Below are 111,799 nucleotides of genomic sequence, written 5' to 3' on the forward strand. Positions count from 1 at the left end.
AAACCGCGACGACAAGCGTCCGCAGCTCTCTGACCTTCGTGAATCGGGCTCGATCGAGCAGGACGCCGACGTGGTCTTGTTCGTCTATCGCGAAGAATATTATCTGCAGAGCAAGGAGCCGCGGCCGGGCACCGAAGAGCATGCCAAGTGGATGGTCGAAATGGCAGCGGTCCATGGCAAGGCCGAGGTGATCATCGGCAAACAGCGTCACGGCCCCACCGGCACGGTGCCGCTGCAATTCGATGCCAGCGTCACCCGCTTCGGCGATCTGGCGCCGGACGGCCAGTTGCCACGCTATTAACGCATTGTGCTGCGCATGAGGTGCGGAGACACAAGAATCGCTTGGCGTTTGACGAACAGACCTCATCTTGGAATGGCTTGTCGTCAGTGCGCTTGAACGGCGCTTTGCCCTTTTCTGTTTGATGTGAGTTCGATGCAGGGATCTCTTCCAGTCTCGCCGTCATCCGACACGCAGGACGAGCTTGCTCCTGCCGTCGCGGTCGGCGCGCCTGTGGATGAAGCCGGAGGTGTCCTCACCATCGACCTGTCGGCGATCGAGTCCAACTGGAAGACCCTGCGTTCGGCCTCAACTCCCGCAGAATGCGCTGCTGTCGTGAAAGCCAATGGCTATGGGCTTGGTCTTGAGCCTGTCGCTCAACGGCTTACGCAAGCCGGCTGCACGACATTCTTCGTCGCCGATCTGTCCGAAGGCAAACGGCTGCGCAAGGTCGCGCCTGACGCCGACATCTATATTCTCAATGGCCTCGCGCCCGGCACCGGCCAGGCCTTCGCCGACAGCAATCTGCGACCGGTCATCGGCTCGGCGGCCGAGATTGCCGAGTGGGATGCCTTCACCAGCGTGCATCAATGGGATGGCGGCTTCGCCCTGCATGTCGACACCGGCATGAACCGCCTCGGCATGTCGGTCGAGGAAGCAGCTGCCTTTGCCCCGCGCATCAACGCGGCCAATCACGGGCTCAAGCTTCTGATGAGCCACTTCGTCGCCGCGCAATTTGCGCAAAGCCCGCGCAATGCCGAGCAGTTGCAGAGCTTCCGCGATATCCGTGCGCTCTATCGCGGCGTGCCGGCATCGATTGCGAACTCCTCGGGCATCTTTCTCAACGCCGACGCACATCTCGATCTGGTGCGACCCGGTGTTGCGCTCTACGGCGTCAATCCAACGCCGTCGACGAAAAACCCGATGCAGCCAGTGGTCGAACTGAAAGTGCGGGTCGCGCAGGTGCGCGATGTCGCCTTCGGCGAGACGGTCGGCTATGACGCGACCTGGACCGCGCGGCGGCCCTCACGCATTGCTGTCGTCACCATGGGCTATGCCGACGGCTTTTTCCGTTCCGCCAGCGGCGACGACCAGAAGCCGGGCGGCACACTTTATGTTGCCGGGCACTCGTGTCCGATCGTCGGCCGCATCTCGATGGATCTCACCGCGCTCGATATCACCGACCTGCCCGATCGCGCGGTGAAACGCGGCGACCTTGCCACCGTGATCGGCGAAGAGCGCGATGTCGATGCGACGGGCGAGATGCTCGGCACCATCGGCTATGAGGTTCTGACCAGCCTCGGCCGCCGCTATGCGCGGGTTTACAAGAACGATTGACTTCACAGCCTCTCTGGCGCCTCGATAGGCCCATGAGTCGCAAAGGCCCCTCCTTCATCTGTCAGAATTGCGGCGCGGCCTATAACCGCTGGCAGGGCAAGTGCGAATCCTGCGGCGAGTGGAACACGCTGGCCGAGGAATCCGTTGCGCCGCCGCTTGGCAAGGCCGGTCCCGGCAAAGCTTCGGGACGCGGCCGCGCTTTCGCGCTGCAGTCTCTGTCCGGCGGCGAGATCAAGGACGCGCCGCGCATCGCCACCGGCATCGGCGAATTCGACCGCGTCACTGGCGGTGGCCTTGTCCCCGGCTCGGTGCTGCTGCTCGGCGGCGATCCCGGCATCGGCAAATCGACGCTGCTGGTTCAGGTCGCCGCCGCGCTGGCCAATCTGAAGCAGCGCTCGGTGTATATCTCCGGCGAAGAAGCGGTGGCGCAGGTGCGCTTGCGCGCCGAGCGTCTCGCGCTCGCCGGCGCCACAGTCGAACTCGCCTCCGAAACCTCGGTCGAGGACATCATCGCGACGCTCTCGACCGGCGACCTGCCGCGCCTTGTGGTGATCGACTCGATCCAGACCATGTGGACCGACACGGTCGAATCCTCGCCCGGCACGGTGACACAGGTGCGCACCTCGGCTCAGGCCCTGATCCGTTTCGCCAAGCGCAGCGGCGCCTGTGTGATCCTCGTCGGTCACGTCACCAAGGACGGACAGATCGCAGGTCCCCGCGTGGTCGAACACATGGTCGATGCGGTGATGTCGTTCGAAGGCGAAGGCTCGCATCAATTCCGCATCCTGCGTGCCGTGAAGAATCGTTTCGGCCCGACCGACGAGATCGGCGTGTTCGAGATGACCGGGCTTGGCCTGCGCGAAGTGCAGAACCCGTCCGAACTCTTCCTGTCGGAGCGCGATCTCGGCTCGCCCGGCACCGCCGTGTTCGCCGGGATCGAAGGCACGCGCCCGGTGCTCGTCGAAATCCAGGCGCTGGTCGCGCCGAGCGCGCTGGGCACGCCGCGTAGAGCCGTGGTCGGCTGGGACCCGAGCCGATTGTCGATGGTGATCGCCGTACTTGAAGCGCATTGCGGCGTGCGGCTTGCGCAGCACGACGTTTATCTCAACGTCGCCGGCGGTCTGCGCATCAACGAGCCCGCCGCCGATCTCGCCGCAGCCGCGGCACTGGTGTCGTCGCTGGCCGGCGCGCCGCTGCCGGCCGACGCTGTGTATTTCGGCGAAGTGTCGTTGTCGGGCGCCATCCGCCCGGTGGCGCAAAGCCCCGCGCGATTGAAGGAAGCCGCCAAGCTCGGTTTCCAGCGCGCCTGCCTGCCCGATCCCGGCCGGTCAGACGCGCCATCTGATGCCGGTCTTGCGCTGTCGACGCACGGCAACCTCGCCTCGCTCGTCGCCGACATCGCCGCGCGGGGCGGCAAGGGCCGGATGCGGAAAGAGGCTTAGGACTTTCTCGGTTCGTCTTGGCCCAACGGCCTAAGTCAGCTGAGGAATGTCATTGACGGGCGGTCCCTCCTCATCCGCTCATTCCCGCGCAAGCGGGAATCCAGAAAGCTTCCATGGAGATCACTGCTAATGGCTCTGGATCCCCGCCGGCGCGGGGATGAGCGGGTGTTGAAAGAGCCGGCAAAACAACAGCCGCCAAACTCCCACTTGACATCCTCCCCAAGTTGTGATTTTTTTCCTATATCCCGTCCCGCTGAAGGGGCGTTTCATGAGCGTCGTGAGACGCGGGGCGGGGAGCGGTGGCCGTACGGCGGGCAGACGTAACCCGCTGTGCGGTCGGTTCAAGCCGCGTCCCGCCAGGCTAGCTGCCCGGCGTTTCGGTGGAGGAACGTCCACTGGGGACGATGGAGCAGACCGTCAAACACCGCGCGCGGAACGCCGGAGTCTTTTCGGCGGTTCGTGGTGCTACCAATCTCATGCGCTTTCACACTTTGCGCATGGGGCCATGGGCTGGCCAGAAAGCCCGGCGTTCCGCGCGCCCTTCGTTTTGAAGGGCATCAAGCGGCGGCTTTGGACGACGGCGTACCCCGCGCCGCAAAGAACAGGGGCGGCGGAGCTTTGTCTTGACGATGCTTTTTTCTATGCGGTCGTCCGCGCGAATGCGAGGACCCATACGCCGAGACCTTTCAGCGAAGTTCGGCTCTACGGAAAACCAACAAACGACTGCGATTATGGGCCCCCGCTTTCGCGGGAGCGACCCGCAGGTATCGAAGAATTCAGCTCCGCGGATCGCTCACGCGACCCTCGAACAGGATCGCGCCAGTCTTGTCATCGGTGATGAAAAACAAGAAGGGCCGGTCGATCTGAAAGCGCTCGACATTGTCCGGCCGCATCGCTCGCGTTGTCACCACGACTGCTGTCGCAGCGGCGGCTTCAGTGCCCTCCTCTGCGACCTCGATCACCGCCCGATGCACGATCTGGTCGATCGTCGATTGCGCCTCGCTGCGCGGCTTGCCGGTGAGCCCCGAGAGATCGGACTGCGCCGGATCAAACACCTTGCTCATACCGAAACTCTTGAACGGCTCGATCAGGTCCGCCTTGAACTCGAATTTGAAGCGCGGCATCGACAACGCCACCATGCGCTTCTGCGCATCGCGCACCGATTGCAGCAAGCCTTCTGTCTTGGCACCGTTCAGCCCCGCAATCAGCGTGTCGAGACCACCGGCCTCATCGGGCAGCACAATCGTCATCGACAAGCCGTCCACCGCATAGGGCTGACGGACCGCCGCAAAGCCCTCACCTTTGGCAATTGCAAATTCAGCTTGCTGGGTCATCGTCGGAACGCTGATCTGTTCGCCACTGACCAGCGTGAACGGACGGTCGCGCGTTGCCGATGGCGAAAAGGCGCTGGCCCAGGGCGCTTTGAAATAGACGGCGTTGAGCAGCACATGCGAATCGCTCGGGTTCAGCCGCTCCAGGATCTTTTCGATCTTGCCTTCGGTCTTGTCCCTGACCCACGTGTTGACCGTATCGAGCGTGGCGCCCTTGAAAATCTCCGAGCCGTATTGCGTGCGGATCGTTTCCTCAAACACAGGCGCGACACTCGCGGCCGCATTCACCAGCATCATCGCATTGGCGATCCGCAAGGTAGCCGCCGGCGCCGGCTTGGACTCAGGGCTGACGTTGTAGGCAGCAAAGCTCTCAAGCGCCCGCGCATTGGCGCCATCAATCTCGGTGACCGGCAGCGCGTGCCGCAGCACCTCATGCATTTCGATCTGGGTGTCGCCCCGCGCGCCGGAGAGCACCATCGCCATCGCAGTCCCAATGGAATATGGCGAGAAGACGATATTACCCGGCTGCCCGGCGAATGCGCGAAGCAGCTCTTGGCCAGACCTATTGTAGGCCTCGGTCAGTGGCCGACCTTTGGCCTGTTCGGCGGCATTGGAAACCGGCGCCAGCGGCAAACTGAAAGCCAGGATCAAAGCCGCCGCAGCGCCGTGATTTACAGTCCATCGCATCGTGGGTTGTCCTTCCCCGCCGGCTTCTGGCGTGGGCATCTTGTCATTGAGGGCAAACGGGGAAGACCCGCTTGGTCATCAGTTGCTGCAGGCCGGGTCCCGGTTCATCGTCCCGTTCATGGCGAAAGTCTCCGAAAGACGGGTGACGCGGCAATGCCAGGAAGCTATACAGGCCGCGCCCGTCCGGCATGCCCGGACTTCCGCGCCCGTTCCGAGGCCTTCGTCCGACCATGCCGATCACGTTGCTCGACATCATCCTTCTTGTCGTCATGCTGATTTCCGGGTTGCTCGCCATGATTCGCGGCTTCATGCGCGAAGTCTTGTCGATCGCGGCCTGGATCGCCGCCGCGGCCACCACCCTCTACTTCTATGGCCGCCTGCTGCCGTTCGCGAAGGGCTATTTCAACAATGACATCGTGGCGGCAGGCGCCGTCGTGGGCGGTCTTTTTTTAGGCACCCTTCTGATTGTGTCGATTGTCACGGTCCGGATTTCGGACATGATCCTGGACAGCCGAATCGGCGCTCTCGATCGGACCCTCGGCTTCCTGTTCGGACTGGGTCGCGGCCTTATCATCGTCGTCGTCGCCTACCTGTTCTTCGACTGGCTGGTTCCACAAAAGTCGCAGCCGACCTGGGTTACCAGTGCAAAATCCCGTGTTGTCCTTGCGGGCACCGGAGATTGGCTTAAGTCGATGTTGCCGGATGACCCCGAAAGCACCATCTTAAAACGGTTGAAACGTCCTAAAGAGGACGAGGGCGAGGAGCAGCCCGCCAGCGGCCAGCGTTCGGACAATTCTGCCCCCCGTTCGGGCGCAAGCGCCGGCGAAGGCTACGACCGGTCCGATCGGACCGATATGCGTCAGTTGATCGAAACGAGGGCCGCGCGTTAGCAGCCGGTCCGGAGGACTTGAACCACGCAATGACGGCCCCGGACAAACACCCCCTCGACCTCGAAATGCATGCCGACCGCCTCCGCGAAGAATGCGGCGTCTTTGGCATTTTCGGCCATCCCGACGCGGCGGCGATCACCGCGCTCGGCCTGCATGCGCTCCAGCATCGCGGCCAGGAAGCTGCGGGTATCGTCTCCTTCGATGGACAGCGGTTCCATTCGGAGCGGCGGCTCGGCTTGGTCGGCGACACCTTCTCCCGGCGGGAGGTCATCGACCGCCTGCCCGGCATGTCGGCCATCGGCCATGTCCGCTATTCCACCACCGGCGAGACGCTGCTGCGCAACGTGCAGCCGCTCTTTGCCGAACTCGACCCCTTCGGTTTCGCCATTGGCCATAACGGCAATTTAACCAACGGCCTCACATTGCGGCGGGAGCTGGTGCGCGAAGGCGCGATCATGCAATCCACCACCGATACCGAGGTGATGCTGCATCTGGTCGCCCGCTCACGCAAACCGCGTTTTATCGATCGCTTCATCGATGGCCTGAAGGCGCTGGAAGGCGCCTATTCCTTCGTCGGCCTCACCAACAAGAAGCTGGTCGGTGCACGCGATCCGCTCGGCATCCGCCCGCTGGTGCTCGGCACGCTCGACGGCTGCCCTATCCTGGCCTCTGAAACCTGCGCACTCGACATCATCGGCGCGAAATACGTCCGCGACATTGAGAATGGCGAAGTCATCGTTTTCGACGACAAGGGCGCACATTCGCAAAAGCCGTTTCCGCTAGTCGCACAGCGTCCCTGCATCTTCGAATACATTTACTTCGCCCGGCCCGACTCCGTCGTCGGTGGCCGCCCGGTCTATCAGGTCCGCAAGACCCTGGGCGCCGAGCTTGGCCGTGAAGCCCCGGCCGATGCCGATGTGATTGTGCCGGTTCCCGATTCCGGCGTGCCGGCCGCGCTTGGCTTCTCGCAAGAGACCGGCATCCCGTTCGATCTTGGCATCATCCGCAATCATTATGTCGGCCGCACCTTCATCGAGCCGACGCAGCAGATCCGTCAGCTCGGTGTTCGTCTCAAACACAATGCCAACCGCGCGGTCGTTGCCGGCAAGCGGATCGTGCTGGTCGATGACTCGATTGTGCGCGGCACCACCTCGACCAAGATCGTGCAGATGATGCGCGATGCCGGCGCGAAGGAAGTGCATTTCCGCATCGCCTCGCCGCCGATCACACATCCCGATTATTACGGCATCGACACGCCCGATCGCGACAACCTGCTCGCCGCCACGCATTCGCTTGAGGAAATGCGCCAATTCATCGGCGCCGACTCCCTCGCTTTCCTGTCGGTCGATGGTATCTATCGCGCCATGGGCTATGAGAAGCGCGATCCGGTCCGACCGCAATTCACCGACCATTGCTTCACCGGTGATTACCCGACCTCGCTGACCGACCAGACAGCGAAGTCGCATGCGCCGCGGCAGTTGTCGCTGTTGGCGGAAGCGAGCTGAGCCCACGGACTTTATCCGCTCGCTCCCGCGAAAGCGGGGAATCCGGCAACAAGACAACGCATCGATCGAGGGATCGCGATGCTCTACATCCCGCCGCATTTCCGTGAGGCCGACAAAGATCGTCTGCATGCCGAGATCGCACGCATCGGATTTGCCACGCTGACCACCGTTGGTCCGGATGGACCGCTCATCAGCCATCTCCCCGTTGTCCTCGACAAAACCATCGGCGCATTCGGTCAGCTTCGCTGCCATGTCGCCCGCGCCAATCGGCAATGGCGCGACAGCGATTTCTCGAAGGCCGCACTCGCCGTCTTTATGGGACCGGACGCCTATGTCTCGCCGTCCTGGTATCCGTCGAAGAAAGAGCACGGCAAGGCGGTCCCGACCTGGAACTATGTCAGTATCTGTGCGCGCGGCCGGATCGAGGTGGTTCAGGACCGCGACGAACTCGCCGCTCATGTCGCCGAACTGTCGAACCTGCACGAGGCCGCCTTTCCGGAGCCTTGGCAAATCAACGATGCGCCTCCTGATTATCTGGAGCGCCAACTGAAAGGCATCGTCGGCTTTCGCTTCACCATCGATGCGCTCGAAGGCAAGATGAAGCTGAGCCAGAACCGCAGCGAGGCGGACCGGTCAGGCGTCGCCGCCGGCTTGAGTGTCTCACCTGATGCCAGCGCACAGGCCATCGCCGGCATGATGACGACTGCAAACAGTTCGAAGACCTAATCGGCTTGCGTATGAAATTGTCGCTTCATCAGCGCCTGAATCGCGGCAAAGGCGAGTTCGCCATCGGAAAGAACTTGCGGGAAGAAGTAGAATCCGTGCGGCATGCGTTCGCGCACCAAAAGGTTCACATCACATCCAGCAAGCCGCAATTTGTTTGCAAAGGCACGGTTGTCATCGGTCAACGGATCGGCAGTGCCAGACACGATCAATGTCGGCGGATAACCATGCAGATCGGCACGCGCAGGGCTGACATGCGGATGATCCCAGTTGCGGCGCGTCACCGCGCAGGCGCCGCGCATGTATCCCGCAAAGGCCATGTCATAGACAATTCCAAGCGGCGCCAGCCGCTCGAATGACTCATACTCCTCAAAATGAAAATCCGTGACGGGCGCGAGCAGGATTGTCGCCTGCGGTACGGCATGTCCCTCATCGCGGGCTTTCAGTGGCAGCACCGCAGCGAAATTGGCGCCCGATGAATCTCCTGCCAAAACGATGCGAGCCGGATCGCCACCGATCATCGTCCCGTGTTTCTGCATCCACAGCAATACCGCGAGACAATCGTCAAGCCCGGCAGGAAACGGCCATTCCGGCGCCAACCGGTAATTGACGCTGACCACAACGGTCCCGTTTTCAGCGGCGATGCGGCTGGTGATATACGCGGTATCCTCGGACCGGCCGACCGTGAAGCCGCCGCCATGCATGTAAAGACACATCGGCCTTGCAGCAGCTTGTCCAGGCGGCGAGTAGACCTGACAACGGACCGGCCCGGCGGCAGACGGCACCATCTGCTCCGACACGAGAATCTGTGGATACAGCGCCTCCGCACTCGGCGGCAAAATCTTCGGATCGATCTTGTGGTCCCCAATATAGCCAGAGCGTACCGGCTCGATCATCAAGGCGCGCAAGGTCATCGGATGACGCAAATGATCCAGCAATTGGTACATCGGTGCGGCCGGGTCCGACGGATCGATATGCGAAACGCCCGGACCATCCTGGCGTTGGTCGACCGGTGTGGCTCTGGCGCTGTCCTGCATCGCGAAATCCCGAAGGCTGTGCTGATGCTCTTTTCTAGCGCGCTTTCAGCCTGTTCCAGCGCTCAAAGACCGAGGTTTGTCTTTCGCAAGGCTGTCATTTATGGATGCGCCTCGTAAATCCTTCATCGGACGGCCCCAAATTGACTCAACCTCTCGAAAACCGCATCGCCCTCGTCACCGGCGCCTCGCGCGGCATCGGCCGTTCGATTGCTCTGGCCTTGGCCAAAGCCGGCGCCCATGTGGTTGCGGTCGCACGCACGGTCGGCGGACTTGAGGAACTGGACGACGAGATCAAAGCCGCCGGCGGGAACGCGACGCTGGTGCCGCTGGATCTGAAAGACTCCGACGGCATCGCCCGGCTCGGCGGCGCCCTGTTCGACCGCTACAAGAAGCTCGATGTGCTCGTCGGCAATGCCGGCATACTTGGCCCGCTCTCTCCGCTCTCCCATGTTGAACCGAAGGCCTGGGACGACGTGATGGCGACTAATATCACGGCGAACTGGCAGCTTATCCGCTGCATGGAGCCGCTATTGGTACAAAGCGACGCCGGCCGCGCCGTGATGATCTCATCTGGTGTATCCTGGGCCGCGCGCGCTTATTGGGGTCCCTACGCCATATCCAAGGCCGCGCTCAACACCATGGTGCAGACCTGGGCGGCGGAAAACATGACCACCAATCTGCGCGTCAACCTGTTCACACCGGGGCCGGTGCGCACCCGCATGCGCGCACAGGCGATGCCGGGCGAAGACCCGAATATACTTGCGACACCAGATCAGGTCGCAGGGAAAATCGTTGAGCTGTGCCTGCCAAGCTTCACCGAAACGGGCAAGGTCTACAGCTTTCAAAAGAATAAGCTGTTGACCTTCCAGCAGCCGGAATAACTCGATAAATAATCAATTCATCGACAAGAAGCGGTCGACTTCACGCACGACCTCCTGCGGATGCGTGACCGGTAGTACATGCCCGCCCTTGAGGCTCACAAGGACGGAGTGTGGCAATCGCTTGCGCAGCAAATTGGCGTGGTGTGCCGGCGCAATCGTATCGTGATCGCCCTGCACCAATAGCACACGCGGCAGATGCGGCCCTTTCGGTCGATGCTCAAGCATGACCGTTTTCAGGAACAGGGCGGTGTCCTGGCGGCGCGGAGTCGCATAGCAGTTGGTCTGCCGGTGAATGTGCTTCAGCCGCTGGCGCGACAGATCATCGATGCCTGGCCGGCCGAAATAGACCCAGCTGTCACGAAAAATGGTCGCCTCCGCGATCCCTTGCGTGCTCGCAATCTGGGTCATGCGCGCAGCAGTGATGCAGGCCCGCCGAAAACCATGCCACGGACTCGCGGGCATGTTGATCGCAATCACGATAGCGTCCGCTTCGCGCGAGGCAGCGTCCAGACCGACAAAGCACCCAAGCGAATGACAGACATAGACGGGCGCAGCGATTGCACGCTCGGCCATGACGCCCGCAATTCCATCCCGGACAAGATTGAATACGCTCTCGTCGGCAAGATAGCCGGCGCACTCGACGACACGCGAGACGCAGCTACCAGCCGCGAGACGGTCGCGCCGATCTCTCGCGTGCAACATCTGAATTGTCATCCTGTGGCAACCTGACTGACATAAAACAGTCATATCAAGCGCTGTCACAGTCAAGACGATTTGCAAACAATGACGTGATGCCGGCTGCGATTTCGCATCCCGACGAACTGACATCGTCAATGAAACGTTGCGGATATCCTATCGGGCGCAATTTCGCCACGACTATGACAGGAAACGTCTCCAGATCATTGGATCGCGACGACATCCAGCATGGCGAGCTTATCCGGATTGCGCACGACATAGATATCCGACAACCGGTCCGCCTCATCATAGGCGAAGGAGATTGCGGCATTCACCGCGCCATTCTCGAGGATCAGCACGCCGCGGGCGCCGTTGATATTGACGTCGCGCCACTCGAAGTTGGTCCAAAAACTATGCAAACGCCGGATAAAGGCCATCACATCGGCCTTGCCGTGCAAGACTTCCAGCAATGCCGTGACCTTGCCGCCACCGTCGGAGGTGAAGCGAATATCGTCTGATAGCAGGGCCGCAAGCTGTGCGGTCTCGCCCTTCGTAATCGCAACCTGAAAAGCCGACAGCAATTCCTCCTGACGCTGTGCCGGTGCCACATGCCGCACCCTGGCTTGATCGATATGCTGTTTCGCACGCGACACCAGCTGGCGGCAGGCTGCTTCTTCCAGATCCAGCGTCGAGGCGATCTGCGGATAAGGCATCTCGAAGATTTCGTGCAGCAGATAGGCCGCGCGTTCCTTTGGCGTCAGCCTTTCGAGGATCAGGAGAAAAGCCGTCGTCAGCGACGAACTGAGCTCGGCATTCTTTTCTGCTTCATTGTCCACGGCGAGATGGATCGGCTCGGGCAGCCATGAGCCGACATAATTGACGCGCGAACGATGCGCGGCGCGCAACAAATCGAGGCAATGGCGCGTGCAGATCGTCGTCAGCCATGCCGATGGATTGTCGATCGAAGCAACATCCGCATTCTGCCATTTCAGGAACGTATCCTGCACCGCATCCTCGGCATCGGCGCGCGAGCCGAGGATGCGATAGGCGAGCCCCAGCAATCTGGGGCGCGCCATCTCGAAGATCTGCAGGTGGTCAAGACTGCGCATATCAGTGTCTCGCCACTCCCAAGCGGTTCCAGAAGTTGATCCCGGCCACTTCCGCCGTCAGCGCCCCGATCTCCTTGTCAGAAAAATGCTGCCGCAGCCGTGCGCGCAGAGCCCCGAGATCTGTCTTCGAATTGATCTCGGTCAGGGCCTCCGTCCAGGCCAAAGCCGCCTTCTCACGCTCGTCGAAATCCGACACGTGGTTCCAGACGATCACGCGATCGAGCCGCTCGTTGGTCTCGCCGTCCTCGCGGGCTTCGCGCGTATGCATCTTGATGCAGTGGGCACAGCCATTCATCTGTGAGGCCCGCAGATGCACGAGATGCCGGATTTTATGGTCGAGATTGTGCCCATTCATGACCTTGTGCACTTCGACCATGGCCGCGATCACGTCCGGGATTTCCTGCTCGAATTTGACGGTTCTGGTGTCGCTCATGATAGTTCCCTTTCATCATTGCCTTATGGCCTCATGACGATCGGACCCCGCCGCCTGTGACATGGCGGGCGGATTTTTTTGAGCGGATCATTTTACCGCAAAACCTCGCGGTGCCGGCGCATTGTGTCCGGCACCGCGGGGACGACTTACTTGGTCTTCTCGATCTTCGTCACCGTGAACTGCCCGTTGACCTTGTCGGCGTCGAACTTGATCTTGTCACCGACCTTTACCGCTTTGAGCATCGCGGGATCCTGGGCGCGGAACACCATCGTCATGCCCTCGTCCATGCCCAGTTTCTTCAGCGGCCCATGCTTGATCGTGAGCTTGCCGGCCGATGCGTCCACCTTGGTGACCTGACCGTCCACCAGACCGGACTGCGCAAAGGCGCCCGTCGCGGCTGTTGTCAGCAATGCGTATGACAGAACCATAGCGATTGTCGTTTTCTTCATGTCGTCTCCTTTCAACTATTTCACAACGACAGTGCCGATCATTCCGGCCTCGCGGTGGCCCGGAATCAAACAACCGTATTCGAACTCGCCCGCTTTGGTGAAACGCCACACCAGTTCGCCTCGCTTCCTTGGCTGCAACCGTTTCGCATTCGGGTCGTCATGCTCCATTTCCGGATTCTTCTTCATCTCCTCAGCGTGCTTTAGATTGTCCTCGCGCGAGGCGAGCACGAATTCGTGCTCCAATGCGCCATTATTGCGCAGCACGAAGCGGATCTGCTCGCCACGCTTTACCTCAACGCGTTCGGGCACGAACACCATCTTTCCGTCGCTTTCGCGCATCGTCACCTGAACAACGCGCGCAGCGCGTTTGGCGTTGCCAGGCTCTCCGGCGGAGAAGCCGCCATAACCATGCGAATGACCCGGATCGGCAATCGCCACCTGTGACGATATGATGAGCGCCGTTACCGCGAAGGCGATAGGACAAGACTTTATCATTTGATCCTCTCAGTGATGTCCGGAATGGCCGCCCTTTTGGCTGCCTGGCTTGATGACGTTGACGTTTGGTTTGCCGCTTTGGGGGCTTGCGGCTGGGCGTACCGGCGATGGCGCCGCATTGGCCACTTGATAAGCCACCGTGCCTTCAGGGTGTTTGAACCAGCCGGGATCCTTGTAATCGTCGCGCGCCAACCCTTCGCGAACCTTCACCACCGTGAACATGCCACCCATCTCGATCGGGCCAAATTGTCCAAACCCCGTCATCATCGGCAACGTGTTGTCGGGCATGGGCATTTCCATCTCACCCATTTCCGCCATGCCGGCCGAACCCATCGCCATGTAATCCGGGGCCAGTCGCCGCACCGCCTTCACAAGGTCGCGCTGGCGCGTGCCGATGAAGTTGCGGACGTTGTGCCCCATCGCATTCATGGTGTGGTGCGACTTGTGACAATGCAGCGCCCAGTCGCCCGGCTCATCGGCAACGAATTCATAGGCCCGCATCGCGCCGACCGGAATGTCGATCGTCACCTCGGGCCAGCGCGCCTCCGGCCGCACCCATCCACCATCGGTGCACGTGACTTCGAAGTCATAGCCGTGCATGTGGATCGGATGATTGGTCATGGTGAGATTACCGACTCTCACCCGCACCCGATCACCTTTCCTGACGGCGAGGTGATCGATGCCCGGAAACACGCGCGTATTGAACGTCCACATGTTGAAGTCGGTCATCTCCGAGACCTTCGGCATGTAGCTCCCAGGCTCGATGTCGTAGGAACTCAGAAGAAAGACGAAATCGCGGTCGACGCGCATATAGGCCGGATCGCGCGGATGCACGATGAACATCCCCATCATGCCCATCGCCATCTGCACCATTTCGTCGGCGTGCGGGTGATACATGAAGGTGCCGCTCTTCTTCAGCACGAATTCATAGACGAAAGTTTGACCCGGTTTGATGTGCGGCTGCGTCACGCCGCCGACGCCGTCCATCCCGTTCGGCAACAACATGCCGTGCCAGTGTATGGTTGTGTGCTCCGGCAGCTTGTTGGTGACGAAGATGCGGACCTTGTCGCCTTCCACCGCCTCGATGGTCGGGCCGGGCGACTGACCGTTATAGCCCCAGAGATTTCCTGTCATGCCGGGAGCGAATTCGCGCACCACCGGCTCGGCGACGAGATGAAACTCCTTCCAGTCGCCATTCATCCGCCACGGCAACGTCCAGCCATTGAGCGTCGCCACCGGCTGATAGTCTTGCCCGCCCGAGGGTGCCAGCGGTTGCTGCATGATGTTGATGTCGGTCGTGGCCGCTTCCGGAATCGAGGCAGCCTGCACGCGCCCGCTCACCGCACTCGCGCCAGCCAGCACGGCGGCCGAGGTTCCGAGGAATCCGCGTCTTGAAATCATGATCGTCTCCTTCTTGCGGATCAGTGTCCGGCGCTGCCGCCGGAAGGCGCAGCTGCCATGCTTTGCGGAGCATCACCGCCTGCTCCACCACCACCTGTAATCGCCACATGCATGTCGACGCTCGCGAGCCAGAAATCGCGTTGCGCTTCGATCGCTTGGCCGTTCGCCGCCAGCCGCTGACGCGCTTCGATCAGAACATCGAACACGTCGATCAGCATAGCGTTGTAGCGAAGCAGCGTTTCATCCGAGATGATCTTGCGCAGCGGCACGACCTCATCGCGAAAGTGGCGGGCGATATCGTAACTGGCGCGATAGCGGCGATAGGCTTCGCGTGCCTCCGACCGCGCATTCACCGCCTTTTCGGCAAGGCGATTGACCGCCTGCATGTAGGTCTGCTCGGCCGCCCGCACGCGCGTTTCGCCCAGATCGAAGATCGGAATCTGCAGATCGGCCTCGAAGCCGCGCGATATTTCCTTCTCTCCGGTCGAACGGCTCTGCTTGGTCTTCCGGATACCGGACAATTCCAGCAGATTGACGAAGCGCGAGGCTTCGGTGAGCCCGTAGGTCTTGGCGAGTGCCGCAAGCTCGATGCGCGCCGACTGAATGTCGACGCGCCGCGCCACGGCCTCCATTTCGATGGTGGGCTGCGCATAGGGCTTGCGCGGCAAGGCCGGCAGCGTGCCCGGCAAGATGAAAGACAGGTTACGCCCCCACAATCCCATCGTGCGGATCAGCCGTTCGCGCTCGGTCTCCATGCGCTGGCGTGCGAGGCCGAGTTGGGCGGTGACATCCGCATAGAAAACCTGCTCGCGCGCCTGATCGATCTTGTTCATGGCGCCGGTCTCGCCGAGCTGGCGGGCCGTCTTGGTTGCGGCTTCGGCCGCGCCCTTCGATTGATCGAGATAGGCGGCAAGCTGACGCGCCGCGACCACGCGGTAATAGTTGCGCCGTGTTTCCGCCGCGAGCCGCAACGTCGCTTCCACCGCCTGCAGCCTCGCCTGCTCGAAGCGATCCGCGGCAATCGAGGCACGCGCCGGCAATGTCACGAGTGCAACGATATTGCCAATGATGCGCCACTCGATTTCGCGCTCGAACGGACTGACCAGCCTTTCCAGCGACACCGTTGGCGCCGGCGGCAGGCTCGCGCTCACCATCTCCGCTTCGGCAATGCCGAGGGCGTTGTAGGCAGCCTGCAAGCCGCGATTGTTGAGAAGCGCGATCTGCACCGCACTGTCAGCCGTGAGCGGCTTGCGCAACAGGCCGTCGATGCGAGACTGGATTTGCTCGGCCTGATCCGCCGTTGCGATGATGGCAACATCCTTCTGCAGATCCTGTGACGCGACCGACGCAACCAGATCCATGCCGCCATCCGGTGAAAACGCTTTGCAGCCGGAGAGCAGCAGGCCTGTAAGAACGACGCATGTGATCTGCTTTCGCCAAGGCGAGAGAGTGTGAACCGATTTCATCGCATCCTCACTGCTGCGAAGGCGGCGTGACGCGGCGGTTCTGCTCGCGCCAGTCGCCCGGCGCGACGGGACGCTGGCTGACATACGTACCGAGAGCGGCTTGATACCGCAGCGGAGCGACGCGAGCCGCAGGATCAGCGGGATCGGTGCCCGCAACGGGGGAAGAGTAGGCTTTGCAGGCGGCCACGAACAGCAGCAAGCCAATCGACAGATATCTCATGATCATATCTCGCAGAGGTCGGCATGCCGGAGGGCTGACGCCTCCAGCGACGAACGCAGCGGATTCCAATGACGGCGCACGGATTAGGGCGAGAGACACCCTAAACCGGTTCACTCATTCGTTGTGAACGAAGACCCGCATACGCGACTCCCGCAGGCGAGCCATTAACAGCCACCGGCAGACGGAATCATCCTGTTGCGAGTATCACCGAGGCGGCGGAACATCCGTCGAGCGCGCGGCCATCACGAGAGAATTCTCGCGCGGTGACACGAATGCTGTCCCCAGAGGGACGGTCGACAATTCGATGATCGCAAAAATCAGCGCAATCGCTGAACACGACGCCACGCAGCAATTGTCAGTCAGGCTCTTCGATTTGCCCGGCATATCGTTGGTATCATCGGCGTTGCCGGTAAGCCCATGATCGTGTTCGTGATGGTCCTTGCTCGCAGCGCTATGATCGTGATGGGCACGATCGTGATCGCCATACGCATGCTGGGTCGCGGCAGGCCCGACCTTGGTCATCGCATGTGCATGCCGCGGCATAAAGCCGTTTGCGACCGCCAACGACAGGCAAATCGCGAAGATCGGGATTTTGCGCAATGAGACCCACATGGTGGAAACCATAGTGAATCGCCTCTCGATCCACCAGATGTTTTTCGACCACAGTCACAGACAACAGCAATAACTTACCGGCATCGCAAAATTCCGCGCCGGACGACGCCTCTTGCGTGCGCCCGTCTGCTCTCCTCACGTGCCAAATTCGGCCCATCCGTCTCCGAATTGTTATGGCAGTTCGGATATGAGCTTTTGAAATTCCGACTGCGGCCAGGCTCTTGCCGTGCTAGTGCGCACGTTTCCCTGCGAGCCAAGTGCCAGCGCGAATTTGGTCACGTTATTTCCGTCCGGGGCCTCGACAATAACAACGAGGTCCCTGTCGCCGGAGGTGAGATAGACTTCCTTGATGTCCACTCCCACTTTCTTGGCAAGATCGCGAGCCGCTTCGGCTCGTTTGGGAACGTCTTTGACCGCACGGATGCCTTGGTCAGTCCAGTTGAGCGACAATATAAAGGTCGGCATTCGATCCTCCATCTGGTGCTCAGAATGGTTGTCGCCCGCGGCTCAAGCGGGACGTAAGCGTCATGGAATCCGGATCGTGATCGAGACCCTAAAAGACAGTAGTCTCAGGAAAACAGCGCCTGCCGACGGCACAATCGCTACCGTTTGACACCGACTGGAGCTTCGGCACGCTCCATCCAGGAAGGGCAGCCCATCAGAATACTACACCGCCGCCTGCAGATACGGGGTCACAACCTGGAGAGGGACAGCCGGATAGAAATCACAGGCGCTTGCTCAATCACGATGATGAGAGGTCTGTGACCGCTGCGCCTCCAACTCACTTGCGTGTTGCATAAGGGTTCTTCTTCTCCCGCAACGTCAGCCGGATCGGCGTGCCGGGCAGATCGAAAGCTTCGCGCATTTCGTTGGCGAGATAGCGCTTGTACGAATCCGGCACCGCGTCGGCGCGCGTGCAGAAGATCACGAAGCTCGGCGGTCGCGCCTTGGCCTGCGTGATGTAGTTCAATTTCAATCGCCGCCCCGACACCGCCGGCGGCGGATGCGAGGCGATCGTGTCCTCGAACCAGCGATTGAGTTGTGATGTCGTCACGCGCTTGTTCCAGATCGTATGCGCGTCGATCACCGCGCGCATCAATCGGTCGAGACCTTCGCCGGTCATGCCGGACATCGCAACAATCGGCACACCTCTCACCTGCGGCAGCCAGTGATCGACTTCCTGCCGCAATTTGCCGGCCGCATGGCGATCGTCCTTCAGATCCCATTTGTTCATGCCGATGACGAGTGCGCGCCCTTCCCGCTCGACCAGATCGGCGATGCGCAGGTCCTGCTCCTCGAAGGCTTGCGCAGCATCCATCAACACGATCACCACGTCGGCGAAGCGGATAGATTCGAGCGTGTCGGAAACCGCAAGTTTTTCCAGCTTCTCATCGATCCGCGACTTGCGTCGCATGCCAGCAGTGTCGTGGAACAGAAATTTCTGCCCGTGCCATTCGAGCGGGACGGAAATCGAATCGCGGGTGATGCCGGCTTCCGGTCCGGTCAGCAGCCTTTCTTCCCCGAGCAGGCGATTGACCAGTGTCGATTTGCCGGCATTCGGACGGCCGACAACGGCGACGCGGATCGGTCGCGCAATGTTCTGGTCGTCCTCTTGTTCTGACTCATCGGAGGGAGGCCGAACGTCGCAGACATTCCGCAGAGCATCGTACAGATCACCAAGACCTTCGCCGTGTTCTGCGGACAATAAAACCGGATCGCCAAGGCCAAGCGAATAGGCTTCCATCGCCCCCGCTTCGCCAGCTTTGCCTTCACTTTTGTTGGCGATCAGAACAACGGGCTTGCCGGACTTTCGGACAACATCGGCAAAAACCTTGTCCGCCGGCAGCAATCCGGTGCGGGAATCGAACACGAAAAAGATTGCATCGGCGTCCCCGATCGCAGCCTTTGTCTGTGACAGCATCCGCCCCGCAAGGCTTTGTGGTGCCGCCTCTTCCAGCCCCGCCGTATCGACGATGGTGAAATCGAGATCGCCGAGCCGTCCCTGCCCCTCGCGGCGGTCGCGCGTCACCCCCGGCGAATCGTCGACCAGCGCCAGCCGTCGGCCGACCAGGCGATTGAACAGCGTCGATTTGCCGACATTTGGACGGCCGATGATCGCGATGGTGAGATTCATAAAGCCATCTTACCCGCGGGCTTTGTGTCCCGCGCAAAATAGTGCCGGCGTGTGAAAGATAGCGTTAGCGTGTGAACGTGCCGGACGCCGGCGGTGACGGCCAGGCAGACGCGGCCGGTGCTTGTTGCTGCTGCTGTGCGGCCTGTGGTGACGGCCAGGCGCCTCCGGACTGAGCGGGCTGGGCTTGTTGGGCGGCGGGAGGTTGCTGACGTGGCTGCGCCTGCTGCTGCGGCTGGGCATTTTCCGGCGGCGGCTGGATCGGCCGCACGACCTTCCGCCGGGCAGCCGGCCTTGGCTTTTCCTCCACAGGGGGCTGCTCGGGCGGCGGAGCGACCGCGGCATCGGTTTCGGCCTGATTGGCGGCGTTGCCCTTGATCAGCTCCGGCGGCACGCCCTGCACGACGCCTGGAATTCCTTCCGGGAAAACCTCGCGCCGCTCGCCCGGCAATTTCTTTTTGTTGTCGGGAAGCCAGTAAGCGGGGTCCATATTCTCGCAGCCAGCCAGTGCCAGGCTCAGGCAGAGCAAAGGCAAAGCGAAGAGACTGCGTCGCACGGCCATGTCTTATCCCTTAGCGACGTTCGACAAGGCCAGCAAAGCCTCGATGCGCGCGCGCATGGCAGCCGGGCTTTCGGCATCGCCGTTGATCATATCCGCCCAGCGCCGCAGGCCCTGCACATCGCCGGCCTTGAAAGCCGAAAGTGCCAGCAATTCCCGCGCGCTATGCCGGAACGGACGCTGCGCGCCACTGGCGGTCTCAAGACGCTTTTCCATGTCGGCGAATGCCGCATTATCGACCAGCAGGAAGCCTGCGCGCACCGACGCCAGATCCTGGAAACGGGTGCCTGCGGACGCATCCGCGGCGACCTTGTCGAATACCGCAACCGCCGCGGCGCGGTCGCGGGGCGCCATTGCCTCGGCTTCGCGCAACTGGGCCAGCAGGCGATAGCCGGATGTGCCGTCGGCGGCGATCTTGGCGAAAGCCTGTTCGGCCTCCTGCAGCTTGCCGCCTTCGGCCAGCGCCATGGCTGCTTCGAATTGTGCGCCGCTGTCCGCAGCCCTTTGATTTTGATAGTATTCCCAGCCGCGCCAGCCGCCGATGCCGGCCACCACCAGCACCAGGACAGCGAGAATCAGCCCGCCATAGCGGTCCCAGATCCGCTTCAGGCGCTCGCGCCTGATTTCCTCATCGACTTCGTGAAAGATATCGGCCAAGCGCTTGTCCCCGGGAAGCTTTGAGCCGAGCATACGGGCCGGCTTATGTGAAAGTTGCGTAAAATAACGATGTGGCGTGGGCAAGGCAAAGGCCCTCTGCCACCGTCGTTAATCCTCGTAGAATACCTTTTGCCCGAACGCGAGGGCCGATTGCTCGCCGACGTTCAACCCTTCTTCGGCTTCATCCCATAGACGTGGTCGGCCGCCGGGAACGCCCGCGAGCGGACCTCCTCGGCATAGCTGGCGATGGCCTTCTCGATACCGGGCCCGAGATCGCCATAGCGCTTGACGAATTTCGGCACCCGCGGGGTCAGGCCCAGCATGTCCTCCATGACCAGGACCTGGCCGTCGCAGGCCGGGCTTGCGCCAATGCCGATGGTCGGGATCGGCACCTGGCCGGTGATCTTGCGGGCCAGCGGCTCGGCCACGGCCTCGATCACCACCGAGAAGGCGCCAGCATCCGACACCGCCCTGGCGTCGGCCTCGATCGGTGCCCAGTCCGCCTCTTCCCGGCCCTGCGCCTTGAACGAGCCGATGGTGTTGATCGCCTGTGGCGTCAGGCCGACATGCGCCATCACCGGCACGCCGCGTTCGACCAGGAAGCGGATGGTCTCGGCCATGCGCTGCCCGCCTTCCAGCTTGATGGCGCCGCAGCCGGTCTCCTTCAGCACCCGCGCCGCCGAGGCAAAGGCCTGTTCCTTCGAGGACTCGTAAGAGCCAAACGGCATATCGACCACCACCAGCGCCCGCTTTGAGCCACGCATGACCGCATGGCCCTGCAGGATCATCATGTCGAGCGTCACCGGGATGGTCGTCTCCAGCCCGTGCATGACCATGCCGAGCGAGTCGCCGACCAGAAGCACGTCGCAATGCTGGTCGGCCACGCGGGCGGTATGCGCGTGATACGACGTGAGCATCACGATCGGATCGCCGCCCTTGCGGGCACGAATGTCGGGCGCGGTCAGGCGCCTCATCTCTTGCTGGACGGACACAGGTGCTACTCCCCGGCAGGGCGTTGTCGGGAATGCGGTTAGCGGATTAGCAGCGGAATGGGAAGGGTGCGGGCAAATGCACCCTTCCCATTCTGCCGTTGCGAGCGCAGTCCGTGTAGCGGCTGGTCACACTGTCAAATCCTTCGCCAAGGCGGCTTTGGTTGAAAGCGAGTCTTCAGGCTTTCAACAAAATGCGAAACACGCGCTGAGACGCCGCGACGCGTCGGCACCAAAGCCAGAATGTCGGCGCCTTCGAACTCATATCCAACAAACAGCCGGCGCAGTTCGCCACGTTTGACGGATGGCGCCGCGTCCCATTCAGACCTGAGAGCGACGCCCAACCCCGCGACGGCCCATTCGCGGACAACCTCGCCGTTGTTGCTCGTGAGTGCCGGAGTTATTCGAAGCGCCTCTGATCGGCGGGATGATGTGTGGATGTTTTTGTAACGCCACAGCGTTACGTCCTCGTCGTTTTCGCGAACGGAGAGACAGGCATGCTGCGCCAGCTCCCGAGGATGTGACGGCGTTCCGCGTCGTCGAAGATAGCCGGGACTGGCGCATACCCAGCGGGCGTTGCGGGCAAGGAGATGAGCAACCCACGAGGAATCCCGCACTGTTCCAATATGGATGACGACGTCAGCCTCGATATTGCTATTCCAGGGCGCTTCGGAAAGATCCAACGTCGCACGCACTTGCGGGTAGTCGCGAATGAATGCCGCCATAACGGGCGCGACATGGATCCTGCCAAAGCCAAACGGCGCGACAACCCGTAGGGGCCCAGCAAATACGCCACCGCTGAGACTGTCCTGCAGCCCATCGATACGCGCCAACAGCGACTGGGCTTCATGGACAAGCTGTTCGCCTTCCGACGTGAAGCGCAGTCCACGGGAATTGCGAACGACAAGATTGACCCCGAGAACAGCCTCCAGCTTCTTCAATCTCATAGAAAGAGCCGGGGGCGTGACATCGAGCGCCCTCGCCGCCGCGCTTAGCGAGCCGGTCCGACTCAGGGCCACCACAAACCGCAGATCCTCAAGCGCGATCATTCAATTTCTCTGAAGGGAAGAGATAATTCTGATTAAACACAATTGATCATCGGGATGATAGATGTTTGGCATGACCATGCCACGCGCCGTTCTTTTCGATCTTCTCACCGCGCTCCTCGATTCTTGGAGCCTCTGGAATGCCTCCGCCGGATCCGAAGCAGCGGGCAGAGCCTGGAGGGCCGAATATCTCCGCCTGACTTATGGTTGCGGGAGTTACGTCCCGTATGAGGATCTGGTCCGCCAGGCTGCGCGCACGACCGGTCTCGCTCCGTCGGTGGCAAACACCCTCGAAGCAAATTGGCAGTCCCTCCCGGTTTGGAGCGGCGCGCAGGCTGCGCTCGACCGGCTGGCCGGACGAACGCGCCTGGCAGTCGTCACCAATTGCTCAACGCGTCTTGGACGCATGGCAGCCGCCCGCCTCCGCACGCAATGGGATGTCGTGATCACCGCGGAGGAGGCCGGATATTACAAGCCCGACATCCGCCCCTATCGACTGGCTTTGGACAGGCTGGGCGTGTCGGCCGCGGACGCAGCGTTTGTCGCAGGCTCCGGCTATGACCTCATCGGCACCTCAGCGGTCGGACTACGCACCTACTGGCACAACCGCGTGGGCCTAGCGCGTCCCAATGGCGCGCCGGTCGCGGAGAGAGAATCCGCGAACCTCGATGACCTCATTCCCTGGCTGGAGGACTTTTCATGATATCTCGCACGTTAGCGGCATTATTCGTGGTCGGATTGAACCTCTCTGCGGCGACGGCTCAGGCGTTTCCCGAGAAGCAATTGACGCTGATCATTCCGTTTCCCGCCGGTGGTCCGAGTGATGCACTTGGCCGGGCAGTGGCTCAGGCTATGGCTGTCAACTTGAAGCAATCCGTCGTGGTGGAAAATATCGGCGGCGCCAGTGGCACCATCGGCCTGACGAAGTTGCTGAAGGCGCCTGCGGACGGATACTTGCTCGGCTTTGGCACCATCGGCACACACGTCGCGAACGTCGCACTCTTCAAGCACCTGCCTTACGACCCTGTCGCCGACTTCGAGCCCGTGGGTCTCGCTGGGATGGCCTCCACGCTTCTTGTCGCGAAGTTGGACTTGCCGGCGTCCAATCTACAGGACTTCGTCACCTATGCCCGCGCCAACCGCGCGAAACTCACCTATGGCAGCGCCGGCATTGGATCGATTTCGCATTATGCCTGCGTTCTGCTGCTGTCGAACCTGAAACTGAATATCACCCACGTTCCATATCGCGGCGTCGCCCCAGCGATGAACGATCTCATGGGTGGTCACGTGGACTTCATGTGCGACCAGACCACCACTGCGCTGCCCCAAGTGTCCGGCGGAACGATCAAGGCAATTGCAGCGCTGAGCGATCAGCCCCTGCCGCAGGCGCCTGGCGTGTCCACTGCGGCAGCCGCCGGCTATCCGGGCGTAAACCTCCGCTCCTGGAACGCGATCTTCGTGCGGAAGGGAACGCCCGCGCCGGTGCGTCAGAAATTAAATGACGCCTTGCGCTCAGCACTCGCCGACCCGGATGTCATGCGGCAAATGACGGCCGTTGGTGTCGAACTGCCAAGGGGAGCGGATCTCGAGCCCGGTGCCGTCAGCGCGCTGATCGCTCGAGGGCTGGAGCACGACGTACCAGTATTGCGCGCCAAGGGTGAATATCTGGACTAAACATGATCTCTCTCTCGGTTATTGAAACGCCCGCTGCCGTCGTCGACGTTGCACGCATGCAGCGCAATATCGCCCGCATGCAGGACCGGATGAATGCTTTGGGCGTCACTTTCCGTCCCCACGTCAAGACGACCAAATGCGTCGCTGTTGCCGACAGGCAGCGCGCCGCTGGCGCGAACGGCATCACCGTCTCGACCCTGCGCGAAGCCGAGGAGTTTTTTGCCGCGGGCTACGACGACATTCTCTACGCGGTCTGCATCGCTCCGCACAGGCTCCGCCGGGCCCAAGGACTGCGCGATCAGGGCTGCCGTCTCAAAATTCTGGTCGACTCGGTCGAGGCTGCGCTAGCCGTCGTCGAGGCGCAGTCGCATCGCGATCCTTTCGAAGTCCTGATCGAAGTCGATACTGACGGGCACCGCTCAGGTGTGGGCCCCGAGGATGAGCGGCTCATCGAGATCGGTCGCATTCTTCACGCCGGTGGCGCCACACTTTGCGGCGTGCTGACTCATGCCGGCAATTCCTATGAACTCAACGATCCCGAGGCCTTGGAGCGCTTGGCGGAGCAGGAGCGTACCTTGAGCGTGCGCGCGGCCGAACGGCTTCGTGCTGCTGGCCTTCCCTGCCCGGTCGTGAGCGTCGGATCCACCCCGACAGCGCTGTCCGCCCGCGCCTTGGACGGCGTTACGGAAGTGCGCTGCGGCGTATATGTGTTCTTCGATCTGTTCATGACGAATGTCGGCGTCTGCGCGATTGACGATATTGCCCTTTCCGTGCTGACGACCGTGGTGGGCCATCAGTCGGAAAAAGGCTGGATCATCGTCGATGCCGGATGGATGGCGATGAGCCGAGACCGCGGCACTGCTCGTCAGCGCCATGATTACGGATACGGGATCGCGTGCGACTTAGAGGGGCACCTGCTCAAGGGAGACTTGGTCATGATCGCGGCAAATCAGGAACATGGTATCCTCGCCGCGACGAACGGACGTCTCATCTCTCTTGAAAATCGCTTCCCGATCGGCACACGACTTCGAATACTCCCGAATCACGCCTGTGCAACCGGAGCGCAATTCTCCGAATATCATGCCGCCACGGGCAACGGCATTGAAACGTGGCGGAGGTTTAATGGCTGGTGACATTGATTACCTGGAACCTCACGGAATGGCGGCTCCTGGCGGGCACTACAGTCATGCTGTGAAAGCCGGTGCTCTTGTTTTTGTGTCTGGACAATTGCCGATCTCCGCCAATGGTGAGAGGCTTGCTGACAAGGACTTTCAGACCCAAGTGCGTCAGGCATTGGCCAATCTCGCGACGGCCTTGAAGGCGGCAAACAGCGTTGTCGACAAGCTCATTCATGTTCGCGTCTACGTCACGGACATCAATGACTGGCCGGTCTTCGACAAACTCTATTCCGAATGGATCGGCGCCGTCCGGCCAGCCCGCGCGGTCGTTCCCGTCCCGACGTTGCATTACGGCTTTCGTGTCGAGATCGAAGCCGTGGCAACCATCTGAAGCCGCCGAGGCAAAGGCCTGCTCCTTCGAGGACTCGTAAGAGCCGAACGGCATATCGACCACCACCAGCGCCCGCTTTGAGCCACGCATGACCGCATGGCCCTGACGGACACAGGTGCTACTCCCCGTCGGGACTGAACAGGCATGAGCCGAAGAGCGAGTTAGCGGATTGGCGGGAGGATGGGAAGGGATCACAAAGCAGCGGCAACCCGGCAAGCGTGGTGAGGCCCCCCGTTAGCCATGCGCGGCGAGATCACTTCTCGCCATGTCCGATGTCGTCGCAATCCCGTTGCACAGACCGGATGGCGGCATTGATATCGTAGCGCGTCACGCCGATGTCCCGCAGCAGCCGATCGTCATAGCCATTCAGTTCGCGCAGCGATTGCAGCTTGCGCAACCGCGATATCCTGCGCGCGAGATACACCCTGATGGACGCAAAACACGCGCGAAGATCGCGCAAGATCATCTGCGATCGAACGACACGCGCGCGGTATATGAGGTCATACGGCGCAATGCGTCCTGAACGCAGATCCGCCTGCAGCTTCTCGTAGTCGGATTTCTGATCCATCGTAACGCCGCGCTTGCCTCCACTGGCACGGCGCAGATTAGAGGCAGGACGTTTTCCCGGCGCATGAAGATATCTGCGTGATGCTTGAATAGAATTTGGCGACCGGATGGCGCCGGGCCACGCAGCGCTCAAAGACGGCTTGCGGCCTTGCCCGACTTCATCACCTTCAGTTCATTCAAAAGCCATTGCCGGAATAGTCGCGCTTCCGGACGCTCGAACACCAGTTCCGAACCGATCAGCCAGTAGCAGGCCTTGGCCGGGCGGCTATGCGCAAGCGTCATCAGATCGCCCTTCTCCAGATCATCATTGATCAAAGGCTTGTGTCCGAGCGCGATGCCGAGACCTGCAATCGCGGCTTCGATCGCCAGGCGAATGGTATCGACTTGCACGAAACCATTGCCGGCGCTCGACCTTGGATAGTCCGTCGTCAGCCAGGACGACCAATCCTCAGTAATGCCTCTGACGGTGATGAACGGTCCTGCCGACAAGATCTCGCTTTCGTTCCGCGATGCGCGCTGAAAGAAGCCCGGAGAACAGACCGGCACAATTTCTTCGTTGATGAGCCGCAGCCAGGTTTGCCGGGAAGCCGGTTTGACGGCCCGCCGTATCGCGAGATCGACACCGATGAGATCGGTTTCGATATTCTGCCGAACGGTATCAAGGTCGATGCGGATATCGGGATAACGCTCGGCAAAGCCACGAATGCGCGGCATGAGCCAGCGGCTGCCGAACGTCGGTGCGATGCTGAGCGAGAGAGTTCCTTGCGCCTTGCGGCCGGGCACGCGCGCCGTCGCATCATGCAGGAGATCGAGCACGCCGCGAACGCGCTCGGCATAAGTGAGAGCGTCGAAGGTCGGCGTCAGTGCGCGCGTCTCACGGATAAACAGCGGCGAGCCGAACCATGCCTCGAGCGTCTGAATGCTGTGGCTGACGGCGCTGGCGGTCACGTTGAGTTCTTCCGCCGCGCGCTTGAAGCTTTTCAGCCGCGTCGCCGCTTCAAAAAAGCGCAGTGTATTCAGCGGGGGCATGTCAGCCTTCATCGGCCATTCTCCGATAATGGGCTCGCAAGATCGCTTTGCAAGGTCTCATGGAGTATCGCGGCGGCGTTGGATTGAATGCGTTGCAATTCGCCGCGAAGCCAGGCCGTGAAGGCTTTCACCTCCGGCCGCTGCAGCGATTGCTCGGTCGCGACCAGCCAATAGGCGTGTTTGCAATTGGCAACGATAGCGCTGCACGGCACCAGCCTGCGGCCGAACTCCCTGACGACGCCGGGAAGACGCCCGATCGCAATCCCGACGCCTTGCGCGGCGGCGTCGAGCGCCATCTGACTGGTGTCGACCCGAAATCCGCGATCGATTTGCGACGGCGGCAGACCCGCTGTCTGCAACCACGCGGCCCAATCGTCCTTCACACCGGTCGTATGGATCAAGGCGTCGGAAGTGAACCCCGCTTCCGCCGACATGGTGAAGTCAGGCGACCGAACCGGGATGAGTTGCTCGGTCAGGAGTTTCTCCGCGATCAATCCATCCCATACGCCGCTGCCCAGACGAATACCAAGATGGAAGCCGCCCTTTTCGAGATCGAGAACATCATGACTGGTATCGATGCTGAGGCTTAAGGACGGATAGAGTTTCTGGAAGCCGGGCAGGCTTGGCAACAGGAGTTGCGTGGCGAACGTCGGCACGACGGTGAGGCGGATCGTTTCAGCCGTCTTGCGGCTTAAAAGTGCGGCGTCGGCTGCGGTCAGCAATCGCAATGCGGACGAGACCGCCTCCAGGTAGTCGCGTCCCGACGGCGTCAATGCCATTTGGCCGCGGCGGCGAGCGAAAAGCGGTGACCCAAGCCAGTCTTCGAGCGCCTGAATGCCATGGGTGACGGCGCTGGGTGTGACGCCAAGCTCCCGAGCGGCAGCCTTGAAACTCCCCCGGCGTCCGGCTGCCTCAAACAGGAGAAGCGTGCTTAGGGGTGGCAAGCGATAAGACATGAAGATTCCGCGACGTGACCCGCTCTGCACATCATATCCTCCGCTCGCCTTCAGATGAAATCGTTGCAATTAGCGCGCAGTTTTTCTCATCACCGCCGCTCCGCTGGCGGCGCGTCATCCCCTCCGCGACCGGGCGGAAAGCCAAGCTCTGCTCTTGCGCGGTTGAGCAGGCTTCGCTTGTCGGTTCTCCACGCCAACGCCAGTGTCGCTGTCCTTTCGTGGAGACCGCCATGTCAAACACCATTCTTTTCGAGATCAGCGAGGGGATTGCAACGCTGACGCTGAACCGCCCGACCCGCCTCAATGCCATCAATTACGCGATGGCGGACGAGATCATGGAAGCGCTTGACGCAATCGAAACAGACCGGGCGATCCGGGCCGTCATCCTGACCGGCGCAGGCGATCGCGCCTTCTCGGCCGGCGCGGACATATCCGAATTTGCCAAATCGGTGCGGGACGGCCCTGCCCCAGCCATCCGCGATTTTGTACGGCGCGGCCAGGCTATGACGGCAAGGATGGAGGCCTTTCCCAAACCCATCATTGCGGCTGTCAATGGCCTGGCGTTTGGCGGCGGATGCGAAATCACCGAAGCCATCCACCTTGCCATCGCAAGCGACCGAGCGCTGTTCGCAAAGCCGGAAATCAAGCTTGGCATGCCCCCGACATTCGGTGGCACGCAGAGACTGTCCCGTCTTGCCGGCCGCAAACGCGCGCTTCAACTCCTGCTGACCGGCGAGACATTCTCACCCGAACACGCCCTGGCGTGCGGCCTTGTGAACAAGGTCGTGCCGCACGCGGACCTGATGTCTGCAACACGATCTCTCGCCATGCAGATCATGGCCTTCTCGCCGCTCGCCGTCGCCAGCATCATTACGGCGGTCTCGCGCGGCCTGAATATGTCGATTGCTGAAGGCTTGCAGATGGAAAGCGAGCAATTCGCGCGCATGGCGCCGACCCATGATCTGAGAGAAGGCCTGGACGCCTGGATCGAACGGCGGCAGCCTTCATTCGCGGGGTGTTGACTTCGGGCATTACCGGCACACTAACAGACGACGAACATTCAGCCGCGGCGTGCCGCCTCGATTGCGGCAACGTCAATTTTCTTCATGGTCATCATCGCCGTGAACGCGCGCTTGGCTTCATCGCCGCCGGCCGCCATCGCTTCGGTCAAAACGCGCGGCGTAATCTGCCAGGAAATGCCCCACTTGTCCTTGCACCAGCCGCACGCATTCTCCTGACCGCCATTGCCGACGATCGCGTTCCAGTAGCGGTCGGTTTCCTCCTGATCATCGGTCGCGACCTGGAATGAGAAGGCTTCGCTATGTTTGAACGCAGGGCCGCCGTTCAGACCAAGACAGGGGATGCCGAGCACGGTGAAGTCCACGATCAGAACATCGCCCTTCTTTCCGCTAGGATAATCGGTCGGCGCATGGTGCACAGCGATGAGAGCGCTGTCGGGAAAGGTGGCCGCATAGAAGCGGGCCGCAGCCTCGGCGTCCTTCTCATACCACAGGCAGATTGTGTTCTTGGCGATTGTCTTGGACATGGCTTGGCGCTCTCCTTTTGCAAATCTTACCCTGTCTAAGATGGCTGGCAGGTGAGACCGTTTCACGACGGCTTTGGGCAAATCTCCCCATAGCGTGTTAGCGCGGCATCACCGGCACACCAATCACGGCCGGGTGGAACCAGAACGCCAGCACGAGATAGACCAGCGTGCCGACGATCACCGCGGCGACATCGCGCGGCCAGCCGCCGACAGGAATGGACGGCGCGCCGGCATCGGTCCGGCGTTTCAGCGAGATGCGATCATACACCGCCCAGGCGAGGATTGATCCGAACAGGATGATCGAACCGAGATCGCCATTGGCGAGAAGATGTGCGAGCGCCCACAGTTTCACACCCGCCAGCATCGGATGCTTGAGCACGCGCTTGATGTTGCCGGGGATATAGGCCGCGACGATCATGATGATTGCCGGCCACACCAGCACCAATGCCAGATGCCGCGTCCAGACCGGCGGAGACCAGACGTTGATCCATTCGCTGGCGCGGTACCACGCAAAGCCATAAGCGATCAGCACAATGCCGATGGCCGACAGGATCGAGAAGCCGATCTTGTAGGGCCCCTCGCCGATCCGCGCGATCAGGTTCGCGCGTGCTTGCCTCTGCGTGACGAAGACATGCGGCGCGATGAAAACGATGAGCCCGAGAACGAGTGTGACAAGACCCATGCAGCCCCCGGCCGATCCAGATTGGAATAGCTCCAGTTAGGCGATGCGCGCGCAGGACGCAAGCAACACGAGGGATTTGAGCGGCTATGCCGAGAACCTAGTGCGAGAAATCAACGACGGTCAGATCGAGCGGCAAGACATTGCGCAGTTGCTGCGCGGGCGATACCTGCGTCAGCGTCATTGGTAAGCCGGTTTCGGCAGCCTTATCAAAATCGGCGGTGCCGGCCTTGTCGATCGCGGTCAGCGTGAAATCATCAAACACATAAGGAATGCCATTCGACATCAGCGGACTCGGGCCATCCATGACGTGCAGATGAAGATGAGGCTCCTGGCTGTTGCCGGTGTTGCCGACTTTGCCGAGGACCATGCCGCGCTTCACACTATCGCCCGCCTTGACCGTGACGCTGCCGGGCTGCATGTGCGCATAGTTCACGTAAGCCCCGCCACCGATATCAAGCACGACAAAATTGCCGTCGACCTCGTCGACCGGCAGCCCTTCCGGCAAAGCGCCGGGCACCTGCTCTTTCAGATCGTTGCGGGACGACACGACCTTGCCGTCGGCGACCGCATGGACCTCGCGGCCGAAAATATTGTAGCTCGTCACGCGCTTCGGATCGCCCTTGAGAAGACGACCTTCACCATCAATCTGCTCCCAATCGATGGCGAAGCGCTGCGCCAGGAAAAACTGTCCATTCAGCGGCAACAGCGCACGGACATGCCTGATGGTGTCGCAACATCCGTCACCTGCCACGAATCCCTTGCCTCGCAGCGGCGCGCCGATCACCACCGGCGCACGATCGATCACCTGAACCGGCGCAACCGTGATTTCGAAGTCACGGCCGAGTTGTGTCAATGCGCCCGAAATGCGGTGAACCAGCACCTTGGGCAGTGGATCGCTCAAATCGCTTTCAACGTGAAGAAACACCACGCCGAACTGACCGGTCCCAAGTTCGGACGATTCCGCCCCGCGCCGACCGCCAAGGGAGAGCCGTTTGGACAAGGCGTCCTGGTCGAGCTTGAGCAGAACCTTATCGCTCGATGGATTGACGACTTCGATCTGCTTGACCTGCACGGCATCGGGCGTGGCATTGCCAAGGCGCAATTCGTAAACGAGATGCCTTTTACCGTCGGATCCTGTTACTGGCCACGGCGCGGAAAGAACATCAGCGACCAGCGGCGTCAGCACAGGCTCCGCGGCGATCACGACCAAAGGTGAAAAGAAAAGAACCGCGAACAAGGCAAGGGCAATGCGCAACAGCGAGACCATGGCAATTCGCAATTCTCTTTTGAAATGGGCGTCGTCGACTATAGGCTCGATCACGGCATGTCCAAATGACAAATTGCAAGATGACGTGGACATGTAGCGATCGACGCCGTTACGCATCCCAGATTACATGTCCCATGGCGGCACCGGTGAAAGAAACGCCTCAAGCCGATCGATCAGCGCCACCACAGCAGGAGCGCTCGCGCGGCGCATGGGGCTGATGGCCTTGATCCACAGATCCGGGATCGGGAAGTCGGTCAGGAGCGGAAGCAAGCGGCCCGACCGCACCATATCCTTGACGATGTAAGCAGAAGCGACAGCGATACCGCGTCCATTCAGAGCTGCGTCCACCAGCATATGACCGTCGTTGGACGCAAGATGCGGCGTCACCTCGATGGTGATCGGGCCGTGCCGGCCCTCGAACGACCAGGCATTGCCGGTCGGAATGAAGCTCAGACAATGGTGGTCGATCAGATCGCGCGGATGCGCGGGCATTCCATGTTTGGCGACATAATCCGGCGATGCACACACCATACGTCGCAGCGGACAGAGCGGTTTTTCCAGCACGCCGGCGAATGTCAAATTCCAGTGCGCTCCGATCGAGACATCAAATCCCTCCAGCACCGGATCAACGGCCCGGTCCATCAACACGATCTCAAGACGAACCCTTGGAAACGCCTCCTGATAGGCATCGAACACATGCCGCAAATGAAAGAAGGTCAGCGATGTCGGCGCCTTGATCCGCAGGAAATCTCCGATCTCCTTCGCGTCACGTGAGGGGCCTTTCAAAAGATCATCGAATTCCGCCAGCAAGGGGCGCGAGCGTTCGAGGTAATGCCGCCCGGCTTCCGTGAGCGTCAGCCGCCGTGTGGTCCGCTCGAACAATGTCGCATGCAATTGATGCTCAAGCTGATTGACGCGCTTGGTGACGACCGACACGGCCAACCCCAATTCGCGCGCCGCGCGCGAGAAACTGCCGGACTTCGCGGCGGCCTGGAATGCCTTGAAATTGAGATAGGTATCCATTCCATCTAACTCGTTTCGCACTAGATACTACCTCATTTTGGCCAATTCCGCATCGAAATAAGGGGTGATACTGCCCACCCACGCGCCGGAGAGCGCCGCCAGGGAGGCTGGATTGATCAGGCGAAACGCCAAACGAACCCTATTGACCTGGCACGCCGGACCGGCCGGGCTCATCATCCCGGATCATCTGCCATGACTGCACACGCGGCTCTTCACGTCGTCGAACCTGCCCGCACGACACCTGTCTACGGCGAGTACGACATTGCCGTGCTTGGCGGCGGCCCGGCCGGCATTGCGGCTGCAGCGGCTGCGGCCGCACTTGGCCGCAAGGCGTTGCTGATCGAACGCTACGGCTTTCTCGGCGGGATGGGCACGGCGGCTGGCGTCACCAACTTCTGTGGACTGCATGCCAATGTCCACGGCGACATCCGCCAGGTGGTGCATGGCGTCACCGACGATCTGCTCGGACGCATCGATGCGCTCGGCGGCCTGAACGCGCCGCACATGATTTTCGGCAAGACCAAAGCGCAGGCCTATGACACAGCGGCCCTCAAGATCGCCGCCGACGATCTATTGCTCTCGCGCAACGTCGACATCCTGTTTCATGCCTACGCCGCCGGCGTTGCGATGGACGGCGCACGCCTCGAGGCGCTGCTGATCGAAACCAAATCCGGCCGCATGGCGGTTCGCGCCAGCGTTTTCATCGATTGTTCGGGCGATGGCGATCTCGCCACCTTTGCCGGCGCACCATTCGAGATCGGCCGCGGCGATGACGACATGCTGTATCCGACCATGATGTTCCGCCTCAATGGCGTCGATCCGGATGCGGCGGGCGAAGCCTGGAAGACGATTCCGGCGCTGATGGACGAGGCCGAAAAACGCGGCGTCCATTTCCCGCGCAAGGGCGCGATCGTGCGGCCGATGAAGCACGAGACCGAATGGCGCGTGAATGTCACCCAACTCAAGACCGGCAATGGCCGCGCGCTCGACGGCACCGATGCGCGCGAACTCAGCGCCGGCGAGATCGAAGGCCGCCGTCAGGCCACTGCCTTTTTCGATTTCCTGAAAGACAATGCACCGGGCTTTGAGCATGCCTACATCGTCGATCTGCCGCCCCAGCTTGGCATTCGCGAGACCCGGCGCGTCATCGGTCAGTATCAATTGTCACGCGAAGACGTGCTCACTTGCGCGAGCTTCGATGACACGGTGGGAGTAAACGGCTGGCCGATCGAGGCGCATGTGGCCGGCGATGTGAAATGGGAATGGCCGGACATTCCCGGCTCACGTGGCTATAACCACCTGCCCTATCGGATGCTGGTGCCGCAGCAGATCGGTAATCTTCTGGTTGCCGGGCGCTGCGCATCCATGACACACGAGGGCCAGTCCGCAGCCCGCGTCTCCGGCGCCTGTTTCGTCATGGGCGAAGCGGCGGCAACCGGCGCGCATCTCGCCATTGCCAGCGGCAAGACACCAGCCAATATCGATATCGACAAACTGCAAGAAACACTGGAAAGAAACGGCGTATTTCTCGGGAAGGACTGATATGAAACGGCGTGCATTCATTCTGGCCGCGATGATGGCGGCCATCGTTCCGGCGCAGGCGCAGGAATGGCCGGCAAAGACCGTTCGCATCATGGTGCCGTTCGGTCCCGGCTCGACGCCGGATATCGTTGCGCGGCTGGTGAGCGAGCAGTTGCAGGCGAAATATCCGAACTCGGCCTTCGTCGTTGAAAACAAGCCGGGCGCGAGTGGCAACCTTGGTACCGACGCTGTCGCCAAGGCGGCACCGGACGGCACGACGCTCGGCGTCAGCATCGGCGGCCCGCTCGCCATCAACACGCTTCTGTTCGCCAAACTGCCCTACGATCCGGCCAAAGATATCGCACCGGTGACGCAGCTCGTCACCATGCCGAGCGCGCTGGCCGTCAATCCAGAACTTGGCGTCAATAGCGTTGCCGAACTGATTGATCTGCTGAAGAAGAATCCGGGCAAGTATAATTTCGGATCGATCGGCAACGGTTCGCTGTCGCATCTGACGATGGAAGCGATCGCGCAGAAGAGCGGCGCCAAGATGGTGCATATCCCCTACCCGGGCTCTCCGGCGGCGATGACCGCGCTCATTCGCGGTGATGTCCATATGGCCGCGTTGCCGGCAATATCCGTCACCCCGCAAGCGGATGCCGGCAAGGCAAAAATCCTGGCGGTATCGTTGCCAAAGCGCTCGCCCTTCCTGCCGAACATTCCGACGCTGAAGGAATCCGGCATCGATGTCGAAGCCGATACCTGGATGGGACTGATCGCGCCCGGCGGCACACCACCCGCACTGATCAATGCGATCAACAAGGACGTCGCGGAAGCGATCATGTCCAAGGCGGTCCGCGAAAAGCTGGCAACGCAATTCATGGAGCCGGTCGGCAATTCGCCCGCGCAATTTCGCGCGGTGATCGATGGCGAGATCGCGCGCTGGGCGCCGATCATCAAGGCGGCTGACGTGAAGATTAACTGAGGCGAGACGTTACCCACCCTCCGACAATCTTAATAAAGCCGGAGCTGATCCTTTTACGCATTCGGTTCATAGTCCCGTTGTGCTGCCAATAGCCCAACGGGATCACGCAGATGAACCGAGAGCGGGTTTTGAGAAAAGCTGTTTCCGTCGTCGCAGCCTGTGCCCTCATGCTTGGAAGCGCGGCACAGACCGCGCAGGCCTGCACCGGCATCTTCCTGATCGCCGCGGACGGCACTGCCGTTCACGCGCGGACACTGGAATTCGGCGTCGACCTGATGTCCGAAATCATCATGGTGCCACGCGGCTATGCGCGAGCCGGAACGACCCCGGACGGCAAGGAAGGGCTGAAATGGACCGCAAAATATGCCAGCGTTGGCATGAACGGCGCCGGACAGCCGATCCTGTTTGACGGGCTCAACGAACGCGGCCTCGCCGCCGGCCTGTTCTATTTCCCGACATCGGCCGGCTACATGCCTTACACACCAGCCGATGCCGGCAAAACGATCGCGCCTTGGGAGCTAGGCTCATGGATGCTGGAGAATTTCGCCAGCGTTGACGAAGTGAAGGCGAATATCGGCAACATCGTTGTGCCGTCAGTCGTCTTTTCGAGCTGGGGCTTTGCTCCGGAGGTGCATTTCGTCGTGCATGACGCGTCCGGCAAAAGCATCGTCGTCGAATATGTCGGCGGAAAACTCAATGTGCATGACAATCCGCTTGGTGTGCTCACCAACTCGCCGAGCTTCGACTGGCACATGACCAATCTGCGGAATTATGTGAATTTCTCGATGACCAACGTGCCGCCGATCCAGCTCGGAACGGTCAAGCTGCTGCCGACGGGTCAGGGCTCCGGCATGCTCGGCCTGCCGGGCGATTTCACACCGCCATCGCGTTTCGTCCGTGCGGTCGCCTTCAGCCAGTCCGTCTTCAAACCGAAGACCGGGAAGGATGCCATCCTCGAAGCCTTCCACGTTCTGAACCAGTTCGACATTCCGAAGGGTTCGGCGCGTGATGGCGAGAAGGATGCCAATGGCAACGTCCAGGCCGATTATACGCTTTGGACATCGGCCAGCGACTTGAAAGCCAAGCGGTATCACTTCCGCACCTATGACAACAGCCAGATCCGGTCGCTCGATCTCATGAACATGAATATCGACGGCAAGGACATCGTCAAAGTGTCGACCAAGGGCGACGAGGTGATCAAGAACCTCACGCCGACAACCGATGGTCTGAAGAAATAAACGGGCAACGCAAAAATATTGGCCGTGCAATGCCTTTCGGCGGCGCACGGACCATTTATTGCGCGATGAATCGGATAACGGCGTGAGCGCTCAAGGCGGAGGTCCGGCTTGACTGGGCTTGCGCATCGCCTATCTGACGTCTCCATGGACTCCCTCTCCCAATTCGCACTCGGCTCGGCCATCGGCATCGTTGTCATGCGCCGGCGCACCGCACCGTGGAAGGCCGCGCTGATCGGTGGCCTTGCCGCCACTTTGCCCGATCTCGACGCCTTCTATAATCACGGCGATCCGATCTCGAACATGACGCTGCACCGGGCCAACAGCCACGCGCTGTTCTGGCTGACCATCGCATCTCCCGTCGTCGCACTGATCGCTGCGTTTGCCGCCCGCGAGATGCAGAATTTCTGGCGATGGTGGCTCGCTGTCTGGCTGGCGCTGTTCACCCATCCGCTGCTCGACTGGTTCACGGTTTACGGCACGCAATTGCTGCGGCCGTTCACGGATTTTCCTTATGCCATCGGCTCGATGTTCATCATCGATCCGCTTTATACATTGCCGCTGCTGATCGGCATCATCGTTGCGCTGATCTGGCGCAATGACACCGGCTGGCGCTGGGCGGCTGGCGGCCTTGTCGTGAGCACGCTGTATCTCGGCTGGAGCGTGGCGGCGCAGGCTTATGTCCAAGGCGTTGCCGAAGCGGCGCTGCGCGCGGATGGCCGCAAGGTCGAACGCTTGCTGGTGACGCCGACCGCGTTGAACACAATGCTCTGGCGCGTGGTCGCGATCACACCGGACGGTTATTTGGAGGGGTTTCATTCGGTCTTCGATCGCGACAGCAAGATGACATTCGACCCGTTTCCCCGCGGCGAAGCGCTGTACGAGGCGATGAAGGGTAACGCTTATGTCGATCGCATCGCCTGGTTCACCGATGGCTTCTTCAAGATGGGCGAGCGCGATGGGCGCGTGATCGTCACCGATCTGCGAATGGGCCAGGAGCCGTATTACACCTTCAACTTCATGGTCGGCCAGCGGCAGAGCCCCACGATTGGGGCCATTCACCCGACGCATTTCGCCGAACGGCATAACCTGCGTGAGGGATTATCGTGGGTATGGCGGCGCGCGCTGGGCGAGACTGTACCGCCGCCCCGGTAGCGCGCACAGCCGCTCATATTTGCGCCCTCTCCCCTTGCGGGAGAGGGCGCAAATACGTGCACCTATTTTTTAAACGCCGCCTTATAATCGTCCGGCTTGAAGCCGACGAGCAGCGCTTTGCCGGTATCCAGCACTGGCCGTTTGATCATTGACGGCTGCTCCAGCATCAGCTTCATCGCCTTGGCAGCGTTGAGGCCTTCCTTGTCCTTCTCAGGCAATTTGCGGAAGGTCGTACCGGCGCGATTGAGCAGCGTTTCCCAGCCAACATCCTTGCTCCAGGCTTCAAGTTGTTTCTTCTCGATGCCGGCGGTTTTGTAATCGTGAAACGCATAGGCAATGCCAGCCTTGTCCAGCCAGGCGCGCGCCTTCTTCATCGTGTCGCAGTTCTTGATGCCGTAGATGGTGACAGTCATGCGGGCCTCTGTGGTTGGTTGCTTTTCCTAGTGGAGCGGATTTGACATTCGCTCCCCACCTAGCCGCGGGCTCGTCAAGCGAATGTCAAATCCAAAGCTCCACTAGAATCCAATACTTGCTAGTGGTCCTTTGATTCTAACATTCGCAAAGAGCCTGCCGAGAAGGGATGCGAATGTTAGAATCGGACCACTAGCGCGGCAAAACAGCCATTTCAAAACTTAGGTATTGACCTAACTATTTCATCTCTCTATGACCTCGCCCGTCATTGCAGATTCCGCCACCATCATCGAACGATCATGCAGACTGCCAGCACCGGCACGCAAACCGTCGACCATATCTTTCGCGCATTGGCAGATCCGACCCGCCGCGATGTATTGGAGCGACTCAGCAAAAGCCCCGCCTCCGTCAGCGAATTGGCGGCGCCGTTCGAAATGGCGCTGCCATCGTTCTTGCAGCACTTGCGCATCCTTGAAGACAGCGGATTGGTGCGCTCGCACAAGACCGGCCGGGTCCGCACCTATCAGCTCGCACCCAAGCGGCTGAAGCTCGCCGAAGACTGGCTGTCCCGTCAGCGCAGCCTGTGGGAACGCCGCCTCGACCAACTCGACACTTATCTGATGGCCCTGAAGGAGAAAAGTTGATGAGCGTTGCCTTGATTAAACCCGATCCGAAACTCGATCTGGTTCTGGACCGTGTCGTCGATGTCCCGCGCGAACTTGTGTGGAAGGCCTGGACCACGCCTGAACATCTGCGCCATTGGTTCGTGCCCAAACCCTGGAGCATCACCGATTGCGCGGTCGATCTGCGGCGCGGCGGCGAATTCCGCTTCGTGATGCGGTCGCCGGAGGGGCAGGAGTTTCCCAATATCGGCTGCTTTCTCGATATCGTCCCGAACGAACGGCTGATCTGGACCGACGCGCTACTGCCCGGCTACCGGCCATCGGAAAAGCCATTCTTCACGGCTATTCTCACACTGGAGCCCAGCGGCAGCGGCACGCGCTATGTCGCCACCGCCCTCCACCGCGACGAAGCTGGCCGAAAGCAGCACGAAGAGATGGGCTTTGAAGAGGGCTGGGGCACCGTGCTCAATCAGCTCGTGGACTATATCAAGACGAAAATGTAGCGGGCACGAGCCCAACCCTGAATACAGAAACCGGCACCCATGCCGGTTTCTTTTCGTTTTCTCTCACGCCATGAGTTGACTCCGGCCAAAATTGTATACAGCCTTCGGAAAAAATCGATCCGGAGGAAATGTGCGCGACCAGACGGAAATCCCCTCGTCGCAAAACCTGTCCGCTCTCATGACGCTGCGCGAATTGATTCTCAGCGGTGAATTGAAGGCGGGTGAGCGCCTGTCCGAACTGGCGCTGGTGGAGCGGCTTGGGGTCTCGCGCACGCCGATCCGCACGGCGATGATGCGGCTCGAGCAGGAAGGTCTCGCCCATCCGATCGCAACTGGCGGCTATGCCGTCAGCGCCTTCACCGAACGCGACATCCACGCCGCGATCGAAGTACGCGGCACGCTTGAGGGTCTGGCGGCGCGGCTGGCGGCCGAACGCAAGCCGGCCGAGACGGATCTTGTCGATCTGAAACGCTGCCTGCATGAACTTGATGATCTGGTGCTCGGCGCCGGCGTCACGGCAGACAATTTCTCGGGTTATGTCGAGTTGAATGGACGCTTCCATCAACTCGTCATCGATCTTGCAGACAGCGCCGTGCTGGCGCGCCAGATCGCGCGCGCCGTCGCCCTGCCTTTCGCCTCGGCCAGCGCCTTCGTGACAGTCCAGGCCAGCCTGCCGGAAGCGCGCGTGCTGTTCACCGTGGCCCAGGATCATCACCGCTGCATTGCCCGCGCCATCGAAGATGGCGAAGGCGAGCGCGCCGAATTCATCATGCGCGAACATGCCCGGCTCGCGCGTCGCAACCTCGAACTCGCGCTGCGCAGTCAGCAGACGCGCGATCTCGTGCCGGGCTCGTCTCTGATTACGTTCAAAACAAAAGTTGCAATCTGAAGCTCTAAAAGTCGCAGTCTAAGGTTCAAATGCGTCAACAAGAAGCTACTTCGGGAGGATGCAATGAAGTTACCTTGGTTACGCCTGACAGGTGCTGTTGCTACTGGACTTGGATTATTGGGACTACACGCCGTGCCGGCCGCCGCGCAGGACAAGCCGGTGGAAATGCGGTTCTCGCATTGGGTGCCGACGGCGCATCCGATGCACACCGCCGCTGTCGCCTGGGCTGAATCGATCAACAAGGCATCGAACGGCACCATCAAGATCACCATCTATCCGGCACAGCAGCTCGGCAAGGCCTTCGACCATTACAACATGGCGCGCGACGGCATCGTCGATATTTCGCATGTGAATCCCGGCTACGAACCGGGGCGTTTCCCGATCGTCGCGGCGGTCGAACTCCCCTTCATCTTCTCCAATTCAAAGGAAGGCAGCGCGGCGCTCGACGCCTGGTATCGCCGCTATGCCGATCGCGAGATGAAGGACGTCCGTTACTGCCTCGCCTTCGCGCATGATCCAGGCACCTTCCATTTCACTAAAAAGAAAGTGGTCTCACCGACCGACATGAACGGCGTGAAGTTCCGCCCACCGAATGCGGTGATCGCCAACTGGATGCGGACGCTCGGCGCCACCAACGTGCAGGCCTCGGCGCCGGAAATCCGCGACGTTCTGGAAAAGGGTGTCGCCGAGGGCGCAGGCTCGCCATGGGGGTCTCTCGGATTGTTCGGCATCGATAAGGTGACAAACTTCCACATCGATGCGCCGATCTATATCTCCGAACAGGTCTGGGTGCTGAACAAGGCCAAGTATGACTCGATGTCCCCTGCACAGAAGAAGGTGATGGACGAGCATTGCTCCAGCGATGCCTCGTTGAAAATCGCAACGCCTTGGGCCGATTTCGAATCCGGCGGTAAGGCGAAGCTCAAGGCGATGCCGGGCCAGGACGTTTATCCATTGACGCCGGAGCAGATCGCAGCCTGGCGCAAATCGGCTGAACCGATCGTCGCGAATTGGGAAGCCGACGTGAAGAAGGCCGGCCACGATCCGAAGGCCATCCTCGATGACCTGAAGAAGACCGTCGCTGCACGCAACGCAGCGTATTGAAGGATCAAATCACTCCAATCCGGGGGCGCGGTCGCGTGCGCTGCGCCCTCTGACTGTTTCACTCGGCACGCACTGACAAGGTTATTCGACAATGAAGCGTAGCGAAAACCGCATTCTGACGACCCATGTCGGCAGTCTCATCCGTTCGAAGGCGGCGCTAGAGGCCTCCAAGAAGCACAACGCCCAGCAACTCGCGCAGGAAATCGAAGAGATCGTCGCTCATCAGGCGAAAGTCGGTATCGACATCGTCAATGACGGCGAGTTCGGCAAGTCGGGCTGGGCGAATTACATTCTCGAACGCATGAGCGGTTTTGAGCCCCGCCCCAACAAACTTTATGAAGCGGTGTGGCTTGGACGCGACCGCATCCGCTTCGCCGATTTCATGAAAGACCAATTCCCGCGCGGCGTCGTCGGCTCGCCCGGCCATGCCTGTGTCGGCGAGATCGTCTACAATGGCTATGAGGACGTGCGGCGCAACCTTGCCGACCTGAAAGCGGCGGCCGCAAAGGTCAAAGTCGAAGACGTGTTCTTCACTGCGGTCGCGCCGGCCAGCGTCGGTTACGATGCCGAGAACGAATATTACAAGAGCGAGGAAGATTACGTCTTCGCCATCGCCAAGGCACTGCGCGAGGAATATCTCGAGGTCATCAAGGCCGGCGTTGTGCTGCAGGTCGACGACGCAGTGCTCGCCAACATGTTCGATCATCTGACGCAAGAAAGCCCCAAGCGCTACCGCGAGTGGGCGGAGTTGCGCGTTGCCGCGCTCAACATGGCGCTCGAAGGCATCCCGCAGGATCGCATCCGCTACCACATCTGCTTCGGCAGCTGGCACGTGCCGCACGTCGCCGACGCGCAACTCTCCGATATCGTCGACCTGATGCTGAAGGTGAATGCCGGCGCCTATTCGATCGAGGCCGCCAATGTGCGCCACGAGCATGAATGGCATCTGTGGAAGGATGTGAAGCTGCCGGCCGGCAAAATCCTGATCCCGGGCATCATAACCCACCACACGACGACGGTGGAGCACCCAAAGCTGATCGCCGAGCGCATCATCAATTTCGCCAAGGTGGTCGGCAAGGAAAACCTGATCGCCGGCACCGATTGCGGCTTTGCACAGGCCGAAGGCCTGCAGCGCGTGCATCCGCAGGTGATGTGGGCGAAGTTCGAAAGCCTTGCCGAAGGCGCGAAGCTCGCCAGCAAGGAGCTGTGGGGCTGATTGTTCCGCACCAGCGGAACGAATGTCCTGTCACCAACCCCCGGGCGAAACAAAACGCCCAGGGGTTTCGTTTTCTGACTCGATAAAGGCTGCCGTTCGCCTAGAGCCTTTCCGGCTTTGATGGAATCAAAGCTAGGGCTCTAGCTTTTTGTTTTGACGCGTTTTCCTTACGCGAACCGGTATCCACTTCGCTCGAAAACGCTTTAAGGTGCGTAGCGTGTGAAAACGTAGTCATGGGCTTTCGCGCGAGCCTCGTGACACGGGAAGCAAGTCCGGTGCTGCGCCTCATCGACCGGAACACCATTGATAAAGCGGCCGAAGCCCCAGCCGCCGGTGTCCGCATATTTCTGGGAATCCTTGACCATGACCTGGACCGTCGTTGCGGCCCCAGGGATGGACGCCGGTCGGAAGTCAGGCGACTGGATATGCTTCCAGGCGAGCTTGACCAGAATAGTCCCGTCGGGAAATGGCAACGTTCCGGACTGATAAGCATCGACCGCAACCTTATTTCCGAGCACCGCACGAATTTCGTTCAATGGTGCCGCCTCTTCCGCCGGCGCGATCAGCTCCCATTGCCGATAGCCTTCCGGAATCGTGACGCCGAAAATCGGCGACGAACGATCCGGCGTGGCATTGCCTTTGGTGGGCAGCAGCGCCACAGCGGCCATCCACGTCGCTGCCGCCGCTATGAGCGCGAGGCAAGCGGTTTTCATGAATGCTGTCATGGCGTTCAATATCCATCGACATCGATGACGGCCTGCGCAAAGGCGCGGGGGGCTTCCTGCGGCAGGTTGTGACCGATGCCGCCGCTGATAAGCCGATGCTCATACCGTCCCGAGAACTTCTTCGCGTAAGCCGCGGGAGCCGGATGAGGCGCGCCGTTGGCATCGCCTTCGAGCGTGATGGTCGGCACGGAGATCGCCGGCGCTTGTGCCAGACGCTTTTCCAGGTCGTCGTATTTTGCTTCTCCTTCCGCCAGCCCAAGCCGCCAACGGTAATTGTGGATCACGATGCTGACATGATCGGGGTTGTCGAATGCTGCCGCCGAGCGATCGAAGGTCGCATCGTCGAACGCCCATTTCGGCGACGCCAGTTGCCAGATCAGCTTCGCGAAATCATGTCTGTACTTGTCGTATCCGGCGCGGCCTCGCTCGGTGGCGAAATAATACTGATACCACCATTCCAGTTCAGCTTTCGGCGGCAATGGCGCCTTGTTGGCTTGCTGGCTGCCGATCAGATAGCCGCTGACCGATACCAGCGCCTTGCAGCGCTGCGGCCAAAGGGCGGCAATGATATCTGCCGTGCGCGCTCCCCAGTCATATCCGGCAATGGTCGCCGTCTTGATGCCGAGTGCATCCATCAGCGCAACGATGTCGACCGCGATAACGGCCTGCTGACCATTCCGCAGCGTGGATTCCGAAAGGAACCGTGTCGTGCCATAGCCGCGCAGATACGGCACGATCACGCGATATCCCGCCGATGCCAGCAGCGGTGCAACATCGACATAGCTGTAGATGTCGTAGGGCCATCCGTGCAGGAGAATGACAGCCGGCCCTTCTGCAGGACCGTCTTCCGCATATCCGATATTCAACGCTCCGGCATCGATCCGCTTCAAAGAACGGAAGGATGTATTGGTCGCAGCCTTCCCTGCGGATGGGTTCGAAGTACTTTCAGCGGTTTGCGCATTGACCGACTGGCCGAGTACGGCCGAAGCCGCAACACCTCCGACAAAAGCGGCGGAGAATTTGCGTCGATTGAACATCGGAACTCCTTTTTGCCTGCATCGAAATCATCAGCGCTCAAATTGAGCAGGATTGATCTCAGCGGCTCTGGAGTTCTTTCGCCGACTATATCGATCTTGCTGTAATCGACTGATCGGTATGGCAATAGAAATACCGGTTACCCATTGCGCGTCTTGATGAAATCGACAAAGGCGCGCAGCGGTGCCGGCATGTGCCGGCGGCTGGCGTAATAGAGAAAGGGTCCGCTGAAGCTCTGCCACCAGTCTTTAAGAACGGGCACCAGCACGCCGCTCGTTAATTGCGGCGCGAGGTAGTCTTCGAAGCTGGATACGATCCCGAGGCCGGCAACAGCGGCACTGATCTCCAGTTCGATCGAGGTGGCAATCAATGGTCCTGCCGGTGTGATCCGCACGATCTCACCGTTACGTTCGAACTCCCAGTTGGGAATGACTCGGCTCGGAAAGCGATGGCGAATGCAGGCATGGTTCAACAAATCGCGTGGATGCTGCGGGCGGCCGCGCGAGGCGAGATACGATGGAGCCGCAGCCGTAGCGAAACGCTGAACGCGCGGGCCGATCGGCACCGCGATCATGTCCTGCTCAAGGCGTTCGTCGTAACGCACGCCGGCGTCGAAACCTGCCGCGAGCACATCGATGAAACTGTCGTCACTGACGACCTCCATCGTGATGCCGGGATGGCTTTTGAGAAAGCTTTCGACGATCGGCGGCATGACCACGCGCGCCACAATGCCCGGCACATTGAGCCGCAGCGTCCCGGTTGGGCTATCACGGAAGCTGTTCACCACATCGAGCGCGGCCTGCACCTCACCCAAGGCCGGTGTCAGCCGGTCGAGAAGGCGCGCACCCGCCTCCGTTGTGGTCACGCTGCGCGTCGTGCGATTGAGCAGCCGAACACCCAGTCGCGCCTCCAGCCGCCGGACCGCTTCGCTCAGCGTCGAGGCCGAAACGCCTCGCGTCACCGCGGCGCCGCGAAAGCTCCGCTGTCGCGCAACCGCCGTGAATGCATCCAGATCCGCGAGATCGATGTCCGCCATTGTTCGATAATCCATACAACCTGTTCATATAATATCGGATTATCGAACGAAAGACGAGTGCCCATAGTCCCGCCTGACGCCGGGGGCACCTCGGCCAGATCTTGGAGAACACCAATGAAACAGCTTCAACTTGGCAAAACCGGCCCGAAGGTGTCGGCCATCGGTCTTGGCTGCATGGGCATGTCGGGTATGTATGGCCCGTCCGACCGGCAGGAGGGCATTGCTACCATTCATGCCGCGCTCGATGCCGGCGTCACCCTGCTCGATACCGGCGACTTCTACGGCATGGGCCACAACGAGATGCTGATCGGCGAGGCGGTTAAAGGCATCGCCCGCGACACCTTCCAGGTCAGCGTCAAGTTCGGCGCGATGCGCGATCCCGGCGGCAACTGGCTGCGCTATGATGCGCGGCCGAACGCGGTGAAGAACTTCCTCGCCTATTCGCTGCAGCGGCTTGGGCTCGATTATATCGATATCTATCGTCCCTCGCGTCTCGATCCCGATGTGCCGATCGAAGACACAATCGGCGCCATCGCCGATATGGTGAAGGCAGGCTACGTCCGTCACATCGGTTTGTCGGAGATGGGAACGAAGACGATCCGCCGCGCCGCCAAGGTCCATCCGATCAGCGATCTGCAGATTGAATATTCGCTGATCTCGCGCGGCATCGAGGACGAGATCCTGCCGACCGTGCGCGAACTCGGCATCGGCGTCACGGCCTATGGCGTGCTGTCGCGCGGATTGATCAGCGGACATTGGAGGAGCAACGCGACAACAACCGCGGGTGATTTCCGGACCTATAGTCCGCGATTCCAGGCCGGAAATATCGATGCCAATCTCGCGCTTGTCGACGCGCTGCGGACGGTCGCCGAGGCAAAAGGCATCACTGTCGCGCAAGCGGCCATCGCCTGGGTCGCTGCACAGGGCGATGACATCGTTCCGCTTGTCGGCGCGCGCAAGCGCGATCGCCTCAACGAAGCGCTTGGCGCAGCCGAGGTGACACTCAGCAAGCAGGACATCGCGGCCATTGAACGCGCAGTGCCGAAAAACGCCGCGGTCGGTTCGCGCTATCCACAAATGGCGATGGCCGATCTCGACAGCGAGAAGTGATACTCAGACGTTGCCGACTGTTGGCGCTGTAAGACTTGCGGCCGTCGCGACGAGAATCTCCTTTGCGAGATTTTCGTCGTCGACGGCCCTCGCCAGCACCAGCGCACCGACCATGCCGGACAACGTCGTCATCGCCTTCTTGCGCTTCTCGGCTTTGGTTCGGCCCGGGACAATGTCGGAAAGAACGGCAAGATAATCGTCGACACCTTTGGCGAAAGCCGACCGCAACGGTTTGCCATGCCGGGCGGCGTCCGCGCCAAGTGCGACAAAAGCACATCCCTTCCCGATTTCCTTCCTGTGGCGGTCCGATAGATAAGAACCAACCAGTGCGGCGAGCGCATCGCCGGACGCCGCATCGGCCACAGCCGCCAGCTTGTCGCAGCTTTTTGACAAGGCGCGCGCGGAGGCTTCAGCCGCCAAAGCCTCCTTGGATTTGAAATGGCCATAGAAGCCGCCATGGGTCAGCCCGGCCTTTTTCATCAGGTCCGCCAGACCGATCCCGTCAAAACCATGCTCGCGGAACATCTCTCCCGCCACCTCGACAATGCGGCGCCTGTTCTTCTCGGCCTGTTCCCGGCTCACCTTCATCCGCAGCTCCGTCCACAAACGCTTGACTTTTATATGTCGGTCATCATGTATCTGCAATGCGGCGATGACGGTTGTAATAAGGACGCCGGCGATAGCGGCGGGGAGCAATGACCATGCGCTATGGAATCTTCTGCCAGCAGCGGCAAATATGATCAGCTAGACTTGCCCATCATCCCGGTCGCCTGAGCACAGTGAGGAGCCGTCATGCCGACACCGTCCGATCCCATCGTCATTGTCTCCGCCGTGCGTTCGCCACTTGGGCGCTTTCTCGGCGATCTGGCGCCGATGCAGGCCCATGCCCTCGGCGCACATGTCATCCGCGCCGCGCTGGATCGCGCGAATCTCGCGCCCGAAAAGGTCGACGAGGTGCTGATGGGCTGCGTGCTGCCGGCCGGACAAGGACAGGCGCCGGCGCGCCAGGCGGCGCGCGGTGCCGGTTTGCCGGATGCCACGGGCGCAACCACCATCAACAAGGTGTGCGGTTCCGGCATGAAGGCAACCATGCTGGCGCACGATCTGATTAACGCGGGCTCCGCCGATATCGTCGTCTCCGGCGGCATGGAGTCGATGTCGAATGCTCCTTACATGCTCGCGAAAGCGCGCGGCGGCTATCGCGTCGGACATGACCGAATCTTCGATCACATGATGCTCGACGGTCTCGAAGACGCATACGAGCCCGGCCGGCCGATGGGCGATTTCGGCGAAGTGGCGGTCGAAGCCTACCAATTCACGCGCGCCGACCAGGACGCTTATGCCGTCGAGACGCTGACGCGCGCGCGCAAGGCGACCGAGGACGGCTCGTTCAAGGCCGAGATTGCGCCGGTCACCATTGCCGCCAAAGGTGGCGACAAGATCGTCGAACATGACGAGCATCCGCTGAAAGTCTCGCCGGAAAAAATCCCGACACTGAAGCCCGCCTTCCGCACCGACGGAACGATCACCGCGGCTAGCGCATCCGCCAATGCCGATGGCGCCGCAGCGTTGATCCTGACACGCCGCTCGATTGCCGAGCGCGAAGGCCTGCCGATCCTCGCCGAGATCAAGGCGCATGCCACGCACAGCCAGGAACCGGCCTGGTACACCACCGCCCCCATTCCGGCGATCCGAAAAGTGCTCGAGAAGACCGGCTGGCGTGTCGGCGATGTCGATCTGTTCGAGATCAATGAAGCGTTTGCCGTGGTCGCCATGGCGGCTGCGAAAGAACTCGGCATTCCGCGCGACAAGCTGAACGTCAATGGCGGCGCCTGCGCACTCGGCCATCCGATCGGCGCGACCGGCGCGCGCATCATCGTGACATTGCTGCATGCCCTGGAACGGCAGGGTGCCAAACGCGGCATCGCCTCCCTCTGCATTGGCGGCGGTGAGGCGACCGCCATTGCGATCGAAAGGGTGCAATAAAATCCGACCGGCCGCCATGTTCTGACCTGTCGGGATCGATCGGTGCTGGCCGGCTGCTACCTTCTGCTCGCGGCACGAAGAGCGATGCCGAAAATTCAAGCAGACCGGTCAGGCCATCTGTGCTAAACGGAGGGCGAGTATAAGCGGTCAGGGCCATTGGTCCGGGACATTGCTCGGCAAGGATCGATTTTGTTCGCTCTGGAGCCCAGCATGCCGCGTCTCGCATCTTCCTTGAGAGTGTTGGCTCCATCCGCATCTTGCGTTTGTTCCCGAACGCAAGGGTTTGGTTGCGGCTCCACGACAGTTGATCTTTGCTTTCATCAATCATGGCAGCAGCCGAAACGATGAGACATGATCATGACCCAGACGGCAAAGAACTATTCACTTGAAGAACTGAACCTCGAAACCACCTTCGGAGGCATCGGCAAAACCAAGCACCGCGATGTCCCGCAAATCGATCTGGGCGATTTCGAAAAGCGCAAAGCCGAGATCGCCGACCAGCTCTGGAAAGCCTCGACCGAGATCGGCTTCTTCCAGCTCGTCAATCACGGCATCCCGCAGCAGCAGATCGATGAAGCCTTCGAGATGACCGAGCGGTTTTTCGCGCTGTCGCATGAAACCAAGGCCAAATATCCGCTGGGCAAGGGCACCAATGCCGGCTGGGAATACAAAAGCCAGGTGCGGCCCTCCACCGGCACAGCCGACAACAAGGAAAGCTATCAGATCACGCCGACACGCATGGCAAAGCTGTGGCCATCCGGCGAGGAACTCCCCGGCTTCAAGGCGGCGATGCTGGCCTTCGAGCGCGCGAACTGGGCGGTCGGCATGAAGGTGCTGTCCTGTTTCGCGCTCAAACTCGGATTCGCGCCGGATTTCTTCACCGAGGCGCACGATCCGCTGGCGCCGGATTATCAGAGCACGCTGCGGCTCTTGCATTATCTGCCGATGACCAATGCAAAGCCCGAGGACTATACCGGCTGGCGCGCCGGCGCCCACACCGATTATGACTGCCTCACCCTTCTGCATCAGCGGCCCGGACAAGGCGGCCTGCAACTCTGCCCCGGCAAGGAAGCGTCGGAGCTGGAATGGACCGATGTCGAGCCATTACCCGGCGTCATTACCTGCAATATCGGCGACATGCTGAAGCGCTGGAGCGACGATCAGTTACTGTCGACGCTGCATCGCGTGCGCATGCCGCGCGATGACGAGTATCTCGGACCGCGCTACTCGTTGCCGTTCTTTTGTCAGGCCAACATGAATGCGATCGTTCAGGGACCAAAGAAAATTTACCCGCCGATCACGGCGCATGATTATCTGCAACAGAGGATCGCGGCGAATTTCGCCGGATAAGATTTTGATCGCATCAGGGCGGAGCGGGCAAGTGCCACTCCGCCCGTTTTACTCGGAAAAGCTTGGTGGAAGCCACGTCGGCGGATTGGGCAGTCAGGCTGTCGTACTTGGCGAAGGCCGCACTTGGCGAAAAGCTGATGTCTTCGCACATGTGCACATCATTTATGCAGTCGCCCGAATGGGGGCGGCTTTGTAACTGCTTTTTTTCACGTCCGTCACATCCACGACATAAACCTTGATAGCGACGCAATCATCACCGCTTCGTGAAAGAGCGAAGTGATCGGCAGTTTTTGCGCGCAAAGCAGAAAAATCGTTATGTCGCAAATCCAACTGCACGACGCTTAGCTGCGTCAATGACATTTGCCGACTTAAACCTCCGTATAGCTTGGAACGCTTCGAAATCCTGAGCATTAGTTTGCGTTGTGAATAGTTGTTGTGGGTCGATGGACCCGCGCAAACAGATGAGAGATGCACATGGCACAAGCAGCGCGACGCGTTGAACACGGCATCCCTACCCCCGCTAAACATTCAATAAAAATCGTCATCAATGGTCAGGAGACACAGCTCGAAGTGGCTCCGTGGACAACATTGCTCGACGCATTACGCAATCATCTCGAACTGACGGGCACCAAGAAAGGCTGCGATCATGGCCAATGCGGCGCCTGTACCGTGCTGGTCGACGGCCGTCGCATCAATTCCTGCCTCACCCTCGCCGTCATGAAGGACGGAGCCCAGGTGACCACGATCGAAGGCCTGGCAACCGATGATGCCCTGCATCCCCTGCAACAGGCCTTTATCGACCACGACGCTTTCCAATGTGGCTATTGCACGTCCGGTCAGATCTGTTCGGCCGTCGGATTGATTGCGGAAGGCAAGGCGAAGACGGCCGATGAAATTCGAGAGTTGATGAGCGGCAATCTCTGCCGCTGCGCCGCTTATCCAAACATCGTCGCGGCCATCCAGCAAGCGATGGGGGCGTCATGATCAATTTCGAATATACACGCGCCAACAACATCTCCGACGCGGTTCGCCAGATCGCGGCCGACTCGAGCGCCAAGTTCATCGCAGGCGGGACCAATCTGCTCGATTTGATGAAAGAAGATGTCGAGCAGCCGACACATCTCATCGATATTTCGCATCTGCCGCTCACGAAAGTGGAGGAAAACACAGACGGCGGCTTGCGGATCGGCGCGTTAGTGCCGAATTCGGACCTCGCCTGGCATCCGCTTGTGGCAAAGCGTTATCCCGTGCTCGGAAGCGCAATCCTGGCTGGCGCTTCGGCACAGCTGCGCAACATGGCCTCCACCGGAGGCAACCTGATGCAGCGGACACGCTGTTTCTATTTCTACGATACGGTGACACCCTGCAACAAGCGCGATCCCGGCAGCGGCTGTTCGGCGATTAAAGGCCTCAACCGCATTAATGCCATTCTCGGCACGAGCGAGGCATGCATCGCCACCCATCCCTCCGATATGTGCGTGGCGCTGGCCGTGCTCGATGCCAAGGTGCACGTGACCGGACCATCCGGTGATCGCACTATTGCCCTCACCGATTTCCATCGCCTGCCCGGCGATACGCCGCAGCGCGATACCAATCTCAACCCCAACGAGATCATCACGGCCATCGAGCTTCCGCCGCAAGGCTTCAGCAAGAACTACACCTACCTGAAAATCCGCGACCGTCTGTCCTATGCCTTCGCGCTGGTATCGGTTGCGGTCGGGCTGGAGATGGACGGAAAGACCATCCGGCAAGCGAGGTTCGCCGTTGGCGGTGTCGCACACAAGCCTTGGCGAGACCAATCCGCAGAAGCGCTGCTGAACGGGCAGCAGGCTACGCCGGAAACCTATAGGCGCGCTGCCGACCACCTGCTGCGCGATGCCAAGGGTTACGGGCACAACGACTTCAAGATCGAACTGGCCCGCCGTACCATCGTGCGCGGGCTAACACAGGCGGCAAACGGTACGCCGCAATCGCAATCCAACAAGAAGATTGCATGAGCAGAGAATGGCACCACCCGTTGCTCCCAATCGTCCGCATGCACGCGGCATCAGCCGCCGGCACGTTCTGCAGGGAGCAATTGCGGTCGGTGCATTGAGATATGGACACGCCGATGCTGCCCAATCTGCAGCACTCCCGGAACGAAACAGCCAGATGAGCAAGCCCATGACCGCGTATATCGGCACTCCGACGTCCCGCGTTGACGGCCGCGCCAAAGTCACCGGCGCTGCAAAATATGCCGGGGAATTCAGCGCTCCGGACCTTGTCCATGCCAGCATCGTTGCGTCCGCGATCGCAAAAGGCCGGATCATCAGCATCGACATCAGCCAGGCCATGGATGTCGACGGCGTGATCGCCATCCTGACGCATCAGAACCGGCCGGCGATGGCCGACAATGACGAGGCCTACAAGGACGATGTGGCGCCTGAAAAGGGCTCACCATTCCGCCCGCTCTACGATGACAGGATCTTGTTCAGCGGCCAGCCGATTGCGCTGGTGCTGGCCGAAGATTGGGAGACGGCGCGCTATGCGGCTTCGCTGGTGCGCGTCAAATACAACGCCGAACAGCCTGTCACCGATCTGGCTCGCGCCCGTAAAGACGCCTTCGCCGTCGATGAGCCCGCAAAACCGCGCGGCGACGCTGCCAAGGCCTTCGCAGCGGCCGCTGTGCGTCACCAGGGCGAATATTATGTGCCGATCGAACACCACAATCCGATGGAGCCGTTTGCCTCGACCGTGCGATGGGAGGGCGACGGCAAGCTGACGGTCTATGACAAGACGCAAGGCGTGCAGAACGTCCAGCGCTATCTCTGCGGCGTGTTCAGTATGAATCCGGACGATGTACGCGTTGTTTCGTCCTTCATGGGCGGAGGATTTGGCTCAGGATTGCGGCCGCAATATCAGGCTGTGCTCGCGGTTCTTGGCGCGCGCGCATTGAAGCGCTCGGTCCGGGTCGTGCTGACACGCCAGCAGATGTACTCGCTCGGCTACCGGCCCGCGATGATCCAGAAGATTCAGCTTGGTGCAAAAGCTGATGGCACGCTCGATGCGGTCACGCATGATGCAGTTACCGTGACGTCGCAATATGAAGACTTCCACCGGAACGAAACGACCTGGTCGGGCCTTCTTTATAAAAGCGAGACGGCGAGATACGAACATAAACTTGCCCGGCTCGATCTTCCGACATCGGCCGACATGCGCGCGCCCAGCGCGACAACCGCGGTTTATGCTCTTGAATCGGCCATGGACGAGCTCGCAGTCGCACTCAAGATCGATCCTCTTGAACTCAGGCTGCGATGCTACTCCGATCGCGATCAGACAACCGGTTTGCCCTACAGCAGCAAGAACTTGCGTGAGTGCTATCGTCAAGGCGCGGAGGCATTCGGTTGGTCGAAGCGGAGCCCCGAGCCCCGGTCCATGCGGGACGGTACCGATCTCGTCGGATACGGCATGGCAAGCGGTATCTGGGAAGCGCTGCAGGTGCCGATCACGGTCCGCATCGCTTTGACGGCAAACGGCCATGCGCAAATCTCTTGCGCGACATCCGATATCGGCACCGGCACTTATACGATCATGGCGCAGGTCGCGGCCGATGCGCTCGGTCTGCCACTCGACAGCATCGACATCAAGCTTGGCGATTCGACGCTGCCGCAATCGCCGGTCGAAGGCGGATCGTGGATAGCGGCTTCTGTGTCGAACGCCATAGTGAATACCAGCAACGCCGTGCGTAACGAATTGCTGCGTCTGGCACAGCAAGATCCGAATTCGCCGCTTGCCGGCGTGAAGCCAGACGACACCGTTCTCATCAATGGCACGATTGCATCAAAAAAGGATGGCAATCACGCGGTTTCCATCGCCGATGCAATGCGGCACGGCGCCGTGGAGCGGATCGAACAGGAAAAGGCCACCGAGTTTCCAAATGACGGTAAGCACGCCCACAACACTCACTCGGCGATCTTTGCCGAAGTGCATGTGGACGAGCAGATCGGCGTCATCCGCGTCCCGCGCATCGTTTGCGCGGTCGCTGCCGGCCGCATTCTCAATCCCAAGACCGCGCACAGCCAGGTGATGGGCGGCGCCATCTGGGGCATGGGGGTTGCACTGCACGAAGAAACGCTGATCGACCATCGCTTCGGCCGCATCATGAATGCCAATATCGCCGAATATCATATCCCGGTGAATGCCGACGTCCATGACATCGATGTCATTTTTGTCGACGAGCAGGATGACATCGTCAATCCAATGGGCATCAAGGGATTAGGTGAAATCGGTATCGTCGGCGTTGCAGCCGCCATCGCCAATGCTGTCTATCACGCAACCGGCAAACGGGTGCGCGATCTGCCGATCACGCTCGATAAATTGCGCTGATCGCTGTGACGACAGACATTGAAAATCCCGACGGGATCAACCCGCCGGGATTTTCCTGCGATTTTGACTAGCGCGAGCGCTTTGCCGTTGCGCCCATCACACAGTCGTCCTCGGCCGCAACATACAACTGAACCCGGCTAGAGATGAGTTTCAGCCAGGGCGACAGATGGAATGCGCTCATCAGCGCGTACATCAGGACCATTCCGTTCAGCGGTAACGCATCGAGCGCTGTCGAGCAGAGCATGTCCGATCCGCCGCTACCAAGGACACCGGTCAGCAATCCCATGAATGCAAAGGCTGGCGCAGCCGCAAGGCTCAGCCAATCGGCAGCGCTAAGCAAGATGGCGCTGCCGCTTTCATACCGTTGTACGCCGGAGGCGCATCCGCTGAGGCGACCCTCGCTCATGGTTCTCTCCTGCAAAAAAAGCGCAACGCCGCGACGCTACTTGTCGCGATTTCGGAATGCCGCCTCGCCGGCGTCTGAGATCTCGACCCATTTCGGGTTTGGCGCGGCTTCTGCCGCGTAGTTGTCGTGCCAGTTCCACCACTTGTATGTAGGCGTCTGGGGATACCCTTCCGGCGAGTCCTCCCAGACCTCCTGACGGCCGAGCGGAGTGATATCGAGGTAATTCCACGTGCTTCCCATCGCCTCGTCGCCGCGGTTGTTGATGAAGTAGGTGCGAAACACACGGTCCCCATCGCGGATGAACACGTTATGGCCGTGCCACTGATCCACGCCGAAATCGGCGTCGAAGCTGTCGGTGATGGTGTACCAGGGCATCTGCCATCCCATCCGTGCCTTCAGGCGCGCGATATCCGCTTGGGGTGCGCGCGACGCAAACACGAGAGTGGTGTCGCGGGCGTTCAGATGGGCCACATGGGCGACCTGATCGGCCACAAGGGAGCAGCCGCGGCAGGCATGCTCGGGCCAGCCGAACACCCCGGGTTCGAAGAAGGCGCGGTAGACGATCAATTGACGCCGGCCTTCAAACAGGTCGAGCAGGCTGGCTTTTCCGTCAGGCCCCTCGAACGTATATGTCTTCTCCACGGCCATCCACGGCATCCGCCGGCGCTCCGCAGCCAGCGCGTCCCGGGCGCGGGTCATCGCCTTTTCCTTCACGAGCAGTTGCTCGCGCGCGGCCTCCCACGCCTGCTGCGACACGACCGGCGGTGTGTTCATTGCGCCCCGCGCCGCCAACCGACCTTCGTCTGTCCTAGTGGTGTGCTTTGCCATCGTTTTCTCTCCATTGGCGCACATCAGCGTTCGTTTCCGACACAGCGTGCTGGTTGATCGTCGTGAGATAAACTAGGACTTGGTATCGAATGGTGAGAGTGACAATTCTGGCGGGATTTGCATGGACTCGCTGATCACGGCTGCGGCGCGTGCGCTGGCCGCGGGCGACCCGCTCGGCGCGCTGAACCGGGTGGCCTTGCGCGAGGACGCGCCTGCGCTGGCGCTGCGTGGTATCGCGATGGCGCAGCTTGGCGATTTCGATCGCGCCAAGATCCTGGTGCGACGCGCGGCGCGCGCCTTCAGTCCCAAGGAGGCCGTCGCCCGCGCGAGATGTATCGTCGCCGAGGCCGAAATCGCGCTCGTCTCGCGCGACCTCGGCTGGCGCGTGAAGGCACTCGACGCAGCACGGGCGACGCTCGAAGCGCATGGCGATCACGTGAACGCCGCGCATGCGCGCTATCTGGAGATCCGGCGTCTGCTCCTGATCGGGCGCCTTGACGAGGCCGAACGTTTCCTCGCCGAGCTTGATCCGACGCAGGTCCCACCCGCATCGACGGCCGCCCATGAGCTGATTGTTGCGGGCCTCGCGATGCGGCGCCTCCGCACGAAAGAAGCGCGCGCTGCACTCGCTCGGGCCGAGCGCGCCGCGCTTCAAGCAAGGATTCCCGCGCTGAAGGGGGAAGTCGAAAGCGCGTTTCACCTGCTCAACACACCCGCCGCGCGCCTGATTGCGCGTGGCGAGGAGCGGCCCCTCCTCCTTGAGGACGTCGAAGCCTTGCAAACATCGAAAGCGTTTGTCGTCGACGCATGCCGGCATGTCGTGCGCGATGCAAACACCTTTGTCTCACTTGCACGGCGTCCGGTGTTGTTCGCGCTCGCACGCGCGCTGGCCGAAGCCTGGCCCGCAGATGTGCCAAGGGCGACGCTCATCGCGCGGGCATTTCGCGGAAAACACGCCGATGAATCGCACCGCGCGAGGTTGCGCGTTGAAATGGGGCGGCTTCGCGCGGTGCTGAAAAAACTGGCCGGCGTGAATGCAACAAAGCAAGGCTTTGCTCTGACGCCACGTAGCGCGCGTGAGGTCGTCGTCTTGGCACGTCCGGTCGAAGAGCAGCATGGGGCGGTGCTGGCCTTCCTGACCGATGGTGAATCGTGGTCGAGCTCGGCATTGGCGCTTGCGCTTGGCGCCAGTCAGCGCACCGTGCAACGGGCACTTGACGAGCTGTCGGCAGCAGGCAAGGTGCAGTGGTTTGGCCGCGGGCGCGCGCGCCGCTGGATGACCCCGCCGATGCCAGGCTTTACGACGACGTTGTTGCTCCCGGCTCCGCTGCCGAGTGATTAGAGCGTGGCTCGATCAGTAAGCCACCTCCGCTGCCATGATCGCGACGACCTTGTTACTCCCAGCGCCACCGGCCAAACGATAAGTATCCTCACAGCAAACGTCGAAAATCGATCACTCGGCGTGAGCAAGTCAATTTCAACGCCACGAGGAGAACATGAAACAATCAGCAGCCGAAATCCTTCGCGAATATGGCCCCTTTCCAGATATCGCCCAAGTGCATGGGCTTACGTTTGACGGCGAGAATGTCTGGTTTGCGTCCGGTGACAAACTGAATGCATTGGATCCTGAAACCGGAAAAACGGTACGTTCAATGGATGTCGCCGCGCATGCAGGAACGGCCTTTGATGGTCAGCACCTGTTTCAGATTGCCGAGGATCGCATCCAGAAGATTGATCCGAAAACCGGAGATGTGCTCACCACGATCCCGGCTCCCGGCGGTGGGGATTCAGGTCTCGCCTGGGCCGAGGGCACGCTCTGGGTCGGACAATATCGTGACCGGAAGATTCATCAGATCGATCCTGAAACCGGCAAGATCCTGCGCACCATCGAGTCCAAACGCTTCGTCACCGGCGTGACATGGGTCGATGGCGAGCTCTGGCACGGCACCTGGGAAGGCGACGAAAGCGAATTGATGCGGATAGATCCTCAAACGGGAGAGGTGCTGGAGAAGCTCGACATGCCACCCGGCATGGGTGTGTCGGGGCTTGAGTCCGACGGCGGCGATCAGTTTTTCTGCGGTGGTGGAAACAGCGGAAAAGTCAGAGCCGTGCGCCGACCCAGGCGATGATCTGCAACCCTAGATCACGATGATTTTGGATCGAATCGATCCAAAATCATAAACGTGATTGAGACCAATACATTAGAGTATGATGCCGCGCATCATGCTCTAGCATGGAGCTTTGCTATCCATGCATTACGCGACCATCGGCATCATCATCCTTCGGTCGGCCGAGGTCCGGTATAGCGGAGAATCCACACTCCCTGGTTCTTGTCGCTGATATAAATGAAGCCGCGCCGATCCACGACCACGTCCTCTGTCTGCAACACCAGCTTGTCTTCCGGCATTGGTCCATAGCGCCGTGTCGGTTCCGGCGGAATGAAATAACCGACCTCGCGCGGAAGCCGCGTGTTCGAGACGTCGTAGACTCTCAATCCCGCATTGAAATGCGCGATGTAGAACAAGTCGCCCTGTTTCTCGACATCCGGATGATGCTGGTGGTGGTTGATATTATGCGGTCCGCGCCAGCCTCCGCGCGTCGTGAAATCGGCATAAGGCGCGCCTTCAGGCGGTATCGGCTCGGGTAGCAGCGACAGCAGGAAGGGGTCGGCAGGATCCGAAATATCGACGATCGATGCATGATGCATCGGGCCGCGACCATAGGTGACGTTCTCCGAATTCGCGAAGGCAATGCCGCGCTCTGGAATTGGCAAGACGCCATGCACACCGAAGCGTGAATGAAAGGGCGGGCTGAAACTCAGGTTGCCGATCTGCTTCGGCTTGGAGACATCACTGATATCCAGCACGACGATGCCGGCAGCGCCATAAGGCAGATAAACAAGATCGCCGACGACATAAGGAGGTCCATGCAGGGACACGTCCTCGCCCGCGCTGGCACAGAACGCGCCACACATGCATTGCGGCCGCAGGCGCAGTTTGTAGCGATCGGATTTATTTTGCTCGGTTGAGTCCGCCGCGGGGACTGCGAGGCTTTCGCCTTTTGCCTCGTGCTGTCCAGGTACCCACCAACGTCCGGCCTCGCGTGGGTTGGAGCGATCGGAGATGTCGAGGATGACATAGATGTTGCCCTTGTATCCGGGCATGCCGGCGGCGAGATGGACATAACGCCCGCCGGGATAGAGGTTACGATGGGTGCCGTTGCCGCCGGTGCGATAGTGGCCGAGTTGTTTCGGATTGATGGGATCGGCGATGTCCCAGATCAGAACTCCTTCGCCGAAAGGGGCATCGGGGTCGCCGCCGAAATTTGCGAACGGCTTTTCGAGTGCCGTCACCATCGTGTCGCCGGAAAGATCGATCTGTAGCGTCCATGTATTCGTGCCGGGATAGGGTACGAATTTGACGACTTCGGGTTTGGCCGGATCGGTCACATCGACGATGCTCCAGCCCGAGTGCCAGAAATGCCCCGTATAAAGAAACCAGCGTTCTCCCACCTGCCTGATGGCCATCTTGAACGCCGGGCGGTGGTCGAGATCGGTATAGCCGACGGCCTCGACGTTGTGAGCGAATGCGCCAACCGGTGCCGGTGAGGATGCGGGAGCCCGCTGGGCGCCCGCGTCGGCGACCAGGCCGGACTGAGACGCGGCCACAACCGCCGCACCGGTCAGCGGTACCTTCAGCATCTGGCGTCGCGATATCTTTGAATCCTTCAAGATTCCAGCCTCCCTGCTTTGGTGCCTTTCCAAATTCTGCAGGTATCGATATTTTCCGTCCAATATCGTTTCGGCGCTGAATAATTCGATTTTGGAAATTCAAGCCATGGACCACAAGCTGATGCAGTCGTTCGTGACCGTCGCGGAAGAGCTGCATTTCGGGCGCGCCGCAGCGCGCCTGCACATATCCCAACCGCCGCTCACCAAGCAGATCCAGCAGCTGGAACAGGCGATCGGCGTGCGCCTGCTGGAGCGTACAAAGCGCAAGGTTGAACTGACTGCAGCGGGGCGCGTGTTTCTTGATGAGGCGCGGGCTGTTCTTCATCAGACGGGCCAGGCCGTCGCGCTTGCGCGCAAAGCCGATCGTGGTGAAACCGGCCATCTGTCGGTCGGCTTCATCGACGCGGCCATCTACAGTGTCGTGCCCTCTATCGTGCAGCGCTTTACCGAACGCTACCCCGAGGTCGAACTGAGCCTGACCGATCTACGCATTCCCGACCAGGTCAAAGCGGTGGCCGAGCGCCAGTTGGATGTCGGCTTCATTCATCCTCCCATCAGCCATAAATCCCTCCGCGTCGAAAGCATATTGGTCGAACCGCTGATCGTGGCCGTTCCGGAGACACATCGCCTCGCCAGGGAGACCGAGATCACGTTGTCCGACCTCTCCTCCGAGCCGCTGATCCAATTCCCACGCAGCATCAATCCTTCGCTTTACGACGAGATTGCCGGCCTGTGCCGGTCCTCCGGCTTCAGTCCAAGGATTGTCAGGGAGGCAACGCCGAAGCAGACGATCATCGGACTTGTATCGGTAGGGCTTGGTGTTTCGCTGCTGCCGGCATGTCTGGAAAACCTCCGCCGCGCGGGCGTCGTTTATCGACCGATCCGGGGACGGACTCTGTCTATCGACACCTCGATCATCTATCGACGAGAGGAGCCGTCACCAGTGCTGAAGGCCTTCCTCGATATCGTGCGCGAAACGACGCAGACAGAAGTGAACCAGACGGTGAGCCCTGCACAGGGCAGCGTGCCGGCTTTCGAAGTGTCGAGGAACGCCGCCGAGTGAACGAACCAATTCCCAAAAGCAGGCGACCAACCATAGTCAAACTCATATGCCGGGATAGGCGTGTCTTGTGTTTAGCGGCGTTCGGGTGGGCGTGAATCACTCCCACTCGATCATTTTGAGCCAGTGAACGTGCTGATTTTTCAGCGCATTTTTTCCGCGCATGTTCAAGGACCGATCCTCCGATCCGTCAGAAATTTGCGCTCTTGAATTCAAAGGAGAATTTCTGCGATTTGGATTCTGCTCGGTTTCAGCGACTATCGCCAACGATCGGTCGATTTTTTGAAGTTCAACAAACGAAACGCAGGAGGAGCTCGCTGAGAAAAGACTGTCACGTCCAGCGGAAAGCCCAGCCGATGCCCAGCTGACTGTCAGGCGGGGCATCCCTGACGCGACGGGATCACCATGTCGCCAAGACCGACGACACCACGACCATAATCGTGGATTCTGTTACCCGGCAGATAGTCGGCCTCATCTCCGCGATCGAGGCCGGCGAGAGCGACGGTATGACAGCGCTTGGCACGACAGGTCCCGGACCTGCCAACGCGGGTTCAGGCAGCACTACCCATAGCCCAGCGCCGTATGAAGCGAGGAAGGCGACAGGCGATGATCTCTCGGCCGGATGCAGGAACAATTCGTGCCCGACCAGCGTTTCTTGATATACCACCCGGCCGGATGGGCCGGGCCCGTCGTGCTTGTTCTTCCCGGCCTCACGGTGACGCCTGAGGCCGGTTTTTTTCCACAAGCTATTATTTCTCGATGTCTTGCGGTTGTATCAATCGCCTAAGACAATCTTTGAGTTGCCCTCCGGCAGCCCTGGACTTGACACTCAGGGGAATGCCCCGGCGTCTCACGAGCGCGGCGCCGGGGTCCCAAGCTGCCTGTCTTCCAGCAGCGATGTGTGTGACGAATCGCCCCGTCGTCAGGAAACCTCACCCATCAGCATTTAAAATTTGCCTGCATCCGAGAACCCTAAAGCCGGCAGTGTAGCGGTGCCACATCATATCAAAGCGGTTCCCAACGAGATGCTCCTCTACATGATCGAAGCGCGTGACAACGGCGTCATTGGGCGAGTAATCGTCCGGATCAGCCGAGCAGGCCAGCCCCCACTACCGCTCGATTATGGCGGGCCGAAGTAACATTGGGCGAACCGACCGCTGCACGCCCACAATGCCTGCCATCCATTCGGCCGGGCGCACAGCAAAAGATGGATCCCGCATGCTGCCGAGTTCATTCCTGAAAGTCCTCTCGCTTATTTGCATGGTTGCGTTCGCCGGTCCGGCCGCAGCTCCGACCGCCAGGGCACAAGCTGCGAGCCAATCCAGCCCAACAGTATCTGACTCCACGCCGTCCGCTGGACCGAAGGCACCGTCACCGATGTCGAGCGAGCAGCGTAAGGACCTGCAGGCGCTGATCGACACGCTTAACAATGACCAGGCCCGCGGCGAATTGATCGCTCGGCTGCGGACGCTCGTAGAACCGCAGAACAATGCGACGCCGCAGTCCACGGACCGAAAGGACTGGCTATCGGGCGTGGCTGAGTCGCTCGGCGCCTTCTCGACGTCTGTTATCCTCGTGTTGGCTGGCGAGATGGAGCATCTGCCCGATCAGATCCAAACCATCCTGCAAAATCTGTCCGATCCGGCCGTGATCAATCGCATTGGCTGGATGCTCGCCACGATCGCTGCGATCTTGGTGGCAGCTCTGCTTGCTGAATGGCTGACCAAGCGGCTTTTGGCGCCATTCCGTAGGGCCGTGGAGGCTCGCTCCATCAGCAACCGCCTCGTCGACCGTGGCGTCCTTCTCGGCATCGGTACGGTCCTCGACGTGCTGCCGATCGTCGCGTTCGCCGCGGTCGCCTTCGGCATTCTGGCACTGGTTGAGACAAGCTTTCTCATCCGGCTCGCAGTGCTCGCGGTGATCAACGCTATTGTCCTGTCGCGTGCGATCATTGCTATCGGGCGCATGGTGCTTGTTCCCGACATACCCGGCCTTCGCCTCTTCCCGATGAAAGATGAAAGCGCCGCCTATAGTTTCGTTTGGCTCAAGCGCTTCACCTATACCGCAGTCTACGGTTATTTCCTGTTACACGCCGCTTGGCTCCTCGCTCTGCCCTATGCGGCCTACGTTTTCCTGAGTCATCTCCTTGCATTGCTTATCGCCGGAATGAGCATTGTGTTCATTCTTCAGATTCGCGGTGCCGTCGCCGGTAAACTTCGCGGGCCGGAAGTGCCGGCAGTCGGCTTCGCGCGACTCCGCAACCAGGCTGCGGACTTCTGGCACATCCTGGTCATTGCCTACGTGGTGGCAGTCTATTTCGTCTGGGCACTGAACTTGCCGGGCGGATTCGCCTTTCTCGCGCGTGCCTCGTTCTTGTCGGTGCTCGCTGTCATTCTGGCGCGAGTGGTGATGCTCGGCGCGATGCGGCTGTTCGATACGATCTTCACACTGAACGACGAGACGCGCAGAAGATACCCGTTGCTCGAGGCACGCGCGAACCGCTACCTGCCCGGGCTCCGGAAGGTCCTACGGGGTGCGGTCATCGCCGTCTGCGCTCTGGTGCTTTTGCAAATTTGGGGTGGAGAACCATTCCAATGGTTCGCATCGCCGAACGGCCAGCACACACTCGGGCGCTTGATCTCCATAGCCATCGTGGGCGTAGCCGCGTTGGTCGCCTGGGAAGTGGGAACGATATTCGCTGAACGCCTTGCCCTGCGCAACCCAGGCTCGTCGCGCCTCAGTACGCTGCTGCCCTTCCTGCAGAACGCCTTCCGGGTCGTGCTTCTCACGATCGCGGTCCTGATCGTGCTGTCGGAGATCGGCGTGAACATCGCGCCGCTTCTCGCCGGCGCCGGGGTGGTGGGCCTCGCCGTTGGCTTCGGTGCCCAGACATTGGTCAAGGACATCATCACTGGCATTTTCATCTTGACGGAGAACACCATCTCCGTCGGGGACGTCATAGAGGTGGGGTCGCACAGCGGCCTGGTCGAAAAGATCAGCATCCGTACCGTCCACTTGCGCGATTTCGACGGCAATCTGCATTCCATCCCGTTCGGCGAGGTGCAGACCGTCAAGAATATGTCGAAGCTCTTCGCTTATGCAGTCGTCGACGTGACCGTCTCCTATCGTGAGAACATCGACGAAGCGCTTGCCGTGATGGCCGAGGTCGGCAACGACATGGTGAAGGATGGTCCGCTGGCGAGCACGATCATCGCGCCATTCGAAGTGATCGGCGTTGAAGGTCTCCAGGATTCGGCCGTCTGGCTCCGGGGCCGGTTCAAGACGCGCCCACTCGGTCAATGGAACGTCAAGCGCGAGTTCTACCGGCGCATCAAGGCTGCCTTCGACGCACGCGGCATCGAGATTCCATTCCCCCACCGCACGATCTATCTCGGCACAGACAAAAAGGGCTCGGCGCCGCCGCTTCATGTCGTGAACCAAAACACGGCAACCGGCCAGCGGCGCGACGCCGAGACCAAGGCTGCCAAGACGGCACGCGCGGCCAAAGCGGCCGGCCCTGTCGTCGAGGAACATCCAGGGGCTCGCGAACATAGCGAGGCCAATGAAGACGAACTCACGTAAAGGCGCGTCTCGGTGAACGGAATGCGCTCGACCAGTCGACGACGTCCACGTTCGGGGCGCGCGGATAGCCGTAGCGCGCGATCCGCTACATTGCACCTTGAACCGTGCTGTCGCGCCCTCGGAGCGGGTGGGTTTTGAGGTGTCCAGTTTAGCCGGGAGTGTCCAGTTTGCACTGCCAGCGGTATCCAGTTCACCTTTATCAGAAGGCCCCGCAGGCGGCAGCGGCGGAATAGTCAGAGCCAGCGGCGAACCTCGGCCTTGTAGCGGCGGTAGTCGTCGCCGAACTTCGCTTCGAGATAGCGCTCCTCGCGGGCGATCACCTGCGTCTGGATCGCGATCAGCACCAACGGGAGCAAGGCGAAGGCGATCGGCCCGTCGAAGCCGATCGCAAGGCCGGCATAGATAAGCGCCATGCCGAGATACATGGGATTGCGGGTCCACCGATAAGGACCGGTCGTTGCGATGAGAGTCGTTGGCTGCGACGGCGGAACGTTGGTGCCCAGCCGCCGGAACAGCCCCGCCGCCGCAAGCATCATCGCCGCGCCGGCAACGAACAGCAGCGCGCCCGTCGCGACCAGCAACCGCCAGTCGATGCCGAAAGAGCGCAGGGGGACAAACCGCTCCGCCGCCAGCCCCAACAGCAGCGCTCCCAGATAGATGAAGGGCGGAGGGAAGCGCACACCCGCGCTGTCCGGTTCGACGGCCATGCTCATCCTCCAATCTCTGCTCAAACCAGCATCGATTGCTGAGCAAAGATACCCGCCATCGCGCCTTGCCATGTTGCCGTGGTGACCGCGGGGATTCCGGGGTTGGCGAGGTCGCCGGCGGCGTAGATGCCGGGCATGCTGGTTTGGCGGCGCTCGTCGGTCTTGAGGGCGATGCCGGTTGGCGTATCGACCGTGGCGAGGCCCAGTGTGTCATGCAAGCTTGCGGACGGCTTGGTACGCGGATGCGCGAACAGGATATCAACTGCGACATCGGGGCCGGTATCGATCTTGATGGTGGCACCATGGCTCCCGTGACGGGCGATCCCGGTGATCCGGCCATCAACGAGAGGTACCCGGCGGCCCGCCAGATCGGCCCGGATATGGGGCGGAATGTCGTGACCATCGGCGAAGACCGTCAGCCTGTCGGTCCAATCGTGAAACAGCCTGACCTGATTCATCGACTGCGGACCCGACCAGACAAGACCCCAATGCTGATCGGCCACTTCAAAGCCGTCGCAATAGGGGCACGGGATGACGGATGTGCCCCAGTTTTCAGCATAGCCCGGAACATCAGGCATCTGGTCGACGACGCCATAGCTCAGGATCACGCGACGCGCATTTAGGGTTTCGCCGTCGCCAGTGAGAACGGAGAAATCGTCGATGCCGCCGGAGATGCTGTCGGCCCGGGCATTGACCAGCCTGATCGCGGGATAACGCGCCAGCTGCTGCCGCGCCTCTGCCAGGATGTCCAGCGGTGGCTTGTCATCGTGGCCGAGCACACCGTGCGAGCGGCCAGCGAAGCGATTGCGCGGCAGGCCGGTATCGAGAACGGTGACCTTGCGGCGCGCGCGGCCAAGCTGCAGCGCGGCGGCGAGACCGGCAAAGCTGCCGCCGATGATGATGACGTCATCCATGATGATGACCTCCGTGTTGTGGTTGGGCTGGGCCTGGCTTGCACATTTCGGATACTACATGGTATCGTAATTCGAGAATTAGGATACTGTCAAGTACTGGAAATGTCGTGACCGAAAACAGCCGAGGCCGGCGCGGCCGGCCCGCCAACCAGGCGCTTGGCCAAACGATTATCGACGCCGCGTGCGAACTCTTTGTGGAATTGGGTTTTCAAGCGACGACATTGGACAAGGTCGCTGAGCGGGCGAAGATCTCGAAGCTCAGCATCTATCGGCACTTCGAAAACAAGGAGGCGCTGTTCAGCGCGGCTATCGCGGCCGGCTGCCATCAGTTTACGCAGACCTTTTTTGAAGGCGTCGACGGTTCGGCCGAAGATCAGCTCATGGCGGTGGGATCATCCCTGCTTCGCACGCTGATGAGGCCGGAAGTCAGCAATGTCGAAGCCATGATCATGGCCGACAAGACGAATCAAAAGTCGCTAAGCAAGCTCCATTACGAGGCCCGCCCCGCCCATGTCATCGCCCAACTCGAGGCCCTGTTGCGTCAGCTACACGCGAAGGCGCTTCTGAATGTGCCCGATCCTCTCCGGTCCGCCCGCTTGTTTGCCGCGCTTTTCAAAGGATCCGATCTCCTGATTATCGCAGGCTTCGATCGGGCGAGAGCAGAGGACGACAGGGAAATCGAATCCTATTGCCGGTCGGCCGTCGCCATGTTCATCGCCGCGCACGGTGGCAACGACCACGCGGGCGGATAAGTACTTGATTGCTCCGGGCAGCTTGGCCGGGATGCGGTCGACGCTTCGCCGTTTCCCTTACTCCCACTCAATGGTGCCGGGCGGCTTTGAGGTCACATCATAGACGACGCGATTGACGCCCTTCACCTCGTTGATGATGCGCGTTGCGACATGGCCCAAAAACTTCATATCGAACGGATAAAAATCAGCCGTCATGCCGTCGGTTGACGTCACAGCGCGAAGCCCGAGCACATGCTCGTAGGTGCGGCCGTCCCCCATCACGCCAACGGTCTTCACTGGCAGAATCACCGCGAACGCTTGCCAGATCGTGTCATACAGACCGGCCTTGCGAATCTCGTCGATATAAATCGCATCCGCCTGACGCAGGATATCAAGCTGCGGCTTGCTGACCGCACCGGGGCAGCGAATGGCAAGCCCCGGTCCCGGAAACGGATGGCGTCCGACAAACACTTCCGGCAAACCGAGCTCACGGCCGAGTTCGCGCACTTCATCCTTGAAGAGTTCGCGCAGCGGCTCGACCAGCTTCATATTCATGCGTTCGGGCAAGCCGCCGACATTGTGGTGCGACTTGATCGTTACCGAAGGTCCGCCGGTGAACGACACGCTTTCGATCACATCCGGATAGAGCGTGCCCTGGGCGAGGAAATCGGCGCCGCCGATCTTCCTGGCTTCCTGTTCGAACACATCGATGAACAGCTTGCCGATGATCTTGCGCTTCTTCTCGGGATCGTCGACGCCGGCCAGCTCCTTCAGGAACAGGTCTTCGGCCTGCACATGCACGAGCGGAATGTTGTAGTGATCGCGGAACAGCTGCACCACCGTCTCGGCTTCGTTGAGACGCAGCAGACCATGATCGACGAAGACGCAGGTGAGCTGATCGCCGATCGCTTCATGCAGCAACACGGCCGCGACCGATGAATCGACACCGCCGGACAGACCGCAGATCACCCTGCCCTTGCCGACCTGTGCGCGGATCTTTTCGATCGCCTCTTCCTTGAACGCGCGCATGGTCCAGTCGCCGGTGAAGCCGGCAATCTTGCGCACGAAGTTGCGTAGCAGCGCCGCGCCTTGCGGCGTATGCACGACCTCGAGATGAAATTGCGTCGCGTAGAATTTCCGCTTGTCGTCGGCGATCACCGCGATCGGTGCGTTCGGCGATGTCGCAACGGTCCGGAAGCCCTCCGGCGGCACGGTGACGCGATCGCCGTGGCTCATCCAGACCGGATAGCTTTTGCCCTTCTCCCAGACGCCATCGAACAGCGGCGTCGTATCGTCGGTTACCGTCACTTCGGCGCGGCCGAATTCGCGGTGATGGCCACCCTCGACCTTGCCGCCGAGTTGTTGCGCCATCGCCTGTTCGCCATAGCAGATGCCGAGCACCGGCACGCCGGCGTCATAGATCGCGGGCGGGGCCAGCGGCGCACCCTGCTCGTGCACCGATGCCGGGCCGCCGGACAGGATCACCGCCTTCGGCTGCATCGCCTTGAACGCGTCTTCGGCCTTCTGGAACGGGACGATTTCGGAATAAACGCCGTCCTCGCGCACGCGCCTTGCGATGAGCTGCGTGACCTGCGAACCGAAATCGATGATGAGGAGTTTGTCGTGCTGGGGTGTCTGCGCCATGGCGGGTTTTAGAGACAGATTCTGACGGTGTCGAGCGGCTGATATGCTAGTTTTGCCGCAGGATGCTGACGAAAAATCCGTCGGTGCCGGTGCGGCGCGGGGTCATCAGCAACCCGTCCCCGGAGATAAGAGCTGCCTTGGTGAATAGATAGCCGCGCTCCCCAAGCACCGCCGCGACCCGGTCCGGCTTTTCCACGGAAAATGCAGGATGACGGGCCAGAAAGGCGCGGATTTGCGCGCCATTCTCCTCATCGAGCACCGAGCAGGTGATATAGGCGATGCGGCCGCCGGGCTTCAGCAACGGCACGGCGCGGTCGAGCACCGCCGTCTGATCCTTCTGCCGTATCTCCAGCGCGCCCGGCCGCATGCGCCATTTCGCATCCGGATTGCGCCGCCAGGAGCCCGTGCCGCTGCACGGCGCGTCGATCAGGACGAGGTCGATAACGCCCTTCAAATCCTCAAGAATTTCGGTCGAGCCACGGGGCGTGCGGACCTGAACGTTGCGGATACCGGCGCGCTCCAGACGGGCATGGATGGGCGACAGGCGGCGCTTGTCGGTATCGGTGGCAAAGATCTGGCCGGTATTTTCCATCATGGCTGCCAGCGCCAGCGTCTTGCCGCCTCCGCCCGCGCAAAGGTCGACGACCTGCTCGCCGGGCCTGGCTCCGGAAAACAGGGCCGCCAATTGCGAGCCTTCGTCCTGGATTTCGATGCCGCCCTTGATGAAGGACGGCTCGGACTGGATGGCCGGACTCCTGGACCCCGGCGCCACGACGATGCGCAGGCCGACGGGCGACCATCCGGTCGGTTCGGGATTGTACTCTGCGAGTTCTGCTGTCTCGCTGTCGCGTTCCACCTTCAGCGTATTGACTCGAAGGTCGAGCGGCGCGCGTGCAGCCAGAGCCGCCCCCTCCTCCACCCGCGCTTCACCGAAGACGGCGGCGAAGCTGCCATCGAACCATTCCGGATAATCACCGGCGATGTGCGGCGGTGCGTCGTCAAGGTTGGCCGCGGCGACGCGCTCGCGCTCGGCATCGCTCATCGGCTCGGGCGCAAAGCGTGCGCCGCTGAACAAGGCTGCAATGGCCTCCACGTCGAGCCCGCGTTCCAGCCGCAGCATGCCGAGCATGTTGGCCCGCGGCGTCACCTCGCCCATCACATAGGTGCTCGAGGCGCGGCGGCGCAGCGCGTCGTAGACGAGGCCTGCAATCGCCGCACGGTCGCTTGATCCGGCAAACCGGTGCGCCAGGCCCCAGTCCTTGAGAGCGTCGTTGGCAGGTCTGCGACGGGCTTCGATGTCGGTCAGAACCTCGATGGCGGCGGAAATACGGGCTGCAGGTGTCATCGCAGCCACCTAGAGGCAACGGCACCTCATGACAAGGGCCGATGCGTGCCTATCGCGTCTACGGCCAGGGCAGCGTCAGAATACGGACGATGTAGACGCCCCACATGATTATGAGAACCACGGCACCGACTGCATAGAATGCACCGCGCGTCGGCACATGATTGCTGGTGAGATGCACGCCGGCCTGAAGCACGCGCATGATCACGAAAATCCAAGCGAGGATTACGAAGATCAAATCGGCCTGTTTGGTGATCAGCGCCAGGATCGTCAGGACGTAGAACAGGACCGGCAATTCAAACTGGTTGGAAAAGGCGTGGCTCGCCTGCATGCATTGTCTTGGCCAGCCTTCATGCGTAACGGCGATATCCTGCCAGCGTGTCTGACCGGAGCGGAACGCATCTTGCCGTCGCACAGCCATCACGATGCCGATGGCGAATGTCAGGATCACCAGCACGAAGAGCGGCAGCAGCACCATTTGCACCGACATAACGATCTCCGGTCAGGTTGAGCGTTCGGCAACACGCACGAGCAGCTTTCCGAAATTCTCGCCGCGCAGGAGGCCGATCAGCGCGCGCGGTGCATTCTCGAAGCCGGCGACGATGTCTTCGCGGTACTTGATGCGACCGTCTTTCAGCCAGCCCGACACGTCGCGCTGGAAATCGTCATGCATCGTGGCGAAATCCGTCACCAGCAATCCGCGCACGGTGAGCCGCTTGGACAGGATCATGCGCCACACCGATGGCAGCTTGTCGGGACCGGCCGGCGGCGCCGTATCGTTGTAATGGGCGATGGTCCCGCAAATCGGAATCCGGGCGAAAGTGTTGAGCAGCGGCAGCACCGCATCGAGAACGGGACCTGCGACATTCTCGAAATAGATATCGATGCCGTTCGGGCAGGCGGTCGCGAGACGGCCCGGCAGATCGGGCGCTCGGTGATCGATGCAATCGTCAAAGCCGAGTTCATTCTTCACATAGCGGCACTTGTCGGCGCCACCGGCAATGCCGACGACGCGCAGCCCCTTGATCCTGGCAATCTGCCCCACCATCGCGCCGACTGCGCCCGAGGCCGCCGCAACGACAAGCGTTTCACCCGCTTTTGGTTTCCCGACTTCAAGCAGGCCTGCATAAGCGGTCATGCCCGGCATGCCGAGCACGCCGAGCGCGGTGGAGATCGGAACGAGCGATGGATCGACCTTGCGCAGGCTTGCGCCATCGGAGAGCGAATGCGTCTGCCAGCCGGTCCGGCCGAGCACGATATCGCCCACGGCAAATTTCGGATTGTTCGAGGCGATGACTTCGCTGACCGTACCGCCTTCCATCACGCCGCCAATCGGCACCGGCGCGGCATAGGACTTCGCATCGCTCATGCGCCCGCGCATATAGGGATCGAGCGACAGGAACAGCGTCCGCAGCAACACCTCGCCGGTGCCGGGCTGCGGCACGGCGAACTCCTCAAGCTGCAGATCGGTGGTTTTCGGCTCGCCGACAGGCCGTGAGGCGAGCACAAAGCGGCGGGCTGTTTCCGTCATTTACTTTTCTCCTGCGCTCCCACACCGTGTCGCGCATCACTGGGCCGCCTTGAACCGCAGCGCTCCGGCACGCGACACAAGGATACTCCACGAATCAAGCCATCTCCCACATGAACATTATCATCGCCCTGGTCGCCGGGCTCATTGGCGGCGCAGCCGGCATCTTCGCAGGTATCGGTGTCGGCCTGCTGCTGGTCGATGCGCTGGCGATCTCAAGCTTCGAAGGCGGCTCCGGCTATTTCACCCTGTTGATCGGGCTGATTGGCGGCGTCATCGGCTTTTTCACCGCGACCATCCTGACGCTACGCTATCGAGGACGTTATCGTGGCTTTGGCGCCATTGCCGGGCGGACGGCGCTTATTGTCATTGTCCTCGGCATTCTCACCACCATTGGCGTCCAGATCAGGCTTGCTACCGTCGAACATTTCTCTGGCGCTAGTCCGCGCATGCTGTTCGAGATCCGGTTGCCGGAAGGTGCGCCCGTGCCGAACCGCAACGATATCAACATCGAATTGCATGCCGGCTCGCAGCGTGTCGGTCCGCAGCTTGACGAGCAGTGGATCTGGCATGACGGCAACCGGCCGGTGCTGAGCGGATTCACGCCGCTCTATACGCGCACATCGTCACGCATGCTGATTGTCTCGCTTCCTGAGACGCCGAGGCTCTTGTTCAGCATCAAGCTGGCGTCGACGCCGCGCCCGGCGAAATTCTACGGCGACTGGCAGCGCGTCGATTATCTCGACGATGGAAAGGCCGATTCCCAGCCCCGCAAGCCAAACAAGAATGAGAATTATGAAATACGCTATTACGTCGCGGAGTGATCACCCCCGACCCGGATAGTTCGGGCTTTCGCGGGTGATCGTCACATCATGCACGTGGCTTTCGCGCAGGCCGGCGCTGGTGATCTTCACGAAGGTCGCCTTCTTGTGAAGGTCCTCGACCGTCTTCGCCCCGACATAACCCATCGCCGCGCGCAAACCGCCGGCGAGCTGATGCAACACCGTCGCGGTCGCGCCCTTATACGGCACCTGCCCCTCGACGCCTTCGGGTACCAGCTTCAGTGCGTCCTTGATGTCCTGCTGAAAATAACGATCGGCCGAGCCGCGCGCCATCGCGCCAACCGAACCCATGCCACGATAGGTTTTGTAGGAACGGCCTTGATAGAGAAACACTTCACCGGGCGTTTCGTCAGTACCGGCAAGCAGCGAACCAACCATCGCGCAACTGGCACCCGCCGCAATCGCCTTGGCGAGATCGCCGGAATACTTGATGCCGCCATCGGCGATGACCGGCGTGCCGCTCTTGTTCGCCGCTTCCACCGCATCCATGATCGCGGTGAGCTGCGGCACACCGACGCCAGCCACCATACGCGTGGTGCAGATCGAGCCCGGACCAATGCCGACCTTGATGGAATCCGCGCCGGCATCGATCAGCGCCTTGGCGCCATCGGCAGTCGCGACATTGCCGGCCACCACCTGCACCTTGTTTGACTGACGCTTGATGCGGCTCACGGCATCGAGAACATGCTGCGAATGGCCGTGCGCGGTATCGACCACCACGAGATCGACGCCGGCGTCGATCAGCCGCTCGGTGCGATGGAATCCCTTGTCGCCGACCGTGCTGGCCGCAGCGACGCGCAAACGCCCCTGCTCGTCCTTGCACGCATTCGGGTTGGCGACCGCCTTTTCGATATCTTTCACCGTGATCAGGCCGACGCAGCGGTAATCGGCATCGACCACCAGCAGCTTCTCGATCCGGTATTGGTGCAGCAGACGCTTGGCTTCATCCTGTCCGACATTCTCGCGCACGGTGACCAGGCGATCCTTGGTCATCAGATCCGAGACTTTTTGCGAGGGGTCGGTCGCGAAACGCACGTCGCGGTTGGTCAGGATCCCGACGAGCTTGCCGGCTTTCCCGCCGCCCCCGCCTTCAACCACCGGAATGCCGGAGATGCCATTGTCCTTCATCAGCGCGAAGGCATCGGCGAGCGTCGCATTCGGGGCGATGGTAAGCGGATTGACCACCATGCCGGATTCGAACTTCTTGACCTGCCGCACCTGCGCGGCCTGTTCGTCCGGCTCCATGTTGCGGTGGAGAACCCCCATGCCGCCGGCCTGCGCCATGGCGATCGCCATGCGGGCCTCGGTCACCGTGTCCATCGCCGAGGCGATAATCGGAATATTCAGGGTGATATCGCGGGTGATGCGGGAGCGGATATCGACGTCCGAGGGCATGACGTCGGACAAGCCCGGCTGCAGCAGGACGTCGTCAAAGGTCAGCGCCTCACGGGGGGCGCCGTTGGTGAAATGCGGTGTGGGATTTGCCATTGCCATACCTAGCGATGGATTCCGGCTCCTGCAAGGCAGTTCGGAATCGCGGTTGGCACGGGCGGATAGCATGGACCGGCTGGCCGGCAAAGCCCTTGTCAGGGCGCGGCCGGGCCTCTCCCGCGTAATATTTCCGCGGTCTGTGCATCGGCCGGAAAGAAGGTTTCCAGAGCCAGTTCGGACAGCGTGATTTCCTGCGGCGTCCCAAACACCGTGGTTGTCGAGATGAATGACAGAACCGTGTCACCGGCGCGAAGCTGCAATGGCACCACCACCTCGGACACGGCTTTCGGCGCCGGGCCTGCCGCACGCGGCACCGGATACGCCTGCAGTTCCTTCAGCAGTTCCGCCAGGACGGGATCGGCGGTGAGTTCGACCTGACGGCGCAGCCGCTCCAGCAGATGCGCGCGCCATTGCGCAAGATTAACGATGCGTGAGCTGAGGCCCTGCGGATGCAGGCTGAGCCGCAACACGTTGACCGGCCCCGTGGTGAGTTCGGCCGATGCGCCGGCGAGCAGCGGCGGCACCGCTTTGTTGGCGGCGAGCAGCGTCCAGTGGCGATCGATCGCCAGCGCCGGATAAGGCTCGTGTCCTTTCAGCACAAGATCGACCGCCTTGCACGCGTCTCGCAAGGCCGGATCGTCCAGCTTGCGTTCGGAAAACACCGGCGCGAAGCCGGCGGCGCTGAGCAGCACATTGCGATCGCGCAACGGCACATCCAGCCGCTCGGCCAGACGCAATACCATGTCGCGTGATGGCTGCGACTTGCCGGTTTCGACGAAGCTGAGGTGCCGGGTCGAGATGTCTGCATCAAGCGCCAGATCGAGCTGGCTCATGCGGCGGCGCAGCCGCCATTCGCGAAGCTGGGAGCCGAAATGAAGAGATGTCTGCATGCAGGGAAGCTAGCGGCGACTGACGGCGATTTCCATGACCTCCGAGGTAATCGACCGACACCCAGGTTGCGCGGCATGGTCAGGCAACACCGGCTGCCAGCCGGCTTCACTGACGGAGAAGACTATGACGATCACGATCGACAAGACCGATACGCACCTGTTCGTTCGCCGTGCTCTGCAGGCGGATGCTGTGGCCAGCACCGCCACGGGTTTGCTGCTGGCCACCGGCGCGGAGCTTCTGACCGAGTGGCTTGGCTTGCCGGCGGCGCTGATGCGCTATGCCGGGTTGAGCCTCCTGCCCTTCGCCGCCATCGTGCTGATCGTCGGCTTGCGCCAGGCGCCGCCACGCGCCGCTGTTCTGGCGATCATCGCCTATAACGCGATGTGGACGATCGACAGCTTCGTGCTGCTCGCCAGTGGATGGGTCGCGCCGACGCTGCTCGGTTCTGCCTTTGTCGTGATGCAGGCGGTGACGGTCGGTGCGCTGGCGATGCTGCAATGGATCGGCGTGAAGCGTGCCGATCGGGAATGAGACTGAAAAACCCACAACAAAAATCCGCCGCGCGGTCACGCGGCGGATTTTCAATGATGGGAATGCAGCCGGGTCAGATCCGACAGCGCGCGGCTCAGTTCATGGATTTGATACGGCTTGCGCAGGATTGGGACATCCGCCGGCGCATTTCGCGCGGCCTCGCTGTAGCCGGTGGCCAGCAGGACGGGCAGTTCGGGATGCTTTTGCCTGATCGCCAGCGCCAGACCAAGGCCGTCCATTGTGCCGGGCATGACGATATCGCTGAACACGACATCGACGCCGTCGCGCTCGAGCTCCTGCAAAGCTGTCGTTGCATCCGGTACCCAGCGGACGGAGTAACCAAGCTGGTTCAAGAGTTCAGCGCTGGCGGTGGCGACATCCGGATTGTCCTCGACCAGAAGCACCGTGCCGGTATGCACAACACTTGCCGGTGTATCTTTCTTGTCTTCCGTCACGACGCCGCCCGTTGCACGGGGCAGATACATCGTGATCGACGTGCCGCTGCGCAGCGCACTCGACACCTTCACCGTACCTCCGGCCTGATGCACAAAACCGTGCACCTGCGACAGACCGAGTCCCGTGCCCTTGCCGACCGGCTTGGTGGTGAAAAAGGGATCGAACACCTTGCTCATCACATCGTCCGGAATACCGACTCCCGTATCGGTAACGGACAATGCAACATAATCGCCATTCAGCGGCGCTTCCTCGATATGCACATTCGTGGCCGAGATGGTGACCGTTCCGCCACTCGGCAGAGCATCGCGTGCATTGACGACGAGATTCACCAACGCGATCTCGAACTCGCTGGTATCGACCGTGATCGGCCACGCATTCGGCGCGATATCGAAAACCAGCCGGATCCCCTTGCCGAGCCCACTTGTGAGCACATCCCGTATCGCCTCGACCCGCGCCCCGACATCGATCGCCTGAGGATTGACGCGCTGACGTCGCGAGAAGGACAGTAATTGCCGCGTCAGATTGGCGCCACGCTGTGCTGCGAGTTCGATCGCCTGCGTCGCGCGCTGCATCTTCGGATCGTTGGCAACAGCCTTCTTGATCGTCTGCACATGACCGGCCACCACCATCAGGAGATTGTTGAAGTCATGTGCAACGCCGCCCGTCAGCTGCCCGAGCGCATCCATCTTCTGCGCTTCAGCCAGTTGCCGCTGGACTTTCTCCAGCGCAAGCTGGGCCTCGCGCCGTTCGCTGATATCGCGGGTGATCTTGGCAAAGCCGGCGAGGCTGCCGTCATCGTTGCGGATCGGATCGATGACAACGCTGGCCCAGAAGAACGAACCGTCCTTGCGGACACGCCAGCCCTCCTCCTCGTAGCGGCCCGCTTCGGAGGCGATCGCGAGCGCGCGGGCCGGCCGGCCGGCCGCACGATCTGTTTCCGTGTAGAACCTGGAAAAATGCTGGCCGATGATTTCGTCCGGCAGATAGCCCTTGATGTTCTGGCCGCCGGCATTCCAGCTCGTCACATATCCCTTTGGATCGAGCATATAGAGTGCATAATCGGTCACGCCGCTGACCAGCATGCGAAACTGCCGCTCGCTCTCGATGAGCGCCTGTTGCGCCTTACGGCGCTCGGTGATGTCGCGGATAATCTTGGCAAAGCCGATCAGCTTGTTGCCCTCATTGATCGGCGCGATGACTTCCGACGCCATGAACCGGCTGCCGTCCTTGCGCAGCCGCCAGCCCTCATCCTCGAACTTGCCTTGCCGGAGTGCCGTTTCGAGGAACTTTGCAGGCTTGCCGGCGTCGCGATCTTCGAGCGTATAAAGCTTGCTGAAATGCTGACCGACAATCTCGGATGCGCGATAGCCGTTGATGCGCTCCGCCCCGGCGTTCCAGTTGGTGATGCGCCCTGCGGGATCGAGCATGTAAATGGCGTAGTCGACGACCCCCTCGACCAGGAGCCGGAACCGGCGTTCACCCTCGAATAAATCCCGTGTTTCGGCAGCCTGGGGCAGCCCTTCGGTCGACATGCCAATTCCTTTGGCGCCCTGGATTAACTTCACTCAATGATGTGGGGAAATAATTGTTCCAAAAATCGACGAAAATTCCCGTCCAGTCCAGTGGATAGAGTTAATGAAGCGCAGGGGGCAGCACGGACAAAGGCTTTATGCCGCAAGCCGGTGGCCGCTTCGCGAGTTTTCGCGCTGCCGAAATGATCCCCGGTCGTTCGATCGGGCCTCCACGCTGCTCACGCGTGCATGGTTAACGCAGCGCGGCCTGAACAAGCGGCGCGGCCGCGGCCATGTTCTCGAACATGGTGGGATAAAAGAGATCGCGCGCCGGACAACCCGCGCGCGGCTTGAAACGCCGTTAAGGCCTCCAGCCGGGAGGCGCGCCGTGCTTTTCGATGGCATCGACGATCTCGCGATGCCGGCGATCCTCGCGCCGCATGTAGATCGCAATGATCGCATGCGCCGGCGCAATCGCCCACAGCCAGGGCGACAGGAACAACAGTCCCAGCACCAGGAACAGTACAAACAGGATGGCGTTGAAGATGGCCGCGAAAACCTGGCCGTTGAGCAACAGCGCCAGCGGCGGCAGGAAAAACGCGAGAACGTAGATCATTCAGGGCCTCTCCCAAGTCCGCAGAACTTTGTCCGCAGAACTTTCGTCGCGACAAGTGTTCCGATGCCGAACATCGGCATCTTGCAGCCATTCCATGTAGGAATGTCAGCTTCCACCGCAAGATGTTGGGTTTTCGGATCAGATTAAAATACTGAAAGGCTCCTCTCGCCGGACCAAACGCTCCATGCATCATCACCGCCTCGTGCCGCTGATCGTGGCCTGCGCCCTGTTCATGGAGAATCTCGACTCCACCGTCATCGCGACATCGCTGCCGGCCATTGCGGCGGATATCGGTACCAATCCGCTGGCGCTGAAACTGGCCGTGACCTCCTATCTCCTCTCGCTCGCCGTCTTCATCCCCGCCAGCGGCTGGACCGCCGATCGCTTCGGGGCGCGCAGCGTCTTCCGCGCTGCCATTGCCGTCTTCATGGTCGGCTCGATCGGCTGCGCCATCGCCTCATCTCTCGAAGGCTTCGTCGTGGCCCGCATCATTCAGGGCATCGGCGGCGCGATGATGACACCGGTCGGACGTCTGGTGTTGGTGCGCACGATTGAGAAACGCGAACTCGTCAGCGCGATGGCCTGGGTGACGGTGCCCGCACTCATCGGCCCCGTCGTCGGCCCGCCGCTCGGCGGCTTCATCACGACTTATGCGTCATGGCACTGGATCTTCCTGATCAACATCCCGATCGGTCTGCTCGGCATCATCCTTGCCACGCTCTATATCGATCCGGTGCCGGCGGACCATCAGGAGCCGTTTGACGGCATCGGCATGGTGCTGGCCGGTATTGGTGTTGCCGGACTGGCCTTCGGCTTGTCGGTCGCCGGCCTCGATATGCTGCCATGGCCGGTCGTCGTCGCGCTGATCGGCGTCGGCGCAGTCGCGATGACAGCGTATGTCTTTCATTCGTGGCGCGTGCCGGCGCCGATCCTCGATTTCTCGCTGCTGCGTACTCCGACATTCAACGCCAGCCTGATCGGCGGCTATCTGTTCCGGCTCGGCATTGGCGCCATGCCGTTTCTGCTGCCGCTGATGCTGCAAACCGGCTTCGGCATGACACCGTTTCAATCCGGACTTGTTACGTTCGCCGGCGCCGTTGGCGCCCTCGGCATGAAGACAGTCGCCTCTCGCACGATCGCACGCTTTGGCTTCAAGCGGGTGATGATCGTCAACGCGATTACAAGCTCTGTCTTCATCGCCGCCTGTGCGATCTTCCGGCCCGGCATGCCGGTGATGGTGCTGACAATCATTCTCCTGATCGGCGGCTTTTTCCGGGCGCTGGAATTCACTGCGGTCAATACGATTGCTTACGCCGACATCGATCCACGCCGCATGAGCCGCGCGACAGCGCTGGCATCGGTCGGGCAACAGCTATCGATTTCGACCGGCGTTGCGGTCGGCGCCCTGCTCGTCGAGCTGTCATTGACATGGCGCGGCGCCACCGAGCTCACGCCGGCCGACTTCACGCCCGCGTTCCTGGTGGTCGCAGCGATATCGGCGTCGTCAGCGTTGCTGTTCTGGAAATTGCCCGCCGATGCGGGCGCGGAAATGTCAGGCCGCGCCCCTGACAAGGCCGAGGTGGATGCGGTCAAAGCCGAGCCGATCGCGGCGGGCGAAACATCCGATCAACGGGCCGGATAAACGCTCATCGATATTGTTTTAGATCGGTCTCTAACCCGCTCGTCCTCGCGACAGCGGGGACCCAGAATCGAAGATCAATCGAGATGATTCTGGATTCCCGCATGCGCGGGGAAGAGCGGCATTAGAACGGAAGCGATCAGACCGCTTCTTTCAGTTCTTTGGCGGCGCGGAAGGCAATCTTCTTGCTCGCCTTGATCTTGATGGCTTCACCGGTGGCCGGGTTGCGGCCCATGCGTGCAGCGCGTTTGCGGACCTGCAGGATGCCGAGACCGGTGAGGCGAATGCGCTCGCCCTTCTTCAGGTGCTTGGTGATGATCGCAACGAAATCGTTGAGCATCGCCTCGCCCTGCTTCTTGGTCAGCTCATGATCTTCAGCGAGGACCGCCGCGATCTGCTTCAGCGTGATCTTGCCCGCTGCCGCAGCCTTCGGAGCTGCCGTTTTCTTCGCTGTCGACTTTGCAGCCGCCTTTGTCTTCGTTTTTGCCGCCATAGGAGTATGCCCTCTTAACTGCGCGGGTATGCGCAAGTGTTTCCGAATAAGAGATTCGCAGGCCGATGCGAAGCGTCTGCAAGCCTCAAAGCTCAAAAATATCGGTAAAATGGGCCTCGGAAGGCCCTCATACACAGAAACGTCAATAAAACCGGGCTAAATCGAGGCAGCAAAGCGTCAATTTTGCCCGCGGAAGCCGGTCGCAAACACATATAATTCAGCGGAATCGGCCCGGCTGGCCGCGGGTTTGATGTGTTTGACGCTCGAAAAGCTGCGTTTTAGAAGGCTTAAAAGCTCTCCCTCGGTGCCGCCCTGCAACACCTTGGCAAGGAAAACGCCACCCGGATTCAATATCTCCGTCGCGAATTCCGCCGCCGCTTCGACCAGTCCCATGATCTTGAGATGATCGGTTTTGCGATGGCCGGTGGCATTGGCGGCCATATCGGACAAGACGATATCGGCCTTGCCGCCGAGCTTCTCTTTCAGAATGTCCGGCGCATCCGGATCGAGAAAGTCGAGCAGCAGACTGTCGACACCGGGGATCGCATCCATCTCCAGGATGTCGATGGCGATCACGCGGCCTTTGCCTTCGGTCGCACCAACGCGCCTGGCGGCGATCTGACTCCAGCCGCCGGGCGCCGCGCCAAGATCGACCACGCGCGCGCCGGGTTTCAGGAAGCGATACTTGTCGTCGATCTCGGTAAGCTTGTAGACCGCACGCGAGCGATAGCCTTCGCGTTTGGCGCGCGCGACATAGGGATCGTTGAGTTGACGCTCGAGCCAGAGCTTCGACGACAGCGACCGGCTTTTTCCGGTCTTCACTCGCGTCTTCAGTTCACGCTCGCCACCGCTGCTGCTGCGTGGACCTTTCACGAAACCACACTCGCTTCGCGCCAGATGCCGTCGGTTCGCATCATCTGCACCAGCATGCCTTCGCGCAAACCGCGATCGGCAACACGCAACCGTGCACTCGGAAAGGCGCGGCGGATGGCTTCGAGAATGGCGCAACCGGCGAGTACGAGATCAGCACGCTCCGCTCCGATACACGCATTGTCGACGCGCTCGTCATAAGACATGGTCAGCAGCCGATCCATGACGTCGCTGACTTCGGCGTCCATCATCCAGCAGCCATCGACTCTCCTCCGGTCGTAGCGCCGCAAACCGAGATGCACGCCGGCAATCGTCGTCACCGTTCCGGAAGTCCCGAGCAGATGCATCGCACAGGAATGAGCCGAAGCATGCTCGCGGACGAAGTCCGACATATGGGCCGTGACTTCCTCGACCATCGTTTCGAAGATCTTGCGTGTGACGACGACACCGCCATGGCGCTCGGCCAGTGTCACGACCCCGACCGGCAGCGACACCCAACCGCGCACATCCGGCTGAGGCGGACCTTGATGACACGCATGCGAGCGGCCGAGCTTGGCGATCTCCGACGAACCGCCGCCGATATCGAACAGAATAGCCCCATCCGAATCCGGATCGACCAGGGGCGTACACCCGATCGCCGCCAGCATGGCCTCGGTTTCCCGATCGACGATCTCCAGTGCGATGCCGACGTCTTCGCGCACACGATCAAGAAAAGCGACGCCGTTCTCGGCGAGGCGGCAGGCCTCGGTGGCGATCAGGCGCATGCGGGTGACACCACGGTTGCGCATCTTGTCGCGGCAGATCGAGAGCACCTCGATGGCGCGGGTGATGGCCGGCTCGCCGATCCGGCCGGAGGTGGTGATTCCCTCGCCCAGCCGGATGATGCGGGAAAAAGCATCGACCACACGGAAGCCGTCCTGGGTCGCGCGCGCCACCAGCAGACGGCAATTGTTGGTACCGAGATCCAGCGCGGCATAGGTCGGGCCGCAAAGATCAGCACCGGCCGTGGAAAACTCCACGCGTCCGTCACGAGACGTCTGCACCTGGGGCGAGCCTCGATCCCCCCGGTAACCGAACCTGTGCGCAGGATCGACCAGCGCTCGGTCACGCGCGGGATCGAGGCCGGTCGCCCGCACCTCGTCATTCATCAAGCTCGTCCTGCCGCGCTTTCGCCCTGAGACCCTGTTTCGGGGCGCTCCGGCGGCTTTGTGTTCAAAGTTCGGGCAAAGTCTAGAGAGAGGCGGCAGGCCTTGCAACCAATGGGAAACAGGCATGCCAAAGGCCGTTCTTGTGGCTGGGAGGCCGGACCTTTATCTCCCGACAACCTCCTGTCATCCCCCCGTGTCACCGAAGGCCGCATGAACATTCGCGAAAAAGCCCCGCAATCGACGAATTTGGATCAGGATGGGTCCCAAGATTGGCACCTTGCCAAGTTCGGGGTCGGCCAGCCGGTCTTGCGCAATGAGGACCCGACGCTGGTCCAGGGGCATGGCCGCTACACCGACGACATTAACCTCGCCGAGCAAGTTTATGCGGTGATCGTGCGCTCGCCCTATGGGCATGGGATCGTGAATGGCATCGATACCGAGGCGGCAAAGGCCCTGCCCGGTGTCCTCGGAGTCTATACGGCCGCCGATCTTGCCGGTTACGGCACCCTGAAATGCCTCACACCGTTCAAAAACCGTGACGGCTCGGCGATGAAGGTCCCGGCGCGTTACGCGCTGGCGGACAAGAAGGTGCGTTTCGTCGGCGATCCGGTGGCTTTCGTTGTCGCCGAAACGGCCGCGCAGGCGCGCGATGCCGCCGAAGCCGTCGTGCTCGATATCGATCCCCTGCCCGCGGTGACGCTGGCCAGCGCCGCCACGCAGCCGGACGCCCCGCAATTGTTCGATGACGTGCCGGGCAATGTCGCGCTCGATTATCACTATGGCGACAGCGACAAGGTTGCCGAGGCTTTCGCGCAAGCGGCACATGTCACACGGCTGTCGCTCCGCAATACCCGTCTTGTCGTTGCGCCGATGGAGCCGCGCGCGGCGATCGGCGAATACGACTCGGCCGCCAACCACTGGACCTTGCATTCGCAAAGTCAGGGCGTGTTCGGCATGCGGGGCCAACTCGCCAATATTCTTGGTGCAGAACCGGACAAGGTGCGCGTGCTGACCGGCAATGTCGGCGGCTCGTTCGGCATGAAGGCGCAAGCCTACCCCGAATATATCTGCATCCTGCACGCGGCCCGGCAACTCGGGCGTCCTGTGAAATGGACCGATGACCGGTCCGGCTCATTCGTGTCGGACGCGCACGGACGCGACCACGAAATCGATCTCGAACTGGCACTCGACAAGGACGGGCACTTCCTGGCGATCCGGGCGTCAAGCCTTGGCAACATGGGCGGGTTTATGGCGGCTGTTGCGCCGATCCCGGCCACAACCAACATCGTCAAGAATATCGCCAGCGTCTACCGCACGCCGCTGATCGAAATGTCGGCCAAGTGCGTTTTCACCAATACGACGCAGGTCACCGCCTATCGCGGTGCGGGCCGCCCGGAAGGCAACTACTACATGGAGCGGCTGATTGACACCGCCGCTGCCGAGATGGGCATCGATCGCCTCGAATTGCGTCGCCGCAATCATATCGCGCCGTCGCAGATCCCCTATGCCGCTTCGTCCGGCATGACTTACGACAGCGGCGACTTCCCCGCGCTGTTCGAGGAGACGCAGAAGATCGCCGACATGGCCGGTTTCGAGGCCCGCAAGCGCGACAGCGCGGCGCGTGGCAAGCTGCGCGGCATCGGCATCGGCTCGTTCCTTGAAGTCACCGCCCCTCCCAGCAAGGAAATGGGTGGCATCCGTTTCGAAGCCAATGGCGATGTCACGATCATCACCGGCACGCTCGATTACGGGCAAGGTCACGCGACCCCCTTTGCGCAAGTGCTCTCGCGCTCGCTCGGCATTCCGTTCGAACGCATCCGCCTCGTTCAAGGTGACAGCGATCAATTGATCGCCGGCGGCGGCACCGGTGGTTCACGCTCCATCACGGCGAGTGGCGCTGCGATTGTCGAAGCGTCAGCCATCGTGATCGACAAGGGCAAGGCGATCGCCTCGCATGTCCTCGAAGCATCGCCCGGCGATATCGAATTCGCCGACGGCCGTTTCACCATCGCCGGGACCGACCGCTCGATCGGCATCATGGAGCTGGCCGAGAAGCTGCGTTCCGGGCTGAAGCTGCCGGAAGGTACGCCGCAGACGCTCGATGTCAGCCACACGTTCAATGGCGCTCCATCGGCCTTTCCAAATGGATGCCATATCTGCGAAGTGGAAATCGATCCGGAGACCGGTGCAACCGAAGTCGTGAAATATTCGTCAGTCAACGATTTCGGCACGATCATCAATCCGCTGCTGGTGGAAGGCCAGGTGCACGGCGGCGTCATCCAGGGCATTGGCCAGGCGCTGATGGAAAACGCGGTGTACGACGAGGACGGTCAATTGTTGACCGGCTCGTTCCAGGACTATGCGATGCCGCGCGCCAAGAGCTCGCCGGCCATCGGCTTCGTCAGCCATCCCGTCCCGGCAACCACCAATCCGCTCGGCACCAAGGGCTGCGGCGAAGCCGGCTGCGCCGGCGCCTTGGTCTGCGTGATGAATGCGGTTGTCGATGCTCTATCGGTTTACGGCATCCGCCATCTCGATATGCCGGCCTCCCCGTCGCGGGTGTGGGCAGCGATCCAGGCGGCGAAGCAACCGAAAGCGGCGTAAAGGCCGGTCTCAAACGGAGGACCGATTGTCTTGACGCCGTTTATGCGCGGGCGTAAGAGCAAATTCGATCCGTGGTCAATTTGAGCCGGCCGGCTTGCAGCCACGTAAAACAACTCGCTAAAAGGCCGGGGACACGTGTGCCCGGCCCGGAATTTCCGGCCGGGATTTTTTATGCCCAGCGCATGAAATGTCATGCGCGAACGTGAAAAGAGCACGTCCGTCGTGTTCAAGTTCGAAAGAGGAAGCCCGCGATGACGCAGCGTAAATACCGGCCCGAAACCCGCCTCGTTCAATCCTCGATCCTGCGCTCGCAATTCGGTGAAACATCCGAGGCGCTGTTTCTCACACAAGGCTATGTCTACGAAAACTCTGCGCAGGCCGAAGCCCGCTTCAAGGGCGAAAGCCCGGGCTTTCAATATTCGCGCTTCGGCAATCCGACGGTGCGCATGTTCGAACAGCGCATGGCCGATTTCGAAGGCGCCGAAGATGCGCGCGCGACGGCGACCGGCATGGCGGCGGTGACGCTGGCGCTGATGGGACAGGTCAGAGCCGGCGACCATATCGTTTCGTCACGGGCGCTGTTCGGATCGTGCCTTTATGTCGTGGAAGAATTGCTGCCGCGTTTCGGTGTGACGTCGACGCTGGTCGACGGCACCGACCTCAATCAATGGAAGAATGCTGTCCGTCCGAACACCAAGACGTTTTTCATGGAGACGCCCTCCAACCCAACGCTGGAAGTGATCGACATCGCCGCGGTCGCCAAGATCGCGCACGAGGCTGGCGCGACGGTGACCGTGGACAATGTCTTTTCCACTCCGCTGTGGCAGAGCCCGCTCGCGCTTGGCGCCGATTGCGTCGTCTATTCCACGACCAAACATATCGATGGTCAGGGCCGCTGCCTTGGCGGCGTGGTGCTCGGCTCCAACAAATTCATTCAGGACAACATCCACAACTTGCACCGCCAGACCGGGCCCTCGATGTCGCCCTTCAATGCCTGGGTGATGCTGAAGGGCCTTGAGACGTTGGCTGTGCGCGTGCGCCGGCAGACCGATTCCGCCGCGGCTGTCGCCGTCGCCCTGCACAATCATCCCAAGATTTCCCGGCTGATCTATCCCGGCCGGCCCGACCATCCGCAGGCCGAGATCATCCAGCGGCAGATGAAAGGCGGCTCGACGCTGGTCGCCTTCGAGGTCAAAGGCGGCAAGGATGCGGCCTTCCGCGTACAGGACGCGCTGCAGCTCGTGCGCATCTCCAACAATCTCGGTGATGCCAAGAGCCTGATCACCCATCCGGCCACGACGACGCATCAGCGCATCACGCCGCAGGCGCGCGCCGATCTCGGCATCTCGGACGGCTTCCTGCGCCTTTCGGTCGGCCTGGAGCATCCCGACGACATCATGGAAGATTTGCTCGCAGCGCTCGACAAGGCTTAAGCTTCCGGCGAATTGGAATTGAAGTCCCGCGAGCGACAGTGACGTGCCGGATGCGACAGACATTGGCGGAAGACAACACGAGGCAGCTTCACGGCACGGACGTCGATTCCAAAAGCTATCCGTTCATACCGACACGTTTTGCCAGCCGCGCGCCGCTGGTCACGTATCGTGATGACGGCACAATCATTCTTGGCAATGCCATCGCGCCGCAATTGCCGGCCGCCCAGATGGGCGCGTTTCTCCGCCTTTACGCAGACAAGACGCCGGATGCGGTATTCCTCGCCGAGCGGCGGGCCGGTGCAAGTGGCGTCGAATGGGATCGTCGCACCTACAGTGAGATTCGGCGGGACGTTGATGCGGTTTCGCAATGGCTGATCAATCAGGGCAATAGCAACGCCCGGCCGATTGCCGTCCTCAGTCACAACTCCATCAGACATGCCATTCTGCAACTCGCCGCCATGCAGATCGGCGTGCCCGTGCTCGCCTTGTCGCCCGCCTATTCATTAATGTCGCGGGACCACCAGAAGCTCATCCGGCTGATCGAACAGTTTCAGCCGAGCCATATCTTCGTGGAGGACACGAAGGCTTTCGCAGCGGCGCTGCAACGGCTGGCCGATCTCGAGAACCGTCTGATCGTTGGCGCACCTTCGCCGGAATTCTCCCACGCCACAACCTTCGACACGTTGACATCGACACCCGCAGGCCCGGATGTCGAGGATCGTTTCGCAAAAGTCACGCCGGACAGCGTTGCCCGCATCATGCTGACCTCCGGCTCCACCGGCGATCCCAAAGGCGTCATCGTCACGCAACGCATGATGATGGCTGTGGCCGAGGGCTTTGCCTCGGTCTGGCCGTTCCTGCTGGGCCGGCCGCCGGTGATGGTCGATTGGCTGCCCTGGAATCATACGGCCGGCGCCAACGCGACCTTCAACCTGATCCTGCGCGCCGGCGGCTCACTCTACATCGACGACGGCAAGCCAACGCCAAACGGCATCGGCCGCTCGGTGGAGAATCTGCGCTCGGTCGCTCCGACGCTGATGTTCAATGTGCCGAGCGCCTATGACGCGCTGATCCCGCAGTTGGAACAGGATACGGATTTCGCCAGACATCTGTTGTCCGACATGGACCTCCTGCTCTACGCCGCCGCAGGCTTGCCACAGAATCTGTGGGATCGTCTCGAGCGATTGTCGATCGCCGTGCGCGGCGCGCGCATTCCCATCGTCTCCTCGCTGGGCTCAACCGAAACGGCGTCACCGGCGACACTCGGATGGTGGGGCACCGGCGCGTCTGCTTCGCTCGGCCTTCCCATCCCCGGCATCGAGGCCAAGCTGATCAAGCTCAATGACGACGATATGGAGGTGCGCTTCCGTGGCATCGGCATCACGCCCGGCTACTGGAACGATCCTGTGGCCACGCGCAACGCCTTCGACGAAGAAGGTTTTCTGAAGATCGGCGATGCGGTGCGCCTCTCCGATCCGGACGATATTTCCGCAGGGCTGTCCTATCACGGGCGTCTGTCAGAAAACTTCAAGCTGACCACCGGGACATGGGTGATCGCAGGTCTTCTGCGCCTCGATCTGATCAAGGCTTGCGAGCCTTATATGCAGGATGCGGTGATCGTCGGCGAGAACCGGAGTGACATCGGCATTCTCGTCATTCCGAATCCCAATGCGGATTGCGCGACATTATCCGAGGCGCTACGCGCTAAAATCGAGGCCCACAATGCGCGTGAGGCGGGCAGCAGCCGCAGGATCGCAAGAGCGATGATCATGACCGAGCCGCCCGACATCGACGCCGGCGAAATCACCGATAAAGGCTATCTCAATCAGCGCCGGATCATCGAGCGCCGCAAGACGCTGATCAAGGCGCTTTACAGCGAAGCGCCGCATCAGCCGGTCATGCTGTTTTAAGAACTGAACCACGTTACAACAGGCACAGCGCGCAGTCACACATCATGCTTGATCTCGACAACATCGTTGCCATCGACATCCACACTCACGCCGAGGGCCCTTGCGGCACCCACACCTGGGAAGACGGCGCGGAACTGCGCGAAGGCATGAAGGCCTATTTCAAGCAGGACCTCTGGGCGCCGACGATCCCTGAAATCGCCGACTATTATCGTCAGCGCAAGATCGCGCTCGTCATCTTCCAGGTCGATTGCGAGCACCATCTCGGCATCCGGCGCTACAGCAACGAAGAAGTTGCGCGGCTCGCCAACGAGAATTCCGACATCATGATCCCGTTCGCCTCGATCGACCCGCACAAGGGCAAACTGGGCGCACGGGAAGCGCGGCGGCTCGTCGAGGAGTTCGGCGTTCAGGGATTCAAGTTTCATCCTTCGCAACAGGGCTTCTATCCGCACGACCGCATGGCCTATCCGCTCTATGAGGCGATCCAGGAAAGCGGCAAGCCGGCGCTCTTTCATACAGGCCAGACCGGCGTCGGATCGGGCATGCGCGGCGGCTATGGCATCAAGCTGGAATATTCCAACCCGATCCATCTCGATCAGGTCGCCATCGATTTTCCCGATATGAAGATCGTGATGGCGCACCCGTCCTTCCCCTGGCAGGAGGAAGCGCTGGCGGTCGCGCAGCACAAGCCCAACGTCTATATCGACCTGTCGGGCTGGTCGCCGAAATACTTTCCGCCGATCCTCGTTCGCTATGCCAACTCGCTGCTCAAGCACAAGGTGCTGTTCGGATCGGATTTTCCGGCCATCACCCCGGACCGCTGGCTGGCCGATTTCGAGGCCATCGACATCAAGCCGGAAGTGCGGCCGCTGATCCTGAAGGAAAACGCCATCGGGCTGCTGGGATTGCGGTCGCGATAGATTCGATCGAATCGATCCAAAGTCATTAATCGGATCGTTTCTCATGGCATTGGAGCATGACGCCGCCCGCCGACCGTTTCGCCACTGTTTTCGGGTTATGCCCGGAGGAACGGGCGCAGATGCTTGGCGTTCTTCCGCTGGAGGTGTCCATGAAACAGCGCCCGTTGTCCGAAAACCGCGACCACCTCAAGACTGAGGATGAGATGCAGCGGGAGATCCTCGGCCCGCGTGGCGTCCCCGGCGAACCGGACCCCGCCCGCATGACGCCACAACAAAGGAAGAACACGCCAAAGGATATCGACGACGGTCATACCGCCTGAAGTTGCCCTCAAATCGGGGAACGCATCACCTCCGAAGGCGTTATGCCCCTTCTAGGGGGACCACCAATCCAAAACACAGGCCTGATGAAACAACACGCGTTGTATGGATTTCTTTGCGCCGCCTGCGGCCGATGCCTTGAGGAACTTCCGGCATGGCAGCTTGGCAAGGAACGCTTCTATTGCGGCGTGATCTGCAAGGAGGCCGACGAATTCGCGCAGGCACCCGCAAGGCCGGATCCGGTGGCCGAGCCCCGCCGGAAGGCGTCCTGAACCCCCTTAATAGGTATTTGAAATACCCCGCCGCCCCGTATATGTATCGCCGATTCCGGCGTGCCTGGGACGTGCCTTCGGCGCGCTCCTGGGGATGCTTCTTGGGGAATAGTTCAATGGTAGAACTGCGGACTCTGACTCCGTCAATCTAGGTTCGAATCCTAGTTCCCCAGCCAATCAAGCGGCCCTCCCCCGACATTTCAAAGACTAACGCCTGTTGGGGCCGGCCGCGTCTGACCGGTAACAATTTCGCGTTTTCGGAACCCCTCTCATTCTTTGGCGATTAACTGAAAGCCGCACTGAACCGGCCGGCGACCTGACGCACTAACAAATCGGAAACTTTTCAAAACCAAGGATGCGCGCGTCAGTGCACGCGTGATTCAACAGCAGACCGGTTGCCCGGAAACGGAATTCACGAAATGTCACAATACGATCGCCCCACACATCCCGCGACCAAGGTCATGGCCTTCATCGCCTTCCTGATCGGGCTGGGCATCGTCATGGAAGGCGTCAATCAGGCCCATTCGTATTTCGCCGGGCCGAAGGCCAGCGCCAGTGCTCCGTCGGACATGACCAACGGCCGCGCGGTAAAGTAGCCAGCGTCGCGGCTACTCCGGCAGTCCACCGCACGCGCTGTTCGCCGCATACCGGCGCAACATTCGCCATGGCCCGGCGCCGTCCGCTACGCACAAATAAAATGCGGGCATGCCTCTGGCATTGTGCGTGGGGATGTGAGTGATATGGAACGACAAGACGCAAGCTTGCCGTGACATGAGCCCTGCCCCCGACCTCCAGACCGTCGTCAGCGACATCGCCGACGAAATGCGCCAGCGGCGCGACCGCGGACAAGTCGCGACCTACATCCCGGAATTGGCGCGGGTCGACGCGCAGGCCTTCGGCCTCGTCGTCATCGACAATGACGGCAACGTTGCTGCGGGTGGCGACAGCGACACTCCATTCTCGATCCAGAGCATCTCCAAGGTCTTCACCCTGACGCTCGCGCTCGGCCGGATCGGTGACCGCCTCTGGCGGCGCGTCGGCCGCGAACCCTCCGGCAGTCCGTTCAACTCGATCGTGCAGCTCGAACGCGAGCGCGGCATCCCGCGCAACCCCTTCATCAATGCGGGGGCCATCGCCGTCACCGATGCGATCGTCTCGGGCCACCAGCCACGCGAGGCGCTGGGCGACATCCTGCGTTTCATGCAATTCATCGCCGACGATCCGTCGATCATGATCGACGACGCGGTCGCTGCCTCGGAGCAGCGCACCGGCTTTCGCAACGTCGCACTCGCCAATTATATGAAATCGTTCGATGTGCTCGACAATCCGGTCGATTTCACGCTCGGCGTCTATTTTCATCATTGCGCGATTGCGATGTCATGCCGGCAGCTCGCTACGGCCGGACGTTTTCTGGCCCATCTCGGACGCAATCCCGCGACCGGTCACCTTGTCGTTCAGCCGGAGCGTGCGCGCCGCATCAACGCGATCATGCTGACATGCGGTCACTATGACGGCTCGGGCGAATTCGCCTATCGCGTCGGCCTTCCCGGCAAGAGCGGTGTCGGCGGCGGTATTCTCGCCATCGCGCCGGGCAAGGCATCGATCGCGGTGTGGTCGCCAGGGCTCGATGACAATGGCAATTCACATCTCGGGCGCATCGCCCTTGAGGCGCTGACCAAGCGTATGGGCTGGTCGATCTTCGGCGCGTAAACACTCATGCCGTCATCTGAAGGCCGATGATGCCGGCGACAACGACACAGATGAAAAACAGCCGGATCGCTGTCGCCGGTTCGGAGAATAGCAGGATGCCGGCGATGACCGTTCCGGCCGCGCCAATGCCGGTCCACACCGCATAGGCGGTGCCCACCGGAAGGACGGTGAGCGCGCGTGTCAGCAGATAGACAAAAGCTGCGAGCAACACGAGCGAGACCAGCGACCAGCCAAGATTGGCGAAGCCGTTCGCTTTTTTCATCGACAGCGCCCAGGCCACATCGATGAGACCCGAGGCTACGAGATAGATCCAGCCTTGCCCGGTGGTCATCGCGACGCCTTAAGAAACGTCGTCGCAAGAACGTCGAGGCGAGCTTCAGCATCGGCGCGCGCAGTCGCGACATCCTCCGGGGATGCGACAGTCGGACCAATCGCAACAAAACTGACCTCGTTCAATCCGATGAACTTGAGGGCCTCGCGCAGATATGGCGTTGCGAGATCGGGCCGCCCACGGCTTGGACCATTGGCATAATCGCCGGCGCTGGACAGGATCACGAGCACCGGTTTGGACGGGAGCAATGGCGCATAACCCTTTGCCGGATCGAACGAGAAGGTCAGACCCGGCTGGGTGATCAGATCGATCCAGTGCTTGAGCTTGTAGGGGATGCTGAAGTTCCACATTGGTGTCGCGATCACGACGCCGTCCGCGGCCTTCAGACGATCGATCATGCGGACGATGTCGCCCCATGCCGTTTCCTCGCCCGGTCCCATCGCACGCCCGGCGAGCTTGGCGTATTTGGCGTTGATCGTATCCCCGCTGAATTCCGGCAAACTGGCCGTCCATAAGTCCAAGACATCCACCTCAAGGGCCGACTGCGCCCTTGATAGCGCTGAAACAAACGTCTGCGTGGCGGCAGCCGACATGGAAAGACCCCGTCGGGGCGATGCCTGCACGTTCATGAGACGGGCCACTTTCGCGCCCGCGACCGGTATTGCGCTCAACTTAGTCATATCGCCCTCGCCTGATATAGATGCGATCGCATGGATATCTATGCGACTGCATCGACCCGTCAAGTTGCATGCGAACGCATCGATATGTAAAATTTCGCGATGGGTCACAGGCCAACCGAAGCTGCCGTCGATGCGTGGATCGCTCTGATGCGTGCGCAGCAAACGGCGCTTTTGAAAATCGAACGCGCATTCCGGGACGCAAACCTCCCATCCCATGCCTGGTATGACGTGTTGTGGGAGCTCGAACGTGCGGGTGAAGCGGGCTTACGGCCGCTTGAGATCGAGCGGCAAATCCTGATCGCGCAGTCAAACATCTCCCGCCTGATCGACCGCCTTGAAGAGAAAGGCTATGTCGAACGCCGCCCATGCGAAGACGATGGGCGCGGTCAGCGCGTCGTCATCACATCAGCCGGGCGAGATATGAGAAAGCGGATGTGGCCGGTCTACGGGAAGGCCATTACCGATGCTGTCGGAAAGCATCTGTCCGAGCGCGAGGCATTAAGCATCGCAGCGCTGCTGACAAAACTCACTGACCGCGGGCGCTGAGAAGCCGCTCGCCCGGCGGTCTCTCACCGCAGATTCGTTAGTTCTTACGCTGCTGCTCGGCTTCGCGGATCGCTTCCTCGTGGTACCAGCCGCTGCCGCTCGATGCCCAGGTCACACGCGGGTTGGCGAGGTTCGCCCCGGCTGCATCACTTTGCTGACCGTCGCTTGCGAAACGGCCTCGTGCGGGAAACGCGTAGATCTTGGCGGGCCCGCGATTGAGACTTGCCATCGTCCGGATCCTTTCGGGTCGCGCAAGCGGCTATCTTTTGAGTCGCTTGCGCCTTGGACGAATATAAGCTCTTTGCTCCCGAATTGATCCGTCTGCCTCTCAAAAAATCAGCAATTGGCTACATTATAGGCGGACCAGCCTCTGCTTACGGGGAAAGCAATTTCCCAATGGCGGAATACCGGCCTATCGCAACATTGCTGCCTAAAAAGGCATCGCCCTCTGGACTGGCACGTTAAATGCTTGCTAACGCCTGCCGGCGGCCGGGCGCGAGCCGGCAACTGAGCACGCATCAGCTTCCCTACACGTCGCGTCATCAGGAATGAGACACCAATGACAAAGTACAAGCTCGAGTACATTTGGCTCGATGGCTATACGCCGGTCCCGAATCTGCGTGGTAAAACCCAGATCAAGGAGTTCGACTATTTCCCGACGCTTGAGCAATTGCCGCTCTGGGGCTTCGACGGCTCCTCGACCCAGCAGGCCGAAGGCCACAGCTCCGATTGCGTGCTGAAGCCCGTCGCCATTTATCCGGACGGTGCGCGCAAAAATGGCGCACTGGTGATGTGCGAAGTGATGATGCCGGACGGCGTCACCCCGCATTCCACGAACAAGCGCGCCACCATCCTGGACGACGCGGATGCATGGTTCGGCTTCGAGCAGGAATATTTCTTCTACAAGGACGGCCGCCCGCTCGGCTTCCCGACGGAAGGTTACCCGGCTCCGCAGGGTCCCTACTATACCGGCGTCGGCTACAAGAATGTCGGCTCGATCGCACGCGAGCTGGTGGAAGAACATCTCGAACTCTGCCTTGCGGCCGGCATCAACCACGAAGGCATCAACGCCGAAGTGGCGAAGGGCCAGTGGGAATTCCAGATTTTCGGCAAGGGCTCGCGCACTGCGGCCGACCAGATGTGGATCGCCCGCTATCTGATGATGCGCCTTTGCGAGAAGCACGGCATCGACATCGAATGGCACTGCAAGCCGCTCGGCGATACCGACTGGAACGGCTCGGGCATGCACTCGAACTTCTCGACCAAGTATATGCGTGAAGTCGGCGGCAAGGACTATTTCGAAGCGCTGATGAAGCAGTTCGAAAAGAACCTCGAAGACCACATCGCCGTGTATGGCCCGGACAACCATATGCGCCTGACCGGCAAGCACGAAACGGCTCCGTGGAACAAGTTCAGCTACGGCGTGGCTGATCGCGGCGCCTCGATCCGTGTTCCGCATAGCTTCGTCAACAACGGCTACAAGGGCTATCTCGAAGACCGCCGCCCGAACTCGCAGGGCGACCCCTACCAGATCGCTTCGCAGATCCTGAAGACGATCTCGGAAGTGCCGACCGGCGCCAAAGCTGCCGCGGCGTAAGACAACAACAAAGGCATGAGGCCAGCCTCATGCCTTTTTTCTTTTTGGCGTGGGTCATCCTTCTCATGGACCGCGTCACCGATGTTCGGCGTCGGTCCTTGATGTTGCGCCATTGAGGACGATGTCGCGGGGGAGGCACTTGGTCGTCCCTCCCCCGCCCTTCGCAGCAAAATCCCGATCCTCATTGTCGATGCGTCCGCCGCAGGCGTTCGCACCTCATGCACCATGCCGCGGGCACGCGCTTGGCGACCCATGCCAATTCCGGTAAGCACCCCGGTACGCTTCTGATCCGGGATCTGACGATGACACGGCATGGCTTCGCGGCGACGGCATTCGCCATCATCACGCTTTTTGCGTTGCCCGCAGCGGCGCAACGCGCGACCGGCATGTTGCTGGAAGACGCCGGCTTCAAGATGCGGGAGGCGAATACGCCGGAGAAGATGGAGCGGCTGCGATCGCTCACACCGCACAAGCTGATCGCCCGCCAGAAGAACGGTGTTCCGTATTATCTCTATGCCGACCCCGATGACTGCAAATGCCTGTTCATCGGCGACAAGATCGCATTCGAGAATTATCGGGCCATGCCAGCTCAACCATTACAGCCGTATGACGTTGGACGCGGGAGCAATCCGGTCGTCTCTGACATGGTCGACGAGATGGACAGAGATGGTTCGCTGGACCAGGACGACATGATCGACCCAGGTTCCTAGCCGGAACGGGCGACAAAATCGCCGCGCCGGCCAATCAAAGCCTTGCGCGGATGGAGAAATGCGTATCCACTCCTGCCATGGGCCGGGCGGCAGGTATTTCCAGTGGAACTGAAAATGCCTTGGTTGCGGGGGAGCCTCAACGCGTCTCCCAGCGCCCTTATCCGATCGTCCTGATCAAGCCATCGCATTACGATTCCGACGGCTATGTCATTCAATGGTGGCGTTCGACAATACCGTCGAACAGCCTGGCCAGCGTCTATGGGTTGCTGCGCGAATGCGCCGATGCGCAGGTGCTCGGTCCCGACACTGCTATCGAAATCGACGCCTATGACGAATGCAACACCGTCATCGATATCAAGGGCATTGTGCGGCGCATCCAAAAGGCCGGCGGCGGCTTCGTCGCGCTGGTGGGGGTGCAATCCAATCAATATCCGCGCGCGCTTGATCTGACGCGCATCTTCCGCAAGCAGAATATTCCGGTCGTCATCGGCGGCTTCCATGTCAGCGGCGTTATCTCGATGCTGCCGAAGCTGACACCGGAATTGCAGGAAGCGCTCGACCTCGGCGCTGTCCTCTATGCCGGCGAAAGCGAAGGCCGGATGGTGGAATTCCTGCGCGACATGGCGTCCGGCCAGGCAAAGCCCATCTACAATCACCTGAAAGACACGCCGGATATGACGGCGGCGACCTTTCCCGTGCTGCCTCGCAAGGTCGTCACTCGCGTCGCCGGCCATTACGCCAGCTTCGATGCCGGCCGCGGCTGTCCGTTCCAGTGCAGCTTCTGCACCATTATCAACGTTCAAGGGCGCAAGTCGCGCTACCGCACCGCCGACGATATCGAAGGCATCGTGCGTGCGAACGCCAAACAGGACATCACCCGCTTCTTCATCACCGACGACAATTACGCGCGCAACAAGAACTGGGAGCCGATCCTCGACCGGCTGATTGAATTGCGCGAGAAGGAAGGCTTCAAGATCAGGTTACTGCTGCAGGTCGACACGCTGTGTCACAAGATCCCGGGCTTCATCGAGAAAGCTGCGCGGGCCGGTTGCACCGCCGTGTTCATCGGCCTTGAAAATATCAACCCGCAATCGCTGGCCGGCGCCAAGAAGCGCCAGAACAAGATCTGGGAATATCAGGAGATGTTTCATGCCTGGCGCAAAGCCAAGGTCATGACTTTCGCCGGATATATTCTCGGCTTCCCGACCGACACACCGGAATCGATCGCGCGCGATATCGAGATCATCAAGAAAGAATTGCCGGTCGATATTCTCGAATTCTTCTATCTGACGCCGCTGCCCGGTTCGGAGGACCACAAGGTCCTGCACATGAAGGGGATTCCTGTCGATCCGGATCTAAACAAATACGATCTCGAACACGCCTGCACCGCGCATCCGATCATGTCGAAAGAAACCTGGGAGCAGGTCTATCGCGATGCCTGGACGCGCTATTACAGCGACGAGCATGTCGAGACGATCATGCGCAGAGCCGCCGCAACGGGTCTCAACAAGACCAAGGTGATCGACGGCATCACATTGTTCTCGGGCTCGTCGCGGATCGAGGGCGTGCATCCGCTGCAATTCGGCTTCGTGCGCCGCAAGATCAGGACGCAGCGGCGCTACGGCCTGCCCATCGTCAATCCCTTGATCTTCTATCCGTGGCGCGCCTACGATTTCACCCGGACGGCGGTGCGGTGGATCAAGCTGGTGCGGAAATATCGCGCGATCATGAAAAAGGTTTACGCCGATCCGGACGTCACGTCTTACACCGACCACGCGATGGACCCGCCGGCCGGACATAACGCGCCGATGTCGGATTTCGTGAAGGCTTATGCGGATAAAATACCGCAGACCCACGGGGCGCCTGTCCGCGAATCCGCATTGGGTTGATGCGCATTCAGGTTTGATGGTCACCGACCGACGAGTGCCTATAGACGCCGCGTGTAAAATTGGACACCCGCGATTATGCGCTACGGCATAGCTTGCACAGCGGCATCCGTCTGAGACGCCGTCGACCGAAGGGCGGTCCGAAATACCCGACTGGTGCTGGTTCTCTGTTTTTTATATAATGGGCGGCTTGTTCTGCCTTTTCCCGTGCGGTGCTCTGCTTCGATCAGGGTGGACGCAATGACGAATTTCAAAGTTCAAGAATTTGGCTGCGTCATCGCCGCAATTCTTTTCACTCTGGTGGCGCTGACGCAGGTTGCTACGGCGCGCACCGCGCTTGTCATCGGCAACGGCGCCTATCCGAAGGCAGCTCTCGCCAATCCCAGAAACGATGCCTCGGACATCGCGGACGCTTTGCGCAATGCAGGATTTGATGTCGACCTGAGACTCGATGCCCGCCGGCGCGACATGCAGGACGCGATCGCGAGATTTGGCACGCGCCTGAAGTCGAAAGGCGGCGTGGGCCTGTTTTATTTCGCCGGTCATGGCGTCCAATTTGGCGGCGAAAACTATCTCTTGCCCATCGACGCAGATATCACAGCCGCGGAGGATTTCCAGCGTGTTGGTATCAGCGCGGCTGAAGCCGTCGACGCGATGGCCAAGGGCCGCAACGAACTCAGTATCGTCATCCTCGATGCCTGCCGCGACAATCCATTTCCAGCCGACGGCGGCACACGGGGCCTGTCACGGATCGATAGTGGCTCCAGTTTGTTCGTGTCGTTTTCGACGTCGCCTGGCGCAGTCGCGCTCGATGGCTCCGGACGCAACAGCCCCTATACCAAACATCTGGTGCAGGCGATCGGTACACCGGAGCTGTCGATCGAAGATACATTCAAGCGCACGCTCAAAGGCGTTTACACCGAAACCAAAGGCGAGCAGACGCCCTGGCTTTCGTCCTCGTTCTTCGGCGATTTCATCTTTCGTCCGGCCGGCCCGAAGACTGCCGCGCTGGCACCGACGCCGAAAGCTTCACCACTGGATTCCTTTGAAGCGGATGCGCAGAAAATGCCCTCGCTGGCCGGCGTCTATCGCTCGACCGGTACCTACCCCGACGGCACAGCTTATACCGGTATGACCGCGATCACACCGGCTGAGGATCAACTCAGATTCACTTGGTGGGTCGGCGGCAAGGTCTATGAAGGGTTCGGTCGCTGGGCCGGCCGCATGCTGGTCGTGGAGTTGAGCGACAACCAGCGCATCGTTTATACGTTTCCAGGCGGCGAAAAAATCGAGGGGGAATGGGCGGACGGCACGGCGACCGACAAGCTCGAACGCGCAGCGCGGGCGGCCGCCCGGCCGATGCCATCGCCGCAAGGACGCTACAACGTTGTCGGCAAGGATCGTGGCAATTCCTATACCGGCTCACTCACCATCACACGCGACGGCGGCAACTTCCTGTTCACCTGGAATGTCCGCGGCACGGTTTTCCGCGGCACCGGGACACGCGATGGCAACCTGATCACGGTCGATTGGGGCAGCGCCACGCCCATCATCTATGCGCTGACCGATGACGGCTATATGATCGCAATCTATGCCGGTGGCCGTTCGCTGGAAGTCGCGCGGCGCAAGTAGCGCAGCGGCGTGGATTGCAGCGTTCACTTCAATCGCGCTAATGCTGGCGGCATGACCGAAAGCAAGAATACCGGCCCCCTCGCCGGCATCCGCATCCTCGATCTGACCAGCGTCATCCTCGGCCCCTACGCGACGCAGATCCTCGCCGATTTCGGCGCCGACGTGATCAAGGTAGAAGCGCCGTCGGGCGACATCATGCGCCATGTCGGCCCCATGCGACATCCGGGCATGGGCCACATCTATCTCAACCTCAATCGCAACAAGCGCAGCATCGCGCTCGACCTGAAACAGCCGAAGGCACGCGATGCCTTGCGCAAGCTCGCGGCCACCGCCGACGTGTTCGTCAGCAATGTGCGGCCGGCGGCGATGGCGCGGCTCGGCCTTGGCTATGAGGACATTCGCGCCGTCAATCCACGCATCGTCTATGCCAGCGCCACCGGCTATGGCGCCGGCGGACGCTATGCCGGCAAGCCCGCTTACGACGATCTCATCCAGGGGCTGACCGGCATCGCCGCGATCTCGCGCGATGCCTGGGGCGGCGAACCGCATTACATGCCGACCGCCATCGCCGACCGCACCGTCGGCCTTTATCTGGCCAACGCGATTTCTGCCGCGCTCTTTCATCGCGAGCGGACCGGTGAAGGCCAGGCGATCGAAATTCCGATGTTCGAAGTCTTCGCCGAATATCTGCTCGGAGATCATCTTGCCGGCCTGACCTTCGATCCGCCGGAAGGCCCGCAATACTATCCGCGGCTCGTGTCGAAACATCGCCGTCCCTATGCGACGGCGGACGGACATGTCTGCGCGCTCGTTTACACCGACACGCACTGGAAGAATTTCTTCCGCGCCATCGATCGCGAATACTTGCTGCAGGACGAGCGCTTCGCAACGCACGGCAATCGCGCCGCGCATATCGATGAGGTCTACCAATTCGTCGCCGACACTTTGAAAACCCGCACCACCGCCGACTGGGTGGCCTTGCTCGATGCCGCGGATATTCCCGTCACTCCGCTGAACAACATCGCGAGCCTGCTCGACGATCCGCATCTCACCGAATCCGGCTTCTTCCGCTTCATCGATCATCCGACCGAGGGGCGCCTGCGCGTCACGCAGGTGCCGGGCTCATGGTCGGGCTCCTCGCCATCGATCCGCAACCTTGCGCCGCCGCTTGGCGAACATACGAAAGACGTGCTGCGGGACGCGGGATTTTCCGATGAGGAGATTGCAGATATTGTTGCAGGGAGCAACACGTCTGCCGGGTGATCACGCTCGACGTTAGGGTCGTCTGCCCGGAGCAACAAATGGATTGGTCTCCGGCCCTTCCTTGGAATTTTTGTCGAAACACTGATCGAGACGTTCAAGTCCTACAGCACTTCCATCCAACGGCAATCGCAGTGTCGCGCCTTCTCCCCGCACCTCAAGCGCATTGGCCATCCGCAGCCGCTCATTGAACGGGCGATCGGCCAGCGCGATGGTGACGGATTTCGATTCCGCCAATGCTTTTGCATCGACGGATTGAGACCCTGCCGCGAGCTTGACCGAATAGGCCTTGCCGCGATCGAGCTTCCACTTCGGCGAATCGATGGACAGCAGCAGCCCGTCAGGATTACGCACGAATGCGATGCCCAAGCCGGTAGCCGTTCGTGTCATCGTGCAATTCTCGAACTTGTCGGCCTTGTAGGTTGTCGCAATCGTCCAAGGACCAACAACGACGGTCTGGGTGTCGAGCGATTGTTGGGCGAGCACCGGATTGGTCAGCATCGCGATACCAACACATGCAAGGATGCTTCGCATCATCGCCTCCGTGTGACCATGCAATGCTGGATTGAACGCTTGACGTGAATGACACGGTTTAACGCTGGCGCAGGAAAACGGTTCCGTCACAGCTTTCGGACGTGTTGCCTGCACAAATTTTAATTGGCAGCCCGCCTTGTTAATTGGCGGCCGCCTTGGCGTCGATCCCCATACCGATTACGAACCGCTGGCCGCGAGTCGCACATGGCGAGTCAAGACGCTGTCAGAAGATAAATGACTCGCCTTCAGGGGGCAGAATCGCGATTCATAAAGATCAATCTGATCGGAACGGGATCCGTCATGCTGCCGCTCTCAAAACCGCTTTTCGCTCAGCAGGACGACCGCCATCTCACACTGGCCGTCGCCGGCACATTGTTCACGGCGACACTGGCCACGTTGGTCGTGCTGGCGACGCTGACCGGCGTGGCTTAAACTCCACTCGCCGTCAGGCGGTCGATATTCGCTTTCATGCCGTCGAGATCGTAAGGCTTGCCGAGAAAACCGATCGGCGCAAACTCCTGCAGGCGGGCTTTGACTTCGCTCTGGTCCTCGCCGCTGGCGACCAGCAACGGCAGATCGGCGTGCGAGTGCCGGATTTCCCGCACAAGGTCGTCACCGCGCTTGTCCGGCAGACCGAGATCCAGCAGCACCAGTCCATAAATGGCACCCGGCGCCTTGAGCATTTCCAGCGCCTCGCTGGCGGTGCCGGCCTCATCGGCCTCGTGGCCGAGATCGAGCAGCATGTCGACCGCCAGCATGCGGATCAAAATCTCGTCTTCGACGACAAGTATCCGGCCTAAACTCATTGTCCCTGCTTTCTCCGGCGGTCGTCACGACCACCGCGAAAACCCTGTAACGGTCAACGGCGGCAGGCTCATGACCCGCCGCCGCATTCATGTCACGCGATCGAACGACGATCGCGGCAGCTTAATCAAGTTGCGCGCCGCTCTGCTTGATCGGTACGGCCCATTTCTCGATTTCGCTCTTCAGGAACTTGCCGAGATAGTCAGGCGTGCGGCGATCAGGTGTAACGACCACCGCGCCCAAACCTGCCAACCGCTCTTTCACTGCTGGCGTATCCATCGCCTGGTTCGCGCCGTCGGCTAGCTTCTTCACGATTGGCGCCGGCGTATCCTTCGGCAGGAACAGCGCGTTCCAGGTATAGGCTTCCATCGGCAGGCCCTGCTCGGCCGCAGTCGGCAGATTGGGCAGGGCCGGCGAGCGCTCCTTGGTCATGATCGCGATCGCCTTGACCGCGCCGCTGTCGATATGCGGCTTGGCCGTGGAAATGATTTCGCACAGGAAATCAATGCGGCCGCCCTGCAGATCCTGCATCGCCGGACCCGTGCCTTTGTAAGGCACATGCACGATGTCGGTGCCCATGGCCATATTGGCGACCACGCAGCCCAGATGCGTCGCCGAGCCCGCACCGGCCGACCCATAGGTCATCTTGTCCTTGTTCTTTTTGGCATGCTCGATGAATTCCTTCAGACCATTCACTGGCAGGTCCTTGCGCGCCGTGATCGCGATCGGCACCTCGGCAATCAGCGCCACCGGTGTGAAATCGGTCAGCGAATTGTATTGCGGCTTCTTGTAGAGCGTTTGCCCCTGCGCATGCGTGCCGACCGTGCCAAGCAGGAAGGTGTAGCCGTCGGGCTTGGCGTCGGCCGCACGTTTAGAGCCGGTCTGGCCGCCGGCGCCGCCGACATTTTCGACCACCACCTGCTGACCAAGGATTTCGCTCATCCGCTGCGCCAGCACCCGGCCGAGCACGTCGGTCGGTCCGCCCGCCGCGAACGGAATGATCATGGTCATTGGCCGGTTCGGATAGTCCTGCGCCGAGGCCGCACCCGCAAACATCAGCACGCCAGCCAGAGCAGCCAGCAGTTTTGTTTTATACATTGAGCATTTCTCCCTCATTTCCCGCCCACTTTGCCTGCCGTGCTGGCCCGGTCAAGCTAGACTTGTGAACCAACCGCCGCACACGTAAACCACCGCCCTGCAAAGGAGATTTGTTAAAAATGGCGGATATTCGGATCGCGATTGCCGGCCTTGGGGCTATCGGGCGGACGCTAGCACGCAAATTGACCGACGGGGTTCCCGGCCTGTCGCTGGCCTGCGTCGCAGCCGGCGACAAGGCCAAAGCGCAGGCCTGGCTGGACAGCCAGGGCATTAAAGCCCCGATCGTCGATCTGAAGGATTTTCCGGCCCATGCCGATGTCGCGGTCGAATGCGCGCCGGCCGCCCTGCTCGAACAGATCTGCCGGCCGATGCTGGAAGCCGGCAAGTCCGTCATTGTGCTGAGCTGCGGCGCTCTGCTGCCGCGTCCGGAATTGACCGAACTGGCAAAAGCCAAGGGCGGCACGATCATCGTGCCGACCGGCGCATTGCTTGGCCTCGATGCCGTCGCCGCCGCGGCCGAAGGCGAGATCAAGTCGGTGCGCATGACCACCCGCAAGCCGCCGGTCGGACTGAAGGGCGCGCCCTATCTCGAGAAGAACGGCATCTCCGTGGATGGCCTGACCGAGGCCAAGCGCGTTTTTTCCGGCAGCGCGCGCGAGGCCGCCGCAGGCTTTCCGGCCAACGTCAATGTCGCCGCGGCCCTCTCGCTCGCCGGCATTGGCCCCGACCGCACGCAGATCGACATCTGGGCCGATCCGGCGGTCACCCGCAATTGCCACAGCATCGAGGTCGACGCCGATTCGGCGCGCTTCACCCTGGCGATCGAGAATGTGCCGTCCGATAATCCGAAGACCGGCAGGATCGTCGCGCTGTCGGTACTGGCAACGTTGCGCAAACTCGGCGCGCCGCTCCGGGTTGGCACCTAGGCACCGGACAAACAACGCGCGACGCGACATGACCGCAGCATCTCCCACCATCCTTGTGTTCGATTCCGGCCTCGGCGGGCTGACCGTCCACCGCGAGATCGTGAAGCTGCGGCCCGACGCGCGTTTCGTTTACGCGGCGGACGATGAAGCCTTTCCCTATGGGCGGCTGTCGGAAGTCGAGTTGCTGACACGCGTCATTGCGGTGATGGCGGGGCTAATCGAAACACATCGTCCGGATCTGATCGTCATCGCCTGCAATACAGCCTCGACGATCGTGCTGGCCGAATTGCGAACGCGTTTCACCGTGCCGTTCGTCGGCACCGTGCCGGCGATCAAGCCGGCCTGCGCTGCATCGCAAACGCGTATGGTCTCGGTGCTTGGCACCGAGGCGACGGTCGCGCGCGAATACACCAAGGCCCTGATCCGCGATTTCGGACAGGGCTGTGACGTCACGCTGATCGGATCGAAGCGGCTCGCCGTTCTTGCTGAAGCTTTACTCAACGGTGAAGACATCGACGACGAGGATATCGCTGAAGAGATCATGCCGTGCTTTTTGGAGAAAGATGGCGCCCGCACCGACACCATCGTTCTCGCCTGCACGCATTATCCGCTGCTGCTCGAACGCTTCAATCGCGTTGCCCCTTGGCCGGTAACCTGGCTGGATCCCGCCCCCGCCATCGCCAAGCGCGTGGTAGCGTTGATCGGACATGGAGAAAGCGTTGCCGGCGCGGTGCCTAGCATTTTTCTTCTCACATCGAAGCGCCCTGCAGCGCCGCTCTTGCAAGCAGCGCTGCGAGGGTTCGGTTTCAGCTTCTAAAAGGCTCTAGAAGACGTAGCGGAAGCGCCCCGCGATCAGGTGAGCGTGGAAATCGTCGCCGCCGAACTTGTAATCGTAATTGAACGACACCGATGATTGCTGACCGATGCTGGCCGAAAAGCCCGCACCGACGATCCCGAAATCGCGACCGATGCCGGCCGTCACGGTCTCGAAAGATCCCGGCAGCGCTGCATCGGCAAAGCTCGCGCTTATCTTCTGCTGGTCGTCGAGGAATTCGTGCTGCCATGCGGCGCGCAATTCGGGCTGGAATGCGCCCCAACCGCCACGCCAGTCCTGCCGCAGGCGAACGCCGAGGCTTGAGCGCAGCGAATCCACATCCTCCTTACCGATGCTCAATGCGGCGGCGCCGGTCTCCGTGAACGCCCCCACCTGGACGGCGGTGTATTGCAGCCCGGCTTCCGGCGTCACCACCAAAGCTCCCCATCTCAAATCCGTGCCGACGCTGGCCTGAGCGGCGAACTGATTGCCGGTATTGGAACTGACATTGGGCGTGCCCACGGCGATGCGCGTGCTGTCATAGCTGTTGTGGCCATAGACAAAGGCGGCATTGAGAAAGCCGCTGTCGCGGAAATACGTGCCGTAAGCCCCGAGCATGACGCTGGTGATCTTGCTGGTGCTGCCAAGCAGGTCGAGATCGGCATTGGTGCGGCCGAATCCGGCCAGGAAGCCGACGATCAAATCGGGCGCCACCAGACGATCGATACCAGCCGTCACCACCGCCGTCGTGTATTTGCTGGACGGCGAATTCTGCGTCGCGCCCTGGCGCGCGAACAACGCGTTGCCGCTGATGAACAGGCCCCATTCGTTGTCACCGGCGAAGCGGCGCTCCGGCGCTTTCAGGATTGCCGGGGTATCGTCGCCCTTCCGATTCAGCGACGCAAAGGCCGCGTGCGCCGATGAATTGGGGCCAGCCGAGGCAAAGGCCTGGGCGATACCGCCATTGTCGCGATCGAACATGGCGGTCACCACATCAAGACCCGTGGCCGTGAATCCCAATCCGTCACGCCGCACGCTGTCCAGCCGCTGGTTCAGCAAGTGGGTGGTCTGGAATGCGGTATCGATGGCGATGCGGCCGAACGCCTGATACGCCGTCGGCGAAAGTTGATTGAGGGCGGCACCGATATCGCTCGATGTCGCAACCCGGTCGAGCAAGGCGACCGTCTCGTAACTCGCACCGTGCTTTGTCGAACCATTGTCGATGATGTTGCCGACCTGCTGGCCCGCTTGCGTATTCGCAAAGGAGGCAAAAGATCTGGCCGCCCCATTCACCGTTTCAAAGCTCGTATAAAGCGTGCCGGCGATATTCACCGTCTGGCCGGCTTGCAGCGCCGCGCGCTTCTTCTCCGTCAGACCGACCTTGTTGTAATTCAGCGTGTCGGTCGCTTCACCGCCATCGACCAGACCGACGATTTTCGAACCGGCCATGATGTTCAGCGTATCGTTGCCGCCTTCGAGATTGATGGCCCGGCCGGTATTGCCGATGATCGTGCCGTGGTTGGTGAGAACGTCCTGTCCCTCGCCCATCTGAATGGCCGAACCATCGCCGCGAATGAAGCGAGTCGAGCCGGTGCCGGTATAGGTGACGCCATTCAGCGTGCCGGCAGAAGCCGTATCGACGGTCACGCCATCCATCAGATAGACGGTGTCATTCGGGTTAGGGATCGAACCATTGCCGATGATCGTGCCGTAGTTGACGATCGTGTCGTTGTCGATCGCGGTACCGGTCTTGTTCTCGAACCGGATGGCATAGCTGCTCTGGCCGACAATCAATCCGGAAGCATAGTTGGTCAGCGTCGTTGCGGCAACGCCGCTGCGCGAATTGTCGGGATTGGAATCGTTGTTCGCAACAATGCCGGCGCCGGCGCCGCTGATCGTTCCATAGTTCAGAACCGTGCCGCCGCCGAAGGCGATGCCTTCGCTGTTGTTGCGCCGGTTGCCCGCATCGCCGCCTCTGGCGCCAGTTCCCTGGATCAAACCGTAATTGGTGATATGGCCTTCGAAATCGATGTCGATGCCGTCACCGTCGCTGCGTGTCGAAATATTATCGATTGCACCGGTGATCGTACCGTAGTTGACGACGGTGGCGTTCGAGCCAGATCCGACGCCCGCACCGTTGCGGCCGATGATGGTCGCACCGGCATAGTTGTAGACAGTGATATCGCCGCCGACATCGGAAGACGTACCGCTCTTGGCGCCTGAAATCAGGCCGCCGGCATAGTTATAGATCGTGCCGCTATTCACGCCGAAATCGATCGCGTCACCCGAGAACCGCACGCCGCCGGCGCTCGATGACAGGGTCTGGCCATAGGCGATGATACGGCCGGCATTTTCGATCACGGCGTTCTGGCCGGGACGGACCGCGTCGTTATCCGCCGCAGTGATCAGGCCGGTCGCCCTGTTGATGATGTGGACCGTCGCACTCGCCGAGTTCAGGTCGCGCCAATCGAGCGCCTGACCGGACCCCACGCCCAGTGTCTGGATCGTACCGGCATTGTCCAGGAGGAACGTGCCCGCCGTCGTCGCCAAGCCGGACGAACCGGTGATGCGGATCGCGTCGTCGAGCGACTGGATGACGCCGCCGGCCTTGTTGAACACCTGGAACGAAACGACATTGTCCAGATTGCCGGTATTCAGATTGATCGCGCGGCTGGCCGACGCGGTGGCGTCTATCAGTCCGCTATTGTTGATCTCCACCGTCCCGAGACCGGTGCGGATCGCGTCATTGCCCAGCGCCTGAATCACGCCGCCAGCGTTGTTGTTGATCTCGACCCGTCCGGTTGCCGACGTGTTCGAAGCAAAATCGAACACCTGCCCGGTGTCGGACGAGAGCCTGCCATCGTTGTTGATCGTGACCGCGCCGTTGCCGATCGAGGCATTCAGCCTGAAGACATCGTCGAAGGATGTGATCAGCGCACCGGCGTGGTTGTTGAGCGTCAGATTGCGTGGCGTGTTGCTGTTGGCGGTGTCGAGCGCGCGGTTGCCCGACTGAATCGTACCGAAATTGTCGATGGTGACGCCCGGCGCCGCCGAGGGCCCGGCCCAGCTGATAGCCGTCGACGTGACCGACAGAACCGCCCCCGCCTCGACAAGGCCGGTCTCGGTCCCGGTGATCGATTTGGCGGTATTGTCGGTCGTTCCTGAAACGACCGTGAAATCCGCGGCAAGAACTGGCAATGAACCGGACGAAGAAACAAGACACGCAACAAGCGCAATGCGGCTGACGCCGCACATCAAATTCCCCATAACGCTAACGACGCCCCAATCAGTTTGTTTAGTGCCCCTGTACGCGGCAGACCGATAGGAACGCCGGATGACACGGAAATGACACCAAGATGACACAAGGCCGGGGCGCCTTCGGCCCAGGCGGGATTGGCGCAAGCTGCTGCCGTTTGGCACGACTTTTGTTTGCCGCCCGGTTTGACACATTCCCGTTTTGCCCATAGAAGACGGCCGTCCGGCGGGCCCCTGCGGCCCGCTTGGCGTTTCGCGACCCGTGGTTCCGGCCATCCGCTTTGGCCAAGGATCCTGTCAGTACCGGGACTATTCCCCGATACAGAGGAGGGCGCGTTTCCTCACACTTTCGGTCAATTTCAAGAGGACGCGATGACCAAGCGCAGTGAAGCAAAGTACAAACTCGACCGCCGCATGGGCGAAAACGTCTGGGGCCGGCCCAAGAGCCCGGTCAACCGGCGTGAATATGGCCCCGGCCAGCACGGCCAGCGCCGCAAGGGCAAGCTGTCCGATTACGGCGTTCAGCTCCGCGCCAAGCAGAAGCTGAAGGGCTATTACGGCGATATCTCCGAAAAGCAGTTCCGCGCGATCTATACCGAAGCGATCCGGCTGCGCGGCGACTCGGGCGCCAACCTGATCGGCCTCCTGGAGCGCCGTCTCGACGCGGTCGTGTACCGCGCCAAGTTCGTGCCGACGATCTTCGCCGCCCGCCAGTTCGTGAACCACGGCCATATCAAGGTAAACGGCCGCCGCGTGAACATCCCGAGCTATCAGGTCAAGGTCGGCGATGTGATCGAGGTGAAGGACAAGTCGAAGGAAATGGCGCTGGTGCTCGAAGCCGTGTCGCTCGGCGAGCGCGATGTGCCCGAATATATCGAAGCCGATCACGGCAAGAAGACCGCAAAATTCCTGCGCGTTCCGACCCTGACCGACGTCCCCTACCCGGTGCAGATGGAACCGAACCTCGTGGTCGAATTCTATTCGCGCTGATCTGGCGCAACATCTTGCGAATACAAAAGGCCGCTCTCACGAGCGGCCTTTTTGCTTTTTCCCCGTCCTGCTTTGCGCACTTGCCACACAGGGCTGGTTCGTTCACTCGAGCTGGCCCGTACGTTCGGTTAAGGTTACACGACGGGTAAGAACTCTTCGGGAGTTCTAATTAAGATTCGAGTATCGAAACACCGTTAACGTTCGCCCTTCCCGGGCCAATGAGCTGGCTCGTCATCCAGGCGAACCATGCTGACCGTGTACAACTGCATCGTGAACGAGCACGACCTGCGGCTCGTTGTTCTTGCCGGTGCCATCTGCGCGCTCGCATCTTTCACCGCCATCACCTTGCTGCATCATGTCTGCAAATCGACCGGCCATCTGCGGTTTCTGTGGCTCACCGTGGCGGCGACCGCGACCGGTTTCGGCATCTGGGCAACGCATTTCATCGCCATGCTGGCTTTCTCGCCGGGCATTCCGAGCGGCTACAATGTCGGACTGACGGCGCTTTCACTCGTCGCGGCCATCATCCTCACCGGCGTCGGCTTGGCTGTTGCGACTTCAAAGGCCTTGCCCGGCACTGCCTGGCTTGGCGGCGCCATCGTCGGCGGTGGCATTGCCGTCATGCACTATACCGGCATGGCTGCGTTCGAAATTGCCGGATGGATCATCTGGAATCCGGTTCTTGTGGCCGTCTCCATTGCGCTGGGCACCCTGCTTGGCGCTGCGGCTCTCGCGGTCGGACTGCACGGCGATACGATCAAATATCGAATTTTCGGCGCGCTGCTGCTGACCGTGGCGATCTGTAGTCATCATTTCACCGCCATGGGCGCAGCCGCGATTGTGCCCGACCCCTCCATTCATGTTTCAGAATGGGCGTTGCCGCCAAGCTGGCTTGCGATCGCCGTTGCTCTGGCCAGCTTCGCCATCATCCTGCTGGCTCTGGCGGGACTTGCGCTCGACATCCGCGACCGCCGCCGCACAGAAGTCGAGGCCGATCGCATGCGTGGCCTCGCCAATGCCGCGGTGGAAGGACTTCTCGTTTGCGACGGCGATCGCATCATGACCGTCAACAATAGCTTCGCCGCCCTGGCCGGGACGAGCGCCGACAAAATGGCCGGAGCAAAACTTGAATCCTGTTTCCCCGATGAGGCGACCCGGTTCAAATTGCTCGGCCGGTCGAACCAGCCGATCGAAGCCGAACTGCGCCACAGTGACGGTTCTGCTGTGCCGGTCGAACTTATTCTGCGGCCGGTCGATTTCGCCGGCAAACCGCATCAGGCCATCGCCGTGCGTGATCTGCGCGCGCGCAAGAAGGCCGAACAGCACATTCGCTTTCTGGCGCATCACGATGCGCTCAGCGGTCTACCCAATCGCTCAAGTTTCAACAAGAAGCTCGATCAGGAGATCGAATCGGCGCTCGCCAACAAGCATCCGCTCGCCGTGCTGTGTCTCGATCTCGATCGCTTCAAAGAGGTCAACGATCTGTTCGGACACGCGGCCGGCGACGCCTTGCTGCAAGCCGTCGCGAAATCCGTGAGTGGCATCCTGGCGCCCAACCAGATGATGGCCCGGCTCGGCGGCGACGAATTCGCAATCGTCCTGCCGGAGCTCGCCAATCCTGGTGTTGCCGGGCGGATCGCGGAGAATATTCTGGAGGTTCTGCGCAAGCAGAACGAGACGTCGGCGACGGCCACGCTGGTTTCGACCAGCATTGGCATCGCGATCTGTCCGAGCGACGGGACAGACCGCGAGGCTCTGCTGAGCCATGCGGACACGGCGCTCTATCGCGCAAAGATGGAGGGGCGTGGCACCTATCGCTTTTTTGAAGCGACGATGGGCGCTGAGGTGCGCGATCGCCGGCTCATCGAGCACGATTTGCGGCATGCAATTTCGCGCCGCGAGCTGAGTCTCGTCTACCAGCCGCAACAGGACATCAAGACCGGCAAAACCACGGGCTTCGAAGCCTTGCTTCGCTGGCAACACGCGACGCGCGGCGCGATATCGCCAAATGTGTTCATTCCGATTGCCGAGGAAAGCGGCGCGATCCTGCAGATCGGCGAATGGGTCTTGCAGACAGCGTGCCGTGAAGCGGTCAGCTGGAATTCGGACCTCGCCGTTGCCGTGAATGTCTCCGCTGTCCAGCTTCACACCGCGAATTTCGCATCGCTGCTGCACGAAATCCTGTTCCAGACCGGCATGCCCGCACAACGGCTTGAACTTGAAATCACCGAAACCGCGCTTGTGCGCGACTTCGATCGCGCACTCGCAACGTTGCGTCAGCTAAAGGCGTTGGGGGTCCGGATCGCGATGGACGATTTCGGTACCGGCTATTCGTCGCTGTCCAATTTGCGCGCATTCCCGTTCGACAAAATCAAGATCGACGGCACTTTCATCAAGTCCGTCGACGTGAACGAACAGGCCGCCACGATCGTCCGGGCGGTGCTGGGTCTTGGCCGGGGTCTCGGCTTGCCGGTTCTGGCGGAGGGCGTCGAGACAGCCAGCGAACTGGATTTCCTGTCCGCTGAATCGTGTGACGAAGTGCAAGGCTATCTGCTCGGCGTCCCGGCCGATATCGGGCAATTCCGGCATCTGACGCACGAAACCGCGGCCGGAGCGGTCCCCGTCATTGCCCGAACGCCCGCGCAGCCGAAGCTGCGCGTCGTCTCTGGCTAACGGCCCAAGAGCCTAGGCCAGCGCCTTGCCCTGTACGGCGAGGCCCTTTTCCAGCATCAGGCTCTGCAATTCGCCGGCCTGGAACATCTCGCGGATGATGTCGCAACCGCCGACGAACTCGCCCTTCACGTAGAGCTGGGGAATGGTCGGCCACTGCGAATAGGTCTTGATGCCCTCGCGCAGATCGCCCGATTCCAGCACGTTGATGCCCTTATAGGGGACCTGGAGGTAATCCAGGATCTGGACGACCTGGCCGGAAAAGCCGCATTGCGGAAATTGCGGGGTGCCCTTCATGAAGAGCACGACGTCATTGCCCTTCACCTCATTATCGATGAACTGGTTGATGCTCATTAGAATTCGATCCTGGTGATATCTGGCCGTCTGCAGCCTGTTCCTGATCGGGAATATAGGTAGCCCGGCCGCGGTGCAACACCGGGGCTCCCCGCCACTCTGCCCCGCCAATCACTTCTTTTGCGGAATTCCGTCACTTTTTCACAGGGGCGTAGAAGGTCCCCTCCACCTCCACGATGTCGTCCTGGTTGAGCCGGTCGACCTCGATGATGGTCCGCGGCGGGTATGGCCCCTGTCCCCACAGATCGGCCTGAACCTTGTTCACGATCGGACGGAACCGGTACATATCGGTGACATAGACGACGAGCCGGACCGCATCGCGAAGGCTCGCACCCTCGCTCTTGGCGATCAATTCCATATTGACGAAGGCTTGCTTCACCCGCGCTTCGTCGCCGGCAACGAGATTATTGGTGGCCGGATCGATGCCGCGCATCCCGGCGATGAAGACGAAATCACCCGCACGGGTGCCGAGGTTCCAGGTGCCGGTCGGTTTGATCGCACCTTCGGGCGCTAATGTCTTGACGCCGTTCGGCGAGAGCTGCGCACTAGCCATTGGCGCTGCAATGAAAAGAAAGGCCAACGCGATCCATAGCGACTTCATGTCCCTGGTCCTGTTGTGGGGAAACGCCGGCCTGACAATGCTAGAGCATGATGCCGAAAAGTGCGAAGCAGTTTTCGGATAACATCATGCTCCAGCGTGTATAGCCGAACGCCTGCACTCACAACATCACAGCTAGATCGGGACTTGAGATTTACCCTTCAGGGACGCCCGTCTGCAGCGCCAGTGCGTGCAGTGCACCACCCATCTGGCCCTGCAAGGCCTTGTAGACGAGCTGGTGTTGCTGAACGCGCGACTTGCCGCGGAAGCTTTCCGCGAGCACCGTCGCCGCATAATGGTCCCCGTCCCCGGCAAGGTCGCGGATCGACACCTGCGCATCGGGGATGTTGGTCTTGATCAGCCGCTCGATCTCGGCGGCGTCCATCGGCATGGTCAACTCCTCACATCGGTATCGCAGCCCGGCCTCTGCCGGACCACAAGATCGCTTGCATTAGAAATATGGTGATTTCCCGTGCCTGACAAATGTGTTCACCGCAAACTGCTGACGCGGGAGCTCCGAACGATTATGCTTCCACAACCTTGGAAAAAGACAGGGCGGGGAAGCGTGGTTTTTGACATCGGATCGCAGGGCCGGCTCATCGGCCGAGCCATCGGTTTCGCGACACTGGTGATGCTGGTGCTGAGCACCGGCCCTGCCCTGGCACAGAATATCTTTGACCTTTTCAAACCCCCGCCGCCGCCCCCGCCGCAGCAACAGATGCCGCCACCGCAACAGCGGTCGCAGCCGGCGCCGCGGCCACAGAAGTCCTCGCCACCGCGTGTTCAGAAATCTCAGCCTGCACCCGCCGTGAGTACATCGCCGAATGCACCGTTCGGCGAAGTCCGATCGGCCTGCGGGGCAGAAATCAGGTCGACCTGTGCCGGCGTGGTCCCGGGCAGCGCGGATTCGGTACAATGCCTGAAGCGCAACTTCGCGGTTCACTCGCCGGCCTGTCAGGCGGCCCTCACCCGCGCGGGCAACCCGGCCGTCCAGCCGGTCGCGGCTCCGGCAAAAATCACCGCGCCCGCCGGCACCGCCGAAGAGCCGCGGCGCGTATCCACCGACCGCGTGGAGCCTGCTTCCGCACCGGCAGAGCCGCTGAAGATGGCACCTGTGACGAAGCTGCGGCCA

110 protein-coding genes, 1 tRNA gene, 1 pseudogene and 1 riboswitch (2 of these 113 only partly in view) are annotated in these 111,799 nt (G+C 61.0%); of the genes and pseudogenes, 55 read left to right on the forward strand and 57 right to left on the reverse strand.

Annotation, left to right across the window (positions count from 1 at the left end):
• The 3 genes from CAK95_RS25940 to radA form a co-directional block, all read left to right on the forward strand.
• On the forward strand, nt 1–301 hold the 3' end of the coding sequence (locus CAK95_RS25940) for a replicative DNA helicase (RefSeq protein ID WP_086090580.1). It extends 1,193 nt beyond the left edge of the window; the window shows 301 of its 1,494 coding nt (coding positions 1,194–1,494); its start codon lies off the left edge, out of view; it ends in the stop codon at nt 299–301.
• 132 nt (nt 302–433) lie between these two features.
• The gene (alr, locus tag CAK95_RS25945) at nt 434–1,615 is read left to right on the forward strand and encodes an alanine racemase (protein ID WP_086090581.1); all 1,182 of its coding nucleotides are present in this window, start codon (nt 434–436) and stop codon (nt 1,613–1,615) included.
• 32 nt (nt 1,616–1,647) lie between these two features.
• The gene (gene radA, locus CAK95_RS25950; protein WP_086090582.1) at nt 1,648–3,057 is read left to right on the forward strand and encodes a DNA repair protein RadA; all 1,410 of its coding nucleotides are present in this window, start codon (nt 1,648–1,650) and stop codon (nt 3,055–3,057) included.
• A gap of 776 nt (nt 3,058–3,833) precedes the next feature.
• On the opposite strand, the gene CAK95_RS25955 is transcribed toward radA, so the two are convergent.
• The gene (locus CAK95_RS25955; protein ID WP_157699747.1) at nt 3,834–5,075 is read right to left on the reverse strand and encodes a serpin family protein; all 1,242 of its coding nucleotides are present in this window, start codon (nt 5,073–5,075) and stop codon (nt 3,834–3,836) included.
• A 230-nt stretch (nt 5,076–5,305) separates the two neighbouring features.
• Between CAK95_RS25955 and CAK95_RS25960 the strand changes: the two genes are divergently transcribed.
• The 3 genes from CAK95_RS25960 (at nt 5,306) to CAK95_RS25970 (ending at nt 8,196) form a co-directional block, all read left to right on the forward strand.
• The gene (locus CAK95_RS25960) at nt 5,306–5,965 is read left to right on the forward strand and encodes a CvpA family protein (protein WP_086091670.1); all 660 of its coding nucleotides are present in this window, start codon (nt 5,306–5,308) and stop codon (nt 5,963–5,965) included.
• 29 nt (nt 5,966–5,994) lie between these two features.
• Nucleotides 5,995–7,470, forward strand: a complete 1,476-nt coding sequence (gene purF, locus CAK95_RS25965) for an amidophosphoribosyltransferase (protein WP_086090584.1) — start codon at nt 5,995–5,997, stop codon at nt 7,468–7,470.
• A gap of 78 nt (nt 7,471–7,548) precedes the next feature.
• A complete protein-coding gene (locus CAK95_RS25970; RefSeq protein WP_086090585.1) occupies nt 7,549–8,196 on the forward strand; it encodes an FMN-binding negative transcriptional regulator in 648 nt (215 codons plus the stop codon).
• On the opposite strand, the gene CAK95_RS25975 is transcribed toward CAK95_RS25970, so the two are convergent.
• Nucleotides 8,193–9,230 carry an alpha/beta hydrolase gene (locus CAK95_RS25975; protein ID WP_086090586.1) on the reverse strand — a complete coding sequence of 346 codons (1,038 nt, stop codon included), beginning with the start codon at nt 9,228–9,230 and terminating at the stop codon, nt 8,193–8,195. The genes CAK95_RS25970 and CAK95_RS25975 overlap by 4 nt on opposite strands.
• 140 nt (nt 9,231–9,370) lie before the next feature.
• On the opposite strand from CAK95_RS25975, the gene CAK95_RS25980 reads away from it, so the two are divergent.
• On the forward strand, nt 9,371–10,111 hold the full coding sequence (locus CAK95_RS25980) for an SDR family NAD(P)-dependent oxidoreductase (protein ID WP_086091671.1): 741 nt from the start codon (nt 9,371–9,373) through the stop codon (nt 10,109–10,111).
• 12 nt (nt 10,112–10,123) lie between these two features.
• Here the strand turns inward: CAK95_RS25980 and CAK95_RS25985 are convergent, their stop codons facing one another.
• The 15 genes from CAK95_RS25985 to CAK95_RS26055 form a co-directional block, all read right to left on the reverse strand.
• Entirely contained in the window at nt 10,124–10,813 is a 690-nt protein-coding gene (locus tag CAK95_RS25985; protein WP_157699748.1) for an alpha/beta hydrolase, read from the reverse strand.
• A 197-nt stretch (nt 10,814–11,010) separates the two neighbouring features.
• A complete protein-coding gene (gene sigJ / locus CAK95_RS25990) occupies nt 11,011–11,895 on the reverse strand; it encodes an RNA polymerase sigma factor SigJ (protein ID WP_086090588.1) in 885 nt (294 codons plus the stop codon).
• 1 nt (nt 11,896) lies between these two features.
• Entirely contained in the window at nt 11,897–12,328 is a 432-nt protein-coding gene (locus tag CAK95_RS25995) for a carboxymuconolactone decarboxylase family protein (protein ID WP_198343767.1), read from the reverse strand.
• 146 nt (nt 12,329–12,474) lie between these two features.
• On the reverse strand, nt 12,475–12,777 hold the full coding sequence (locus CAK95_RS26000; protein WP_086090590.1) for a copper-binding protein: 303 nt from the start codon (nt 12,775–12,777) through the stop codon (nt 12,475–12,477).
• A gap of 15 nt (nt 12,778–12,792) precedes the next feature.
• On the reverse strand, nt 12,793–13,272 hold the full coding sequence (locus CAK95_RS26005; protein ID WP_086090591.1) for a cupredoxin domain-containing protein: 480 nt from the start codon (nt 13,270–13,272) through the stop codon (nt 12,793–12,795).
• A 9-nt stretch (nt 13,273–13,281) separates the two neighbouring features.
• Nucleotides 13,282–14,673, reverse strand: a complete 1,392-nt coding sequence (locus CAK95_RS26010) for a multicopper oxidase family protein (RefSeq protein WP_086090592.1) — start codon at nt 14,671–14,673, stop codon at nt 13,282–13,284.
• Between the two features lie 20 nt (nt 14,674–14,693).
• On the reverse strand, nt 14,694–16,139 hold the full coding sequence (locus CAK95_RS26015; RefSeq protein ID WP_086090593.1) for a TolC family protein: 1,446 nt from the start codon (nt 16,137–16,139) through the stop codon (nt 14,694–14,696).
• 7 nt (nt 16,140–16,146) lie between these two features.
• The gene (locus CAK95_RS26020; protein WP_147413542.1) at nt 16,147–16,359 is read right to left on the reverse strand and encodes a hypothetical protein; all 213 of its coding nucleotides are present in this window, start codon (nt 16,357–16,359) and stop codon (nt 16,147–16,149) included.
• Between the two features lie 204 nt (nt 16,360–16,563).
• A complete protein-coding gene (locus CAK95_RS26025; RefSeq protein ID WP_086090595.1) occupies nt 16,564–16,983 on the reverse strand; it encodes a hypothetical protein in 420 nt (139 codons plus the stop codon).
• 159 nt (nt 16,984–17,142) lie between these two features.
• Entirely contained in the window at nt 17,143–17,436 is a 294-nt protein-coding gene (locus tag CAK95_RS26030; protein WP_086090596.1) for a GYD domain-containing protein, read from the reverse strand.
• Between the two features lie 316 nt (nt 17,437–17,752).
• Nucleotides 17,753–19,105 (reverse strand): ribosome biogenesis GTPase Der, encoded by a 1,353-nt coding sequence (der, locus tag CAK95_RS26035; protein ID WP_086090597.1) that lies wholly within the window; start codon nt 19,103–19,105, stop codon nt 17,753–17,755.
• 64 nt (nt 19,106–19,169) lie between these two features.
• Entirely contained in the window at nt 19,170–19,664 is a 495-nt protein-coding gene (locus CAK95_RS26040) for a hypothetical protein (protein WP_086090598.1), read from the reverse strand.
• Between the two features lie 3 nt (nt 19,665–19,667).
• A complete protein-coding gene (locus CAK95_RS26045; RefSeq protein ID WP_086091672.1) occupies nt 19,668–20,318 on the reverse strand; it encodes a tetratricopeptide repeat protein in 651 nt (216 codons plus the stop codon).
• Between the two features lie 164 nt (nt 20,319–20,482).
• Nucleotides 20,483–21,292, reverse strand: coding sequence for a 3-methyl-2-oxobutanoate hydroxymethyltransferase (gene panB / locus CAK95_RS26050; protein ID WP_425349716.1), 810 nt, complete (start codon nt 21,290–21,292; stop codon nt 20,483–20,485).
• 152 nt (nt 21,293–21,444) lie between these two features.
• Nucleotides 21,445–22,356 carry a LysR family transcriptional regulator gene (locus CAK95_RS26055; protein WP_086090600.1) on the reverse strand — a complete coding sequence of 304 codons (912 nt, stop codon included), beginning with the start codon at nt 22,354–22,356 and terminating at the stop codon, nt 21,445–21,447.
• Between the two features lie 70 nt (nt 22,357–22,426).
• On the opposite strand from CAK95_RS26055, the gene CAK95_RS26060 reads away from it, so the two are divergent.
• The 4 genes from CAK95_RS26060 to CAK95_RS26075 all read left to right on the forward strand — a co-directional run bounded on the left by CAK95_RS26060 (nt 22,427) and on the right by CAK95_RS26075 (nt 25,536).
• Entirely contained in the window at nt 22,427–23,056 is a 630-nt protein-coding gene (locus CAK95_RS26060; protein ID WP_198343768.1) for an HAD-IA family hydrolase, read from the forward strand.
• 80 nt (nt 23,057–23,136) lie between these two features.
• Entirely contained in the window at nt 23,137–24,027 is an 891-nt protein-coding gene (locus CAK95_RS26065; protein ID WP_198343769.1) for a tripartite tricarboxylate transporter substrate-binding protein, read from the forward strand.
• A gap of 2 nt (nt 24,028–24,029) precedes the next feature.
• Nucleotides 24,030–25,160, forward strand: a complete 1,131-nt coding sequence (locus tag CAK95_RS26070) for a DSD1 family PLP-dependent enzyme (RefSeq protein WP_198343770.1) — start codon at nt 24,030–24,032, stop codon at nt 25,158–25,160.
• Nucleotides 25,150–25,536, forward strand: coding sequence for a RidA family protein (locus CAK95_RS26075; RefSeq protein WP_086090603.1), 387 nt, complete (start codon nt 25,150–25,152; stop codon nt 25,534–25,536). The genes CAK95_RS26070 and CAK95_RS26075 overlap by 11 nt, the downstream gene beginning before the upstream one ends.
• Here CAK95_RS26075 and CAK95_RS29425 read toward each other — a convergent pair.
• The 4 genes and pseudogenes from CAK95_RS29425 to CAK95_RS26095 form a co-directional block, all read right to left on the reverse strand.
• Nucleotides 25,537–25,644 (reverse strand): annotated as a pseudogene (locus CAK95_RS29425) (3-methyl-2-oxobutanoate hydroxymethyltransferase); the annotation flags it as partial.
• Nucleotides 25,645–25,789: 145 nt separating this feature from the next.
• Entirely contained in the window at nt 25,790–26,104 is a 315-nt protein-coding gene (locus tag CAK95_RS26085) for a YjiS-like domain-containing protein (RefSeq protein WP_086090604.1), read from the reverse strand.
• A gap of 128 nt (nt 26,105–26,232) precedes the next feature.
• A complete protein-coding gene (locus CAK95_RS26090; RefSeq protein WP_086090605.1) occupies nt 26,233–27,144 on the reverse strand; it encodes a LysR substrate-binding domain-containing protein in 912 nt (303 codons plus the stop codon).
• A complete protein-coding gene (locus CAK95_RS26095) occupies nt 27,141–28,088 on the reverse strand; it encodes a LysR substrate-binding domain-containing protein (RefSeq protein WP_086090606.1) in 948 nt (315 codons plus the stop codon). The genes CAK95_RS26090 and CAK95_RS26095 overlap by 4 nt, the downstream gene beginning before the upstream one ends.
• Before the next feature lie 230 nt (nt 28,089–28,318).
• On the opposite strand from CAK95_RS26095, the gene CAK95_RS26100 reads away from it, so the two are divergent.
• Nucleotides 28,319–29,110 carry a crotonase/enoyl-CoA hydratase family protein gene (locus CAK95_RS26100; protein ID WP_086090607.1) on the forward strand — a complete coding sequence of 264 codons (792 nt, stop codon included), beginning with the start codon at nt 28,319–28,321 and terminating at the stop codon, nt 29,108–29,110.
• A gap of 38 nt (nt 29,111–29,148) precedes the next feature.
• On the opposite strand, the gene CAK95_RS26105 is transcribed toward CAK95_RS26100, so the two are convergent.
• From CAK95_RS26105 to CAK95_RS26120, 4 genes are all read right to left on the reverse strand, one after another.
• Nucleotides 29,149–29,622 carry a VOC family protein gene (locus CAK95_RS26105; RefSeq protein ID WP_086091674.1) on the reverse strand — a complete coding sequence of 158 codons (474 nt, stop codon included), beginning with the start codon at nt 29,620–29,622 and terminating at the stop codon, nt 29,149–29,151.
• Between the two features lie 109 nt (nt 29,623–29,731).
• The gene (locus CAK95_RS26110; protein ID WP_086090608.1) at nt 29,732–30,316 is read right to left on the reverse strand and encodes an NnrU family protein; all 585 of its coding nucleotides are present in this window, start codon (nt 30,314–30,316) and stop codon (nt 29,732–29,734) included.
• Between the two features lie 97 nt (nt 30,317–30,413).
• Entirely contained in the window at nt 30,414–31,637 is a 1,224-nt protein-coding gene (locus CAK95_RS26115; protein ID WP_157699749.1) for a M23 family metallopeptidase, read from the reverse strand.
• Between the two features lie 69 nt (nt 31,638–31,706).
• A complete protein-coding gene (locus CAK95_RS26120; protein WP_086090610.1) occupies nt 31,707–32,606 on the reverse strand; it encodes a LysR family transcriptional regulator in 900 nt (299 codons plus the stop codon).
• Nucleotides 32,607–32,798: 192 nt separating this feature from the next.
• Between CAK95_RS26120 and CAK95_RS26125 the strand changes: the two genes are divergently transcribed.
• From CAK95_RS26125 to CAK95_RS26140, 4 genes are all read left to right on the forward strand, one after another.
• Complete coding sequence (locus CAK95_RS26125; protein WP_086090611.1) at nt 32,799–34,148, forward strand: FAD-dependent oxidoreductase; 1,350 nt, start codon at nt 32,799–32,801, stop codon at nt 34,146–34,148.
• A 1-nt stretch (nt 34,149) separates the two neighbouring features.
• Nucleotides 34,150–35,112 carry a Bug family tripartite tricarboxylate transporter substrate binding protein gene (locus tag CAK95_RS26130; RefSeq protein WP_086090612.1) on the forward strand — a complete coding sequence of 321 codons (963 nt, stop codon included), beginning with the start codon at nt 34,150–34,152 and terminating at the stop codon, nt 35,110–35,112.
• 128 nt (nt 35,113–35,240) lie between these two features.
• On the forward strand, nt 35,241–36,350 hold the full coding sequence (locus CAK95_RS26135; protein WP_245303527.1) for a linear amide C-N hydrolase: 1,110 nt from the start codon (nt 35,241–35,243) through the stop codon (nt 36,348–36,350).
• A gap of 144 nt (nt 36,351–36,494) precedes the next feature.
• Nucleotides 36,495–37,502, forward strand: coding sequence for a metal-dependent hydrolase (locus CAK95_RS26140; protein WP_086090614.1), 1,008 nt, complete (start codon nt 36,495–36,497; stop codon nt 37,500–37,502).
• A gap of 62 nt (nt 37,503–37,564) precedes the next feature.
• Here CAK95_RS26140 and CAK95_RS26145 read toward each other — a convergent pair whose 3' ends face one another.
• Nucleotides 37,565–37,915 carry an ArsC family reductase gene (locus tag CAK95_RS26145; protein WP_086090615.1) on the reverse strand — a complete coding sequence of 117 codons (351 nt, stop codon included), beginning with the start codon at nt 37,913–37,915 and terminating at the stop codon, nt 37,565–37,567.
• Nucleotides 37,916–38,212: 297 nt separating this feature from the next.
• Here CAK95_RS26145 and CAK95_RS26150 point away from each other — a divergent pair, with 297 nt between their 5' ends.
• The 5 genes from CAK95_RS26150 to CAK95_RS26170 all read left to right on the forward strand — a co-directional run bounded on the left by CAK95_RS26150 (nt 38,213) and on the right by CAK95_RS26170 (nt 42,248).
• A complete protein-coding gene (locus CAK95_RS26150) occupies nt 38,213–38,557 on the forward strand; it encodes an ArsR/SmtB family transcription factor (RefSeq protein ID WP_086090616.1) in 345 nt (114 codons plus the stop codon).
• On the forward strand, nt 38,557–39,039 hold the full coding sequence (locus CAK95_RS26155; RefSeq protein ID WP_086090617.1) for an SRPBCC family protein: 483 nt from the start codon (nt 38,557–38,559) through the stop codon (nt 39,037–39,039). Before CAK95_RS26150 ends, CAK95_RS26155 begins: the two co-directional genes overlap by 1 nt.
• A gap of 130 nt (nt 39,040–39,169) precedes the next feature.
• A complete protein-coding gene (locus CAK95_RS26160) occupies nt 39,170–39,928 on the forward strand; it encodes a GntR family transcriptional regulator (RefSeq protein WP_425349646.1) in 759 nt (252 codons plus the stop codon).
• Nucleotides 39,929–39,991: 63 nt separating this feature from the next.
• A complete protein-coding gene (locus tag CAK95_RS26165) occupies nt 39,992–41,032 on the forward strand; it encodes a TRAP transporter substrate-binding protein (RefSeq protein WP_086090618.1) in 1,041 nt (346 codons plus the stop codon).
• Nucleotides 41,033–41,123: 91 nt separating this feature from the next.
• The gene (locus CAK95_RS26170) at nt 41,124–42,248 is read left to right on the forward strand and encodes a cobalamin-independent methionine synthase II family protein (protein ID WP_086090619.1); all 1,125 of its coding nucleotides are present in this window, start codon (nt 41,124–41,126) and stop codon (nt 42,246–42,248) included.
• A 203-nt stretch (nt 42,249–42,451) separates the two neighbouring features.
• Here the strand turns inward: CAK95_RS26170 and CAK95_RS26175 are convergent, their stop codons facing one another.
• From CAK95_RS26175 to CAK95_RS26185, 3 genes are all read right to left on the reverse strand, one after another.
• Nucleotides 42,452–42,916 (reverse strand): cytochrome P460 family protein, encoded by a 465-nt coding sequence (locus CAK95_RS26175; RefSeq protein WP_245303913.1) that lies wholly within the window; start codon nt 42,914–42,916, stop codon nt 42,452–42,454.
• A gap of 62 nt (nt 42,917–42,978) precedes the next feature.
• Nucleotides 42,979–44,010, reverse strand: a complete 1,032-nt coding sequence (locus CAK95_RS26180) for an alpha/beta fold hydrolase (protein ID WP_086090621.1) — start codon at nt 44,008–44,010, stop codon at nt 42,979–42,981.
• A gap of 137 nt (nt 44,011–44,147) precedes the next feature.
• The gene (locus CAK95_RS26185; RefSeq protein WP_086091676.1) at nt 44,148–45,044 is read right to left on the reverse strand and encodes a LysR family transcriptional regulator; all 897 of its coding nucleotides are present in this window, start codon (nt 45,042–45,044) and stop codon (nt 44,148–44,150) included.
• 114 nt (nt 45,045–45,158) lie between these two features.
• Between CAK95_RS26185 and CAK95_RS26190 the strand changes: the two genes are divergently transcribed.
• Nucleotides 45,159–46,154: an aldo/keto reductase gene (locus CAK95_RS26190; RefSeq protein WP_086090622.1), complete on the forward strand. Its 996-nt coding sequence runs from the start codon at nt 45,159–45,161 to the stop codon at nt 46,152–46,154.
• Between the two features lie 3 nt (nt 46,155–46,157).
• On the opposite strand, the gene CAK95_RS26195 is transcribed toward CAK95_RS26190, so the two are convergent.
• The gene (locus CAK95_RS26195; RefSeq protein ID WP_086090623.1) at nt 46,158–46,742 is read right to left on the reverse strand and encodes a TetR/AcrR family transcriptional regulator; all 585 of its coding nucleotides are present in this window, start codon (nt 46,740–46,742) and stop codon (nt 46,158–46,160) included.
• Between the two features lie 204 nt (nt 46,743–46,946).
• Here CAK95_RS26195 and CAK95_RS26200 point away from each other — a divergent pair, with 204 nt between their 5' ends.
• Both CAK95_RS26200 and CAK95_RS26205 read left to right on the forward strand, forming a co-directional pair.
• Complete coding sequence (locus CAK95_RS26200) at nt 46,947–48,140, forward strand: acetyl-CoA C-acyltransferase (RefSeq protein WP_086090624.1); 1,194 nt, start codon at nt 46,947–46,949, stop codon at nt 48,138–48,140.
• 357 nt (nt 48,141–48,497) lie between these two features.
• Complete coding sequence (locus tag CAK95_RS26205) at nt 48,498–49,490, forward strand: isopenicillin N synthase family dioxygenase (protein ID WP_086091677.1); 993 nt, start codon at nt 48,498–48,500, stop codon at nt 49,488–49,490.
• Nucleotides 49,491–49,652: 162 nt separating this feature from the next.
• Here CAK95_RS26205 and CAK95_RS29430 read toward each other — a convergent pair whose 3' ends face one another.
• A complete protein-coding gene (locus tag CAK95_RS29430) occupies nt 49,653–49,850 on the reverse strand; it encodes a hypothetical protein (RefSeq protein WP_147413544.1) in 198 nt (65 codons plus the stop codon).
• 114 nt (nt 49,851–49,964) lie between these two features.
• Between CAK95_RS29430 and CAK95_RS26210 the strand changes: the two genes are divergently transcribed.
• From CAK95_RS26210 to CAK95_RS26220, 3 genes are all read left to right on the forward strand, one after another.
• Nucleotides 49,965–50,474, forward strand: a complete 510-nt coding sequence (locus CAK95_RS26210; protein ID WP_086090625.1) for a (2Fe-2S)-binding protein — start codon at nt 49,965–49,967, stop codon at nt 50,472–50,474.
• Entirely contained in the window at nt 50,471–51,487 is a 1,017-nt protein-coding gene (locus tag CAK95_RS26215; RefSeq protein WP_086090626.1) for an FAD binding domain-containing protein, read from the forward strand. The genes CAK95_RS26210 and CAK95_RS26215 overlap by 4 nt, the downstream gene beginning before the upstream one ends.
• 166 nt (nt 51,488–51,653) lie before the next feature.
• Complete coding sequence (locus tag CAK95_RS26220; RefSeq protein WP_086091678.1) at nt 51,654–53,855, forward strand: xanthine dehydrogenase family protein molybdopterin-binding subunit; 2,202 nt, start codon at nt 51,654–51,656, stop codon at nt 53,853–53,855.
• A gap of 67 nt (nt 53,856–53,922) precedes the next feature.
• Here the strand turns inward: CAK95_RS26220 and CAK95_RS29670 are convergent, their stop codons facing one another.
• Together CAK95_RS29670 and CAK95_RS26230 are read right to left on the reverse strand one after the other, a co-directional pair.
• Entirely contained in the window at nt 53,923–54,261 is a 339-nt protein-coding gene (locus tag CAK95_RS29670; protein ID WP_183044184.1) for a hypothetical protein, read from the reverse strand.
• Between the two features lie 36 nt (nt 54,262–54,297).
• On the reverse strand, nt 54,298–55,089 hold the full coding sequence (locus CAK95_RS26230) for a DUF899 domain-containing protein (protein ID WP_245303528.1): 792 nt from the start codon (nt 55,087–55,089) through the stop codon (nt 54,298–54,300).
• 121 nt (nt 55,090–55,210) lie between these two features.
• On the opposite strand from CAK95_RS26230, the gene CAK95_RS26235 reads away from it, so the two are divergent.
• A complete protein-coding gene (locus tag CAK95_RS26235; protein ID WP_086090628.1) occupies nt 55,211–56,431 on the forward strand; it encodes a helix-turn-helix domain-containing protein in 1,221 nt (406 codons plus the stop codon).
• A gap of 154 nt (nt 56,432–56,585) precedes the next feature.
• Nucleotides 56,586–57,218: a Vgb family protein gene (locus CAK95_RS26240; RefSeq protein WP_086090629.1), complete on the forward strand. Its 633-nt coding sequence runs from the start codon at nt 56,586–56,588 to the stop codon at nt 57,216–57,218.
• Between the two features lie 146 nt (nt 57,219–57,364).
• On the opposite strand, the gene CAK95_RS26245 is transcribed toward CAK95_RS26240, so the two are convergent.
• A complete protein-coding gene (locus CAK95_RS26245; protein ID WP_183044185.1) occupies nt 57,365–58,819 on the reverse strand; it encodes an LVIVD repeat-containing protein in 1,455 nt (484 codons plus the stop codon).
• Between the two features lie 106 nt (nt 58,820–58,925).
• Between CAK95_RS26245 and CAK95_RS26250 the strand changes: the two genes are divergently transcribed.
• Nucleotides 58,926–59,882: a LysR family transcriptional regulator gene (locus CAK95_RS26250; RefSeq protein ID WP_086090631.1), complete on the forward strand. Its 957-nt coding sequence runs from the start codon at nt 58,926–58,928 to the stop codon at nt 59,880–59,882.
• Nucleotides 59,883–61,256: 1,374 nt separating this feature from the next.
• Entirely contained in the window at nt 61,257–63,461 is a 2,205-nt protein-coding gene (locus CAK95_RS26255; RefSeq protein ID WP_245303529.1) for a mechanosensitive ion channel domain-containing protein, read from the forward strand.
• Between the two features lie 233 nt (nt 63,462–63,694).
• On the opposite strand, the gene CAK95_RS26260 is transcribed toward CAK95_RS26255, so the two are convergent.
• Entirely contained in the window at nt 63,695–64,168 is a 474-nt protein-coding gene (locus CAK95_RS26260; protein ID WP_086090632.1) for a methyltransferase family protein, read from the reverse strand.
• A 20-nt stretch (nt 64,169–64,188) separates the two neighbouring features.
• A complete protein-coding gene (locus CAK95_RS26265) occupies nt 64,189–65,082 on the reverse strand; it encodes an NAD(P)/FAD-dependent oxidoreductase (protein WP_086090633.1) in 894 nt (297 codons plus the stop codon).
• Between the two features lie 107 nt (nt 65,083–65,189).
• On the opposite strand from CAK95_RS26265, the gene CAK95_RS26270 reads away from it, so the two are divergent.
• A complete protein-coding gene (locus tag CAK95_RS26270; protein ID WP_086090634.1) occupies nt 65,190–65,834 on the forward strand; it encodes a TetR/AcrR family transcriptional regulator in 645 nt (214 codons plus the stop codon).
• Between the two features lie 57 nt (nt 65,835–65,891).
• Here CAK95_RS26270 and guaA read toward each other — a convergent pair whose 3' ends face one another.
• From guaA to CAK95_RS26290, 4 genes are read right to left on the reverse strand one after another with little or no spacing between them, the layout of a single operon-like run.
• Nucleotides 65,892–67,457, reverse strand: coding sequence for a glutamine-hydrolyzing GMP synthase (guaA, locus tag CAK95_RS26275; protein WP_086090635.1), 1,566 nt, complete (start codon nt 67,455–67,457; stop codon nt 65,892–65,894).
• A 46-nt stretch (nt 67,458–67,503) separates the two neighbouring features.
• Nucleotides 67,504–68,802, reverse strand: a complete 1,299-nt coding sequence (locus tag CAK95_RS26280) for an RsmB/NOP family class I SAM-dependent RNA methyltransferase (RefSeq protein WP_086090636.1) — start codon at nt 68,800–68,802, stop codon at nt 67,504–67,506.
• 58 nt (nt 68,803–68,860) lie between these two features.
• Entirely contained in the window at nt 68,861–69,289 is a 429-nt protein-coding gene (locus CAK95_RS26285; protein ID WP_086090637.1) for an MAPEG family protein, read from the reverse strand.
• A gap of 12 nt (nt 69,290–69,301) precedes the next feature.
• Complete coding sequence (locus CAK95_RS26290) at nt 69,302–70,330, reverse strand: NADP-dependent oxidoreductase (protein WP_086090638.1); 1,029 nt, start codon at nt 70,328–70,330, stop codon at nt 69,302–69,304.
• A 110-nt stretch (nt 70,331–70,440) separates the two neighbouring features.
• On the opposite strand from CAK95_RS26290, the gene CAK95_RS26295 reads away from it, so the two are divergent.
• Nucleotides 70,441–71,151, forward strand: coding sequence for a ZIP family metal transporter (locus tag CAK95_RS26295; RefSeq protein WP_086090639.1), 711 nt, complete (start codon nt 70,441–70,443; stop codon nt 71,149–71,151).
• Here the strand turns inward: CAK95_RS26295 and guaB are convergent, their stop codons facing one another.
• Together guaB and CAK95_RS26305 are read right to left on the reverse strand one after the other, a co-directional pair.
• Nucleotides 71,152–72,657 carry an IMP dehydrogenase gene (gene guaB, locus CAK95_RS26300; protein WP_086090640.1) on the reverse strand — a complete coding sequence of 502 codons (1,506 nt, stop codon included), beginning with the start codon at nt 72,655–72,657 and terminating at the stop codon, nt 71,152–71,154.
• A 98-nt stretch (nt 72,658–72,755) separates the two neighbouring features.
• Complete coding sequence (locus tag CAK95_RS26305; RefSeq protein ID WP_086090641.1) at nt 72,756–73,550, reverse strand: helix-turn-helix transcriptional regulator; 795 nt, start codon at nt 73,548–73,550, stop codon at nt 72,756–72,758.
• Nucleotides 73,551–73,674: 124 nt separating this feature from the next.
• On the opposite strand from CAK95_RS26305, the gene CAK95_RS26310 reads away from it, so the two are divergent.
• Entirely contained in the window at nt 73,675–74,082 is a 408-nt protein-coding gene (locus CAK95_RS26310) for a hypothetical protein (protein WP_086090642.1), read from the forward strand.
• Between the two features lie 50 nt (nt 74,083–74,132).
• On the opposite strand, the gene CAK95_RS26315 is transcribed toward CAK95_RS26310, so the two are convergent.
• Both CAK95_RS26315 and CAK95_RS26320 read right to left on the reverse strand, forming a co-directional pair.
• A complete protein-coding gene (locus CAK95_RS26315) occupies nt 74,133–76,070 on the reverse strand; it encodes a hybrid sensor histidine kinase/response regulator (protein ID WP_086090643.1) in 1,938 nt (645 codons plus the stop codon).
• A gap of 340 nt (nt 76,071–76,410) precedes the next feature.
• A complete protein-coding gene (locus CAK95_RS26320; protein ID WP_086090644.1) occupies nt 76,411–76,665 on the reverse strand; it encodes a hypothetical protein in 255 nt (84 codons plus the stop codon).
• 184 nt (nt 76,666–76,849) lie between these two features.
• Here CAK95_RS26320 and CAK95_RS26325 point away from each other — a divergent pair, with 184 nt between their 5' ends.
• Nucleotides 76,850–78,307, forward strand: a complete 1,458-nt coding sequence (locus CAK95_RS26325; protein ID WP_086090645.1) for a DHA2 family efflux MFS transporter permease subunit — start codon at nt 76,850–76,852, stop codon at nt 78,305–78,307.
• Between the two features lie 136 nt (nt 78,308–78,443).
• Here CAK95_RS26325 and CAK95_RS26330 read toward each other — a convergent pair whose 3' ends face one another.
• The 3 genes from CAK95_RS26330 to CAK95_RS26340 form a co-directional block, all read right to left on the reverse strand.
• Complete coding sequence (locus tag CAK95_RS26330) at nt 78,444–78,797, reverse strand: HU family DNA-binding protein (protein ID WP_086090646.1); 354 nt, start codon at nt 78,795–78,797, stop codon at nt 78,444–78,446.
• A 177-nt stretch (nt 78,798–78,974) separates the two neighbouring features.
• Nucleotides 78,975–79,670 (reverse strand): RlmE family RNA methyltransferase, encoded by a 696-nt coding sequence (locus CAK95_RS26335; RefSeq protein WP_086090647.1) that lies wholly within the window; start codon nt 79,668–79,670, stop codon nt 78,975–78,977.
• Complete coding sequence (locus tag CAK95_RS26340) at nt 79,667–80,815, reverse strand: Ppx/GppA phosphatase family protein (RefSeq protein ID WP_086090648.1); 1,149 nt, start codon at nt 80,813–80,815, stop codon at nt 79,667–79,669. The genes CAK95_RS26335 and CAK95_RS26340 overlap by 4 nt, the downstream gene beginning before the upstream one ends.
• Nucleotides 80,816–81,025: 210 nt before the next feature.
• On the opposite strand from CAK95_RS26340, the gene CAK95_RS26345 reads away from it, so the two are divergent.
• The 8 genes from CAK95_RS26345 (at nt 81,026) to CAK95_RS26380 (ending at nt 89,982) form a co-directional block, all read left to right on the forward strand.
• The gene (locus tag CAK95_RS26345; protein WP_086090649.1) at nt 81,026–83,419 is read left to right on the forward strand and encodes a xanthine dehydrogenase family protein molybdopterin-binding subunit; all 2,394 of its coding nucleotides are present in this window, start codon (nt 81,026–81,028) and stop codon (nt 83,417–83,419) included.
• A gap of 61 nt (nt 83,420–83,480) precedes the next feature.
• Nucleotides 83,481–83,560: riboswitch (SAM riboswitch) on the forward strand.
• 110 nt (nt 83,561–83,670) lie between these two features.
• Complete coding sequence (locus CAK95_RS26350) at nt 83,671–84,852, forward strand: O-succinylhomoserine sulfhydrylase (RefSeq protein WP_086090650.1); 1,182 nt, start codon at nt 83,671–83,673, stop codon at nt 84,850–84,852.
• 50 nt (nt 84,853–84,902) lie between these two features.
• Entirely contained in the window at nt 84,903–86,762 is a 1,860-nt protein-coding gene (locus CAK95_RS26355; RefSeq protein ID WP_086090651.1) for an AMP-binding protein, read from the forward strand.
• 44 nt (nt 86,763–86,806) lie between these two features.
• Nucleotides 86,807–87,682: an amidohydrolase family protein gene (locus tag CAK95_RS26360; protein ID WP_086090652.1), complete on the forward strand. Its 876-nt coding sequence runs from the start codon at nt 86,807–86,809 to the stop codon at nt 87,680–87,682.
• A 56-nt stretch (nt 87,683–87,738) separates the two neighbouring features.
• Nucleotides 87,739–88,002, forward strand: a complete 264-nt coding sequence (locus CAK95_RS26365; RefSeq protein ID WP_147413546.1) for a hypothetical protein — start codon at nt 87,739–87,741, stop codon at nt 88,000–88,002.
• 372 nt (nt 88,003–88,374) lie between these two features.
• A tRNA-Gln gene (locus tag CAK95_RS26375) sits at nt 88,375–88,448 on the forward strand.
• Nucleotides 88,449–88,691: 243 nt separating this feature from the next.
• On the forward strand, nt 88,692–88,868 hold the full coding sequence (locus CAK95_RS29435; protein ID WP_157699750.1) for a hypothetical protein: 177 nt from the start codon (nt 88,692–88,694) through the stop codon (nt 88,866–88,868).
• 175 nt (nt 88,869–89,043) lie between these two features.
• Complete coding sequence (locus tag CAK95_RS26380) at nt 89,044–89,982, forward strand: glutaminase (RefSeq protein ID WP_086090655.1); 939 nt, start codon at nt 89,044–89,046, stop codon at nt 89,980–89,982.
• 4 nt (nt 89,983–89,986) lie between these two features.
• On the opposite strand, the gene CAK95_RS26385 is transcribed toward CAK95_RS26380, so the two are convergent.
• Together CAK95_RS26385 and CAK95_RS26390 are read right to left on the reverse strand one after the other, a co-directional pair.
• A complete protein-coding gene (locus CAK95_RS26385; RefSeq protein ID WP_086090656.1) occupies nt 89,987–90,313 on the reverse strand; it encodes a DMT family transporter in 327 nt (108 codons plus the stop codon).
• Complete coding sequence (locus CAK95_RS26390; protein WP_245303530.1) at nt 90,310–90,993, reverse strand: FMN-dependent NADH-azoreductase; 684 nt, start codon at nt 90,991–90,993, stop codon at nt 90,310–90,312. Before CAK95_RS26390 ends, CAK95_RS26385 begins: the two co-directional genes overlap by 4 nt.
• 147 nt (nt 90,994–91,140) lie before the next feature.
• On the opposite strand from CAK95_RS26390, the gene CAK95_RS26395 reads away from it, so the two are divergent.
• The gene (locus tag CAK95_RS26395; protein WP_245303531.1) at nt 91,141–91,539 is read left to right on the forward strand and encodes a MarR family winged helix-turn-helix transcriptional regulator; all 399 of its coding nucleotides are present in this window, start codon (nt 91,141–91,143) and stop codon (nt 91,537–91,539) included.
• 37 nt (nt 91,540–91,576) lie between these two features.
• Here CAK95_RS26395 and CAK95_RS26400 read toward each other — a convergent pair whose 3' ends face one another.
• Nucleotides 91,577–91,768, reverse strand: a complete 192-nt coding sequence (locus CAK95_RS26400; protein WP_086090658.1) for a DUF2735 domain-containing protein — start codon at nt 91,766–91,768, stop codon at nt 91,577–91,579.
• Nucleotides 91,769–92,098: 330 nt separating this feature from the next.
• On the opposite strand from CAK95_RS26400, the gene CAK95_RS26405 reads away from it, so the two are divergent.
• The 5 genes from CAK95_RS26405 to CAK95_RS26425 all read left to right on the forward strand — a co-directional run bounded on the left by CAK95_RS26405 (nt 92,099) and on the right by CAK95_RS26425 (nt 98,627).
• Nucleotides 92,099–93,136 (forward strand): glutamine synthetase beta-grasp domain-containing protein, encoded by a 1,038-nt coding sequence (locus CAK95_RS26405; protein ID WP_086090659.1) that lies wholly within the window; start codon nt 92,099–92,101, stop codon nt 93,134–93,136.
• A gap of 218 nt (nt 93,137–93,354) precedes the next feature.
• Nucleotides 93,355–93,846: a hypothetical protein gene (locus CAK95_RS26410; protein WP_086090660.1), complete on the forward strand. Its 492-nt coding sequence runs from the start codon at nt 93,355–93,357 to the stop codon at nt 93,844–93,846.
• A 119-nt stretch (nt 93,847–93,965) separates the two neighbouring features.
• A complete protein-coding gene (locus CAK95_RS26415; protein WP_245303532.1) occupies nt 93,966–95,735 on the forward strand; it encodes a B12-binding domain-containing radical SAM protein in 1,770 nt (589 codons plus the stop codon).
• 237 nt (nt 95,736–95,972) lie between these two features.
• A complete protein-coding gene (locus CAK95_RS26420; protein ID WP_086090662.1) occupies nt 95,973–97,364 on the forward strand; it encodes a caspase family protein in 1,392 nt (463 codons plus the stop codon).
• 51 nt (nt 97,365–97,415) lie between these two features.
• Nucleotides 97,416–98,627 carry a CaiB/BaiF CoA transferase family protein gene (locus CAK95_RS26425; protein ID WP_086090663.1) on the forward strand — a complete coding sequence of 404 codons (1,212 nt, stop codon included), beginning with the start codon at nt 97,416–97,418 and terminating at the stop codon, nt 98,625–98,627.
• Between the two features lie 12 nt (nt 98,628–98,639).
• Here the strand turns inward: CAK95_RS26425 and CAK95_RS26430 are convergent, their stop codons facing one another.
• The gene (locus tag CAK95_RS26430; protein WP_086090664.1) at nt 98,640–99,158 is read right to left on the reverse strand and encodes a hypothetical protein; all 519 of its coding nucleotides are present in this window, start codon (nt 99,156–99,158) and stop codon (nt 98,640–98,642) included.
• 300 nt (nt 99,159–99,458) lie between these two features.
• Here CAK95_RS26430 and CAK95_RS30250 point away from each other — a divergent pair, with 300 nt between their 5' ends.
• Nucleotides 99,459–99,590, forward strand: a complete 132-nt coding sequence (locus tag CAK95_RS30250; RefSeq protein ID WP_280949837.1) for a hypothetical protein — start codon at nt 99,459–99,461, stop codon at nt 99,588–99,590.
• On the opposite strand, the gene CAK95_RS26440 is transcribed toward CAK95_RS30250, so the two are convergent.
• A complete protein-coding gene (locus tag CAK95_RS26440; protein WP_086090666.1) occupies nt 99,587–99,964 on the reverse strand; it encodes a response regulator in 378 nt (125 codons plus the stop codon). The genes CAK95_RS30250 and CAK95_RS26440 overlap by 4 nt on opposite strands.
• A gap of 121 nt (nt 99,965–100,085) precedes the next feature.
• Nucleotides 100,086–101,060: a Bug family tripartite tricarboxylate transporter substrate binding protein gene (locus CAK95_RS26445; protein ID WP_157699751.1), complete on the reverse strand. Its 975-nt coding sequence runs from the start codon at nt 101,058–101,060 to the stop codon at nt 100,086–100,088.
• Between the two features lie 119 nt (nt 101,061–101,179).
• Here CAK95_RS26445 and CAK95_RS26450 point away from each other — a divergent pair, with 119 nt between their 5' ends.
• On the forward strand, nt 101,180–101,986 hold the full coding sequence (locus tag CAK95_RS26450; RefSeq protein ID WP_086090668.1) for an aspartate dehydrogenase: 807 nt from the start codon (nt 101,180–101,182) through the stop codon (nt 101,984–101,986).
• Between the two features lie 28 nt (nt 101,987–102,014).
• On the forward strand, nt 102,015–102,803 hold the full coding sequence (gene murI / locus CAK95_RS26455; RefSeq protein WP_086090669.1) for a glutamate racemase: 789 nt from the start codon (nt 102,015–102,017) through the stop codon (nt 102,801–102,803).
• Nucleotides 102,804–102,809: 6 nt separating this feature from the next.
• Here murI and CAK95_RS26460 read toward each other — a convergent pair whose 3' ends face one another.
• Nucleotides 102,810–106,055 carry an autotransporter family protein gene (locus tag CAK95_RS26460; protein WP_157699752.1) on the reverse strand — a complete coding sequence of 1,082 codons (3,246 nt, stop codon included), beginning with the start codon at nt 106,053–106,055 and terminating at the stop codon, nt 102,810–102,812.
• 372 nt (nt 106,056–106,427) lie between these two features.
• Between CAK95_RS26460 and rpsD the strand changes: the two genes are divergently transcribed.
• Both rpsD and CAK95_RS26470 read left to right on the forward strand, forming a co-directional pair.
• Nucleotides 106,428–107,045 carry a 30S ribosomal protein S4 gene (rpsD, locus tag CAK95_RS26465; RefSeq protein WP_086090671.1) on the forward strand — a complete coding sequence of 206 codons (618 nt, stop codon included), beginning with the start codon at nt 106,428–106,430 and terminating at the stop codon, nt 107,043–107,045.
• Nucleotides 107,046–107,291: 246 nt separating this feature from the next.
• The gene (locus CAK95_RS26470) at nt 107,292–109,718 is read left to right on the forward strand and encodes a bifunctional diguanylate cyclase/phosphodiesterase (protein WP_086090672.1); all 2,427 of its coding nucleotides are present in this window, start codon (nt 107,292–107,294) and stop codon (nt 109,716–109,718) included.
• A 12-nt stretch (nt 109,719–109,730) separates the two neighbouring features.
• Here CAK95_RS26470 and grxD read toward each other — a convergent pair whose 3' ends face one another.
• The 3 genes from grxD to CAK95_RS26485 all read right to left on the reverse strand — a co-directional run bounded on the left by grxD (nt 109,731) and on the right by CAK95_RS26485 (nt 111,058).
• Nucleotides 109,731–110,069: a Grx4 family monothiol glutaredoxin gene (grxD, locus tag CAK95_RS26475; RefSeq protein WP_086090673.1), complete on the reverse strand. Its 339-nt coding sequence runs from the start codon at nt 110,067–110,069 to the stop codon at nt 109,731–109,733.
• A 133-nt stretch (nt 110,070–110,202) separates the two neighbouring features.
• Complete coding sequence (locus tag CAK95_RS26480) at nt 110,203–110,670, reverse strand: RidA family protein (protein WP_086090674.1); 468 nt, start codon at nt 110,668–110,670, stop codon at nt 110,203–110,205.
• 151 nt (nt 110,671–110,821) lie between these two features.
• Nucleotides 110,822–111,058 carry a BolA family protein gene (locus CAK95_RS26485; protein ID WP_086090675.1) on the reverse strand — a complete coding sequence of 79 codons (237 nt, stop codon included), beginning with the start codon at nt 111,056–111,058 and terminating at the stop codon, nt 110,822–110,824.
• Nucleotides 111,059–111,232: 174 nt separating this feature from the next.
• Between CAK95_RS26485 and CAK95_RS26490 the strand changes: the two genes are divergently transcribed.
• Nucleotides 111,233–111,799, forward strand: the 5' portion of a protein-coding gene (locus CAK95_RS26490; protein WP_086090676.1) for a hypothetical protein. The gene runs 159 nt beyond the window's last position; 567 of the gene's 726 nt are visible here — the first part of the coding sequence; it begins with the start codon at nt 111,233–111,235; its stop codon lies off the right edge, out of view.

It is taken from the genome of Pseudorhodoplanes sinuspersici, assembly GCF_002119765.1.
Lineage (GTDB): Bacteria > Pseudomonadota > Alphaproteobacteria > Rhizobiales > Xanthobacteraceae > Pseudorhodoplanes > Pseudorhodoplanes sinuspersici.

Excerpts from the sequence above, each read along its gene's own strand:
- CAK95_RS26040 (WP_086090598.1), bottom strand. The coding sequence starts at position 19,664 with ATGGCCGTGCGACGCAGTCTCTTCGCTTTGCCTTTGCTCTGCCTGAGC.
- CAK95_RS29430 (WP_147413544.1), bottom strand. The coding sequence starts at position 49,850 with ATGTCATTGACGCAGCTAAGCGTCGTGCAGTTGGATTTGCGACATAAC.
- CAK95_RS26385 (WP_086090656.1), bottom strand. The coding sequence starts at position 90,313 with ATGACCACCGGGCAAGGCTGGATCTATCTCGTAGCCTCGGGTCTCATC.
- CAK95_RS26215 (WP_086090626.1), top strand. The coding sequence starts at position 50,471 with ATGATCAATTTCGAATATACACGCGCCAACAACATCTCCGACGCGGTT.
- CAK95_RS26280 (WP_086090636.1), bottom strand. The coding sequence starts at position 68,802 with ATGACACCTGCAGCCCGTATTTCCGCCGCCATCGAGGTTCTGACCGAC.
- CAK95_RS26030 (WP_086090596.1), bottom strand. The coding sequence starts at position 17,436 with ATGCCGACCTTTATATTGTCGCTCAACTGGACTGACCAAGGCATCCGT.
- CAK95_RS26100 (WP_086090607.1), top strand. The coding sequence starts at position 28,319 with ATGTCAAACACCATTCTTTTCGAGATCAGCGAGGGGATTGCAACGCTG.
- CAK95_RS26180 (WP_086090621.1), bottom strand. The coding sequence starts at position 44,010 with ATGTTCAATCGACGCAAATTCTCCGCCGCTTTTGTCGGAGGTGTTGCG.
- CAK95_RS26325 (WP_086090645.1), top strand. The coding sequence starts at position 76,850 with ATGCATCATCACCGCCTCGTGCCGCTGATCGTGGCCTGCGCCCTGTTC.
- CAK95_RS26125 (WP_086090611.1), top strand. The coding sequence starts at position 32,799 with ATGACTGCACACGCGGCTCTTCACGTCGTCGAACCTGCCCGCACGACA.
- CAK95_RS26390 (WP_245303530.1), bottom strand. The coding sequence starts at position 90,993 with ATGACTAAGTTGAGCGCAATACCGGTCGCGGGCGCGAAAGTGGCCCGT.
- CAK95_RS26470 (WP_086090672.1), top strand. The coding sequence starts at position 107,292 with ATGCTGACCGTGTACAACTGCATCGTGAACGAGCACGACCTGCGGCTC.
- CAK95_RS25960 (WP_086091670.1), top strand. The coding sequence starts at position 5,306 with ATGCCGATCACGTTGCTCGACATCATCCTTCTTGTCGTCATGCTGATT.
- CAK95_RS26190 (WP_086090622.1), top strand. The coding sequence starts at position 45,159 with ATGAAACAGCTTCAACTTGGCAAAACCGGCCCGAAGGTGTCGGCCATC.
- CAK95_RS26145 (WP_086090615.1), bottom strand. The coding sequence starts at position 37,915 with ATGACTGTCACCATCTACGGCATCAAGAACTGCGACACGATGAAGAAG.
- CAK95_RS25975 (WP_086090586.1), bottom strand. The coding sequence starts at position 9,230 with ATGCAGGACAGCGCCAGAGCCACACCGGTCGACCAACGCCAGGATGGT.
- CAK95_RS26150 (WP_086090616.1), top strand. The coding sequence starts at position 38,213 with ATGCAGACTGCCAGCACCGGCACGCAAACCGTCGACCATATCTTTCGC.
- CAK95_RS26010 (WP_086090592.1), bottom strand. The coding sequence starts at position 14,673 with ATGATTTCAAGACGCGGATTCCTCGGAACCTCGGCCGCCGTGCTGGCT.
- CAK95_RS26285 (WP_086090637.1), bottom strand. The coding sequence starts at position 69,289 with ATGTCGGTGCAAATGGTGCTGCTGCCGCTCTTCGTGCTGGTGATCCTG.
- CAK95_RS26420 (WP_086090662.1), top strand. The coding sequence starts at position 95,973 with ATGACGAATTTCAAAGTTCAAGAATTTGGCTGCGTCATCGCCGCAATT.
- CAK95_RS26440 (WP_086090666.1), bottom strand. The coding sequence starts at position 99,964 with ATGAGTTTAGGCCGGATACTTGTCGTCGAAGACGAGATTTTGATCCGC.
- CAK95_RS26130 (WP_086090612.1), top strand. The coding sequence starts at position 34,150 with ATGAAACGGCGTGCATTCATTCTGGCCGCGATGATGGCGGCCATCGTT.
- CAK95_RS26410 (WP_086090660.1), top strand. The coding sequence starts at position 93,355 with ATGCACCATGCCGCGGGCACGCGCTTGGCGACCCATGCCAATTCCGGT.
- der (WP_086090597.1), bottom strand. The coding sequence starts at position 19,105 with ATGAATCTCACCATCGCGATCATCGGCCGTCCAAATGTCGGCAAATCG.
- CAK95_RS26445 (WP_157699751.1), bottom strand. The coding sequence starts at position 101,060 with ATGTATAAAACAAAACTGCTGGCTGCTCTGGCTGGCGTGCTGATGTTT.
- CAK95_RS25995 (WP_198343767.1), bottom strand. The coding sequence starts at position 12,328 with ATGAGCGACACCAGAACCGTCAAATTCGAGCAGGAAATCCCGGACGTG.
- CAK95_RS30250 (WP_280949837.1), top strand. The coding sequence starts at position 99,459 with ATGCTGCCGCTCTCAAAACCGCTTTTCGCTCAGCAGGACGACCGCCAT.
- CAK95_RS26025 (WP_086090595.1), bottom strand. The coding sequence starts at position 16,983 with ATGGTTTCCACCATGTGGGTCTCATTGCGCAAAATCCCGATCTTCGCG.
- CAK95_RS26400 (WP_086090658.1), bottom strand. The coding sequence starts at position 91,768 with ATGGCAAGTCTCAATCGCGGGCCCGCCAAGATCTACGCGTTTCCCGCA.
- CAK95_RS26355 (WP_086090651.1), top strand. The coding sequence starts at position 84,903 with ATGCGACAGACATTGGCGGAAGACAACACGAGGCAGCTTCACGGCACG.
- sigJ (WP_086090588.1), bottom strand. The coding sequence starts at position 11,895 with ATGCGCAGTCTTGACCACCTGCAGATCTTCGAGATGGCGCGCCCCAGA.
- murI (WP_086090669.1), top strand. The coding sequence starts at position 102,015 with ATGACCGCAGCATCTCCCACCATCCTTGTGTTCGATTCCGGCCTCGGC.
- CAK95_RS26085 (WP_086090604.1), bottom strand. The coding sequence starts at position 26,104 with ATGGATCAGAAATCCGACTACGAGAAGCTGCAGGCGGATCTGCGTTCA.
- CAK95_RS26425 (WP_086090663.1), top strand. The coding sequence starts at position 97,416 with ATGACCGAAAGCAAGAATACCGGCCCCCTCGCCGGCATCCGCATCCTC.
- CAK95_RS26405 (WP_086090659.1), top strand. The coding sequence starts at position 92,099 with ATGACAAAGTACAAGCTCGAGTACATTTGGCTCGATGGCTATACGCCG.
- panB (WP_425349716.1), bottom strand. The coding sequence starts at position 21,292 with ATGAGGCGCCTGACCGCGCCCGACATTCGTGCCCGCAAGGGCGGCGAT.
- CAK95_RS29670 (WP_183044184.1), bottom strand. The coding sequence starts at position 54,261 with ATGAGCGAGGGTCGCCTCAGCGGATGCGCCTCCGGCGTACAACGGTAT.
- radA (WP_086090582.1), top strand. The coding sequence starts at position 1,648 with ATGAGTCGCAAAGGCCCCTCCTTCATCTGTCAGAATTGCGGCGCGGCC.
- CAK95_RS26110 (WP_086090608.1), bottom strand. The coding sequence starts at position 30,316 with ATGGGTCTTGTCACACTCGTTCTCGGGCTCATCGTTTTCATCGCGCCG.
- CAK95_RS26205 (WP_086091677.1), top strand. The coding sequence starts at position 48,498 with ATGACCCAGACGGCAAAGAACTATTCACTTGAAGAACTGAACCTCGAA.
- CAK95_RS25985 (WP_157699748.1), bottom strand. The coding sequence starts at position 10,813 with ATGTTGCACGCGAGAGATCGGCGCGACCGTCTCGCGGCTGGTAGCTGC.
- CAK95_RS26360 (WP_086090652.1), top strand. The coding sequence starts at position 86,807 with ATGCTTGATCTCGACAACATCGTTGCCATCGACATCCACACTCACGCC.
- CAK95_RS26340 (WP_086090648.1), bottom strand. The coding sequence starts at position 80,815 with ATGAATGACGAGGTGCGGGCGACCGGCCTCGATCCCGCGCGTGACCGA.
- CAK95_RS26200 (WP_086090624.1), top strand. The coding sequence starts at position 46,947 with ATGCCGACACCGTCCGATCCCATCGTCATTGTCTCCGCCGTGCGTTCG.
- CAK95_RS26075 (WP_086090603.1), top strand. The coding sequence starts at position 25,150 with ATGGCTGGTGACATTGATTACCTGGAACCTCACGGAATGGCGGCTCCT.
- CAK95_RS26255 (WP_245303529.1), top strand. The coding sequence starts at position 61,257 with ATGTCGAGCGAGCAGCGTAAGGACCTGCAGGCGCTGATCGACACGCTT.
- CAK95_RS26235 (WP_086090628.1), top strand. The coding sequence starts at position 55,211 with ATGGACTCGCTGATCACGGCTGCGGCGCGTGCGCTGGCCGCGGGCGAC.
- purF (WP_086090584.1), top strand. The coding sequence starts at position 5,995 with ATGACGGCCCCGGACAAACACCCCCTCGACCTCGAAATGCATGCCGAC.
- CAK95_RS26185 (WP_086091676.1), bottom strand. The coding sequence starts at position 45,044 with ATGGCGGACATCGATCTCGCGGATCTGGATGCATTCACGGCGGTTGCG.
- CAK95_RS26290 (WP_086090638.1), bottom strand. The coding sequence starts at position 70,330 with ATGACGGAAACAGCCCGCCGCTTTGTGCTCGCCTCACGGCCTGTCGGC.
- CAK95_RS26460 (WP_157699752.1), bottom strand. The coding sequence starts at position 106,055 with ATGTGCGGCGTCAGCCGCATTGCGCTTGTTGCGTGTCTTGTTTCTTCG.
- CAK95_RS26000 (WP_086090590.1), bottom strand. The coding sequence starts at position 12,777 with ATGAAGAAAACGACAATCGCTATGGTTCTGTCATACGCATTGCTGACA.
- CAK95_RS26155 (WP_086090617.1), top strand. The coding sequence starts at position 38,557 with ATGAGCGTTGCCTTGATTAAACCCGATCCGAAACTCGATCTGGTTCTG.
- CAK95_RS26055 (WP_086090600.1), bottom strand. The coding sequence starts at position 22,356 with ATGATCGCGCTTGAGGATCTGCGGTTTGTGGTGGCCCTGAGTCGGACC.
- CAK95_RS26260 (WP_086090632.1), bottom strand. The coding sequence starts at position 64,168 with ATGGCCGTCGAACCGGACAGCGCGGGTGTGCGCTTCCCTCCGCCCTTC.
- CAK95_RS26240 (WP_086090629.1), top strand. The coding sequence starts at position 56,586 with ATGAAACAATCAGCAGCCGAAATCCTTCGCGAATATGGCCCCTTTCCA.
- CAK95_RS26140 (WP_086090614.1), top strand. The coding sequence starts at position 36,495 with ATGGACTCCCTCTCCCAATTCGCACTCGGCTCGGCCATCGGCATCGTT.
- CAK95_RS26005 (WP_086090591.1), bottom strand. The coding sequence starts at position 13,272 with ATGATAAAGTCTTGTCCTATCGCCTTCGCGGTAACGGCGCTCATCATA.
- CAK95_RS26305 (WP_086090641.1), bottom strand. The coding sequence starts at position 73,550 with ATGCAGACATCTCTTCATTTCGGCTCCCAGCTTCGCGAATGGCGGCTG.
- CAK95_RS26380 (WP_086090655.1), top strand. The coding sequence starts at position 89,044 with ATGAGCCCTGCCCCCGACCTCCAGACCGTCGTCAGCGACATCGCCGAC.
- CAK95_RS26430 (WP_086090664.1), bottom strand. The coding sequence starts at position 99,158 with ATGCGAAGCATCCTTGCATGTGTTGGTATCGCGATGCTGACCAATCCG.
- CAK95_RS26265 (WP_086090633.1), bottom strand. The coding sequence starts at position 65,082 with ATGGATGACGTCATCATCATCGGCGGCAGCTTTGCCGGTCTCGCCGCC.
- CAK95_RS25955 (WP_157699747.1), bottom strand. The coding sequence starts at position 5,075 with ATGCGATGGACTGTAAATCACGGCGCTGCGGCGGCTTTGATCCTGGCT.
- CAK95_RS26295 (WP_086090639.1), top strand. The coding sequence starts at position 70,441 with ATGAACATTATCATCGCCCTGGTCGCCGGGCTCATTGGCGGCGCAGCC.
- CAK95_RS26165 (WP_086090618.1), top strand. The coding sequence starts at position 39,992 with ATGAAGTTACCTTGGTTACGCCTGACAGGTGCTGTTGCTACTGGACTT.
- CAK95_RS26230 (WP_245303528.1), bottom strand. The coding sequence starts at position 55,089 with ATGGCAAAGCACACCACTAGGACAGACGAAGGTCGGTTGGCGGCGCGG.
- CAK95_RS26210 (WP_086090625.1), top strand. The coding sequence starts at position 49,965 with ATGGCACAAGCAGCGCGACGCGTTGAACACGGCATCCCTACCCCCGCT.
- CAK95_RS26020 (WP_147413542.1), bottom strand. The coding sequence starts at position 16,359 with ATGAGATATCTGTCGATTGGCTTGCTGCTGTTCGTGGCCGCCTGCAAA.
- CAK95_RS26195 (WP_086090623.1), bottom strand. The coding sequence starts at position 46,742 with ATGAAGGTGAGCCGGGAACAGGCCGAGAAGAACAGGCGCCGCATTGTC.
- CAK95_RS26395 (WP_245303531.1), top strand. The coding sequence starts at position 91,141 with ATGCGTGCGCAGCAAACGGCGCTTTTGAAAATCGAACGCGCATTCCGG.
- CAK95_RS26015 (WP_086090593.1), bottom strand. The coding sequence starts at position 16,139 with ATGAAATCGGTTCACACTCTCTCGCCTTGGCGAAAGCAGATCACATGC.
- CAK95_RS26345 (WP_086090649.1), top strand. The coding sequence starts at position 81,026 with ATGAACATTCGCGAAAAAGCCCCGCAATCGACGAATTTGGATCAGGAT.
- CAK95_RS25970 (WP_086090585.1), top strand. The coding sequence starts at position 7,549 with ATGCTCTACATCCCGCCGCATTTCCGTGAGGCCGACAAAGATCGTCTG.
- CAK95_RS26365 (WP_147413546.1), top strand. The coding sequence starts at position 87,739 with ATGACGCCGCCCGCCGACCGTTTCGCCACTGTTTTCGGGTTATGCCCG.
- CAK95_RS26320 (WP_086090644.1), bottom strand. The coding sequence starts at position 76,665 with ATGATCTACGTTCTCGCGTTTTTCCTGCCGCCGCTGGCGCTGTTGCTC.
- CAK95_RS26480 (WP_086090674.1), bottom strand. The coding sequence starts at position 110,670 with ATGAAGTCGCTATGGATCGCGTTGGCCTTTCTTTTCATTGCAGCGCCA.
- CAK95_RS26450 (WP_086090668.1), top strand. The coding sequence starts at position 101,180 with ATGGCGGATATTCGGATCGCGATTGCCGGCCTTGGGGCTATCGGGCGG.
- CAK95_RS26485 (WP_086090675.1), bottom strand. The coding sequence starts at position 111,058 with ATGCCGATGGACGCCGCCGAGATCGAGCGGCTGATCAAGACCAACATC.
- CAK95_RS26170 (WP_086090619.1), top strand. The coding sequence starts at position 41,124 with ATGAAGCGTAGCGAAAACCGCATTCTGACGACCCATGTCGGCAGTCTC.
- CAK95_RS29435 (WP_157699750.1), top strand. The coding sequence starts at position 88,692 with ATGTCACAATACGATCGCCCCACACATCCCGCGACCAAGGTCATGGCC.
- grxD (WP_086090673.1), bottom strand. The coding sequence starts at position 110,069 with ATGAGCATCAACCAGTTCATCGATAATGAGGTGAAGGGCAATGACGTC.
- CAK95_RS26330 (WP_086090646.1), bottom strand. The coding sequence starts at position 78,797 with ATGGCGGCAAAAACGAAGACAAAGGCGGCTGCAAAGTCGACAGCGAAG.
- rpsD (WP_086090671.1), top strand. The coding sequence starts at position 106,428 with ATGACCAAGCGCAGTGAAGCAAAGTACAAACTCGACCGCCGCATGGGC.
- CAK95_RS26120 (WP_086090610.1), bottom strand. The coding sequence starts at position 32,606 with ATGGATACCTATCTCAATTTCAAGGCATTCCAGGCCGCCGCGAAGTCC.
- CAK95_RS26220 (WP_086091678.1), top strand. The coding sequence starts at position 51,654 with ATGACCGCGTATATCGGCACTCCGACGTCCCGCGTTGACGGCCGCGCC.
- CAK95_RS26250 (WP_086090631.1), top strand. The coding sequence starts at position 58,926 with ATGGACCACAAGCTGATGCAGTCGTTCGTGACCGTCGCGGAAGAGCTG.
- CAK95_RS26095 (WP_086090606.1), bottom strand. The coding sequence starts at position 28,088 with ATGTCTTATCGCTTGCCACCCCTAAGCACGCTTCTCCTGTTTGAGGCA.
- CAK95_RS26315 (WP_086090643.1), bottom strand. The coding sequence starts at position 76,070 with ATGTCGACCGAAGGGCTGCCCCAGGCTGCCGAAACACGGGATTTATTC.
- CAK95_RS26310 (WP_086090642.1), top strand. The coding sequence starts at position 73,675 with ATGACGATCACGATCGACAAGACCGATACGCACCTGTTCGTTCGCCGT.
- CAK95_RS26350 (WP_086090650.1), top strand. The coding sequence starts at position 83,671 with ATGACGCAGCGTAAATACCGGCCCGAAACCCGCCTCGTTCAATCCTCG.
- guaA (WP_086090635.1), bottom strand. The coding sequence starts at position 67,457 with ATGGCGCAGACACCCCAGCACGACAAACTCCTCATCATCGATTTCGGT.
- guaB (WP_086090640.1), bottom strand. The coding sequence starts at position 72,657 with ATGGCAAATCCCACACCGCATTTCACCAACGGCGCCCCCCGTGAGGCG.
- alr (WP_086090581.1), top strand. The coding sequence starts at position 434 with ATGCAGGGATCTCTTCCAGTCTCGCCGTCATCCGACACGCAGGACGAG.
- CAK95_RS26175 (WP_245303913.1), bottom strand. The coding sequence starts at position 42,916 with ATGGCCGCTGTGGCGCTGCTGCCCACCAAAGGCAATGCCACGCCGGAT.
- CAK95_RS26070 (WP_198343770.1), top strand. The coding sequence starts at position 24,030 with ATGATCTCTCTCTCGGTTATTGAAACGCCCGCTGCCGTCGTCGACGTT.
- CAK95_RS26090 (WP_086090605.1), bottom strand. The coding sequence starts at position 27,144 with ATGAAGGCTGACATGCCCCCGCTGAATACACTGCGCTTTTTTGAAGCG.
- CAK95_RS26060 (WP_198343768.1), top strand. The coding sequence starts at position 22,427 with ATGACCATGCCACGCGCCGTTCTTTTCGATCTTCTCACCGCGCTCCTC.